The sequence below is a fragment of the Rhodococcus ruber genome (assembly GCF_027270735.1).
In the GTDB taxonomy this organism is placed as follows: domain Bacteria; phylum Actinomycetota; class Actinomycetes; order Mycobacteriales; family Mycobacteriaceae; genus Rhodococcoides; species Rhodococcoides rubrum_A.
Genome location: NZ_JAPWIJ010000010.1, coordinates 1 through 115,343 on the forward strand (window position 1 = coordinate 1; position 115,343 = coordinate 115,343).

110 protein-coding genes and 1 riboswitch (1 of these 111 running past the window's edge) are annotated in these 115,343 nt (G+C 64.6%); of the genes, 48 read left to right on the plus strand and 62 right to left on the minus strand.

Features of this window, described 5'->3' with window-relative positions; all coding sequences use genetic code 11:
* Positions 1–104: 104 nt before the first annotated feature.
* On the minus strand, positions 105–1,526 hold the full coding sequence (locus O4220_RS21485) for an NAD(P)/FAD-dependent oxidoreductase (RefSeq protein ID WP_269607523.1): 1,422 nt from the start codon (positions 1,524–1,526) through the stop codon (positions 105–107).
* Positions 1,523–3,028: a gamma-aminobutyraldehyde dehydrogenase gene (locus tag O4220_RS21490; RefSeq protein WP_269607524.1), complete on the minus strand. Its 1,506-nt coding sequence runs from the start codon at positions 3,026–3,028 to the stop codon at positions 1,523–1,525. The genes O4220_RS21485 and O4220_RS21490 overlap by 4 nt, the downstream gene beginning before the upstream one ends.
* 142 nt (positions 3,029–3,170) lie before the next feature.
* On the opposite strand from O4220_RS21490, the gene O4220_RS21495 reads away from it, so the two are divergent.
* Positions 3,171–3,635, plus strand: coding sequence for an Lrp/AsnC family transcriptional regulator (locus O4220_RS21495; protein WP_032376836.1), 465 nt, complete (start codon positions 3,171–3,173; stop codon positions 3,633–3,635).
* Positions 3,632–4,999 carry an aspartate aminotransferase family protein gene (locus O4220_RS21500; protein WP_269607526.1) on the plus strand — a complete coding sequence of 456 codons (1,368 nt, stop codon included), beginning with the start codon at positions 3,632–3,634 and terminating at the stop codon, positions 4,997–4,999. The genes O4220_RS21495 and O4220_RS21500 overlap by 4 nt, the downstream gene beginning before the upstream one ends.
* A gap of 25 nt (positions 5,000–5,024) precedes the next feature.
* Here the strand turns inward: O4220_RS21500 and O4220_RS21505 are convergent, their stop codons facing one another.
* Together O4220_RS21505 and O4220_RS21510 are read right to left on the minus strand one after the other, a co-directional pair.
* Positions 5,025–6,308: a thymidine phosphorylase gene (locus O4220_RS21505; protein WP_269607527.1), complete on the minus strand. Its 1,284-nt coding sequence runs from the start codon at positions 6,306–6,308 to the stop codon at positions 5,025–5,027.
* Complete coding sequence (locus tag O4220_RS21510) at positions 6,301–6,714, minus strand: cytidine deaminase (RefSeq protein WP_037177115.1); 414 nt, start codon at positions 6,712–6,714, stop codon at positions 6,301–6,303. The genes O4220_RS21505 and O4220_RS21510 overlap by 8 nt, the downstream gene beginning before the upstream one ends.
* A 334-nt stretch (positions 6,715–7,048) precedes the next feature.
* Here O4220_RS21510 and sdhC point away from each other — a divergent pair, with 334 nt between their 5' ends.
* From sdhC to O4220_RS21535, 5 genes are all read left to right on the plus strand, one after another.
* A complete protein-coding gene (gene sdhC, locus O4220_RS21515) occupies positions 7,049–7,390 on the plus strand; it encodes a succinate dehydrogenase, cytochrome b556 subunit (RefSeq protein ID WP_032378103.1) in 342 nt (113 codons plus the stop codon).
* Positions 7,390–7,842, plus strand: coding sequence for a succinate dehydrogenase hydrophobic membrane anchor subunit (locus O4220_RS21520; RefSeq protein WP_094675682.1), 453 nt, complete (start codon positions 7,390–7,392; stop codon positions 7,840–7,842). The genes sdhC and O4220_RS21520 overlap by 1 nt, the downstream gene beginning before the upstream one ends.
* A gap of 16 nt (positions 7,843–7,858) precedes the next feature.
* A complete protein-coding gene (gene sdhA, locus O4220_RS21525; protein WP_269607528.1) occupies positions 7,859–9,610 on the plus strand; it encodes a succinate dehydrogenase flavoprotein subunit in 1,752 nt (583 codons plus the stop codon).
* A 1-nt stretch (position 9,611) separates the two neighbouring features.
* On the plus strand, positions 9,612–10,391 hold the full coding sequence (locus tag O4220_RS21530) for a succinate dehydrogenase iron-sulfur subunit (RefSeq protein ID WP_269607529.1): 780 nt from the start codon (positions 9,612–9,614) through the stop codon (positions 10,389–10,391).
* A gap of 214 nt (positions 10,392–10,605) precedes the next feature.
* Entirely contained in the window at positions 10,606–11,778 is a 1,173-nt protein-coding gene (locus tag O4220_RS21535) for a phytanoyl-CoA dioxygenase family protein (protein ID WP_269607530.1), read from the plus strand.
* A gap of 46 nt (positions 11,779–11,824) precedes the next feature.
* On the opposite strand, the gene O4220_RS21540 is transcribed toward O4220_RS21535, so the two are convergent.
* Positions 11,825–12,856, minus strand: a complete 1,032-nt coding sequence (locus O4220_RS21540; protein WP_269607531.1) for a LacI family DNA-binding transcriptional regulator — start codon at positions 12,854–12,856, stop codon at positions 11,825–11,827.
* A gap of 77 nt (positions 12,857–12,933) precedes the next feature.
* Here O4220_RS21540 and O4220_RS21545 point away from each other — a divergent pair, with 77 nt between their 5' ends.
* From O4220_RS21545 to O4220_RS21560, 4 genes are read left to right on the plus strand one after another with little or no spacing between them, the layout of a single operon-like run.
* Entirely contained in the window at positions 12,934–13,731 is a 798-nt protein-coding gene (locus tag O4220_RS21545; RefSeq protein WP_269607532.1) for an SDR family oxidoreductase, read from the plus strand.
* Entirely contained in the window at positions 13,731–14,738 is a 1,008-nt protein-coding gene (locus tag O4220_RS21550; RefSeq protein ID WP_269607534.1) for a Gfo/Idh/MocA family oxidoreductase, read from the plus strand. Before O4220_RS21545 ends, O4220_RS21550 begins: the two co-directional genes overlap by 1 nt.
* On the plus strand, positions 14,735–15,625 hold the full coding sequence (locus O4220_RS21555; protein WP_269607535.1) for a sugar phosphate isomerase/epimerase family protein: 891 nt from the start codon (positions 14,735–14,737) through the stop codon (positions 15,623–15,625). The genes O4220_RS21550 and O4220_RS21555 overlap by 4 nt, the downstream gene beginning before the upstream one ends.
* Positions 15,622–16,614: a Gfo/Idh/MocA family protein gene (locus O4220_RS21560; protein WP_269607536.1), complete on the plus strand. Its 993-nt coding sequence runs from the start codon at positions 15,622–15,624 to the stop codon at positions 16,612–16,614. Before O4220_RS21555 ends, O4220_RS21560 begins: the two co-directional genes overlap by 4 nt.
* On the opposite strand, the gene O4220_RS21565 is transcribed toward O4220_RS21560, so the two are convergent.
* From O4220_RS21565 to O4220_RS21580, 4 genes are all read right to left on the minus strand, one after another.
* The gene (locus tag O4220_RS21565) at positions 16,598–17,803 is read right to left on the minus strand and encodes an acyl-CoA dehydrogenase family protein (RefSeq protein WP_269607538.1); all 1,206 of its coding nucleotides are present in this window, start codon (positions 17,801–17,803) and stop codon (positions 16,598–16,600) included. The genes O4220_RS21560 and O4220_RS21565 overlap by 17 nt on opposite strands.
* 97 nt (positions 17,804–17,900) lie before the next feature.
* Positions 17,901–18,683, minus strand: coding sequence for an ATP-binding cassette domain-containing protein (locus O4220_RS21570; RefSeq protein WP_269607539.1), 783 nt, complete (start codon positions 18,681–18,683; stop codon positions 17,901–17,903).
* Between the two features lie 3 nt (positions 18,684–18,686).
* Positions 18,687–19,745 carry an ABC transporter permease gene (locus O4220_RS21575; RefSeq protein WP_269607540.1) on the minus strand — a complete coding sequence of 353 codons (1,059 nt, stop codon included), beginning with the start codon at positions 19,743–19,745 and terminating at the stop codon, positions 18,687–18,689.
* Positions 19,746–19,774: 29 nt separating this feature from the next.
* Positions 19,775–20,779, minus strand: coding sequence for a substrate-binding domain-containing protein (locus O4220_RS21580; RefSeq protein WP_269607541.1), 1,005 nt, complete (start codon positions 20,777–20,779; stop codon positions 19,775–19,777).
* 216 nt (positions 20,780–20,995) lie between these two features.
* On the opposite strand from O4220_RS21580, the gene O4220_RS21585 reads away from it, so the two are divergent.
* From O4220_RS21585 to O4220_RS21595, 3 genes are read left to right on the plus strand one after another with little or no spacing between them, the layout of a single operon-like run.
* Entirely contained in the window at positions 20,996–21,307 is a 312-nt protein-coding gene (locus tag O4220_RS21585) for a hypothetical protein (RefSeq protein ID WP_269607542.1), read from the plus strand.
* 24 nt (positions 21,308–21,331) lie between these two features.
* Positions 21,332–22,801 carry a sensor histidine kinase gene (locus O4220_RS21590; protein ID WP_269607543.1) on the plus strand — a complete coding sequence of 490 codons (1,470 nt, stop codon included), beginning with the start codon at positions 21,332–21,334 and terminating at the stop codon, positions 22,799–22,801.
* Entirely contained in the window at positions 22,786–23,448 is a 663-nt protein-coding gene (locus O4220_RS21595; protein ID WP_269607544.1) for a response regulator transcription factor, read from the plus strand. Before O4220_RS21590 ends, O4220_RS21595 begins: the two co-directional genes overlap by 16 nt.
* Before the next feature lie 35 nt (positions 23,449–23,483).
* On the opposite strand, the gene O4220_RS21600 is transcribed toward O4220_RS21595, so the two are convergent.
* Positions 23,484–23,888 carry a hypothetical protein gene (locus O4220_RS21600; RefSeq protein ID WP_269607545.1) on the minus strand — a complete coding sequence of 135 codons (405 nt, stop codon included), beginning with the start codon at positions 23,886–23,888 and terminating at the stop codon, positions 23,484–23,486.
* 246 nt (positions 23,889–24,134) lie between these two features.
* On the opposite strand from O4220_RS21600, the gene O4220_RS21605 reads away from it, so the two are divergent.
* Positions 24,135–25,448 carry a D-alanyl-D-alanine carboxypeptidase family protein gene (locus O4220_RS21605; RefSeq protein ID WP_420030444.1) on the plus strand — a complete coding sequence of 438 codons (1,314 nt, stop codon included), beginning with the start codon at positions 24,135–24,137 and terminating at the stop codon, positions 25,446–25,448.
* A gap of 34 nt (positions 25,449–25,482) precedes the next feature.
* Here the strand turns inward: O4220_RS21605 and yhjD are convergent, their stop codons facing one another.
* From yhjD to O4220_RS21660, 11 genes are all read right to left on the minus strand, one after another.
* Complete coding sequence (yhjD, locus tag O4220_RS21610) at positions 25,483–26,502, minus strand: inner membrane protein YhjD (RefSeq protein ID WP_269607546.1); 1,020 nt, start codon at positions 26,500–26,502, stop codon at positions 25,483–25,485.
* An 84-nt stretch (positions 26,503–26,586) separates the two neighbouring features.
* On the minus strand, positions 26,587–27,627 hold the full coding sequence (gene trpS, locus O4220_RS21615) for a tryptophan--tRNA ligase (protein ID WP_269607547.1): 1,041 nt from the start codon (positions 27,625–27,627) through the stop codon (positions 26,587–26,589).
* A 41-nt stretch (positions 27,628–27,668) separates the two neighbouring features.
* Positions 27,669–28,475, minus strand: coding sequence for an exodeoxyribonuclease III (locus tag O4220_RS21620; protein ID WP_269607548.1), 807 nt, complete (start codon positions 28,473–28,475; stop codon positions 27,669–27,671).
* 71 nt (positions 28,476–28,546) lie between these two features.
* Complete coding sequence (gene yidC, locus O4220_RS21625) at positions 28,547–29,449, minus strand: membrane protein insertase YidC (protein WP_269607549.1); 903 nt, start codon at positions 29,447–29,449, stop codon at positions 28,547–28,549.
* Positions 29,450–29,513: 64 nt separating this feature from the next.
* Positions 29,514–29,837, minus strand: a complete 324-nt coding sequence (locus O4220_RS21630) for a DUF6412 domain-containing protein (RefSeq protein ID WP_269607550.1) — start codon at positions 29,835–29,837, stop codon at positions 29,514–29,516.
* A complete protein-coding gene (locus O4220_RS21635; protein WP_269607551.1) occupies positions 29,834–31,147 on the minus strand; it encodes a DUF6297 family protein in 1,314 nt (437 codons plus the stop codon). Before O4220_RS21635 ends, O4220_RS21630 begins: the two co-directional genes overlap by 4 nt.
* Positions 31,148–31,209: 62 nt before the next feature.
* The gene (locus tag O4220_RS21640; RefSeq protein ID WP_269607552.1) at positions 31,210–31,836 is read right to left on the minus strand and encodes an ABC transporter ATP-binding protein; all 627 of its coding nucleotides are present in this window, start codon (positions 31,834–31,836) and stop codon (positions 31,210–31,212) included.
* Between the two features lie 58 nt (positions 31,837–31,894).
* Entirely contained in the window at positions 31,895–32,179 is a 285-nt protein-coding gene (locus O4220_RS21645) for a DUF6412 domain-containing protein (protein ID WP_269607553.1), read from the minus strand.
* A 39-nt stretch (positions 32,180–32,218) separates the two neighbouring features.
* Complete coding sequence (locus O4220_RS21650; RefSeq protein WP_269607554.1) at positions 32,219–33,649, minus strand: DUF4153 domain-containing protein; 1,431 nt, start codon at positions 33,647–33,649, stop codon at positions 32,219–32,221.
* Positions 33,650–33,736: 87 nt separating this feature from the next.
* Positions 33,737–34,708, minus strand: coding sequence for a HAMP domain-containing sensor histidine kinase (locus O4220_RS21655; protein ID WP_269607717.1), 972 nt, complete (start codon positions 34,706–34,708; stop codon positions 33,737–33,739).
* Positions 34,708–35,382, minus strand: a complete 675-nt coding sequence (locus O4220_RS21660) for a response regulator transcription factor (RefSeq protein ID WP_269607555.1) — start codon at positions 35,380–35,382, stop codon at positions 34,708–34,710. Before O4220_RS21660 ends, O4220_RS21655 begins: the two co-directional genes overlap by 1 nt.
* A gap of 164 nt (positions 35,383–35,546) precedes the next feature.
* On the opposite strand from O4220_RS21660, the gene O4220_RS21665 reads away from it, so the two are divergent.
* Positions 35,547–36,602: an ABC transporter substrate-binding protein gene (locus O4220_RS21665; protein ID WP_269607556.1), complete on the plus strand. Its 1,056-nt coding sequence runs from the start codon at positions 35,547–35,549 to the stop codon at positions 36,600–36,602.
* A gap of 14 nt (positions 36,603–36,616) precedes the next feature.
* Here O4220_RS21665 and O4220_RS21670 read toward each other — a convergent pair whose 3' ends face one another.
* Positions 36,617–37,759, minus strand: coding sequence for an MFS transporter (locus O4220_RS21670; RefSeq protein WP_269607719.1), 1,143 nt, complete (start codon positions 37,757–37,759; stop codon positions 36,617–36,619).
* A 352-nt stretch (positions 37,760–38,111) separates the two neighbouring features.
* Positions 38,112–38,235, plus strand: a riboswitch (SAM riboswitch).
* 171 nt (positions 38,236–38,406) lie between these two features.
* Between O4220_RS21670 and O4220_RS21675 the strand changes: the two genes are divergently transcribed.
* Together O4220_RS21675 and metX are read left to right on the plus strand one after the other, a co-directional pair.
* Positions 38,407–39,756: a bifunctional o-acetylhomoserine/o-acetylserine sulfhydrylase gene (locus tag O4220_RS21675; RefSeq protein ID WP_269607557.1), complete on the plus strand. Its 1,350-nt coding sequence runs from the start codon at positions 38,407–38,409 to the stop codon at positions 39,754–39,756.
* On the plus strand, positions 39,753–40,898 hold the full coding sequence (metX, locus tag O4220_RS21680; RefSeq protein ID WP_269607558.1) for a homoserine O-acetyltransferase MetX: 1,146 nt from the start codon (positions 39,753–39,755) through the stop codon (positions 40,896–40,898). The genes O4220_RS21675 and metX overlap by 4 nt, the downstream gene beginning before the upstream one ends.
* 15 nt (positions 40,899–40,913) lie before the next feature.
* Here metX and O4220_RS21685 read toward each other — a convergent pair whose 3' ends face one another.
* From O4220_RS21685 to O4220_RS21695, 3 genes are read right to left on the minus strand one after another with little or no spacing between them, the layout of a single operon-like run.
* Complete coding sequence (locus tag O4220_RS21685; protein ID WP_269607559.1) at positions 40,914–41,231, minus strand: DUF3017 domain-containing protein; 318 nt, start codon at positions 41,229–41,231, stop codon at positions 40,914–40,916.
* Positions 41,232–41,242: 11 nt separating this feature from the next.
* Positions 41,243–42,100, minus strand: coding sequence for a bifunctional methylenetetrahydrofolate dehydrogenase/methenyltetrahydrofolate cyclohydrolase (locus O4220_RS21690; RefSeq protein WP_269607560.1), 858 nt, complete (start codon positions 42,098–42,100; stop codon positions 41,243–41,245).
* 55 nt (positions 42,101–42,155) lie between these two features.
* Entirely contained in the window at positions 42,156–42,764 is a 609-nt protein-coding gene (locus tag O4220_RS21695) for a pentapeptide repeat-containing protein (protein ID WP_269607561.1), read from the minus strand.
* A 33-nt stretch (positions 42,765–42,797) separates the two neighbouring features.
* Here O4220_RS21695 and O4220_RS21700 point away from each other — a divergent pair, with 33 nt between their 5' ends.
* From O4220_RS21700 to O4220_RS21710, 3 genes are all read left to right on the plus strand, one after another.
* Positions 42,798–43,262: a tRNA (cytidine(34)-2'-O)-methyltransferase gene (locus O4220_RS21700; RefSeq protein ID WP_269607562.1), complete on the plus strand. Its 465-nt coding sequence runs from the start codon at positions 42,798–42,800 to the stop codon at positions 43,260–43,262.
* 70 nt (positions 43,263–43,332) lie between these two features.
* The gene (locus O4220_RS21705; RefSeq protein ID WP_269607563.1) at positions 43,333–43,800 is read left to right on the plus strand and encodes a MerR family transcriptional regulator; all 468 of its coding nucleotides are present in this window, start codon (positions 43,333–43,335) and stop codon (positions 43,798–43,800) included.
* A gap of 561 nt (positions 43,801–44,361) precedes the next feature.
* A complete protein-coding gene (locus tag O4220_RS21710; protein WP_269607564.1) occupies positions 44,362–44,916 on the plus strand; it encodes a DUF6764 family protein in 555 nt (184 codons plus the stop codon).
* Between the two features lie 49 nt (positions 44,917–44,965).
* On the opposite strand, the gene O4220_RS21715 is transcribed toward O4220_RS21710, so the two are convergent.
* Positions 44,966–45,712, minus strand: a complete 747-nt coding sequence (locus O4220_RS21715; RefSeq protein ID WP_269607565.1) for an SDR family oxidoreductase — start codon at positions 45,710–45,712, stop codon at positions 44,966–44,968.
* A gap of 65 nt (positions 45,713–45,777) precedes the next feature.
* Between O4220_RS21715 and O4220_RS21720 the strand changes: the two genes are divergently transcribed.
* The 3 genes from O4220_RS21720 (at position 45,778) to O4220_RS21730 (ending at position 49,533) form a co-directional block, all read left to right on the plus strand.
* On the plus strand, positions 45,778–46,101 hold the full coding sequence (locus O4220_RS21720) for a winged helix-turn-helix transcriptional regulator (RefSeq protein ID WP_269607566.1): 324 nt from the start codon (positions 45,778–45,780) through the stop codon (positions 46,099–46,101).
* 112 nt (positions 46,102–46,213) lie between these two features.
* A complete protein-coding gene (locus O4220_RS21725; RefSeq protein ID WP_269607567.1) occupies positions 46,214–48,397 on the plus strand; it encodes an HNH endonuclease signature motif containing protein in 2,184 nt (727 codons plus the stop codon).
* 182 nt (positions 48,398–48,579) lie between these two features.
* Positions 48,580–49,533: a HAMP domain-containing protein gene (locus tag O4220_RS21730; protein WP_269607568.1), complete on the plus strand. Its 954-nt coding sequence runs from the start codon at positions 48,580–48,582 to the stop codon at positions 49,531–49,533.
* Between the two features lie 32 nt (positions 49,534–49,565).
* On the opposite strand, the gene O4220_RS21735 is transcribed toward O4220_RS21730, so the two are convergent.
* Together O4220_RS21735 and O4220_RS21740 are read right to left on the minus strand one after the other, a co-directional pair.
* Positions 49,566–50,495 (minus strand): SDR family oxidoreductase, encoded by a 930-nt coding sequence (locus O4220_RS21735; RefSeq protein WP_269607569.1) that lies wholly within the window; start codon positions 50,493–50,495, stop codon positions 49,566–49,568.
* Between the two features lie 120 nt (positions 50,496–50,615).
* A complete protein-coding gene (locus O4220_RS21740; RefSeq protein ID WP_269607570.1) occupies positions 50,616–51,455 on the minus strand; it encodes a helix-turn-helix transcriptional regulator in 840 nt (279 codons plus the stop codon).
* Between the two features lie 74 nt (positions 51,456–51,529).
* On the opposite strand from O4220_RS21740, the gene O4220_RS21745 reads away from it, so the two are divergent.
* Positions 51,530–52,255, plus strand: coding sequence for an SDR family NAD(P)-dependent oxidoreductase (locus O4220_RS21745; protein ID WP_269607571.1), 726 nt, complete (start codon positions 51,530–51,532; stop codon positions 52,253–52,255).
* A 15-nt stretch (positions 52,256–52,270) separates the two neighbouring features.
* On the opposite strand, the gene O4220_RS21750 is transcribed toward O4220_RS21745, so the two are convergent.
* Positions 52,271–52,771, minus strand: a complete 501-nt coding sequence (locus tag O4220_RS21750; protein ID WP_269607572.1) for a metallophosphoesterase family protein — start codon at positions 52,769–52,771, stop codon at positions 52,271–52,273.
* 33 nt (positions 52,772–52,804) lie between these two features.
* Positions 52,805–56,080, minus strand: coding sequence for an error-prone DNA polymerase (locus O4220_RS21755; RefSeq protein WP_269607573.1), 3,276 nt, complete (start codon positions 56,078–56,080; stop codon positions 52,805–52,807).
* 123 nt (positions 56,081–56,203) lie between these two features.
* Between O4220_RS21755 and O4220_RS21760 the strand changes: the two genes are divergently transcribed.
* Positions 56,204–58,333, plus strand: coding sequence for an MMPL family transporter (locus tag O4220_RS21760; RefSeq protein ID WP_269607574.1), 2,130 nt, complete (start codon positions 56,204–56,206; stop codon positions 58,331–58,333).
* Between the two features lie 34 nt (positions 58,334–58,367).
* Positions 58,368–60,368, plus strand: coding sequence for an SDR family oxidoreductase (locus O4220_RS21765; RefSeq protein WP_269607575.1), 2,001 nt, complete (start codon positions 58,368–58,370; stop codon positions 60,366–60,368).
* Between the two features lie 7 nt (positions 60,369–60,375).
* On the opposite strand, the gene O4220_RS21770 is transcribed toward O4220_RS21765, so the two are convergent.
* Complete coding sequence (locus O4220_RS21770; RefSeq protein ID WP_269607576.1) at positions 60,376–61,140, minus strand: class I SAM-dependent methyltransferase; 765 nt, start codon at positions 61,138–61,140, stop codon at positions 60,376–60,378.
* A 55-nt stretch (positions 61,141–61,195) separates the two neighbouring features.
* Here O4220_RS21770 and O4220_RS21775 point away from each other — a divergent pair, with 55 nt between their 5' ends.
* From O4220_RS21775 to O4220_RS21785, 3 genes are all read left to right on the plus strand, one after another.
* Positions 61,196–62,155, plus strand: coding sequence for an ArsR/SmtB family transcription factor (locus tag O4220_RS21775; protein WP_269607577.1), 960 nt, complete (start codon positions 61,196–61,198; stop codon positions 62,153–62,155).
* A gap of 118 nt (positions 62,156–62,273) precedes the next feature.
* The gene (locus O4220_RS21780; protein WP_269607578.1) at positions 62,274–63,458 is read left to right on the plus strand and encodes a sensor histidine kinase; all 1,185 of its coding nucleotides are present in this window, start codon (positions 62,274–62,276) and stop codon (positions 63,456–63,458) included.
* A 29-nt stretch (positions 63,459–63,487) separates the two neighbouring features.
* On the plus strand, positions 63,488–64,171 hold the full coding sequence (locus tag O4220_RS21785; protein WP_332112870.1) for a response regulator transcription factor: 684 nt from the start codon (positions 63,488–63,490) through the stop codon (positions 64,169–64,171).
* Here the strand turns inward: O4220_RS21785 and O4220_RS21790 are convergent.
* Positions 64,143–64,523: a hypothetical protein gene (locus O4220_RS21790; protein ID WP_269607580.1), complete on the minus strand. Its 381-nt coding sequence runs from the start codon at positions 64,521–64,523 to the stop codon at positions 64,143–64,145. The two genes, O4220_RS21785 and O4220_RS21790, sit on opposite strands and share 29 nt — an antisense overlap.
* Positions 64,524–64,785: 262 nt before the next feature.
* Here O4220_RS21790 and O4220_RS21795 point away from each other — a divergent pair, with 262 nt between their 5' ends.
* Entirely contained in the window at positions 64,786–65,385 is a 600-nt protein-coding gene (locus tag O4220_RS21795) for a methyltransferase family protein (RefSeq protein ID WP_269607581.1), read from the plus strand.
* A gap of 12 nt (positions 65,386–65,397) precedes the next feature.
* Here O4220_RS21795 and O4220_RS21800 read toward each other — a convergent pair whose 3' ends face one another.
* Genes O4220_RS21800 through O4220_RS21815 form a run of 4 tightly spaced genes read right to left on the minus strand, consistent with a single transcriptional unit; the run spans position 65,398 to position 69,124 of the window.
* Positions 65,398–65,907 (minus strand): hypothetical protein, encoded by a 510-nt coding sequence (locus tag O4220_RS21800; RefSeq protein WP_269607582.1) that lies wholly within the window; start codon positions 65,905–65,907, stop codon positions 65,398–65,400.
* 10 nt (positions 65,908–65,917) lie between these two features.
* Positions 65,918–66,682: an alpha/beta fold hydrolase gene (locus O4220_RS21805; protein WP_420030445.1), complete on the minus strand. Its 765-nt coding sequence runs from the start codon at positions 66,680–66,682 to the stop codon at positions 65,918–65,920.
* A gap of 22 nt (positions 66,683–66,704) precedes the next feature.
* Complete coding sequence (locus tag O4220_RS21810) at positions 66,705–68,309, minus strand: DNA polymerase Y family protein (RefSeq protein WP_269607583.1); 1,605 nt, start codon at positions 68,307–68,309, stop codon at positions 66,705–66,707.
* Positions 68,306–69,124, minus strand: a complete 819-nt coding sequence (locus O4220_RS21815) for a hypothetical protein (protein WP_269607585.1) — start codon at positions 69,122–69,124, stop codon at positions 68,306–68,308. The genes O4220_RS21810 and O4220_RS21815 overlap by 4 nt, the downstream gene beginning before the upstream one ends.
* Positions 69,125–69,329: 205 nt before the next feature.
* Between O4220_RS21815 and O4220_RS21820 the strand changes: the two genes are divergently transcribed.
* Positions 69,330–70,553 carry a serine/threonine-protein kinase gene (locus tag O4220_RS21820; protein WP_269607586.1) on the plus strand — a complete coding sequence of 408 codons (1,224 nt, stop codon included), beginning with the start codon at positions 69,330–69,332 and terminating at the stop codon, positions 70,551–70,553.
* Positions 70,554–70,561: 8 nt separating this feature from the next.
* Here O4220_RS21820 and O4220_RS21825 read toward each other — a convergent pair whose 3' ends face one another.
* From O4220_RS21825 to O4220_RS21855, 7 genes are read right to left on the minus strand one after another with little or no spacing between them, the layout of a single operon-like run.
* Complete coding sequence (locus O4220_RS21825; protein WP_269607587.1) at positions 70,562–71,260, minus strand: response regulator; 699 nt, start codon at positions 71,258–71,260, stop codon at positions 70,562–70,564.
* A complete protein-coding gene (locus O4220_RS21830) occupies positions 71,239–72,372 on the minus strand; it encodes a sensor histidine kinase (protein WP_269607588.1) in 1,134 nt (377 codons plus the stop codon). The genes O4220_RS21825 and O4220_RS21830 overlap by 22 nt, the downstream gene beginning before the upstream one ends.
* Entirely contained in the window at positions 72,369–73,124 is a 756-nt protein-coding gene (locus O4220_RS21835; protein WP_269607589.1) for a hypothetical protein, read from the minus strand. The genes O4220_RS21830 and O4220_RS21835 overlap by 4 nt, the downstream gene beginning before the upstream one ends.
* A gap of 32 nt (positions 73,125–73,156) precedes the next feature.
* Entirely contained in the window at positions 73,157–73,963 is an 807-nt protein-coding gene (locus tag O4220_RS21840; protein ID WP_269607590.1) for a hypothetical protein, read from the minus strand.
* Positions 73,948–74,199, minus strand: a complete 252-nt coding sequence (locus O4220_RS21845) for a MerR family transcriptional regulator (RefSeq protein WP_269607591.1) — start codon at positions 74,197–74,199, stop codon at positions 73,948–73,950. The genes O4220_RS21840 and O4220_RS21845 overlap by 16 nt, the downstream gene beginning before the upstream one ends.
* A gap of 52 nt (positions 74,200–74,251) precedes the next feature.
* The gene (locus O4220_RS21850) at positions 74,252–74,899 is read right to left on the minus strand and encodes a response regulator (RefSeq protein ID WP_269607593.1); all 648 of its coding nucleotides are present in this window, start codon (positions 74,897–74,899) and stop codon (positions 74,252–74,254) included.
* Entirely contained in the window at positions 74,896–76,242 is a 1,347-nt protein-coding gene (locus O4220_RS21855) for a sensor histidine kinase (protein ID WP_420030446.1), read from the minus strand. Before O4220_RS21855 ends, O4220_RS21850 begins: the two co-directional genes overlap by 4 nt.
* Before the next feature lie 146 nt (positions 76,243–76,388).
* On the opposite strand from O4220_RS21855, the gene O4220_RS21860 reads away from it, so the two are divergent.
* Together O4220_RS21860 and O4220_RS21865 are read left to right on the plus strand one after the other, a co-directional pair.
* Entirely contained in the window at positions 76,389–77,744 is a 1,356-nt protein-coding gene (locus tag O4220_RS21860) for a PspC domain-containing protein (RefSeq protein ID WP_269607594.1), read from the plus strand.
* Positions 77,741–78,001, plus strand: coding sequence for a hypothetical protein (locus O4220_RS21865; protein WP_269607595.1), 261 nt, complete (start codon positions 77,741–77,743; stop codon positions 77,999–78,001). Before O4220_RS21860 ends, O4220_RS21865 begins: the two co-directional genes overlap by 4 nt.
* 5 nt (positions 78,002–78,006) lie before the next feature.
* On the opposite strand, the gene guaA is transcribed toward O4220_RS21865, so the two are convergent.
* From guaA to guaB, 4 genes are all read right to left on the minus strand, one after another.
* The gene (guaA, locus tag O4220_RS21870; protein ID WP_269607596.1) at positions 78,007–79,596 is read right to left on the minus strand and encodes a glutamine-hydrolyzing GMP synthase; all 1,590 of its coding nucleotides are present in this window, start codon (positions 79,594–79,596) and stop codon (positions 78,007–78,009) included.
* 30 nt (positions 79,597–79,626) lie between these two features.
* Positions 79,627–81,381 (minus strand): FAD-dependent oxidoreductase, encoded by a 1,755-nt coding sequence (locus tag O4220_RS21875; protein WP_269607597.1) that lies wholly within the window; start codon positions 81,379–81,381, stop codon positions 79,627–79,629.
* 185 nt (positions 81,382–81,566) lie between these two features.
* Entirely contained in the window at positions 81,567–82,706 is a 1,140-nt protein-coding gene (locus tag O4220_RS21880; RefSeq protein ID WP_032376742.1) for a GuaB3 family IMP dehydrogenase-related protein, read from the minus strand.
* A gap of 56 nt (positions 82,707–82,762) precedes the next feature.
* A complete protein-coding gene (gene guaB / locus O4220_RS21885; RefSeq protein WP_032376741.1) occupies positions 82,763–84,286 on the minus strand; it encodes an IMP dehydrogenase in 1,524 nt (507 codons plus the stop codon).
* Between the two features lie 320 nt (positions 84,287–84,606).
* Here guaB and O4220_RS21890 point away from each other — a divergent pair, with 320 nt between their 5' ends.
* Positions 84,607–85,011, plus strand: coding sequence for a DUF5319 domain-containing protein (locus tag O4220_RS21890; RefSeq protein WP_032378069.1), 405 nt, complete (start codon positions 84,607–84,609; stop codon positions 85,009–85,011).
* A 100-nt stretch (positions 85,012–85,111) separates the two neighbouring features.
* Here O4220_RS21890 and O4220_RS21895 read toward each other — a convergent pair whose 3' ends face one another.
* From O4220_RS21895 to O4220_RS21905, 3 genes are all read right to left on the minus strand, one after another.
* Positions 85,112–86,128, minus strand: coding sequence for an anti-sigma-D factor RsdA (locus O4220_RS21895; protein WP_269607600.1), 1,017 nt, complete (start codon positions 86,126–86,128; stop codon positions 85,112–85,114).
* Positions 86,121–86,699, minus strand: coding sequence for a sigma-70 family RNA polymerase sigma factor (locus tag O4220_RS21900; protein ID WP_269607601.1), 579 nt, complete (start codon positions 86,697–86,699; stop codon positions 86,121–86,123). Before O4220_RS21900 ends, O4220_RS21895 begins: the two co-directional genes overlap by 8 nt.
* A 136-nt stretch (positions 86,700–86,835) precedes the next feature.
* The gene (locus O4220_RS21905; protein WP_269607602.1) at positions 86,836–87,663 is read right to left on the minus strand and encodes a hypothetical protein; all 828 of its coding nucleotides are present in this window, start codon (positions 87,661–87,663) and stop codon (positions 86,836–86,838) included.
* A gap of 667 nt (positions 87,664–88,330) precedes the next feature.
* On the opposite strand from O4220_RS21905, the gene O4220_RS21910 reads away from it, so the two are divergent.
* A complete protein-coding gene (locus tag O4220_RS21910) occupies positions 88,331–88,624 on the plus strand; it encodes a WhiB family transcriptional regulator (protein ID WP_027496361.1) in 294 nt (97 codons plus the stop codon).
* Positions 88,625–88,706: 82 nt separating this feature from the next.
* Here the strand turns inward: O4220_RS21910 and groL are convergent, their stop codons facing one another.
* Together groL and groES are read right to left on the minus strand one after the other, a co-directional pair.
* Positions 88,707–90,320, minus strand: coding sequence for a chaperonin GroEL (groL, locus tag O4220_RS21915; RefSeq protein ID WP_269607603.1), 1,614 nt, complete (start codon positions 90,318–90,320; stop codon positions 88,707–88,709).
* Positions 90,321–90,417: 97 nt separating this feature from the next.
* Positions 90,418–90,717 (minus strand): co-chaperone GroES, encoded by a 300-nt coding sequence (groES, locus tag O4220_RS21920; protein WP_008718149.1) that lies wholly within the window; start codon positions 90,715–90,717, stop codon positions 90,418–90,420.
* Between the two features lie 530 nt (positions 90,718–91,247).
* Between groES and O4220_RS21925 the strand changes: the two genes are divergently transcribed.
* A complete protein-coding gene (locus O4220_RS21925; RefSeq protein ID WP_269607604.1) occupies positions 91,248–92,981 on the plus strand; it encodes an Hsp70 family protein in 1,734 nt (577 codons plus the stop codon).
* Here O4220_RS21925 and tsaD read toward each other — a convergent pair.
* The 4 genes from tsaD to O4220_RS21945 form a co-directional block, all read right to left on the minus strand.
* Positions 92,966–94,000 carry a tRNA (adenosine(37)-N6)-threonylcarbamoyltransferase complex transferase subunit TsaD gene (tsaD, locus tag O4220_RS21930; protein ID WP_269607605.1) on the minus strand — a complete coding sequence of 345 codons (1,035 nt, stop codon included), beginning with the start codon at positions 93,998–94,000 and terminating at the stop codon, positions 92,966–92,968. The two genes, O4220_RS21925 and tsaD, sit on opposite strands and share 16 nt — an antisense overlap.
* Positions 93,997–94,488 carry a ribosomal protein S18-alanine N-acetyltransferase gene (gene rimI, locus O4220_RS21935; protein WP_269607606.1) on the minus strand — a complete coding sequence of 164 codons (492 nt, stop codon included), beginning with the start codon at positions 94,486–94,488 and terminating at the stop codon, positions 93,997–93,999. Before rimI ends, tsaD begins: the two co-directional genes overlap by 4 nt.
* On the minus strand, positions 94,485–95,153 hold the full coding sequence (tsaB, locus tag O4220_RS21940) for a tRNA (adenosine(37)-N6)-threonylcarbamoyltransferase complex dimerization subunit type 1 TsaB (protein WP_269607607.1): 669 nt from the start codon (positions 95,151–95,153) through the stop codon (positions 94,485–94,487). Before tsaB ends, rimI begins: the two co-directional genes overlap by 4 nt.
* Positions 95,154–95,246: 93 nt before the next feature.
* Entirely contained in the window at positions 95,247–96,482 is a 1,236-nt protein-coding gene (locus tag O4220_RS21945) for a DUF7373 family lipoprotein (RefSeq protein ID WP_269607608.1), read from the minus strand.
* 150 nt (positions 96,483–96,632) lie between these two features.
* On the opposite strand from O4220_RS21945, the gene O4220_RS21950 reads away from it, so the two are divergent.
* Positions 96,633–97,178 carry a hypothetical protein gene (locus O4220_RS21950; RefSeq protein ID WP_269607609.1) on the plus strand — a complete coding sequence of 182 codons (546 nt, stop codon included), beginning with the start codon at positions 96,633–96,635 and terminating at the stop codon, positions 97,176–97,178.
* A 71-nt stretch (positions 97,179–97,249) separates the two neighbouring features.
* On the opposite strand, the gene O4220_RS21955 is transcribed toward O4220_RS21950, so the two are convergent.
* Positions 97,250–98,446 (minus strand): DUF7373 family lipoprotein, encoded by a 1,197-nt coding sequence (locus O4220_RS21955; protein ID WP_269607610.1) that lies wholly within the window; start codon positions 98,444–98,446, stop codon positions 97,250–97,252.
* Between the two features lie 224 nt (positions 98,447–98,670).
* Between O4220_RS21955 and O4220_RS21960 the strand changes: the two genes are divergently transcribed.
* The 9 genes from O4220_RS21960 (at position 98,671) to O4220_RS22000 (ending at position 108,824) form a co-directional block, all read left to right on the plus strand.
* The gene (locus O4220_RS21960; protein WP_269607612.1) at positions 98,671–100,539 is read left to right on the plus strand and encodes a dynamin family protein; all 1,869 of its coding nucleotides are present in this window, start codon (positions 98,671–98,673) and stop codon (positions 100,537–100,539) included.
* A complete protein-coding gene (grpE, locus tag O4220_RS21965; RefSeq protein ID WP_269607614.1) occupies positions 100,536–100,967 on the plus strand; it encodes a nucleotide exchange factor GrpE in 432 nt (143 codons plus the stop codon). The genes O4220_RS21960 and grpE overlap by 4 nt, the downstream gene beginning before the upstream one ends.
* Positions 100,968–102,416: a dynamin family protein gene (locus tag O4220_RS21970; protein ID WP_269607616.1), complete on the plus strand. Its 1,449-nt coding sequence runs from the start codon at positions 100,968–100,970 to the stop codon at positions 102,414–102,416.
* The gene (locus tag O4220_RS21975; protein WP_269607619.1) at positions 102,413–104,071 is read left to right on the plus strand and encodes an Hsp70 family protein; all 1,659 of its coding nucleotides are present in this window, start codon (positions 102,413–102,415) and stop codon (positions 104,069–104,071) included. The genes O4220_RS21970 and O4220_RS21975 overlap by 4 nt, the downstream gene beginning before the upstream one ends.
* A gap of 52 nt (positions 104,072–104,123) precedes the next feature.
* Positions 104,124–105,878 (plus strand): Hsp70 family protein, encoded by a 1,755-nt coding sequence (locus O4220_RS21980; protein ID WP_269607621.1) that lies wholly within the window; start codon positions 104,124–104,126, stop codon positions 105,876–105,878.
* A 101-nt stretch (positions 105,879–105,979) separates the two neighbouring features.
* Positions 105,980–106,663, plus strand: a complete 684-nt coding sequence (locus O4220_RS21985; protein WP_269607624.1) for a hypothetical protein — start codon at positions 105,980–105,982, stop codon at positions 106,661–106,663.
* Positions 106,664–106,702: 39 nt separating this feature from the next.
* Positions 106,703–107,737 carry a C39 family peptidase gene (locus O4220_RS21990; protein ID WP_269607626.1) on the plus strand — a complete coding sequence of 345 codons (1,035 nt, stop codon included), beginning with the start codon at positions 106,703–106,705 and terminating at the stop codon, positions 107,735–107,737.
* A gap of 47 nt (positions 107,738–107,784) precedes the next feature.
* Positions 107,785–108,186 carry a hypothetical protein gene (locus O4220_RS21995; RefSeq protein WP_269607628.1) on the plus strand — a complete coding sequence of 134 codons (402 nt, stop codon included), beginning with the start codon at positions 107,785–107,787 and terminating at the stop codon, positions 108,184–108,186.
* 110 nt (positions 108,187–108,296) lie between these two features.
* Positions 108,297–108,824, plus strand: a complete 528-nt coding sequence (locus O4220_RS22000) for an RNA polymerase sigma factor (protein ID WP_269607631.1) — start codon at positions 108,297–108,299, stop codon at positions 108,822–108,824.
* Here O4220_RS22000 and tsaE read toward each other — a convergent pair.
* From tsaE to glmS, 5 genes are all read right to left on the minus strand, one after another.
* On the minus strand, positions 108,805–109,314 hold the full coding sequence (tsaE, locus tag O4220_RS22005; protein WP_420030447.1) for a tRNA (adenosine(37)-N6)-threonylcarbamoyltransferase complex ATPase subunit type 1 TsaE: 510 nt from the start codon (positions 109,312–109,314) through the stop codon (positions 108,805–108,807). The genes O4220_RS22000 and tsaE overlap by 20 nt on opposite strands.
* On the minus strand, positions 109,307–110,326 hold the full coding sequence (locus tag O4220_RS22010; RefSeq protein ID WP_269607633.1) for an alpha/beta fold hydrolase: 1,020 nt from the start codon (positions 110,324–110,326) through the stop codon (positions 109,307–109,309). Before O4220_RS22010 ends, tsaE begins: the two co-directional genes overlap by 8 nt.
* 3 nt (positions 110,327–110,329) lie before the next feature.
* Complete coding sequence (gene alr, locus O4220_RS22015) at positions 110,330–111,520, minus strand: alanine racemase (protein WP_269607635.1); 1,191 nt, start codon at positions 111,518–111,520, stop codon at positions 110,330–110,332.
* 72 nt (positions 111,521–111,592) lie between these two features.
* Positions 111,593–113,035 (minus strand): NAD(P)H-hydrate dehydratase, encoded by a 1,443-nt coding sequence (locus O4220_RS22020; RefSeq protein WP_269607637.1) that lies wholly within the window; start codon positions 113,033–113,035, stop codon positions 111,593–111,595.
* Between the two features lie 8 nt (positions 113,036–113,043).
* Positions 113,044–114,906: a glutamine--fructose-6-phosphate transaminase (isomerizing) gene (glmS, locus tag O4220_RS22025; protein WP_269607638.1), complete on the minus strand. Its 1,863-nt coding sequence runs from the start codon at positions 114,904–114,906 to the stop codon at positions 113,044–113,046.
* Positions 114,907–115,005: 99 nt separating this feature from the next.
* On the opposite strand from glmS, the gene O4220_RS22030 reads away from it, so the two are divergent.
* On the plus strand, positions 115,006–115,343 hold the start of the coding sequence (locus O4220_RS22030) for a dienelactone hydrolase family protein (RefSeq protein WP_269607640.1). It continues 523 nt past the right edge of the window; the window shows 338 of its 861 coding nt (coding positions 1–338); the start codon lies at positions 115,006–115,008; its stop codon lies beyond the right edge, outside the window.

The following is a 115,343-nucleotide window of genomic DNA, read 5'->3' on the forward strand; positions in this document are numbered from 1 at the left end:
GGAAACGAGTCACACCTTCCACCTCGACGAACAACTCCAGTATCACTGAGCGGAACTTCGTAGCAGAGTACGAGTTTCCGTGCACCTGCGGCGCAGCCGCTCCCTCAGCTGTCGAAGCCCAGACCCAGCGCGTCCATGCCCTTGAGCCACAGGCCGCGTTTTCCGCCGTTGCGGTCCGCTCGGGCGAATGCCGCGCGGGTGATGTTGATCCCGATCGATTTGAGGGGCTCGGGTGGAAACGGCAGCGGCATGCTGCGCACCATCTTCAGTCGCGTTCGTTCGGTGTCCTTGCCGTCGAGTAGGTCGAGGGCGGTGCGGGCTCCGAAGTGGGACGCGCCGACTCCGAGTCCGGTGAACCCGGCCACCGTCGCCACCCGTCCGTTCATGCCGAGATCCCAGAACGCACTGAACCGCGAGCACGTATCGATCGATCCGCCCCAGGCATGGGTGGCGCGAATTCCTTCGAGGCTCGGGAACATCTGCAGCAGGTGTTCGGCGAGCAATGCGAACTCTTCGGGATATTGGGTTCGTCGCGGGTCGGTGTCGCTACCGTAGAAGTAGTGCGCATCCCACCCGCCGAACAGGATGCGATCGTCCGCTGTCAACCGGAAGTAGTGGAATCGGTTGCCGGAGTCGGCCAATCCTTCACGGCCGGACCACCCGATGTCGGTGAGCTGCGACGGACTCAGCGGCTCGGTCATGATGACGTAATCCCACACGGGCACGATCCAGTGGCGGAGCTTGCGCCGCAACGACTTCGATGCCGAGGTGGCCAGCAGAACCTTGCCCGCCTCGATGGTTCCGTAGCCTGTTGTCACCCGGATACCGTTGCCGGACTTGTCGATCGACAGCGCCTTGGTGTTCTCGTGAATGTGTACGCCGAGCGACTCGGCCGCGTCGGCCAGGCCCCAGGCCAGTTTGGCAGGGTCGATCATCGCCACGTCGGGATCGAACAGTGCGCCGCGCGCCATCGGTGAGGTGATCCTGGATTTCACGGCAGCGGCGTCGAGGTATTCCATCGGTTGCGACAGGCGGGCACCCTCGTCGCCGAGCTCGCGCAGGTCGTCCACCTGCCAGTCGAAATTGGCGATGTCGAGCTCGCCGGTGCGTTCGATGTCGGCGTCGATTCCGTACTTCTCCGCAGTCGCGCAGATCGCGTCCAGCGTCTCCGTGCCCATCCGCAGCAACTCGGGTAGTTCGTCGGCATACCGGTCGAGCCCGTTGCCCAGGCCATGCGTCAGGCTGGCCGCGCAGAAGCCGCCGTTGCGACCGGTTGCCCCTTCCGCGATGCGATCGCCTTCGAGCAACACGATCGATCTGTCGGGATTCTCTTCGGCGGCGTGCACCGCCGCCCACAGGCCGGTGAATCCGCCGCCGACGATCACCAGATCAGCTGCCGCCGAGCCGGTGTGCCGACTACGCGGAGCTGGCCGTTCGGGACGGTCGAGCCAATAGGACTCCGGCGTGGCACCCGCCACCATGGCTACACCGCGTTCGGTGGGTTCGGTTGCCCATGATGCGCTCATCGGGCGTCCTCCTGCGCTTCGGGATCGGCCGACGCGAACACCGTTCGATGCCAAGCCTTTCGAGCCACACCGGTGATGTCGGTCATGACGTGTTTGACGGTGAGGTACTCGTCGAGCGAGTAGCTCGACATGTCCTTGCCGAAGCCCGAAGCCCCGAATCCTCCGTGTGGCATCTCGCTGATGATCGGAATGTGATCGTTGATCCATACACAGCCGGCGGCGATCTCGCGCGTCGCTCGTCCTGCGCGGTACACGTCTCGGGTCCACGCGGAGGCGGCGAGTCCGAACGCAGTGTCGTTCGCGCGCCGGATCGCATCGTCGTCGCCGTGATGCTTCGACACCGTGAGCACCGGGCCGAACACCTCGTCGCGATAGATTTCGTCCTGCTCGCCCACATCGGCGATCAATGTCGGCGGGTAGAACGCACCTCTGCCCTCAGGAACGCGGCCACCGGTGACGATCCTGGCTCCGGTGTCGCGAGCCCGATTCACCATGGCCGCAACACGATCGCGATGAGCGATCGAGATCAACGAACCCATGTCGGTCGCCGGATCGGTCGGGTCTCCCATCACGACGCGACCCATCAACTCGGCCACTCCGGCAACGAAGTCGTCGTAGAGGGATTCTGCGACGATGGCGCGGGTGGCCGCCGTGCAGTCCTGGCCACCGTTGATCAGGGATCCGGCAACGGCACCGTGAATGGCGGCATCGAGATCCGCGTCGTCGAAGACCACCAGCGGGGCCTTGCCGCCGAGCTCTAGCTGCACCCGGGTGCCGTGGACGGCGGCCTGCGCCATGACTCTCCTGCCGACGGGGGTCGAGCCGGTGAAGGTCATCAGATCCAGGCCATCGTGCGAGGACAGCGCGACCCCGGCGTCTTCTCCGGTCCCGGTCACGACGTTGAACACGCCGTCGGGAACTCCTGCCTCTGTGGCCAAGCGCGCCAGCCGCAGCGTGGTCAGCGGAGTCAGTTCGCTTGGCTTGAGCACGATGGCGCACCCTGCGGCCAGTGCCGGAATTGCCTTCCACACCGCCATCTGCAACGGATAGTTCCACGGGGTGATCGACCCGACGACTCCGACGGCATCGCGCCGAATCGACGAGGTGTGCTCACCCGAGTACTCGGCGGTGGCCTTGCCGTCGAGGTGCCGCGCGGCTCCGGCGAAGAACTCGATGTTGTCGACGCTGCCCGGCACGTCGAATTCCTGTGCCAGTCGCACGGCTTTGCCGGTCTGCGCCACTTCCTCGGCTGCGAAGTTCTCGGCATCGGCGGCAACCAGCCGAGCCAACTCCGTCAGGACCGCGCTGCGCTGCGCGGGCGTTGCGCCGGACCATTCCGGAAATGCCGACCGGGCATGTGCGAGTGCCGAATCGACGTCCTCTGTCGTCGCCAGCCCGACCTCGGCCACGACCGCCCCCGTCGCGGGATCGTCGACGGCATATCGCTGACCACTACCGTCCACCGCGCGTCCGTCGATCCAACAACCAGGAATGTTCGCCATCCCTGCACAGTACCGTCGAAGCTACTGATTCTCTCCGTTTCGCGCCTTGCGACAACTGATTCTGTCGTTCGGATGCACAATTGATACGCATTTCATCGTCGAAGGGTTGTGTTCACCACCGCGACAATGACAAGATCGACGCATGCCCGAGCAGCCACCCATCGCACTCGACGACGTCTCCAAGGCGATCATCGAACAACTCCAGGAGGACGGGCGACGCTCGTACGCAGCGATCGGCAAAGCCGTCGGCCTCTCGGAAGCCGCTGTCCGCCAACGCGTTCAACGTCTGACGGACTCCGGCGTCATGCAGATCGTCGCGGTGACCGATCCGGTACAGGTCGGTTTCAAGCGGCAGGCCATGATCGGCATCAAGTGCACCGGAGACAGTTATGCGCTGTCCGAGGAGCTGTCGGCGATCGACGCGATCGACTACGTCGTCCTGACCGCAGGGTCGTTCGACGTCGTCGTCGAAGTGGTGTGCGAGGACGACGAACAGCTTCTGCAGATTCTCAACAAGCAGATCCGCAGCCTGGACGGCGTCACCAGTACCGAAACCCTGGTCTATCTCAAACTCGTCAAGCAGCAATACAATTGGGGAACACGATGACACGAACGACAGCCGAGCTCGACGCCTCCGCCGCCAAGCACCTGTGGGGCCACTTCACCCGCCACGGTGCCGGGGTCACACCCCCGATCATCACCCGCGGTGAAGGTTCGACCATCTGGGACTCGAACGGCAAGAGTTACATCGACGGACTGTCGGGCCTGTTCGTGGTGCAGGTGGGGCACGGCCGCGAGGAACTGGCCGAGGCGGCAGCCAAGCAGGCCAAGGAATTGGCCTTCTTCCCGTTGTGGTCGTACGTCACCGAACCGGCCATCGAACTTGCCGAGCGTCTCGCCGGGTACGCCCCCGGCGACCTGAACCGGGTCTTCTTCACCACCGGCGGAGGCGAGGCCGTCGAAAGCGCATGGAAGCTGGCCAAGCAATACTTCAAGAAGGTCGGCAAGCCCGGTAAGCACAAGGTGATCTCGCGGGCCATCGCCTATCATGGCACCCCACAGGGCGCGCTCGCGATCACCGGAATCCCCGCGCTCAAAGAGCCTTTCGAGCCGTTGACGCCGGGCGCGTTCCGAGTCCCCAACACCAACATCTATCGCGCTCCCGCTCCCCTGGACACCGATCCGAAGGCGTTCGGAATCTGGGCTGCCGATCGCATCGCCGAGGCCATCGAGTTCGAGGGCCCCGACTCGGTGGCCGCGGTGTTCCTCGAGCCGGTCCAGAACGCCGGCGGTTGCTTCCCGCCCCCGCCCGGATACTTCGAGCGGGTCCGCGAGATCTGCGACCGCTACGACGTCCTCTTGGTCTCGGACGAGGTGATCTGTGCGTTCGGCCGGATCGGATCCATGTTCGCGTGCAACGACTTCGGCTACGTCCCGGACATCATCACCTGCGCCAAGGGACTGACCTCGGGCTACTCCCCGATCGGCGCAATGATCGCCTCCGACAGACTGTTCGAGCCGTTCGACGACGGCACGTCCAGCTTCGCGCACGGGTACACCTTCGGCGGCCACCCCGTCTCCGCCGCAGTGGCCATGGCCAATCTCGACATCTTCGAGCGCGAGGGAATCAACGCCCACGTCGCAGACAACGCACCTGCGTTTCGCTCGACGCTCGAGAAACTGCACGATCTGCCGATCGTCGGAGACGTGCGCGGCGAAGGGTTCTTCTACGGCATCGAACTGGTCAAGGACAAAGACACGAAGGAAACGTTCAGCGATGCCGAAGCAGAACGAATCCTCCGCGGGTTCCTGTCCACGGCTCTGTTCGACGCAGGGCTGTACTGCCGCGCCGACGATCGCGGCGATCCGGTGGTACAGCTGGCTCCGCCACTCATCTGTGGTCAGAAGGAGTTCGACGAGATGGAACAGATTCTGCGCAGTGTATTGACCGAGGCGGGGAACCTGATCTGACCGAGACTGCTACTGGCCGAGCTCGTTACCGACCGATGCGGTCGATGACGAGGGGGCTCGGCTCGACAGCCGTGGCACCGATTTCCCAGCTGCCGTCGAGTGCCTGCTGCGCGTACTCGAAACGCTCGGGAGTGTCGGTGTACAGGGTTGCGAGCCGATCCCCGGCTCGCACCCGATCCCCCGGCTTGGCGTGCAGCCGCACCCCTGCTGCGCTCTGCACCGGCTCACCCTGACGTTCTCGGCCTGCCCCCAGCCGCCACGCTGCGAGTCCGACGCCCATCGCGTCCAGTCCGGTCACGACGCCGTCCTGCGTCGCGGTGAATTCCTGGCTCTCCCGGGCGACGGGCAGCGCGGCGTCGGGATCCCCGCCCTGCGCAGCGATCATCGCCTTCCACCGGTCCATGGCGGACCCGTCGGCGAGCTTGTCGGCCGGATCGATGCCCTCGATCCCGGCCGCACCGAGCATGGTGCGTGCCAGCGTGATCGTCAGCTCCACGATGTCGGAGGGGCCGCCTCCGGCAAGTACCTCGACCGACTCCTGCACTTCGAGTGCATTGCCTGCGGTGAGCCCGAGCGGGGTGTCCATCGCCGTCAGGACCGCCAGAGTGCGCACACCCGCATCGGTTCCGAGCTCGACCATTGCGGTCGCGAGTTCGCGCGCATCGTCGACGTTCTTCATGAACGCGCCGGCGCCGACCTTCACGTCCAATACGAGTGCGCCGGTGCCCTCGGCGATCTTCTTGCTCATGATCGAGCTGGCGATCAGCGGAATCGACTCGACGGTTCCGGTCACGTCGCGCAAGGCGTAGAGCTTCTTGTCGGCAGGAGCCAGATCGGCACCGGCGGCGCAGACGACCGCACCCACCAACGGATCGGCCAGGACGCGATGCATCTCCTCACCGCTGAGGTCGGCTCGCCAACCGGGGATGGACTCGAGCTTGTCGAGCGTTCCGCCGGTGTGTCCAAGGCCGCGCCCCGACAGTTGCGGCACCGCTGCCCCGCACGCAGCGACGAGGGGAGCCAACGGCAGCGTGATCTTGTCTCCGACACCGCCGGTCGAGTGCTTGTCGACGGTGGGCAGCGGCAGTGCCGAGAAATCCATGCGAGTGCCCGAGGCGATCATCGCGCCGGTCCACGTACTCAGCTCCCGACGGGACAATCCGCGCAACAGAATTGCCATCGCCAGTGCCGACATCTGTTCCGGCGCGACGGTTCCGCGAGTGAACTCGGCAATCACCCACTCGATCTGCTCGTCGTCGAGAACGCGACCGTCGCGCTTGGCGCTGATGATCGATACGGCGTCAGGCATGGTTGTTCACGCGTCCTTCGTCGAGGTTGTCGGGTCCGAATGCATCCGGAAGCAACTCTGCCAGTCGACGCGGTCCCGAGGTGGTGTCGACGAGCAGATCCGGGCCGCCGAACTCGAACAGCAACTGTCGGCATCGCCCGCACGGCATCAGGATCTCACGCCGAGAATCGCAGCAGGAGAACGCCACGAGTCTGCCGCCGCCGCTCGAGTGCAGGTTCGAGACCAACCCGCATTCGGCGCAGAGCCCCAAACCGTATGAGACATTTTCCACATTGCACCCGGTGACTATTCGATTGTCGTCCACCAGAGCGGCCGCACCGACCGGAAAGTTCGAGTACGGGGCGTAGGCATGTCGCATTGCCTCATGAGCATTGTCGCGCAACGTATTCCAGTCGATTTCGTCCATGGCTACCCATCCAATCACGCCGTCTGAATTGATGCAGAGATCTGCCCGGATCTTCGATTGTGAATTGGGAAGGCAAACCTAACACCGAATTTCGGCACCGTACGAACCTCGAGTCGAATTAGTTCCGTGTTTCGAATGGGTTTACAGTTTCGAGTAAGCGGCTAGTACAACCAGCACTAGGGCCGAATCGCGACAAATCGAGCCAGGACAAGACCGGCCACCGGGCTCGAAGCGTCCACCAACGACGTTGGAGGCATTGCACTCGATGAGTAGCACGACGGAAGTCGCTCCGGTCAAGGAGCGCAAGCGGTCTCTGTACCGCGGGGACCCGGGCATGTGGTCCTGGGTTCTGCACCGCATCACTGGCGTGTTGACGTTCTTCTTCTTGTTCGTCCACGTCCTCGACACGGCGATGGTTCGGGTCAACCCCGAAACGTACGACGCCATCATCGAGACCTACAAGACCCCGCTCGTCGGCCTGATGGAACTCGGCCTCGTTGCCGCAGTGCTGTATCACGCACTGAACGGCATTCGGGTGATGCTGGTCGACTTCTGGTCCAAGGGACCGCAGTACCAGAAGCCGATGCTGTGGGTCATCGCAGTCGTCTGGCTCGTCGTCATGATCCCCGGCGCGGGACGAATCTTCTACAACATGTTCACGGCGGGTGGTCACTGATGTCGACGCACGGTCCCGAGGCAAAGGTCCTCGGCACGAACTACGACCGTCCGGCCAGCTTGGCCAACCCGCGTTCACCGCGTAGGCAGAGCAAGGGCAACTTCGAGCTCTACGCGTGGCTGTTCATGCGCTTCTCGGGTCTGGCACTCGTCGTGCTCGTGCTGGGACACATGTTCATCATGCTGATGCTCGACGACGGCGTGCACCGCATCAACTTCGCCTTCGTCGCCGGTCGTTGGGCCAGCCCGTTCTGGCAGTTCTGGGATCTGACGATGCTGTGGCTCGCTCAGCTCCACGGCGGCAACGGCCTGCGCACGATCATCGCGGACTACTCCCGCAAGGATTCGACGCGATTCTGGCTGACCACGCTGCTGGTGCTGTCGATGATCCTGATCATGGGCGTCGGCACCTACGTCATCTTCACGTTCGATCCCAACATCTCGGCGAGCTAAGGACACTGACGCTTACATGCAGGAACATCGTTACGACGTACTGATCGTCGGCGCAGGCGGTGCCGGTATGCGTGCTGCGATCGAAGCCGGACCCCGCGCTCGCACCGCCGTACTGACCAAGCTCTACCCCACTCGTTCGCACACCGGTGCAGCCCAGGGCGGCATGTGCGCCGCTCTGGCGAACGTGGAGGAAGACAACTGGGAGTGGCACACGTTCGACACCGTCAAGGGCGGCGACTACCTCGCCGACCAGGACGCCGTGGAGATCATGGCCAAGGAAGCAATCGACGCCGTTCTCGACCTCGAGAAGATGGGTCTTCCGTTCAACCGGACGCCCGAGGGCAAGATCGATCAGCGACGGTTCGGAGGCCACACCCGCGACCACGGCAAGGCACCGGTTCGCCGTGCCTGCTACGCAGCCGACCGCACCGGCCACATGATTCTGCAGACGCTCTACCAGAACTGCGTCAAGCACGACGTCGAGTTCTACAACGAGTTCTACGCACTCGATCTGTGTCTGACCGAAACCGACGACGGTCCCGTCGCGACCGGAATCATCGCCTACGAGCTGTCCACCGGTGAGCTGCACATCTTCCACGCGAAGTCGATCATCTTCGCCACGGGCGGTTCGGGCCGGATCTACAAGACCACGTCCAACGCCCACACCCTCACCGGTGACGGGATGAGCATCGTGTTCCGCAAGGGTCTTCCCTTGGAGGACATGGAGTTCCACCAGTTCCACCCGACAGGTCTGGCGGGCCTGGGCATTCTCATCTCCGAGGCTGTCCGAGGCGAAGGCGGCATCCTGCGCAACGAGTCGGGTGAGCGCTTCATGGAGCGCTATGCACCGACCATCAAGGACCTCGCGCCCCGCGACATCGTCGCACGCTCGATGGTGCTCGAGGTGCTCGAAGGTCGCGGCGGTGGCCCCAACAAGGACTACGTCTACATCGACGTCACGCACATCCCCGAGGAAGTGCTCGACGAAAAACTCCCCGACATCATGGAGTTCTCGCGCACCTACCTCGGCGTCGACCCCGTCAAGGAGCCGGTGCCCGTCTATCCGACGTGCCACTACGTCATGGGTGGCATCCCCACCAAGATTCACGGTGAAGTTCTCCGCAACAACACCGATATCGTTCCCGGCCTGTACGCCGCCGGTGAATGTGCCTGCGTGTCCGTGCACGGAGCCAACCGCCTCGGCACCAACTCGCTGCTCGACATCAACGTGTTCGGGCGTCGGGCAGGAATCGCCGCGGCGGAGTACGCCAACTCGGTCGACTTCACCCCGCTCCCGGAGGAGCCGGCCAAGATGGTGCAGGACTGGCTCGAGCTCATCCTGTCGGACCACGGTCACGAGCGCGCGGCCGACATCCGTACCGAGATGCAGCAGTCCATGGACAACAATGCATCGGTGTTCCGCACCGAGGAGCGCCTGGAGACGGCGCTCAAGGATGTCCGTGCCCTCAAGGAGCGGTACAACAAGATCACCGTCGAGGACAAGGGCAAGCGCTACAACAGCGACCTGCTCGAGGCCATCGAACTCGGCTTCCTGCTCGAAATGGCGGAGGTCACGGTCGTCGGCGCACTCAACCGGAAGGAATCGCGCGGCGGTCACGCTCGCGAGGACTACCCCGAGCGCAACGACGCCGAGTACATGAAGCACACCATGGCCTACAAAGAAGGCGAAGGTCTGCTCACCGATATCCGCTTGGATTACAAGCCGGTAATCCAAACCCGCTACGAGCCGATGGAGCGGAAGTACTGACATGAGCGCACCCACCCTGGACAAGAAGTCCGAGTCCGAGCTGCCACCCGTGCCCGAAGGCGCGGTGATGGTGAACCTCAAGATCGCGCGCTTCAATCCCGAAAGCGGAGACGGACAGCGATGGGACACCTTCCAGGTGCCCACCCTGGAGACCGACCGCTTGCTCAACCTGTTGCTGTACGTCAAGGGCTACCTGGACGGCACGCTGACGTTCCGGCGTTCGTGCGCACACGGAGTGTGCGGCAGCGATGCGATGCGCATCAACGGCGTCAACCGTCTCGCCTGCAAGGTGCTGATGCGCGACATGCTCCCCAAGGACTCGTCGAAGACGCTCAACATCACCATCGAGCCCATCAAGGGCTTGCCGGTGGAGAAGGACCTCATCGTCGACATGGAGCCCTTCTTCGACGCGTTCCGCGCCGTGAAGCCGTTCCTGATGACGACGGGCAACGAGCCGACTCGTGAGCGGATCCAGTCCGCCGCGGACCGCGCCCGGTTCGACGACACCACCAAGTGCATTCTGTGCGCGTGCTGCACCACCTCGTGCCCGGTGTTCTGGAGCGACGGCAGCTACTTCGGCCCCGCTGCGATCGTCAATGCACACCGGTTCATCTTCGACAGCCGTGACGAGGGTGCAACCGAACGTCTGGACATCCTCAACGACGTCGAAGGTGTGTGGCGGTGCCGCACCACCTTCAACTGCACCGACGCATGCCCCCGCGGTATCCAGGTGACCAAGGCAATCCAGGAAGTCAAGCGCGCGTTGCTCTTCGCCCGCTGATCGTCGGTTCCCGGTCGGGAACCACAGTGGCCCCCATGCAGACAGTCTGCATGGGGGCTTTCTCGTTCCATCGGAGTGCCTGCCCCGCGGGATTCGATCTCGCCGCGCACCCCGGATGAGGTGTTTCTGATGGAATTCGAGGGTTGATTCCCAGGTCGAAAGGGATCAGGCTCGAGGTCGGACTTTGCATCCAGCCATCGAGAGGACTTCGTCAATGACCACCTACACGAGCACAACCTGGACCGGACGGCTCGGAAAAGACGACTGCGACATCGATCTGTTCCGCGAATCGGTATCGGAGCAAGTCGACCTCGCGAACTATCCTCATGCAACGAGCGTGCGTGAGAACGTCCTGATCTACGACGCCCGCTCGGTCGAGGGCCTCGACGCCCCCACTCGCGAGGCGATACAGAACGAGCTCGCTCAGGCTCTGCTCACCGGGCCCGGCATCGTCGTGTTCGAGGGCGCGTTCACCGAAGCCCACGGTATGGGCGAGGCCACCGACTACTTCATGGACACCATCGCCGGCCAGCACGCCGCAGGAATGAACTCGGGCGACCACTTCGCGAAACCAGGTACCAACGATCGCGTCTGGTCTGCATTGCAGAAGCTGGCTGTCGATCGACCAGAGGTGTTCTCGACGTACTACTCCAACGACGTACTTGCGTTGGTGTCGCAGGCCTGGTTGGGACCGATGTACCAGGTGACATCCTCGATCAATGTCGTCAACCCGGGCGGTCGAGCCCAGAATCCTCACCGTGACTACCACCTGGGATTCATGTCTGTCGACACCGCCGCTGAATTCCCGGCACACGTGCACCGACTGTCGCCCGCCCTGACTCTGCAGGGAGCCGTCGCGCATTGCGACATGCCGATCGAGAGCGGGCCGACCATGTACTTACCGTTCTCACAGCGGTACGAACCGGGCTACATCGCTTTCAATCTGCCCGAGTTTCGAGAGTACTTCGCGCAGAACTACATTCAACTGCCACTTCGCGTCGGCGACGCCGTCTTCTTCAATCCGGCACTGTTCCATGCTGCCGGACACAACACCTCGACAGGCATTCGCCGCATAGCGAATTTGTTGCAGGTGTCGTCTGCATTCGGTCGCGCGATCGACACCGTCGACCGCAAGGCCATCGTCGAGGCCATCTATCCGTCTCTGCTTCGGATGGCGTCGAGCAGCAGCGCAGCGTTCGTCGGGAACGTCATCGCGGCGTCGGCCGAGGGATACGCATTCCCCACCAACCTCGATCGCGACCGACCGACGACCGGCCTCGCGGGCGAGACGCAGGCCGAACTTCTCGCGCGCGCCGTCGACGCCGCGATGCCCGCGCCCGAGTTGACGACTCTGCTCGAGGCTCAGGAACGGCGCAGGCGCATCTGACCCTCCTGTCGGGACCGAAGCCGCGCCCCACTCCGGTCTCGACAGGTCATCCGTTGTTGTAGCGGGTCAGGACATGGATCCGCGAGGCCTCGTTGACCACGCCGTCCAGTGCGCCCCTCGCCTGCATGATCATCCGGCAGGCCAGCCGTGCGTCGGCGCGCAGTTCGTGATGCAGAACTGCGGACACCGCCCCGGACCGCAGCAGCACCCGGTTGTCCTCGTCGAGGTCGTGGCCGATGAACACCCGGCACCGGCGGCCTGCTGCCTCGAACGCCCTGACGATCGCTGTGTTCCCGCCCCCGATCGAATAGACGGCCTCGATCGCCGGATGCCGGCCGAGGGCGTCCACGACGAGGGACTCGACCGTCGCGTCCAGACCGTCGGTACCGGCGAGTTCGACGACGGTGCGGCCGAATCCCGCACCCCGCTCTGCCGCGAGAGTGCGCAGCGTTGTCCGAAATCCCATTTCGCGTTCTTCTTCGCCGCGAAAGGTGTTGCTGCTCAGCGTGATCAGCACCTCTCGGTCCACGTCCCCGAGCCATTGATCGACCAGAAACGCTGCAGTGGCACCCGCCGCGCGATTGTCGATGCCTACGTACCCGAGGCGGTCCGAGGCCGGTACGTCGGTCACGTAGGTCACGACCGGCGCGCCGGTGCCGACCACGGCGTCGATTGCCTGAGCGACGTCGGGATCGTCCGGGGCTTTGAGGATGACTCCGTGGGTGCCGCGGGCGGCGAGCTTTCCGAGGGTCTCGACCATTGCAGGTACCGATTCGGTATCTCGGAAGTGGAACCTGCATCGGACGAGCGCAGGCGAAAGCATCGGCAGTTCGGCCTCGATCGCGGTCCGAAACTCGGCCGAGAATCGTGGCGGCGTCTGCATCACGACGTCGAACAGAAACTTGCGACCGTTGAGTCGAAGTTGCGATCGCTGCTTGTCCAGGTCTGTGATCGCCTGCTGCACTTCGGCTCTGGTGTCCTGCCGCACCCCCGGCCTGTCGTGCAGAACACGATCGACCGTGGCTTCACTGAGACCGGCCTGCTGCGCAATCTCGCGGACCTTGAATCGATGCCTCACGCCGACCTCGTTTCGTGATGCTTTTTTGAGGGGTTTTTCCTGTTGATCGTAACCTCATCGGCCGCAACACTGAACGCATGAATTCCTATCTGTCCGACACACCCCTCCTCGGGAACTCCGTCGTTCTCGTCAGCGGCGGAACCCAGGGCGTCGGTGCGGGCGTTGTTCGAGCTGCTGCTCGCGAGGGTGCTGCAGTCGCCTTCACCGGCCGACGCGTCGACGTCGGCTCGGCCTTGCAGGACGAGTTGAACGCCGCCGGCCACTCCACACACTTCATCGAGGCCGACGTATCGGACCCCGACTCCGCTCGCGGGTCGGTCGACCGCACGGTGGACAGGTTCGGACGAATAGACGCTCTGTGCAATGCCGCCGGCCTCACCACGCGGGGCACACTGGTGGACACCACTCCGGAGTTGTTCGATCACCACATCGGCGTCAATCTGCGCGGCCCGTTCTTCACGATGCAAGCTGCAGTGCAGAACATGGTCTCGCGTGGTGCAGCCGGGACCATCGTCAACGTCATCTCGATTGCCGAGCACGGCGGCCAGTCCTTTCTCGCCCCCTATGTCGCGGCCAAAGCCGGTCTGGCCGGTCTGACGAAGAACGCGGCGTACGCGCACCGGTGGGATCGCATCCGCATCAACGGGCTGAACATCGGCTGGACCGAGACCGAGGGCGAGACCGAGATACAGAAGCGCTTTCACGGTGGTGATGACGACTGGGCCGCCAAGGCGAACGACAGTGTCCCCATGGGCAAACTCGGCCAAGTCGACGAAATTGCCGACTTCGTCGTTCTGCTGCTCTCCTCGCGCAGTGGAGTAGTCACCGGTTCCGTCATCGACTGGGATCAAACGATCATCGGAGGGCAGGACTGATGGGATCGCGGATCGGTGTCATCGGACTCGGACGAATCGGCGCGTTCCACGTCGACACGCTCAGCACACTCGACGGCGTAGACGGCCTCGTGGTCACGGACGAGCGTCAGGAAGTGACCGACTCGGTGGCGCGAAAATCCGGTGCCGAAGCGGTCTCGTCCGCCGCGGAGTTGATCGCGTCGGGGGTCGACGGAGTTGTCGTCGCCGCCGCGACGTCCGCGCACGCGGGGCTGGTTCTGGCGTGTGTCGATGCCGGGGTACCGGTGTTCTGCGAAAAGCCCATTGCCTTCACCGCGGCCGAGAGTCTCGCTGTGGTGCAAAGAATCTCGGGCGGTTCCGTGCCGGTTCAAATCGGGTACAACCGGCGATTCGATCCCGCCTTCGTCGCCGCCAAGGCCGCCGTCGTGTCGGGCGAGCTCGGCCGACTACATACCGTCCGCTCGACCACCCTCGATCCGGCTCCCCCGCCGATGTCGTACATCGCCACCTCCGGTGGCATCTTCCGCGACTGCAGTGTGCACGATTTCGATATCGTTCGATGGGTCGTCGGACACGAGGTCGTCGAAGTGTACGCGGCAGGTTCGAACCAGGGCGATCCCGAGTTCTCGGCCGTCGGCGACGTCGATACGGCAACTACGACAATCACTTTCGAGAACGGCACGCTGGGCGTCGTGTCCAACACCCGATACAACGGGCGCGGCTACGACTGTCGCCTCGAGGTACACGGCAGCGACGATACCGTCGCGGCCGGGTGGGATCAGCAGGTACCGGTGCGCAACCTCGACGCCGGGGCGACCTTCCCCGATTCCACACCGCACAGCTTCTTCATGGACCGCTTCGAGTCGGCCTACCAGGCCGAACTGTCCGCCTTTCTGCGGGTCGTCACCGGCGACATCCCCTCACCGTGCACGGCGCGCGACGCCCTGGAGGTCGCGTGGATTGCCGAGGCCGCAACACTGTCCTTACAACAGCACCGACCGGTGCGGATCGACGAGGTACGTCCATGAGCGCCATTCGCATTGCTGGAGCACCTATCTCGTGGGGAGTGTGCGAGGTTCCCGGATGGGGCTACCAAATTCCGGCAGACCGCGTGCTGACCGAGATGCGCGGCGCGGGACTGACGGCCACGGAGGTGGGTCCGGAAGGATTCCTCCCCGCCGAGCCTGCCGAACTCGCGCACACTCTGCAGCGCTACGGCCTCACCTCCGTGGGCGGGTTCGCTCCGGTGCTACTGCACAACCGAGACCACGACCCGGTTCCAGGCATCGGGCCGCTGCTCGACGCGTTCGTTGCGAGCCGCGCCGAGGTTCTCGTGCTCGCCGCCGCCACCGGCAGCGAAGGCTACGACTCACGACCCATCCTGAACGATGATCAATGGACAACGTTGCTGCTCAACCTCGATCGGCTGCACGTTGCCGCCGACAGCCGAGGCATCCGTGCCGTTCTGCATCCACATGTGGGCACCATGGTCGAGAAGCGCGACGAAGTGTTCCGAGTGCTCGATGGATCGAGCATCCCGCTGTGTCTCGATACCGGCCACCTTCTCATCGGTGGGACCGATCCGGTGGAACTGGTGACCGTCGCGTCCGACCGCATCACCCACGCTCACCTCAAGGACGTATCTCTGCCACTGGCCGCTCAGGTGCAATCAGGTGAGCTCACCTACACCGAGGCGGTGGCTCTCGGCATGTACACACCGCTCGGCACCGGTGATGTCGACATCTCATCGGTCGTGAACAAGCTGCTCGACGCAGATTTCGAGGGTTGGTTCGTATTGGAACAGGACACAATCCTGTCCGAGGAGCCGTCGGGCGCAGGACCGGTTCGCGATGTCGTTGCCAGTGTCGAATTCTTGCGTGACATCGTGCAGTTGCGCGCGGGGGCACGCTCGTGAGCGCACTGCGGATCGGCATACTGGGCGCGTCCCGGATCGCCGAGCAGGCGTTGGTCGAACCAGCACGCATTCTCGGGCACCGTCTGGTCGCGTGCGCGGCGCGTGACCGCACCCGAGCGGAGAGCTTCGCCGAAAAACACGGAGTGGAGCGAGTTCTCGACTCCTACCAGGACGTCCTCGACGATCCGGAGGTCGACGTCGTCTACAACCCCCTCGCGAATGCGCTGCACGCACCGTGGAATCTCGCGTCGATCCGAGCCGGGAAACCGGTGCTCACCGAGAAGCCCTCTGCGAGCACTGCATCCGAGGCCGATCGAGTTCGACTGGCGGCATCTCGAGCCGGAGTGCCGGTGATGGAGGGGTTCCACTATCTGTTTCACCCGGTTACCGAGCGCCTGCAGCAGTTGGCGAGCGACGGCACCCTGGGCGACCTGCTTTCCATCGAGACGATCACGCATATGCCGGCCCCCGCGGAGGACGACCCCCGATGGCATCTCGAGCTGGCCGGCGGTGCCCTTATGGACCTCGGGTGCTACGGCCTGCATGCGCAACGGCTGTTCGGATCGATGGCCGGTGGCCGGCCCGTCGTCACGGCAGCCCGACTCACCCCACATCCGTCCGGAGTGGACAGCGCCTTCGACGTCGATCTGGCGTTCCCCGGCGGTGTCACGGGCCGTGTCACGGGCTCCATGACCGCGCCGGAGTACGACTTTCGAATCAAGATCACCGGCACACGCGGAGAAGCGTTGGCGCACAACTTCATCAAACCGAACGAGGACGATCGCGTCACGACGATCGTGAACGGCGACCGTAGAACCGAGAACCTGGGTAGACGCTCGTCCTACACTTACCAGCTCGAGGCATTCGCCGATCACATCCTGCACGGCGCTTCGATACCGTCGGACGCCGAAGACGCTGTGCGAAACATGGAGATGATCGACCGAGTCGTCGACGTGGCGTCGCGTAGCGACGTCACACGAACGCGCTGAAGCCCGTCACACCACGGCCGACGATCAGGTTGTTGATCTGCGCGGTGCCCTCGTACGAGTACAACGCCTCGGCGTCGGCGAAGAACCTGATGACGTCATGCTCGATCAGAATTCCGTTGCCGCCCATGATTTCTCGGGCCCAACTCACCACTTCGCGCAGCCGCGTCGTACAGAAGGTCTTCGCGAGCGCTGCATGCTCGTCGTAGTGGACGCCGTTGTCCTGCAGCTGCGAAACACGAATCGCCATACCCAGCGAGGCGGTGATGTTGGCGGTCATCCGGGCGATGAGATCGGCGATCAGCTGAAACGAGGCAATCGGAGAACCGAACTGCTCGCGTTCACGCGCATACGCAACTGCTCGCTCGTACGCACCCATCATGACGCCCACCGCCTGGAACGCCACTCCTCCACGGGTCAGGCGGAGCACTTTGGCGGTATCGGCGAAGGAGTTCGCGTCGGCGAGCTTGTTGCCGAGCGGTACTCGGCAGTTCTCCAGATGTACGTCCGCGTTCTCCACCGCCCGGAGCGAGTACTTGCCCTCGATCTTCTCGGCGCGGAATCCCTCGAAGTGCTTTTCGACCACGAAGCCCTTCACCTCGCCGTCGGCCTCGTCCTTGGCGAAGACGATGGTCAGGTCTGCGAAGGTGGCGTTGCCGATCCAGCGCTTACTGCCGTTGAGGATCCAGTGATCGCCGTCGAGTCGAGCCGTGGTTTCCAGTCCGCCCGCGACGTCGGATCCACCGTGCGGTTCGGACAGGCCGAAGGCACCGATAGTCTCCATCCGCCGCATGGCCGGCAACCACCGCGCACGTTGTTCCTCGGAGCCCAGAATCGAGATGCTGCTCATCGCCAGTGAACTGTGCACGCTGAACATCGTTCCCGAAGACGGATCGATCCGCGCGAACTCCATCTCCAGCCAGCCGGTGAGCAGCTTACGCGAGGCCTTTCGATCGTCGAAAGCGTATCCGAGACCGGCAATCTCGAGCTCGGCGATCAACGGCAACAGATGCACCGGCGAGCTCGCCTTCTCCCAGAATTCGTTGGCTCGGGGCGCGACCTCATCCCGGAGAAACTGCCGCGTACGCAGAACCACCTCGATCTCGGCGTCGTCGAGCATGCTCTGATATCCGTAGAAATCCGACTCGAGAAAATCGGGCGACAGTGGTCCGAGGGGCTCGTGCTCACTCATGGTCGGCTCCTTCGTCTGGCACCTCCCTTGGGCACCGTTGGTGCTCGTCTACCCGTCGCACGGAGTTCTCACGCATAGCGCTCGGCCAGTACAGCAGTCAGCGGCGCAGCTCGTGGGTGAGGGTCGCCAGTTCGTCGCCGCCCGCCATTTCCTTCGTGAGGTCGTCGAGCGATATGTCGTCGTAAGCACAATCGAGCGTCTGCCGACCACGGTTGAGCAGAACGAAATGATTTCCGACCAGGTACGCGTGGTGTGGATTGTGGGTGATGAACACGACGCCGAAGCCTTGCTCTCGGGCGGCGGAGACGTAACGCAGAACCATGCCCGACTGCTTGACGCCCAGCGCGGCCGTCGGCTCGTCGAGGATGAGCACACGCGCGCCGAAGAAGATGGCGCGGGCGATGGCCACGCACTGTCGCTGCCCACCGGAGAGGGAGCCGATGGGGGCATCGACGTCGGGCAGATCGATGCCGATCTTGCGAAGTTCCTCGATGGTCGTCGCGCGCATGGCGTGGATGTCGAGGGATTTCAGGACCTTGCCCCGGCGCAACTCCTGGCCGAGAAAGAAGTTGCGCCACACCGGCATCAGGGACACGACTGCCAGGTCCTGATAGACAGTGGCGATTCCCTTGTCCAGGGCGTCTTTCGGCGACCCGAAGGTCGCTGGTTCGCCGTCGACGAGCAACTGGCCCTCGGACTGCTGATGCAGGCCGGCCATGATCTTGATCAAGGTGGACTTGCCTGCACCGTTGTCACCCAGAACGCACGTGACCTCACCGGCGCCGACGCGCAGATCGATTCCCTGCAGCGCAGTGACGTTGCCGTAACTCTTGCCCACGTTCCTGAGTTCGATGACGGGGGTGTTCGCGGAAGAAGTCATCGATTACCTTTTCGCCGCGAAGTTGCGGAAGGAGTTGTTGGCAATCACTGCGAACAGCAGCATTGCGCCGAGAAAGAACTTGAACCAGTCGGGGTTCCACCCGGCATAGACGATGCCCTGATTGGTCATGCCGAAAATGAACGCGCCGATGAACGCGCCGATCGCCGTGCCGTATCCGCCGGTGAGCAAGCACCCGCCGATCACTGCGGCGATGATGTAGAGGAACTCGTTGCCGACGCCTTGGCCGGATTGCACGGTATCGAAGGCGAACAGCAGATGCATGCCGACGAACCAGGCGCAGAAGCCGACGAACATGAACAAGCCGACCTTGACCCTCGTGACCGGCACCCCGACGGCTCGCGCCGATTCCTGATTGCCGCCGACGGCGAAGATCCAGTTGCCGGTGCGCGTTCTCATCAAGACCCAGGTCGCCGCCAGCGTCAGTACGATCCACCACACGACAGTGACGCGGATGGACACTCCGAACAGCGAGAACGAGGACGAGAACACAGCTTTGGCCGAATCGAATCCCTCCATGTCCGAGATGGACGGGGTGGCCACTTGACCGGTGACGAGCTTGGTGACGGCGAGATTGATGCCGGTGAGCATCAGGAACGACGCCAGCGTGATCAGGAACGACGGGATTCTGGTTCGCATCACCAGGTAGCCGTTGAACACGCCCACCGACAGGGCAAGCAGCAATGCCAATGCGGAGCCTGCCCACACGTTCAGATGCAGGTTGTAGGCCAACATCGACGCCATGATCGAGGAGAAGGTCACTGCTACACCGGTGGACAGGTCGAACTCGCCGCCGATCATCAACAAGGACACCCCGACCGCCATGATGCCGATGGTCGAGGACGCATACAGCACGGTCGCGAGTGCCTCGGGCGACCGAAACGGTGGCGCAACTATGCAGAAGAAGACGAAGATGGCGACCGCGCCGAACAGCGCGCCGATCTCCGAGCGAATCAACAACCGCTGCAACGGCTTCTGTTTCTTCACCCGCTCATCGACGACGGCAGTGTGTGTCGACAGAGCCGGATCGGCCTGTGTGGGCATGACGTTCCTTCCGCGCCGAGGCGAGGCATTCACCGAGTGCCGTTGCGGGCGTACTCGGCGACTGTGTCGATGTTGGTCGAGTCGATGAACGCGGGCCCGGTCAGGACGGGGGTGCCTCCGCCGATGGTGTTGCCGTTGTTGAGGTAGAGCCACAGCGAGTCGATGGCCAGGTAGCCCTGCAGGTACGGCTGCTGATCGATCGCCCAGGCAACATCACCGGCCTCGATCGCATCGACCAGTGCAGCATTGGTGTCGAACGTGACGACGGTGGCGTCGCTGCCCGAGTTGCTCTTGGACTGCACGGCAGTCAGGGCGATGGGGGCCGCGAGGGCCATGATGTGGTCGATTGTCGGATCCTGCTGAAGCTTCGCAGTGATGGTCGCCTCCACGGACGGCAGGTCCTTGCTGTTGACGTTCAGGATCTCCGTGGTACCCCCGGTGAAGCCTTGTTCGACGCCTGCGCAGCGTGCCTCGAGTGAGACGGCCCCTTGCTCCTGAATGATGCACAGCGTCTTCCGAGCACCGTCGGCGGTGAGGCGCGCTCCTGCCGCCTGCCCGGCGATGGTCTCGTCCTGACCGAAGTACTGCTGCACTCCCATGTTCTTCCAGGAGTCGTAGCCGGAATTGAACGCGACCACGGGAATGCCCGCGGCAGTGGCCGTCTCGACTGCGGGGGCCATTGCATCGGGCTTGGCCAGCGTGACCGCGATGCCGTCGACCTTGGAATCGATCGCACTCTGGACGAGGTTGGCCTGGTTCGGTGCCTCGGGATCTGCGGAGTAGCGCAGTTCGATGTTGTCCTTCGCTGCCGCGGCTTCGGCACCCTTGCGCACGAGATCCCAGAACGTGTCACCGGGGACTTCGTGCGTGATCATCGCTATCGTCGCCGCCGGCGTGTCGGCCACGCCCGCGTTGCTTCCCTCGTCGGACGATCGAGGCGCACCACCGGTGCTCGAACAGGCAGCGACCGTCAGTGCCGCGACCGCACAGACCGCGCCGACCGCGATCGGCCCGCGCCTTTGCCGAAACCTCATTGCACTTCCCTTTCCAACAACCGGCTCTCGAACAACCGACGAATCCGAACTGACGACCTGATCACTGTAAGAAACGATCGGTACCCGTCACGCATCGTGGACGATTATTCGTCAGGCAACAGAACCGGTGTGCGCACCACCGGACCTAGGCCGACATGAGAGAACTCTCATCTCCGATTCACGTAGCCACAATCCGCCGTAGTCAAACTCGGCTGTGTGCGAACCATCATCGTCTCGGCCCTGGGACTGCTCACGCTCGCCGTGCTCGTCACGGCGTTGCTGACAACGCGATCGACGGGCGAGCAGACCCCGCTACCCGCACCCATTGTCGCACCCGCCGCACCCGGGCAATCCGCCACGGGTACCCCGCAGCCGGTTGTCCCTGCACCGGGGACGGCCGATCCCGCGCCCACCGCCGTCGCTCCGCAGCCGGTGGCACCGGACGGATTTGTGCCCCCGCCGCCGCTTCCGCCCGCCGACTGGGACGATGACTTCGACGACGACTGGGATGACGATGACGACGACTGACGCCGCTGCAAGACCGACCACGTGATGCGGACCCGACTGCTCGCACTACGCCCGACGAGCGCCCGCAGCCGCATCTTTTCGTGGGTACTGCTGCTCGTGCTGGTGTCACTGGCGGCCGTCACCGTCACCACGTGGCTGCTGATGATCCGCGCAACCGACAACCGCATGCGCGAATCGCTGCGCACCGAGATCGCCGAGTTCACCACCCTCACCGATGCGGGCGTCGATCCCGGAACCGGCGAACCGTTCGACGGCATCAACGACGTGCTCCGCGTGGTGATCACCTACAACCTCGCCCGTCCCAACGAGAAGTTCCTCGGCTACGTGGACGGCGCTTTCGCTGTGCAGAGCAGGCAGCAGGCACCGGTACGACTGTCCGACGACGACGGGTTCACTGCTGAGGTCGGATCCGTCACCGCGCCGGTCGAGGGATCGTACTCGAGCGCGGCAGGCGAAGTGCTGTACCTCGCAGTGCCGGTCTCACTGGCGGGTGACCCGGTACCGGGCGTCGTGGTTGCCGCCTACTTCGCCGATCAAGAACGCGCCTCTGCCGACGAGACCGCAACGTTGATGCTCGTCGTCGGCGGCGTCACCTCGGTTCTGGCGGCGATCGGCGCGTGGTTCGTCGCGGGTCGCATCCTGTCCCCGATCAGACACATCACCGCCACCGCCAGATCGATCAACGAAACCGACCTGTCCGGTCGGATCACCGACGCGAGAACAACAGGTCGAGGCGACGACATCGGAGCCCTGATCGACACACTCAACTCGATGCTCGACCGAATCGAGTCCGGTGCAGCGAGTCAACGCCGATTCCTCGACGACGCCGGCCACGAACTCCGCACTCCCATCACAATCGTGCGAGGTCATCTCGATGTACTCGACCACGGCGACCCCGCCGATGTTCGCGACACCGTCGCGCTCGTCGACGACGAACTGGACCGGATGAACCGACTGGTCGCCGACCTGTTGCTGCTCACCCGAGCCGACCAGACAAGCTTCGTCACGCCTGTGGTCACCGATGTCGACGCGCTCACTCGAAGCGTGTTCGACAAGGTGACCACTCTCGCCGACCGGGAATGGGTGCTGGAGGCGAGCGCAACCGTCCACGCGCCGCTGGACGCACAACGACTGACTCAGGCGCTGCTGGCGTTGGCGGACAACGCAACTCACCACACGATGCCCGGCAGCCGCATCGGTATCGGATCACAACTGTCCGACGGTGACATCCGGTTCTGGGTCACCGACTCGGGCCCTGGGATCGAGCGCGACGAGCAGGAACGGATCTTCGAGCGCTTCGCCCGCGGTCGCAACGGAACCAGACGCACCGAAGGCGCCGGGCTCGGATTGTCCATCGTCACCGCAATCGCCCGAGCACATCGTGGACGGGTGAGTGTCGGCAGCGCACCGGGGCACGGTGCCACGTTCACCATCAGCATTCCACTGACCGATTCCGTTGCCTCTCAGAAAGATCGACCATGGCCCGCATCCTGATCGCCGAAGACGAACCCCGCATCGCCTCGTTCGTTCACAAGGGGCTGAGAGCGAGTGGATTCAGCACGACGACGGTGTCCGACGGCAGGTCCGCCTACGAACATGCCCGCAGCGGCGATTTCGATCTGGTGGTACTCGATATCGGTTTGCCGATCATGGACGGCTTCGAGGTCCTGCACCGACTCCGCAGAGAGCAGTGCGAGATACCGGTGATCGTGTTGACCGCCCGCGACAGCGTCCAGGACGTGGTGTCCGGTCTCGAAACCGGTGCCGACGACTACATGGCCAAGCCGTTTCGCTTCGAGGAACTGCTCGCACGTATCCGAGTTCGCCTGGGCACCAAGCGAACCGTCGACACCACGCAACTCGCGGTCGCCGACCTCACCCTCGACCTGCGTACCCGCCGAGCTGTGGTGGGAGACCGTACCGTCGACCTGTCGGCCCGTGAATTCGCTCTCGCCGAGACCTTCATGCGCCACCCCGGCCAAGTCCTCTCGCGAGAGCAACTCCTGTCGCAGGTGTGGGGCTACGACTTCGACCCGGGCTCCAATGTCGTCGACGTCTACGTCCGCTACCTTCGAGCGAAATTCGGTGCCCCCCGAATCGAGACCGTCCGCGGAATGGGATACCGACTGTCCGAGACATGAGTGGCGTCGGACACTGCCGACGCCGCTCCCGAGTCTCAGTCGTCGTTGTCGTCGTCCAGATCGTCCCAGTCGTCACGATCGTCACGATCGTCCAGGTCGTCGTTCAGATTGTCCCGGTCGTCGCGGTCGTCCAGATCATCGTTGCGGTCGTCGCGATCGTCGTCGTAGCGGTCGTCGTTGCGGTCGTCCATGTCGTCGTTGCGGTCGTCCCAGTCATCGTCGAAGCGGTCGTCCGGGATCTGCGCGGGTGTCGGCTGCTGTGCTGGGGCCGCCAACTGGACCGGAGCCGGATCGGCCGCCGGCAGTCGTTGTTCCACCGAGATCGAGGACGGTCGCTGCTGGGTGGGGTCGTCGTCGGCGATCGCGAGTGCGCCGACGCTACCGAGGGTGAGCACAACGGCTGCTGCGCCGACGATCGCGAACTTTCCTGGCACCTTCATAACTGCTCCTTCGATCCGGGTTCTGTGGGCCACCGTTTCGGTGCTGACTCAACGATCGCGGTCGAACGTGAGAAGCGAAGGAGCACAACATGAGCGAGTTCTCATACTGGCGGCAGAGCCCGCACCGTCGGCTGGACCGGCCGATTCAGCGGTGCACAGTGGTGTCGACCGCTACCGGACGCGCAGTAGCGGTTCGCCGGTGAGTCGTGGCGTCGACCGACTACGGAGCGCCTAGGGTGATTCGCGATGAAAAGGATCAGAAGTTCCATGGCTGCGTCGGCGATGGCGTTCACCCTCGTCGGTCTCGGGGCCGGACCGGCCCTGGCACAGCCTGCAACCGAGCCTCCGGTTCCGACGACGACGACACCGCCGTTCACGACGCCGGACACAGACGGCTGCCCGTACGCCGCGTCACCTCCCCCTGCGATCGACCTATCCGAGGTACCGGCCCCTGGAAGTACTGCACCGCAACCACTTCCGATCCCTGCCGACGCCGTCGGCGGCGAGCGCCTCGCCGAGTGCGGAGTGGTGTTGCCGGATGGCGCTCCCCCGCTACCCGCAGACATTTCGGCCACCGGGTTCGTGGTGGCGGACATGGACTCGGGTGCTGTTCTCGCGGCCAAAGATCCACACGGACGGTACCGCCCTGCCAGCACGATCAAGATCCTGCTGGCCCTCGTCGCACTGGACGAGTTGAACCTGAGCACGCAGATCACCGCAACCGCCGAGGATGCCGAAGCGGAGGGCAGCGCCGTCGGCATCGGCAAGAACGGCGTCTACACCAATTTGCAGCTGATGCAAGGGTTGGTCATGGCATCGGGAAACGATGCGGCGCACGCACTGTCGGCACAACTCGGCGGGGACGCGGCCACTGTCGACAAGATGAATGCCAAGGCCGCAGAGCTGGGCGCACTCGACACGCGTACCGCGACGCCGTCCGGTCTCGACGGGCCTGGGATGGCCAGCTCCGCGTACGATCTGGCCCTGATCTTCCGCGCGGCAATGCAGAATCCCACGTTTGCGCAACTGATTTCGACGCCGACCGTGCAGTTTCCGGGCTACCCGAAAGATCCTGCGATCCCGGAGGATCAGGACCGACCCGGCTTCGCACTCTCCAACGACAACCAGCTGCTCTACAACTACGAGGGTGCCCTTGGAGGAAAAACCGGATACACCGACGACGCCCGCCAGACCTTCGTCGCCGGGGCCGAGCGCAACGGGCGACGCCTCGTGGTGACGATCATGAAGGGCGATGTGCTGCCGATACGTCCGTGGGAGCAGGCGGCGCGATTGCTGGACTACGGGTTCGCCATGGATCCGAACAGCTCTGTCGGCGATCTCGTCGAACCGCAGTCGACATCGGCGGTGACGAGTACGCGCGCGAGCGAGGCGACGCCGACTCTTGCCGAGCCACCGGCGACGGCATCGGGGTCGGGCTCCCGCCAATCCGAGATGCAGGCCCAGGGCGACACCGTGGTCCGCCTCTCGATCGGTGTCATCGGCGCGATCGTGGTGATCGGGCTGTTGTGGGGCGCTCGACGGCTTTCACGCAACCGCTGATCAGGCCTTCGGTCCGTCCACCGTCGCGTGGCGTTCAGCGGCGCCGGTTACGCAGTCCCGCGAGTCCGACCGCGGCGAGTACACCCGCACCCACCAGTGCCAACCCGCCTGTGACGCCGGGACCTTCACTGACCTCGACCCTCGTGTTGATCACTGCCGGTTCCGGTGCCGGAACGTGGGCTTCTGCAAGGCTTTCGCGAGTGGTCGCGGCGAACGACGTGGAGAACAGCACCAGCCGTGAGGTCGTGAACACGAATACCAACAGACCGATGATGGGTCCGAACACGACGCCTGCAGGACCGCTGGTCACCGACGCCAGATAGAGGGCACCGAGTTGCTTGAAGATCTCGAACCCGATTGCGGCCAGCAGAGCACCCTTGGCTGCACTGCGCCACGACACCGGTTCGCGCGGCAGGCGTGAGATCACCCAGGTGAACAGGGCCCAGGTGCCCGCCAGCGCGAGGAGCACCGAAAATATACGCAGTGCAATTCCCACTCCCGGTACGGAGTCGAGATTCGCCCACTCGAGGATGCTGCGCATGACGCCGCCGCCGGCCAGAGCGGAGAGGCCGAGCGAGAGAACCAATGCGGTCCCGAGACCCAGCAACGCAGCGAAGTCCTTGGCCTTGGTCGCCAGGAAGCCACCCTGCTCGTGCTGGCTCTCCCACATGGCGGTCAGCGCTTCACGCAGGTTGGCGATCCACCCGAGACCGGCGTACAGAGCACCGAGCAAACCGATGATGCCGACACTCGCACGCGATTCGATGGCCGTCTCGATCAGAGAGCTGATCGTCTCCCCGAAGCTCCCCGGCACATTCTCCGCGATCTGAGACTGGATCTCGGCAAGCCAGTCGGGTTGGTTCACGAGCACGAAGCCGGCGATCGCAAAGGCGACCATCAGCAGCGGAAACAACGCCAGCACACTGAAATACGTCATACCGGCCGCGTAGTAGTCGCCCTTCTGACCCTGATAACGCTGCGCTGCAACGACGGTGTGATCGAGCCAGGGCCACCGGGCACGCCGGTCGTCGAGCATGGCCTTGAAATCGGGCATCGCGCTCACCTTCTCGCTGTCGTCGGCCGCTGTCGGATGGTGTCGCCGCATCGCTGCGCAACGAAACCCGGTGTGTCGTGGATGTTATGCGCCTGGAGGCAGGAAACCCACCCGGTCGTACACCTGAGCGAGCGTTCGACTCGCCACTTCTCTGGCTCGATCCGCCCCCGCCGAGAGGATGCGATCGAGTTCGGCCACGTCGGCCATGAACCCGTCCATCCGTTCACGCAGCGGAACGACGAACTCGGTGAGGACCTCGGCGGTGTCGGACTTGAGGTCTCCGTATCCCTTGCCCGCGTATCCGGCCACGAGATCCTCGATGCTCGTACCCGACAGAGCAGACTGGATGACCAGCAGATTACTGACCCCGGCTTTGTTCTCGGTATCGAACACGATGTCGCGCTCGTTGTCGGTCACCGCCGAGCGAATCTTCTTCGCCGACACCTTCGGATCGTCGAGAATATTGACGATGCCCGCCGGATTCGACGAGGACTTGCTCATCTTCGCGGTGGGATCCTGCAGATCGAATATCTTCGCAGTGCCCTTGATGATGTGTGCGTCGGGAACGACGAATGTCTTCTTGAACCTCGTGTTGAAGCGCTGCGCAAGATCACGAGTCAACTCCAGATGTTGACGCTGATCCTCGCCTACCGGAACCAGATTCGGACGGTAGAGCAGGATGTCGGCGGCTTGCAGAATCGGATAGGTGAACAGACCGACGCTGGTGTGATCGCGACCCTGCTTGGCAGACTTGTCCTTGAACTGCGTCATCCGCGCCGCTTCACCGAACCCGGTGATGCAATTGAGGACCCAAGCCAACTGCGCGTGCTCGGGCACCTGACTCTGCACGAACAGTGTCGACTTCTCCGGATCGATGCCCACCGCGAGCAGCTGAGCCGCGGCCACTCTGGTGCGCCGACGCAATTCCTTCGGATCCTGCGGAACGGTGATCGCATGCAGGTCCGGGATGAAGTAGAACGCGTCGAACTCGTCCTGCAACTCCACCCAGTTCCGCACCGCACCCAGGTAATTGCCGAGATGGAACGAATCGGCAGTCGGTTGGATGCCGGAGAGCACCCGCCGACGCGGACCCTGCGGAGTGTCGATGGAGTCGGGAGAAGACATGGTGCAATCTTTTCACGAACCGATCGACACCTGGCTTTTGCCTAGCGGTAGCGCACAGTCACCGGCGCGTGATCCGACCATCGCTGGTCGTAGGCCTCGGCACGCTCGGTGGTCGCTTCCTTGGCGCGCTCGGCCAGATCACTGGTAGCCAGTTGGTAGTCGATACGCCAACCCGCGTCGTTGTCGAACGCCTTCCCACGATACGACCACCAGCTGTACGGACCCTCGACCTCCGGGTGCAATGCCCGGACGACATCGGTCCACGGTGCCTTCTCGGCGAGCAACCGCGACACCCACTCACGTTCCTCCGGCAGAAACCCCGAGTTCTTGCGGTTCGTCTTCCACGCCTTCAAGTCGGCCTCGCTATGGGCGATATTCCAGTCGCCGCACACCACCACGTCCCGGTCGGCGGTCTTCGCTGCCTTGGCCGACTTGCTCAGGTACTTCGCGAACGCGGCCATGAAGCGCTCCTTCTCGTCCTGGCGGTCGGTACCCACCTCGCCCGACGGCAGGTACAGGCTCGCCACGGTGACATCTCCGAAATCGCCTTCGATGTAACGACCGGCATCGGCGAACTCGGCAGCGCCGATGCCGGTGCGAATCGCGTCGGGCGCTGCCTTGGACAGCAACGCCACGCCGTTGCGTCCCTTCGCCGACGGTTCGGCCGACGCAAGGTGCCATCCAGCATCGAGAGCCGAAGCCAGCGCCTTGGTCAGTTCCCCGTCGTTGGCACGGGTCTCCTGCAGGCAGATGACGTCGGCATCGGTGGCCTCCAGCCACGGCAGCATGCCCTTGCGAACAGCGGCGCGTATTCCGTTGACGTTGACTGTGGAAATTGTGATCGGCACGCCGACGACGGTAGCGGAGACCGCCGACAGACGGCGGGTCGCCTTCTGTCGGCGGTACCTCCCCGGGGTTGCTACCGACGCCTGGGCTTGGCACCGGGCTTCGGAGCGGTGACCACCGATGTCACCTCCGGCACTACCACCGGTTCACGATCGATCCGCCGGTAGACGATGTGCTGTTGGACGTATGTCCAGATGTTGTTGCTCACCCAGTAGAGCAGCACCGCGACCGGCAGCACCGGGCCGCCGACGAGCACCCCGGCCGGGAACACCCAGAGCGTGAGCTTGTTCATGATCGCCGTCTGCTGATCGGCACCTACCGTTGAATCCTGGCGGGCGATCGATGCGCGGGAGTTCAGATGGGTGGCAATTGCAGCGACGATCATCAACGGGACCGCAACGAACGCGATGCTCCATACCGACGGCACTCCCCCGAACGGACCGAACGCTTCGAGCACCTCCCGAGAGCTGTTGACAGCAGCAGAGATCGGCGCACCGAACAGCCGTGCGTCGAGAAAGGACTGCACATCGGCGGCGCTGAAGACGTAGTTCGCGGTGTTCGCATTCTCCTGCGCCGTCATACCGAGATGACCGAATCCGGTACCGGTTCGGTTGAACGAGCGCAGCACGTGAAGCAAGCCGATGAAGACGGGGCCCTGTGCAAGCAGCGGCAGACATCCCATCAAGGGATTGAATCCGTTTTCCTGCTGCAGCTTTCGCGTTTCGGTTGCCTGCCGGGCCCGGTCCCCGGAGTGCTTCTTCCGGACGGCCTCGAGTTGAGGCTTCAGCTTCTTCATGACGAGCTGTGAACGAATTTGGCCGACGAACGGCTTGATCAGAAGTGCCCGCAGTGTGAAGACCAGGAAGATCACTGCCAACGCCCAGGCGAAGCCGTTGTCGGGGCCGAGCACGGTCCCGAATACTCTGTGCCAGAACCACAGCACCGCGGAGACGGGATAGTAGACGAAATCGAGCATGGTGGAACACCTCACTGTGAGAGAAAGTCGGTCGGAAGGCGTCTCGACCGGATCTCGCAGTGACTCAGCAGAATACGAGCCACCGGTCCGGCCTCGAGACCGAACCGGGCGCTCTCGGCATGGGGCGGCCGGGAGTATCGGGATGCTCCTGCCTACGGAAGGATCCTCGAAGACGTCGGCCGTCCGCAGCTTCGGCCCACGTCGACCGAGGTGCGACCGCCCCAGGATCGACGGGTGCGCCGAAGTGCAGCAGTGATGCGGCTACCAACGCGCCGAACATCGCGATCTGGGCGGCGGGTTGCGCGTCGACAACGGTGAAGACGACGAGCAAGACGGCAATGATGCCGAGAACGGTCACCACGGCGCGACCCGTGCGGGAGCCGTTCATCCGACGGCCACCGCGATCTGCACCGCCGCATACGCGAACACGACGAGTGGGCCGCGAAGCATTTGCCGCAGCATGTCCACCGGAACCTGCCCCATCGGCGTCTCGAGAATGAGACCCCCGTACTCGAGTGGTGGTCGCGACGCGGATCGGTACAGAGCAGCGAGCGCCACGAACGGGATGGGTAGCACTGCCCAGAGCGATGCGCCGAACACCACCGGTGCGCACGCGGCGAAGACTGCGAGGACTCCGGCTGCAGGCACGACCAGATGCGCTGAGCGCAGACTGCGATCAGACCCTCCGAATGCAGCACGAAAAGCACTGGACGAGTTGATATCTCGTAGGCCACGACCGAACGCAATTCCGACTGCGCAGCACGCCAGCAGCACTGCGAGTGGACGCAGGGGCAGAGCGAACACCGCTGTACAGAGATAGACCACGATGATCACCGCAACCAGAGTGGATACCGTGCTCCGATCCCGCAGGACGCGCCGAGCATCCGCGTCGACGAACATTCGCCAGCGTGAACCCGAAAACGACCGAGACCGCACCAGACCCACCCGACGCCAGGTACGCACCTCCATCTCGGCAGAGACGAACGACGAATCCATCGTCGTCGTCGCGACCGACAGTGAGGTAGCGAGCCCCGAACCACGTTCCAGCGCAGCCCGATTCAACCGTCGAACACGACGACGCCCAACCGACACGATCGCGATACCGGATACGACCGCGATCGCCGCCGCCCACACGACCGATGATGCAGGAAGAACCGGTGCGTAGATGAGGGACACCGAAGAGCCGAGGACCCCCACGCAAACCAGAACGACAGAGAACGTCCGGTACCACCGGTCTCCGAGCCGCGACGCCTGCGCGCATACTCCCCAGCCGACGACGCTCGCACCTGCTGCTGCCCCCATTCCGCCGAACCACCACCAACTGTGGGCTGCAGGCCCGACCAGTGTCGATCCTCGTGCGATCAGAACACCAAGACCGCCTCCGCAGGCTGTCGACACCCAGTAGCGCGGAGCAAGTACGGCCGATTGATCGAGTGGGGTCGAGTGAATCCAGAACCGTTCCGCGGAGTTCACCACGACGGGCCCCAGCGCCCGCACCGCGACCATGAGCAGGCCGAAAGCTGCGATCGCGAGCCCCACCACGAACGGAGTATCGACCGTACGTACGAGTCCGGCGACCGACTCGCCGGACCGGAGGGCGCCGGGGTCGATGCGTCCGAGGACGTGCCACAGCAGTCCCGTTGCCACGAACACCGGTAGTCCCCAGACTGCGAGGACGGTGCCGATGTCGGTTGGCATCCGCGCGCGTTTCCACTCACGAATCCGGCCACGGACGACGCGCGCAGAAGGTAGGGCCGTCGTCACTGTCGCCACCGGTCACCGTCCATGCACGTGTCGGCCACCTGCTCGACGAGATCCGGGTCGTGAGATGCCATCAGGACGATGCGCCCGGCCTGCTTCTCGTGCTCGATGGCCTGAGCCAACCAACGCTTGCCCGCGGCGTCCAACCGTTGCTCGGGTTCGTCGAGCACCAACACGTCTCGGGGTCGCACGAAAGCCGAACCCAATGCGAGCCTTCGCTTCTGACCGCTGGACAAGGTGACGGGTAGCTGATCGACGACGTGCCCGAGCCCCAGTCCCTCGATCACCCGTTCGGCTGCACTCGGAGGGTCGGCCACTCCGTGGGCCGCAGCGACGAGTTGAAGGTGTTCGGTCACCGACAGGTGCGGAAAGGTCCCCGGATCGTCCAGTATCGACGCCATGCGCGCGCGGAAATCGGGCGCTGTCTCGTCGACAGGCTCTCCGAACAGTGTGATGGTTCCGGAATCGAGTTCGTCGGCTCCGACGACGCATCTCAGCAGAGTTGTCTTTCCGGCTCCGTTGGCACCGACGAGGGCACAGACCGACCCCTCCGACACGGCGAAGTTGACATCGCTGAAAACGGTCAGCGAACCGAAACGCTTGGTGGCGTCGGCGATCACGAGCATGGTGGTTCTCCCTGGCAACCTTGCGACTACGGACGCGAAGGCGTGGGGGAACTCGAAACTAGAGTGCCCCCACCAGGGCACCGGGTGCTCGTGGCTGCGGACGGCCCGGGGCATCCGGGCGGTGTTGACGCCGGAACGCGCCTCGTAGGTGACGTTCCTCGGCGGTGGGGCCTACATTCGGCAGCCGGCGCAGGAGTGTCAGAACATCGACGCGGTGCGCGAGCACCATCAGGACCGTCAGTGCCGCAACGAGAACGAGAGCAACGTCCGTGGTTCCGGCGGGCGTCGTCAGCAGCAGCGACAGAAGAAGCAGCGAGGTGACGACGAAGTTCTGGTATCCCATCTCGCACCTCCCTGGTGTGCCGCTGATCCGAGTCGTTGCTCAGGGTACAGATACCGACGGGTCTGTGCACCACTGCCACGTGTTGCCCGCTCGCACCACGCCGCGGCCGTGCACACACGCTCGCATGAAATCGGGCAATCGATCGAGTTCCGCGTCGGCGTCGGACGACAACCCACCCAGGTAGAAAACATCGACACGTCCGGTCTGCTCGAATCGCTCCACGTTGTGACGCGCGATGTACGCATCGGGATTCAGCGCAGCCAAGGCGAGCACGGTGAGTACCGCCCCGACACCGACTGCTCGTGGAATCCAGCGACCCGACATCCGCACACCAGCGGCGAGCAGGAGCACGAACACCGATCCCAGCCACCACTCGACAGCCGTGACGAACAACCTCGGAGTGGTGTACCCGTACTGCTCCTCGTACAACGACATTCGATGCAGCGCCGACGCCACGATCACCATGGACAAGACACACAGCGCGCCCAACAGGGCACGCAACGCAATCCGGTCGCGTCGGGCGGTGCGCTCGGCCTTGGTCACGGTGGCCGCGATGACGAGCAATGTCAGCACCGTCACCGCGAGCAATTGCCAGAACCCCTGCCGCGCGTACTCGGCGTTGGTCAGACCTTCTGTCGTCAGAACGTGCCCCTGGCCGCCGAACAGCGTCGGCACCTGGAACCCGACGAACACGACGAACAGCGCCACCACCGCCCCCAGGGGAACCATCCACTCCCACAACCGCAGTGTGCGACGCGGCGACGGTGCGAGGCGATCGAACCGAGGCGGATGCAGTGCAACGTACGCCACGGCCAGCGCACCTGCTGCGGTGAACACGAAGACGAGGGTGCGTCCGACGATCGATGCGGCATCGAACTCGGGCGTCACCGCGCCCAGTGCATCCGCGAAACGCTTGTCGGCCGCACCGAACAACGCCGCGAACACGACGCAGAGCGCCACAGTCACAACGGCCACCATGCCGATGCGCACCGGCCGCGGCCCCTCCAGATCGATCGAACCGGCTCCGCGCCGGGTCCACCGAGCCACGCGCACCGGCAGAAACAACGGCAGGAGAGCGCCGAGTGCAATTCCCGTCCACGTCCAGGCACGGGAGAGCACCACCACTCCGACCACGATGGCAAGCGTCGTCGACATCGTCACGATCCACTCGGCCGCTCGCAGTACAGACACGCTCGCCAGTGCCAGCACTCCTGCCACACCGGCCCATTCCCACCGCGATAGCCTGCCGCTGCGCGCTGCGAGCACAACCACCACGAAGGTCACGGCAGTGATCAGCACACCGAACGTGTTGTCCACCAACGTCACTGCACCGATCAGTCCGGCCAGAGCCGACCCGACGAGCGCCGCACGAGGTGGCTGCGAATACCGCAACACCGGCCAGGTGCGCGGTCCCCAGGGAAAGCGCCCGTGCTTCGTTCTCGGATGAATCGGAATGTCGATCGTGCTCATGGCTCTTCCTTTTCTGTGTTTCGGGCATGGAAGGTCGGCGGCTGCACTCCGGAGACGAGCAGTCGCGGTTCGGATGGATCGAGAAAATCAGTGCTCGGGGATGGACACTCTGATGTGGCAGCCGAATTCGCTGTCGAGGACTTCGATGGTTCCGCCGTGCAGTTCGGTGGCCCAGCGGGCGATGCCGAGGCCGAGACCTGTTCCGCCGTCGGTGGATCCGCCGCGAGTGAATCGGTCGAACACCGCATGGCGATCGGCGAGCGCAATGCCTGGGCCCTGGTCGACGACGTCGAATGCATACGCTCCACCGATTCGATGGGCTCGCAGCGTCACTGTGCTCGAATGGGGGGAATGCCGCACGGCGTTGTCGACGAGGTTGGTGATCACCTGCGTCATGCGAGATCGGTCGGCCACGACGGTCGAATCGCCGGGCGAGACAACGATCGACACTCGTTCGCGGTGAACGGAGGTCGCATCCTCGAGGAATTGCCGCACCGCGAACTCCTCCGGGGCAATGGTGAGGACACCGCCCTCCACGCGCGACAGGTCGAGCAGTTCGCTGACCAGATCACCGAGTCTCTCGGTCTGGCTCAGCGCCACCGACAGCGTTTCGGGATTCGCGTCGGTCACCCCGTCGACCATGTTCTCGAGCACGGCCCGCAGGGCGGCGATGGGCGTCTTCAACTCGTGCGAGACGTTGCCGATCAATTCACGGCGATACTTTTCTGCGGCTTCCAGATCGTCTGCCATGGTGTTGAACGCGGTGGCGAGCTCTCCCACCTCGTCCCGCGAGGTGGCCCGCACGCGTGTCGAGTAGTCGCCACGCGCCATCGCCTTGGCCGCCCAGGTCATCTCGCGCAGCGGTGACGTCATTCCGTGAGCGACGAATTGTGTTGCAGCCAAGGAGACCACGAGCGCCGCGAGCAATGTGTAGCGAAATTGCCAGCCCGCTCCGATCCAGAAGACGACACTGGCCAACACCAACACAGTTCCTACGACGAACGAGACCTTCAGCTTGAACGAGCGCAAGGGATCCAACGGGCGCGGCAGCATCCGCATCATCGCGGCGACTCCACGGCATACCCGACACCGTGCACGGTTCGGATGAGATCGCCACCGAGCTTGCGGCGCAATGCTTTCACATGAGAGTCGACGGTTCGGCTGCTCGCGGAATCGTCCCAGCCCCACAACTGCGACAGCAGAGTCTCTCGAGAGACAGCGGTACGGGGACGAGCAGCGAGATACGCCAGGATGTCGAATTCCGTTCTGGTCAAATGGATGTCGCCGGAGTCGTTGGACACCCGTCGTTCACGGTGATCGATCTGCAAGTCGCCGATTCGGACGGAGTGGGATTCGACGGTGGCCGATCGCTCGGCGCGGCGAATCAGCGCGTGCACGCGAGCGACCAATTCCCGCATACTGAACGGCTTACCCAGGTAGTCGTCCGCGCCGACACCGAGGCCGACGAGCATGTCGGTCTCGTCGGACTTGGCCGTCAGCATCAACACCGGCACCGGCCGGGACGCTTGAATTCGGCGGCACACCTCGAGCCCGTCGAAACCGGGCAGCATCAGGTCGAGAACCACGAGGTCGGGATCGAATCGTGCACAGGCCTCGACAGCGGCGGGGCCATCGGCTGCGGTGACGACCTGGTACCCCTCGCCGCGGAGCCGCGCTGCTACGGCGTCGGAGATCGTGGGCTCGTCGTCCACGACGAGAACTGTGCGGCTCATGAGAACTGACCCTAGAGGGCACACAAGGAGGAGCCCGTCGGGAAATGTGGAGGTTCGGTGAAGGTTGGAGCCGGACCGTCGGGTCGCCGCGAACTCGACTTTACGTTCAATTTAGGGTCGGCTACCCTTCCGTTTGTTAGCCAACCCTTCCGAAAGGCGTCTCGATGCACACCCGACCACTACGCACGACTCTGGCGGTGTGCGCGATAGCGCTGACCACCGCGGGGCTACTCAGCGCATGCTCGAACTCGAATGACGAGGCGTCGCCTGCCTCGGGAACGGGCACGGGCGCCACGGCAGGCTCGTCTGCATTTCCGGTCACGATCGAGCACGCGTTCGGTGAGACCGTCGTTCCGACGGAACCGACTCGCATCGTGGTGGCGGGGTACACCGAGCAGGACACCGTTCTGGCACTCGGCGTCATACCCGTCGGCGTCACCGAGTGGTACGGCGAACAGCCCTACGCAACCTGGCCCTGGGCCCAGGCAGCGCTCGGTGACGCGCAGCCCGAGGTTCTCTCGAACGACGATGGATTCGAGACAGAGAAGATCGCCGCACTCGAGCCCGATCTCATCATCGCCACCAATGCAGGCCTGACGGCGGACACGTACAACACGCTCAGCGATATCGCACCCACGCTCGCGCAGTCCGACGCGTCGACCGCCTACTTCGAGCCGTGGGACGTGCAGGCAGAGAAGATCGGACGCGCACTGGGGCAGAAGACCGAGGTCGATGCGTTGATCGACGGCGTGAACCAGAAGTTCGCCGACGCCGCTGCCGCACACCCGGAGTTCGCCGGCAAGAAGGCGATCTTCTTGCAGAACGCGTTCTACGAGGGCAAGGCGATTGCGTACCAGGACGGACTGAGCACCGACTTTCTCACCAAGCTCGGCTTCGCGATCCCCGACGATATCGACGCGTACGTTCCGGCCGACGGTAGCGCTCAGGCCAGTATTCCGCTGGAGAACCTGTCTGTACTCAACACCGCCGACGTGTTGATCTGGGGAACCGAAGGGCCCGGTGACCGCACCCAATTGGAGAAAGAAGCGGTGTACAACGCGCTGGAGCCGGTGCAGAACGGCAATCTGGTCTTCACCGATGGGGTGACGGCCGGGGCGATCTACTTCACCAGTGTGCTGAGCCTGCCGTACGTGATCGACAAGCTGACCCCGGCGCTGACCGAAGCACTCGACGGAACTGCAGCGACGATCACCGGCTGACAGGACCGGGCCGCCTACTTCGCGGCCGCGCGCTTGTCCATCCACATGGCGGTGGCCAACACACCGAGACCGGCCACCGCCAGGCCCGAGCCGACGGCGGCGGGTGCCGTGTAGCCGAATCCGGCGGCGATCACGGCACCGCCGACTGCGGCTCCGATTGCATTGGCCAGGTTGAATGCGGCGTGATTCAGCGATGCGGCCAGCGTCTGGGCGTCTTCGGCCACGTCCATCAATCTCGTTTGCAGCCCGGGAACCACCGAGGAGCCGGACGCGCCGATCAGGAACACCAGAAGCAGAGCGGTGACCGGATTGTGGGCCGCTGCCACGAACATCGCCAAGAACACTGCAGTTGCAGCCAGACCGACGAAGGTGCCCTTGAGCTGGTATCGGTCGGCCAGCCAGCCGCCCGCGTAGTTGCCCGCAACCATCCCGAGGCCATAGATCATCAGGGCGACCGGTACGAGCGCGCGAGCAAGGCCGGCGACATCGGTCAGCGTGGACGCGATGTAGGTATACACCGCGAACATGCCACCGAATCCGACGATGCCCACGAACAGGGTCATCCACACCTGACTGCGGCGCAGTGCACCGAGCTCGGTGATGGGGCTGGTGGTCGGCATGGCGTCGAGGCGCGGCATCCACACAGCGAGCGCTGCGACGGTGAGGGCACCGATGACCGCCACGAGAGCGAACGCACTGCGCCAACCGAGCGCCTGCCCGATCCAGGTTGCCACCGGTACGCCGACGACGTTGGCGACCGAGAGACCCATCATCACCATCGCCACGGCTTTGGCCCGTTTACCCGGTTCGGCGAGGTGGGCAGCCACCAGCGCGGCCACTCCGAAGTACGCACCGTGCGGCAGGCCCGCGACGAATCGCGAGGCAACGAGCTCGTTGAAACTGGGTGCGAACACCGTTCCGAGGTTGCCCAGCGTGAAAGCGACCATCAACACCAGCAGCAGCATCCGCCGGGGAACGCGTGCAGCCAGAGCAGCGATGGTCGGCGCGCCGACCACGACACCGAGCGCGTAGGCAGAGATCATGTGGCCCGCGGAGGGCTCGGAGATCCCCATCGTGGTGGCGATGTCCGGCAGCAAGCCCATCGACGCGAATTCCGTGGTACCGATACCGAAGCCGCCGATGGACAGGGCCAACATGGCGAGCTTGCGACGGGTCGAGTGCGGTCGATGACTGACACTCAGACCACTCGACACCTTGCCGCGCACAGCGCTGACTCGGGCAAGAGCGGAATCGGTGACAGTCACAGCGGTACTACCTTCGTTTCGATCGGGTGAGTGAGCAACAAGAACGGCGACTGTGCCGAATCGATTCAGAACAGCGCAACCGAGTAAGAGAACAGCCAGCCCGTTCATTGTCTTCCCTCGGGCAAGTAGTTTTCGAGTCGCAGCGCGGTGATTGTCCTCACCCGAGCATCTGCTCGAGCCCCACCGGCCGGCGCACCGAGCCCTTGTTCCTGTGACACGTCCGCACCCGCTAAGATCTTCGCCAGGTCATGAGTGCCAGCATCGAGCCCCGGCTTGCTGGCCGGCAACCCTCCAACCGCGGTGGGGTGCCCCGGGTGAACGACCGGGCCGATCCGGCACGCCGAGTGCCGAATCGACAAGCGCGGGTCCGCAGGAAGCGGACCCACTGAATCTTCGGCCTCTTGGGGCCGAGGCCTGTCAGGAGGTTCTCTCATGTGTTGCTGTACCGATACGCCCCGTAACGCTCGACTTCTCGAGCATCATTCGACATTCGATTCGTCTTAGACAGACTCGTCTCAGAAAACGGAGTATCACCAGCCATGACCGATTCGACCCCCGACATCGTCGACGCCACCGGAGCACCCACCGAGGATCCGTTCACCGACCCGTCGGCGAACTGGAGTTTCGAGACCAAGCAGATCCACTCCGGTCAGACCCCGGACGGTGCTACCAACGCTCGCGCATTGCCGATCTACCAGACCACCTCGTACACGTTCGACAACACCGATCACGCGGCGGCATTGTTCGGACTCGCAGAGCCGGGCAACATCTACACCCGCATCATCAACCCCACCCAGGACGTCGTGGAGCAGCGCATCGCCGCTCTCGAGGGTGGCGTCGCGGCGCTGCTGCTCGCATCGGGTCAGGCGGCCGAGACGTTTGCGATTCTCAACCTCGCCGAGGCAGGCGACCACATCGTCTCGAGCCCGCGGCTGTACGGCGGCACGTACAACCTCTTCCACTACACGCTCCCCAAGCTGGGCATCACCGTCTCGTTCGTCGACGATCCCGATGATCTCGAGCAGTGGCGAGCCGCGATCACGCCGTCGACCAAGGCGTTCTACGGCGAATCGATCTCCAACCCGAAGAACGACATCCTCGACATCCCCGGCATCTCGGCGGTAGCCCACGAGAACGGCATCCCGTTGATCGTGGACAACACGGTGGCGACGCCGTACCTGCTGCAGCCGTTGAAGCACGGTGCCGACATCGTCGTGCACTCGGCGACCAAGTACCTGGGCGGACACGGCACGGCGATCGCGGGCGTCATCGTCGACGGTGGCACCTTCGATTGGACGCAGGGCCGTCACCCGAACTTCACCACCGCGGACCCGAGCTACCACGGTGTGGTCTTCGCCGATCTCGGCGCGCCCGCATTCGCATTGAAAGCACGCGTGCAGCTGCTGCGTGACATCGGTGCGGCGGTCTCCCCGTTCAACGCCTTCCTGATCAGCCAAGGCATCGAGACGTTGAGCCTCCGAATCGAGCGACACGTGGCGAACGCACAGAAGGTGGCCGAGTTCCTCGCCGGCCGCGACGACGTCGTCTCGATCAACTACGCCGGACTCGAGTCGTCACCGTGGTACCGACGCGGCCAGGAGCTGTTGCCCAAGGGGCAGGGTGCGATCGTCGCGTTCGAGCTGAAGGGCGGAGTGGACGCGGGCAAGAAGTTCGTCAACGCGCTCACACTGCACAGCCACGTCGCTAACATCGGAGACGTGCGCTCACTCGTCATCCATCCCGCCTCCACCACCCATTCCCAGCTGACTCCCGACGAGCAGTTGGCATCGGGAGTGACACCGGGCCTGGTTCGTCTGGCCGTGGGAATCGAAGGAATCGACGACATCATCGCCGATCTCGAGGTCGGCTTCAGCGCGGCGGCATCTTGAGTCACAGCTGCGACACAGGCGTTCGTCCGGAGGCGGTTCTTCCGTCTCCGGACGGGCGGCTGGGCACCATCGACATCGGCGGTCTCGATCTCGAGAACGGCGCGCGCATCCCCCAGGTCACTGTCGCGGTGCAGCGGTGGGGCGAACTCGCCACCGACCGCAGCAACGTCGTTCTCGTCGAACATGCACTGACGGGCGATTCGCATGTGTCCGGCCCGCCGGACGCAGATCACGCTCTGCCCGGTTGGTGGAACGGAATGGTCGGACCCGGGCGCCCTATCGACACCGACGAGTGGTGCGTTGTGGCGACCAACGTGCTCGGCGGGTGCGGCGGTACCACCGGACCGAGCAGCATCTCGCCCGACGGCACACCGTACGGGTCGACGTTCCCCGAAATCTCCATCCGCGACCAGGTGGCAGCCGAGGCAGCCGTCGCCGACGCCCTGGGCATCGAGCGCTTCGCCGCTGTCGTCGGCGGCTCGATGGGCGGCATGCGGACCCTCGAGTGGATCGTCAGCCGCCCCGATCGAGTGGCAGCGGCACTGGTGCTGGCAGTCGGAGCCCGGGCAACCGCCGACCAGATCGGCACGCAGACAACGCAGATCGCCGCGATCAAGGCGGATCCGGGTTGGCTCGGTGGCAACTACCACGCCACCGGAACGTCTCCGACAGCCGGGCTGGGTATCGCACGACGCATCGCGCATCTGACGTATCGCACCGAGAGCGAACTCGACATTCGGTTCGGCAACTCTCCGCAGAACGACGAAGATCCGTGGGCCGGCGGCCGGTACTCGGTACAGAGCTACCTCGAGCACCAGGCAGCAAAGTTGGTCAACCGATTCGACGCGGCCACGTATGTCCTACTCACCGAGGCCATGAACCGTCACGATGTGGGTCGTGGCCGCGGCGGTGTAGCCGAAGCTCTTGCGGCGGTACCGGTTCCGACCATCGTCGGCGGCGTCGATTCGGATCGTCTCTATCCACTTCGCTTGCAGAAGGAGATCGCCCGCGAACTCCCCCAGTGCCGCGGACTCGAAGTGATCCAATCCCGCGACGGTCACGACGGCTTCCTCACCGAAGCCGATTCGGTGGCGAAACTGCTTGCCGAGACAATGGAGCTGGCCCGCCTCGGACGGCGCTGACACCTACGGGCAAGATCAGTCGGTTCCCAGGGGATCGATCGACAGCGACAAGAACACGATCGCTCCGCCGACACAGCCCAACGCGAGCACGTCGAATCCGCGACTGCGCACGCTCAGGGTTCCGACCCGAGATTCGGGCAGGCACAATCGCAGCACCGCGGCCAGTAGCGCCGCACATCCGAAGATGAACGCGCCGCGCCGCCAGCGATCCGCCAGTACCAGAACGAGCGCGGCCAGCACGACGACCGACACCGCAACGATCGGTAGGTTACGCGCTACCGCTGCACGAAATCCCTGGTCGGAATCAGCTCGCGAATCCTCGGCGGCGTTCATCCTCGGATCGCTCAGCTCTCGGCTGCGGTGCGCTCGGCACGCTCGACGACGTTGGTGAGCAAGAAGGCTCGCGTCAGAGGTCCGACACCACCGGGGTTGGGCGAGAGGAAACCTGCTACCTCGGCAACATCGCCGGCGACGTCCCCGCGCAATCCGTCCTCGGTGCGGGTCACCCCGACATCGAGGACGGCAGCACCGGGCTTGACCATGTCCGCGGTGATCAATCCCGGAACTCCGGCAGCGGCAACGATGATGTCGGCGCGGGAGACCTCGGCGGCAAGATCGCGAGTTCCGGTGTGGCACAACGTCACCGTGGCGTTCTCCGGCCGTCTCGTGAGCAACAGCCCGATAGGCCGACCGACCGTGACGCCGCGGCCGATGACCACCGCGTGCGCGCCGTCGAGGGCCACGTCGTAGCGGCGCAGCAGGTGCACGATGCCACGCGGCGTGCACGGCAGCGCAGCGTCCTTACCGAGCACCAGGCGGCCGAGGTTGATCGGGTGCAGACCGTCGGCGTCCTTGTCCGGATCGATCCGCTCCAGAGCAGCATTCTCGTCGAGATGCTTCGGCAGCGGCAGCTGCACGATGTATCCGGTGCACTCGGGGTTGGCGTTGAGTTCGTCGATCACTGCTTCGAGATCCGACTGGGTGATGTCCGCGGGCAGATCGCGACGAATCGAGGTGATCCCGACCTTGGCGCAGTCGTTGTGCTTGCCCCGGACGTACGCCGCAGAACCCGGGTCGTCGCCCACCAGGACCGTGGCCAGTCCCGGGGTGATGCCCTTCTCTCGCAACGCCGCCACGCGGGCGGTGAGATCGACGAATATCTCGTCACGGGTCGCTTTGCCATCGAGAATCGTTGCAGTCACCCGGCCATTGTTCCAGGCTCGAGGTCGACCGCGCCGCGCCGGTCCGAAGACCGCGTCAACCCTCCACGACGAGACCGTGCGCTCCCGCGTATGCCACGGCCTGCATCAGCTCGATCTTGGCACCCCGCACACTCGCACTCACCCACAAAGACGGATCGGCCACGGCTCCGCGTAGGTCGGCCTCGTCGAACTTGGCGTCGACGGTGCGGGCTCCCGCGAAATCGACCGAGCGCACTGTTGCTTTCCGAAAATCTGCAGACACCAGGTTCGCCTCCCGCATCCGGCACCCCGTCAGGTCGAGACCGCGCAGGTCGACGTTCCCCAACGCGGCGAGAGTGAAATCGACCTCGTCATAGGTCGCAGGCCGCATCCGGCTGTCCACGAATACCGAACCCATCATGGTCGAGTGGCGAAATGTACTGTGCTGCAGATTCGTCCGAGTGAAGGTGCACGAGCGAAATGCGGAATTCGTGTGGATCGATTCGGTCAGGTCGGTGCCGGTGAAATCGCATTCGGTGAACACGACCGAGTCGGTTCGCACTCCACTCATGTCGGCATCACGAAAGGTACACCGGACGAATTGCCTGCCGGTCCACTCCTGCCCGTCCAGTCGAGTGTCGGAAAAATCCTCACCGATGATCTGCTCGTCGTCCACCTGCCCCATACTTCCCCGGTTCGTGGTGGCAGAGTGAACCGGGTGTTTCGACTGATGTTCTTCGAGCCCCGAATCCCCCAGAACACCGGCAACGCCATTCGTCTGGTCGCCGGCACCGGATGCGAACTGCATCTGGTGGGTCCGCTCGGCTTCGACATGTCCGAACCGAAGCTCAAACGGGCCGGCTTGGACTACCACGATCTGGCGTCCGTCACCGTGCACCGAGACCTGCCGTCGGCCTGGTCGGCTCTGGCACCGACGCGAGTGTTCGCCTACACCGCCCACGCCACACGCTCGTACGCCGACGTTGAGTACGAGCCCGGCGATGTCCTCCTCTTCGGACCGGAACCCACAGGACTCCCCGACGACGTTCTGGACGACCCACACGTGACCGATCGGCTGCGAATCCCCATGATTCCCGGCCGTCGATCACTCAACCTCGCCAACGCAGCGGCGGTGACGATGTACGAGGCATGGCGGCAACACGGGTACGAGGGCAGCGTCTGACGGGTTCAGGGCCGCTGCGCGAATCTGTTCGGCCGGTCTGACACCGCTCGCCGGACTATCTTCTGTACTCATGGCGACGACAGACTTGATGAGCAGGGCGCTGGCAGCCGTTGCGGATTCGGACGCACCGTTGACCGTCGAACTGATACACGAACTGATCGAGCCCGGAGAGCTCTCCGAACCACTCGGCATCTCCGAGGTTGCCGAGTTGCTCGATATCTCCGCACACACCCTTCGGTACTACGAACGGTGCGGACTGATCGAGGTGGCCCGCGACGGGGTCGACCATCGCAGCTACGACAACGTAGCCATTCGTAGACTCGTGTTTCTCACCCGCATGCGGCTGTCAGGAATGCCGATGCGCGACTTACAGCACTACGTCGAGCTCGTCGACGGCGGAGAGCACACCGTTCCGGAACGACTCGACATGCTCGTCGAGCATCGAGACACCGTACGACGCCGCATTCGCGAACTGCAGCTCTCGCTGGTGGCAACCGAATACAAGATTGCTACGTATGGCGGTACAACCGGTCCGTGACGCAGCGAAGCCTGGTCTTCGACGGTCACCGAGATGGCGCGGTTCGGCCGGGCCGTCCCCTTTCTCGGACGCGAAATCAATTGTGAGCGTCGATAAATGGCCAGGCCGTTCTTCTGTGACAACGAACCGTCACACGTGCCCTGACGGCTCGACCCTGTCGATCCTGCACCGATGAGATCGGCCGTGTTCGACGCGTCTGCCCAGCGGCGGCCGACACCTGTCGGTAACGATTTCCGCCGCGATCAGCGGGTATCGACGCGTGCGTCAGCCCCCCGCCGCCTGCCGAGTCCGGCGTGACAGGCAGTGCTGACCCGAACGCCGAAATACTAAGCGATGGAAACGAATTCGATTGGTCTACCGTGTCGCAGGGCAGTGCCGTGGACGTATGACATGCCGCCCCGACAGCTCCGCCGAGGGTACGGAAAACCGGACTTCCGCGACGATTCATTCCAGGATGTCATCGGCACCGTTATACAAACCTCAGCAGCTTGCTGCCGTGAACGACTCGAGCGGGGTACCGTGTGCCGCACCGACCCGTTTCGCTCGTGAAGGAGCTTTCTGTTGTTCTCTGTTTCCCAGCCCCGCCATTCTTCGCCCCACTCCTCCACCACCCGCACGTCGAGTCGGTTCGGTAGCCGAATTGCCCGCACCGCAGCAATATTCGCCCTCGGCTCAGGAATGACCGCCGCAGCACTGGTGGGTTCCGGCACCGCGTCGGCCGCCCCCGTCAACTGCGTGTCTCCGCCCTCGGCCAACGACATCCAGGTCGACGGCACCGCGAGCTGCGGTGCCACCTCGAACGGCACCGGTCGGGCCACGGCCGGGGCTGCCGACAGCGGCACGGCGGTCAGCGTCAACGACGGTCCAGGCGCGACGACCACATTTGCCAACGGATTCGGCGTTGCACTCGGAGCGAGCAAGAATGCGGGCACGGCCTACGCCCTCGCGCTCGGCGGGGGCATCGCACACTCCTGGGCCGACGCCGGCCAGACAACTCTCGCCGTCGCCGGGTGGGGATCCGGTGCGACATCCGAGGGTCAGGGTGTCGATTGTGTCGGCCCGCTGTCTCTCGCCCTGAATCTGTCCAGCGGCCAGTTCTGCGTCCTCGGTAGCTGATCTTCGGAAACACGATCTTCATTAGTCGTACGGAGCCGATTACCCGCAGCTACTGCTCGAGGTAATCGGCTCCGCCGACGTAGACGACATGCCCTGATTTTTCGATCGGGTCGACGCATGCTGCCACCACTGCCGTAGCGAATTCAGCGACTGTAGGAAGCGCACCGTGTGCGGTACGAGCGGCCACTGCGTCGGGGTTTCGGCGTTCCAACAGAGTGACGACGATCGTGCCCTCGATCATGTCGCCGGACACCACAACCAATTCGATTCCACGAGAATTGAATTCGGGAATCATCTCACACAGGGCATCCTCTCCCGCTCGCTTGCTTTCGGCAATAGGCTCGTATTCCGCTGGGACCGGCTTCCTGCCGTGGAAATGTGCTTGGTGACTGGTAAGGAACACGATGCGCGAGCCGGGCTTCATCCGATCGGTGGCCGCCCGAGCCAATGCAACCTGGGCATCGCGGTTGATGCTCATCGCGTAGCCGGGGTCCGCACCGAGCTCGAGGCCACCGGACGCGTTGAGCACCAGCACATCGAGAGCGCCGAACTCGGCAACAACCGAGTCGAGCATCGCATCGATTGCGTCCGGATCGGTGACGTCGGCTCCGACAGCCAGAGCTCGGCCCCCGCTCTCCTCGATCGTTCGCACCACGGCGTCGGCCCTACGCTTCTTCTCTCGGTAGTTGACCGCAACGATCGCACCTTCCGCACCCAGCTGCACCGCGGTCTCGGCTCCGATGCCGCGGGAAGCGCCGGTGATCAAGACCGACTTTTCTGCCATACGTTGGGTCATCGACCTACTCCTCCAGCTTCGATTTTCGAACTGCTTCGATTTTCGAACCACTATGATGAAGCGCGATGGAAATGGCAAACGCACCCCGCCGATCGATGATGGCCGTGCTAGATCTCCTGGGGCAGCGATGGAACATGCGCATTCTGTGGGAGCTGCGCGACGGGCCGCTCGGTTTCCTCGAACTCAGGAGACGCACCGACGACATCTCGTCCAGCGTTCTCGCCACCAGGCTGCGCACCCTCGTCGACGCTCGAGTGCTGATCAAAGACCCCGAGGGCTCTTATCGCCTCACCGAACTCGGCGACGAGCTCGGGCCGGCACTCGAACCGCTCTGGCAGTGGGCGCAACGCTGGAACGAAGGCAGCAACACCGACGATCACCGCCCCTGAACAGCAGAGCCAGCAACCGACGTACATCCTCCGCTTCCTGTCGGTGGCTCGGGTTATTGTTCATCTAGTTCGAACGTACGTTCTTGTTTCGGGTCACCGGGGGGTGAACAAGATGGCAGTACCGACTGTGTCGCTGGAGGCGTTGACTGCTGCCGCGTGTGCAGAGAATCGTCTTGCTTCTCGCAAGATTTCCGCCTGCTACGACGTCCATCGGAGCTGGATCACCCACGACACCAAGTACAAGCACTACAGCCGGTACGGGCGCACCGAGATGGCAGTGGCGTTGGGATGTTCGGCGACGGTCGCTGAATCGTACGTCTCCGTCGGCGTCGCCTTGCATACCCGGCTTCCACTGCTGCGGTCCGCATTCGAGACCGGGGAGATCGATCTGCCGCGGGTGCGGACGGTGTGCCGGATCCTCGACAACCTCTCTGACCAGATCGTGAACCTGGTCGAGGACGAGATCGTCGAGGCGGCCCGTCGGTCGTCACCAGGTCCGCTGGAGAAGGAGATCTGGGACATCCTGCTGCGGGTCGCCCCCGAAGAGGCAGCAGCGCTACGCGAGTTCGCCAAGAGGTTCCGCCACGTTTCCTACAGCCCCGCCGGGGAACTGGCCCGCATCCGAGCCGAGCTGACCGCCCCCGAGGCCGCCGCCGCGTGGCAGCTCCTCGAGGAGATGGCCGACACCCTCTGCCCGAAAGATCCTCGCGGCAAACAGGACCGGTTGTGCGATGCGTTCATGGCCCGCATGCACGGCGAACCCCGACTGGCATGCCTGTGCCACCGTGATGACTGCCCGAAAAAGGATGCGGTGCTGCCGGATCGTCGGGTGCCGTTGACGATGGTCACTGTCGATATCGCCACCCTCATCGGGTTACTCGCGAACCCGGCGTATCTGGCCGGGCACGGTTCGATCGACCCGGACCTCGCGCGGGAGTTGGCGCGCAACAGTCAGTGGCAGATCCTGCTCACCGAGGCCGTGACTCTCGCCGAGAAACTGGGCCTGGCTGTGCAGAACCCGGAAACCGGGGAATGGGAACGACGCTCGGACAGCGAGAAGGCAGGGGCTGCAACGAGACCCGAAGCGAGGGCTGGGACGGACACCGACGCGGCCACTGATTCCGATACTGATACTGAGGCCGGGTCGGCCACGAATTCGGGTAGGGCTGATTCCTCGACCGAACCGACTTCGGCAAGTGCACCGGTACCGGGGAACACCTCGGCACCGGCACCAGAGCCACTGGTAGATGAGGTCGGCGAGACCGGCGACGCCGAGGCGAACGACGAGTCCGGCGAGTCCACACCGATACCTGCAGCCGACCCGTCGGCAACTCCCGACCCAGGTGCCGCCGATCCCGTCCGTAAGCACGCAGCAACAGGCGCTCCGGCAGCTGCGCCTTCTGAACCTGCGCCAGCTTCACCATCACCTGCGGGGCAGACACCGCCGGCACCTGACATCGCACCGAGTTGCTCGCAATCACGCTCGTCCACAACACCATCCGGCTCGGAAACATCCGGTCCGACGTCAGCCGAAAGCCCAGCACCGGGAACAGGCCCCACTGCCGCTACCGCAAGCAACGACCAACCTCAGCGTCGCCTGGGATCACTGACCTCCGCCGCGGCCTTGTTCTGCACCCACACACCCGTCGGCAGGGGCACACGGCACAGCTCTGCCCTCGACCTACCCTCCGCGATCCAGCGCACCAACCACGCCATCCACGCAGCACACCACACACCCTCGGGCCTCTACCTCGGCAACGCATCCCTCGCCGCAGCCCTCGAAGCCGCCATCGCCGCCGACCCCACCCTCGGAAAATCCGTCGCACGCGACCCACTGACCGACCGCGCCCTGATCTACCGACCCGACACCCTCACCACCGCCGCCGTACGGCTCCGCGACCGCCACTGCCGCTTCCCCGACTGCCACCGCCCCGCCGCACACTGCCAACTCGACCACGTGATCCCCTTCGATCACGCCAACCCCCTCGGCGGCGGCTGGACCACGGTCAACAACCTCCAATGCCTCTGCGAGTTCCACCACACCGTCAAAACCGCCGGCTACTGGACAGCCGTCATGCTCCCCGGCGGCGCGATCCTGTGGACCTCCACCTCCAAGACCACCCGCATCACCCTGCCCACCAACGGCACAGCCATCCCCATCCTCGGCAACGACCTGAGACCACACATCCCCACCCAACCCAAACGATCCGGCATCATCGCCTACCCCGACCCGCCCGACAACCCCGAGCCGGAATCGGAACCGGTCGAACAAGACACCGACGAACCGCCCTTCTGATCGAAGATGCTGCGGGAAGTGGCACCGATTCCCTTCGACCGCGTCGACAGGCGGATCCCGCGCCCAGATTCGAGGTTCTGCGGGGCGTGCAAACACGATCCGCTGTCGACTTCGCAGCACGCCGAAGTAGATCTGCACGGCCTGCAAAGCAGTGCACTCGCGTCGACCGGCATACTCGAAAAATGAGGAATTCGCGTGCGGCCGCTCGCCCGAGGGCGTTGTCGTTGCACGGCCGGATACGAGTGTTGACGATGAGTGTGGCGGCCCTCGCCGTAGCGGTGAGTGCACTGGCGATCTATCTCGTCGCCGAGCAGGCCTTACGTTCGCAGATCATCGACCGCGTCGGCCGCAACAGCGACGCACTCATCGCCAGCGCAGCGTCCGGCTTGCCTGCCAGCCTGCTCGGCTTCGGCATCGAAGACACCGAGGGCACCGCAGCGAAAGTCGCGCTGGTGACAACGGATGGCGCATTGGTGACGTCGACGAACGGCACCGATCCCTTCACCAACTCCAACGGCGCTCTGGACGACCCGGAAGAAGCAGTCGTCGAGGGCCGCGTCGACCGATCTCTGCGCGAGGTACGCGGGTATTACATCTCCGCCGAACGCACCGACGCCGGCGAAACCATCATGGTGGCCGAGTCACTCGGTGAAGCGTCGCCGCTACTCGCCAAACTCACGCTGGCTCTCGTTCTCGTCGGGGCATTTCTTGTCGCGCTGGCCGGTGTCGCCGGTGCGGCTGTTGCTCGAACCGGACTCCGACCGGTCCGGCGCCTCCGCGCGGGCACCGAGAGAGTCGCCAGAACCGGTAGTTTCGAGCCCATCGACGTCAACGGAGACGACGAACTGGCGTCACTCGCCAACAGCTTCAACGAGATGTTGGCAGCGCTGTCGCGATCGCGAGAACGGCAAGGGCAGTTGATCGTCGATGCAGGTGCCGAACTGATGCAGCCGTTGACGGCACTGCGGACGAACATCGACCTACTGATGTCTCTCGACCGGCCCGACGCACCGGACATGCCCGAAGAGGAGCAGGACCGTCTGCGCGTCGAGGTGATCGCTCAGATGGATGTCATCATCGGGTTGGTGCACGATTTGGTCGACCATGCCCGGGAGCCTGCGCCGACACCGCGCTGACAGTCGATGCGCCGCAGCCGAAGTCGATCGCTTCAGGACGAGAGTCGTGAGCCGGTCAGCTCTTCGGACGCCTCCCACAGCCGGCGTGCGTCGTCCATGTTGCGCAGTGGCTTCCACAGCCCGACCTCGGCCGGCGGTCCGCCGATCAACCGAGTGGGGCCGACGAACTGATCACCGCGCGAGGCTGTACCCGCCGCGGCGATAACGCCCGGTTGCGCGGCGCTGTCCACGGTTCCCGCGATGCCGACGCGGGCAAGCACACCGATGAGCCGCCTTCCTGCGGAGTCTTTCGGTCGCCCCAGACCCGGTTGGGCCGCAAGCAGATTGGTCGGTGAAATTCCGGGATGGGCCATATTGCTGGTGATTCCCCACCCGCCGGCTCTGCTGCGTGCGTCGAGTTCGCGGGCGAACAAGGCCACCGCGAGCTTCGATTGACTGTATGCCTTCATGACGTCGTAGGAACGCTCCCAGTTCAGGTCGTCCCAGTTGATGGTCCCCGATCGCGCCGCGATGCTCGTCTGATGGGTAACTCGAGCACCGCCGGCCCGAAGAAGCGGCATGAGACCGAGGGTGAGTGCGAAATGACCGAGGTGGTTGGTTCCGAACTGCAGCTCGAATCCGTCCCGAGTGACTTGGCGCTCCGGTGGCTGCATGACTCCTGCGTTGTTGACGAGCACATCGATCGGCCGTCCTTCGGAGACGAGCTCGCTCGCCAACGCTGCAACCGAATTCAATGACGACAGGTCCAACTCGCGGGTGCTGACCTGCGCGCCGGGTGCAGCGGCCCGAATCGACTCGGCTGCGCGCTCCCCCTTGGCGGCAGAGCGTACCGGCATGACGACCTCTGCTCCGGCGCGCGCGAGCCGCGTCGCGATGACCGTGCCGATCCCGTCGCTGGCTCCTGTGACGACGGCGCGCTTTCCGTTCAGGTCGGGGATGGATAGATCTGCGATGCGGCCCATATCAAGCTCCTCGGGTGTTGTGATCGTCCGGCTCGGACGTGCAGAACCCATGTTCGACTACCGCTTCGGGCTTATCCAGGACTTCCCGATCCACTGATACTCCCGACACCTCGCACCGAGTCAGGACAGGACCTGTGTTCCCACCACCGCGAGCAGTTCCAATTTGGCGTAGCTCTCGCTGCCGGGTACTGCCGTGTACACCAACAGCCGATGCGCTTGCTCCGGGTCGAGAAGGGTCTGGCAGTTCAGTTGCACCATGCCGACCGTCGGGTGCAGGAACCGCTTGGACTCGGGTGGATGCACCCCCACTTCACGCTTCTCCCACAGGGTTCGGAATTCCTCGCTGACCTCGTGCAGCTCGGCGGCCAGATGCGCTGCTGTGGAGTCCGGCCCACGAAGGGTGACGATCTCACGCAGCCCCGACACATACACCCGAGACAGCACGGCACGCTCGTCGGGCGGGTACGAGCGCCGGGTAGCGGGGTCGGTGAACCAGCGATATCCCAGGCTTCGGTTGGGCCCTGTGCGCAACGACGCATCCCCGGTCAATGCCGCGCCCAGCGGCGTCTGGCGCAGAGTTTCGCCGAGCTCGGACACGATCTCGGCAGGCGTGTCGTTGAGGCGGTCCAAAATCCGCAGCAATCCCGGGCTGATGTGGTCGCTCGAGACCCCGCGCACGGGAGGAGCGTGCCCGGCGAGGCGGAACACGTGATCACGCTCGCCCAGCGACAGATGCAACCCCTGCGCGATGGAGGCAATCATCTGCTCCGATGGAGCAGGACCGGACCCACGTTCGAGCCGGGCGTAATAGTCGGTCGACATATGGCACAGGTCGGCGACCTCCTCGCGTCGAAGGCCCTGCGTTCGCCTGCGCTGCCCACGCGGAAGGCCGATGTCCTCGGGCTGTAACGACTCACGCCGCTGCCGAAGAAAAGCGGCCAACTCCGGCCGATCGATCACCGCAGACCTCCTTCCGTCGAACGCGGTTGGTGCTTCCGCAATTGTGCCCTCTCCGCGGTGGCTATTGTCGAACGATGAGCGCTCCCTTGACCATCGTCACCGGTGGCAGCCGCGGGATCGGTGCCTCCGTATCCCGACGCCTGATTGCCGACGGCCACGATGTGGTGATCGGTTACCGCTCCGATGCCACCGCTGCCGAGACACTCGCCACCGAATTGTCGAGTACCGGGCGAACTGCGGTCGCGGTACGCGCCGACACCACCGACGAGCAGGCGGTCTCCACCCTGTTCGCAGCGGCCGCGGAGATAGGCACCCTTACCGGATTGGTGAACAACGCAGGCTCGGCACGCGCCGTCGGGATGCTGGCGGACAACGACATCGAGACCATCAGAGCAGACCTCGATGTCAACTTGATCGGGGTGATCACCTGCTGCAAATATGCGATCGCGGCGATGGCCGAATCGGGTGGAGCAATCGTCAACATCTCCTCAGCTGCCGCCACCCTCGGTAGCCCCGGAATGTACGTTCACTACGCGGCAGCCAAGGCTGCGGTGGATGCACTGACCGTCGGTTTGTCCAAAGAGGTTGCCGCGCAGAACATTCGTGTCAATGCAGTGGCACCCGGAGTCATCGAAACCGACTTCCACCGAGATCGACAACGGCCGCAGAAGATGGCGTCGAACATCCCCCTCGGCCGCCCCGGTGTGCCGGACGAGATCTCCGGTGCGGTGTCGTGGTTGCTCTCCGCCGATGCGCGGTACGCCACCGGAACCGTCGTTCGGGTGGCCGGCGGTATGTGAACGCCTCGGCCGCCACTAACGAGGTGCGATGCGGTGCAGTTCGACTTCTCCGAACTCCCCGTTCTCGGCGACGGCCGTCATGAACGTGCAGAACGGTTGCCGACGCCGATCCGTAGGAGATCCAGGGTTGAGCAGCCGTAGACCGTTGTCCGCGAAGGTGTCCCACGGTATGTGACTGTGCCCGAACACGAGGACGTCCGTCTCCTGGTATGCCGCCGCCATGCGTCGTTCACGGCCCGTCGCGGCACCGGTCTCGTGCACCACGGTGAACCGAACTCCGCCGAGCGAGACGTCGGCGCGCTCGGGCATCAGAGCCCGCAACTCGTCACCGTCGTTGTTCCCCCAGCACGCGACCAGACGACGCGACCGCTGCGACAGTGCCTCGAACGATGCGAGGTCCACCCAATCACCGGCATGGATCACGACATCTGAGTCGTCGACGGCCGCCCACACTTCGTCGGGCAGGTCGCGAGCACGCTTCGGGAGATGAGTGTCGGCAATCAGCAGCAGCTTCACCACTCGATTGTGCACGCGAGCGGTGCGGCCCGGTCAACGAAAGTCCCTCGACCTGGATGCGACTCGCAGATCCATCAGTTGCAGATGGTCTGCAACCACGGTCACCGCACCCTCTGCGTTCTGCACCTTGCCGCGAATCAGCAACGCCGGAGCCGTGATCGCCAACTTGCGGTACTTGGCCCACAATCCGACCGAGCACACGACGTTGACCATGCCGGTTTCGTCCTCGAGGTTGATGAATGTGACACCTCCGGCAGTGGCGGGCCGCTGGCGATGGGTCACCGCACCGCCGACGAGGACGCGGTCTCCATCGGGGATCTGCAGCAACCGATTCGCGGGAACCACCCCGAGAGATTCGAGCCGATCTCGAAAGAACTGGGTGGGATAGGAATTCGGCGAGACCCCGGTTGCCCAGACATCGGCCGACGCCAGATCGAGGTCCGTCATACCCGGCAGCGCAGGCGCTTTCGTCGATGCGCCGATGCCGGGGAGCAGACCGGGCCGCTCCCCCGCGGCCGCGCCGGCAGCCCATAACGCCTCTCGACGCGTGATGCCGAAACACCCCAGTGCGCCGGCAGTGGCCAGTGCTTCCGCCTGTGCAACCGACAGTTCGACGCGACCCGTCAGATCCAGGAACGAGGTGTACGGCCCGTGCGAGTTCCGGGCATCGACGATCTTCTGAGCCAATGCGGTACCGACGAATTTGACATCGGCCAACCCCATGCGAATCTCGAGGCCGTCTCCCTCGAGATTCGCATGACCGAGACTGACGTTCACGTCGGCACCGTGCACCAGCACGCCGTGCCGCCTGGCATCGGCGACCAAAGATTGAGGTGAGTAGAAACCCATCGGCTGGGCGCGCAACAAGCCTGCGCAGAAGGCAGCCGGATGATGCAACTTGAACCACGACGAATAGAAGACCAACGAGGCGAAGCTCTGCGAATGACTCTCGGGGAAGCCGAAATTGGCGAATGCAGACAGCTTTTCGTAGATGCGGTCGGCAGCCTCACCGGTGATGCCGTGCAGATCGCGCATCCCGTCGTAGAATCGCCCGCGCAGCAGCTCCATCTTCTCCGGTGATCGCTTCGATCCCATGGCACGACGCAATTGGTCGGCGTCGGCGGCACTGAAACCGGCGACATCGATGGCCATCTGCATCAGCTGTTCCTGGAACAGCGGAACTCCGAGAGTTCGATCGAGTGCCTTCTTGAGCGACGGGTGCTCGAAGATCACCGGCTCCAGCCCGTTGCGACGCTTGATGTACGGGTGCACCGAACCACCCTGGATCGGACCGGGACGGATCAGGGCGACCTCGACCACCAGATCGTAGAAGTTACGCGGCTTGAGCCTCGGCAGAGTAGCCATCTGCGCGCGGGATTCGACCTGGAACACCCCCACCGAATCGGCTCGTTGAAGCATCTCGTACACCGCGGGCTCGGACAGGTCGATCGAGGCGAGGTCGATGTCGATGCCCTTGTGCTCGGCGATCAGGTCCATCATGTAGTGCAGCGCCGAGAGCATACCAAGCCCGAGCATGTCGAACTTCACCAAACCCACTGCGGCACAATCGTCTTTGTCCCACTGCAGCACACTGCGATTCTCCATCGTCGCCCACTCCACCGGGCAGACGTCGGCGATCGGTCGATCGCAGATCACCATGCCGCCGGAGTGAATGCCGAGGTGCCGCGGGAATCCCTCGATCTGCCGCGCGAGTTGGAGAACCGACTCGGGAATACCGTCACCTTCCTGATCACCGATTCCGGACCAGCGGGTGATCTGCTTGCTCCACGCGTCCTGTTGCCCCTGCGAGAAGCCGAGTGCGCGGGCCATGTCTCGTACCGAGGACTTGCCGCGGTAGGTGATGACGTTGGCCACCTGAGCGGCATGGGTGCGGCCGTACTTGGCGTAGACGTGCTGGATGGCTTCCTCGCGACGATCCGATTCGATGTCGATGTCGATATCGGGTGGGCCGTCGCGTTCGGGTGCCAGGAACCGCTCGAACAGCAGCTTGTTGGCCACCGGGTCGACGTTGGTGATGCCGATGGCGTAGCAGACAGCAGAGTTCGCTGCCGAACCTCTTCCCTGGCAGAGGATATCGTGTGTCTTGCAGAAATGGACGATGTCGTGGACCACCAGAAAATAGCCGGGGAACTCGAGCCGCTCGATGATGTCGAGTTCGTATTCGAGCTGCGAATACGCCGCCGGATTCGCCGATTGCGGGCCGTAGCGTCGGGCCGCGCCCTCGAACGTGAGCCGCCGCAGATAACTGATCTCGGTATAACCGTCGGGAACCTCGAACGGCGGCAGGCGTGGGGCGATCAGCTTCAGATCGAACGAGCACTCACGACCGAGCTCGACGGCACCGCGTACCGCGCCCGGATAGTGCTCGAACAATTCGGCCATCTCCGCCCCGGACCGAAGATGTGCGCCGCCCGTCGGTGCCATCCAACCGGCGGCCTCGTCCAAGCTGCTGCGCGCACGTACCGCAGCCATTGCCATGGCCAACCTCCTGCTGCGCGGACTCGCGTAGTGCGCGGCCGTGGTCGCGATCATCGGAAGGCTGTACTTGCGAGCCAGTGCCGCGAGCGCATCGTTGCGCTCGTCGTCGTCGGCAACTCCGTGCCGGGTGAGTTCGACGGTCACGCGATCGGGACCGAATCGGTCGACGAGAGTGCGCAGTGCGTCCTCGGCCGCTTCCGGACCGCCGTGCGAGAGTGCCTGCCGAACATGACCCTTCCGGCAACCGGTGAGAATCTGCCAGTGCCCGCCCGCCGCGTCGGTGAGCTCGTCGATGTCGTACTGCGGCTTGCCTTTGACCCCACCGGCCAGATGCGCGGCCGCGATCCGACGCGAGAGCCGTCGATACCCCTCTTGACCGCGGGCGAGCACCAACAGATGAGTGCCGTCGGGGTCGGTCGCTCCGGCTCTCGATCGATCGCTATCGAGCGATAGTTCGGCACCGAACACGGTTCCGATGCCGAGAGCTCTGGCCGCCTCGGCGAAGCGAACGACTCCGTAGAAACCGTCGTGATCGGTGATGGCGATGGATTCGAGGCCGAGGCGTACCGCTTCTTCGACCATCTCCTCGGGTTGCGAGGCACCGTCGAGAAAGCTGAACGCCGAGTGCGCATGCAATTCTGCATACGGCGTCGTAGACAACACGGGTTTGTCGATGGTGCGGTCGTAGACGTCCCTCTTTCGCGACCACGCCGGGCTGTCGCCGCCGTCGCCCTCGGCCGCAGGCTTGGGACGCCCGGACAGGACGCGCTCCATCTCCGACCACGTGGGTGGTCCGTCGTTCCATCCCATCTAGCCCTCCCACACCGCATCACCGCTACATCGAACACTTGTTCTAATAAGAACACGAGGGTCCGACACGATCAACTACAGTCGAGTCGCCACTGACCCCTTCCATAGAGCCGGAGCACCGTCGTGACCCGTTGGGCCTCGTTCGTCGTATCGCACAAACGATGGGTGCTGGCAGTCGTCGTTGCCGTCGTCGCCGTCGGCGGGGTGTTGGGACTGAGCGTTTTCTCGAAACTGAGCGAGGGCGGCTACGCCGACGCCGGCAGTGAGTCGTCGGAGGTGGCTCGGTTGGTGCAGGGCATCGGTCAGCCGACACCGGACATCGTGGCGATCTACACCGCACCCGACGGCGAGACGATCGACGACATCGGGCCCCGAGTACAGGCGACGCTCGACGAGTTCACCGGTCGATACACCCTCGGCAACGTGAATTCGTACTGGACCGCAGACCCGGTCAGCAAAGAATTCCTGGTCTCGAAGGACCGAACGAAGGCGCTGGTGACGGTATCCCTCGGCGCCAACTCGGGCGTCACGTTCAATACCTTCGGCGAACTTCCGCCCCAGCTCGAAGTGCCCGGCGTCGAATCGCAGTTCGCCGGAGCGTCGGTGGTCGGAGTTTCGCTCAGTGAGACCCTCGAAAGCGACCTCGTCCGCTCGGAACTCATCGCTGTTCCCATCACACTGCTGCTGCTGATCTTCATCTTCGGCGGCGTGATCGCCGCGGCGGTTCCGGTGTTCGTCGGCATCCTGAGCGTGCTCAGCTCCCTGGCGATCCTGCGTGTCCTCACCGAGTTCACCGAAGTCAGTTCGTTCTCGATCAACGTGGCTTCTCTGTTGGGACTGGGCCTGGCCATCGACTACGGATTGTTCATCGTCAGCAGGTTCCGCGAGGAATTGCGAAGCGGGTCGACGTCGGTCGACGCGACCGTCCGCACCGTCGCCACTGCAGGCAAGACCGTCGTCTTCTCGGGACTGCTGTTGGTCTGTGCGTTCGCCGGCATGCTCGTCTTCCCCCAGGCGGTGATCAGGTCCCTCGGATTCGGTGCCATGGCCGCGGTGGCGAGCGCCGCGGCCCTGTCACTGACCGTCGTTCCGGCATTGCTCGCAATTCTCGGCACCCGAATCAATTCCTGGACCTGGTCGCGTACTGCGTCCGATCGCAGCGATGCACGCGCACACAAGTTCTGGGGTGGTGTGGTCACCCGTGTGATGAAGCATCCAGGGATCGTCGCAGCCGTCATCGTCGCTGGGTTGCTGATCATCGCCACCCCGATCCTCAAGGTCTCGCTCGGCGAGGTCGACTACACGGCGTTGCCGAAAGACAACCCTGCGCGCATGGCGTTCGAGACACTCGGCACCGACTTCGAGTCGACCGGTGACGGTGCCACCGTCGTTCTTCGTGGCCTGGACGGCGTCAAGCCTCAGGGCGCACCCATTGCAGCGCTGACCTCGGCTGTCGAATCCACGCCCGGTATCGCCCGCGCCGAATTCATCGGTTCCAAAGACGATTTCGTGACCCTCGAGGCGGCCTACAGCGAACCGACCGGTGGACTGACCGAGGCCGAATCCCAATCCGACGCAGTGTCTGCATTGCGCTCGATCACACCTCCGGACGGTACCGAGATCCTCGTCGGAGGCGGTCGCGCGAACATCGACGACGGCAATGCAGCCATCGCGAAGTGGCTACCGGTGATGATCTCGATCATGGTCGTCTCGACGCTGGTACTGCTGTTCCTGGCGTTCGGCTCGATCGTATTGCCGATCAAGGCCGTTCTGATGGCGGGGCTGAGCTTGGGCGCGACATTCGGTGCCCTGACGTGGGTGTTTCAGGAAGGCCACGGGGCAGGACTGATCGGCGTCACTCCAGGACCACTCGAATCGACGTTCGTGGTCCTCATCCTCGCGGTCATCTTCGGCTTGTCGACCGACTACGAAGTGTTCCTGATGTCTCGCATGGTCGAAGCTCGCGCGGCGGGAGCGAGCACCGAAGAAGCCGTGGTCTTCGGCGCTCAGCGCACCGGACGTATCGTCACCGCGGCAGCGCTGATTCTGATCGTCGTCACCGGGGCGTTCACCATCTCCGGTCTGTCGATCATGAAGTTTCTCGGCTTCGGCGTCATTCTCGCCCTGATCATCGACGCCACCATCATCCGCATGCTGCTGGTTCCGTCCTTGGTCAAGCTCATGGGTGAGGCCAATTGGTGGGCACCGGCATGGATGAAGAAAGTGCACGACAAAGCCGGTATAGGCCACTAGCCCAGGAACTTACTTCAGAGTAAGGTCGGCTCGCATGGCGAACTACATCGTGACCGGCGGTACCGGGTTTCTCGGTAAGAACGTCCTACCCCGACTGCTGGAGCGTGATGCGAACGCTGTGATCCACGCGCTGGTGCGTCCGAACTCGGTGGCTCGCCTCGAGCGACATGCACAGCAGCTCGACGGCGGCGATCGAATTCGTCCGTTGATCGGTGATCTCACCGAGCCCGAGCTCGGACTCTCCGACGTACCGTCCGACATCGACCACATCCTCCATCTCGGTGCCGTCTACGATCTGACCGCAGGCGACGAGCAGGCACCGACCAATGTCGCCGGAACCGCCTCGGTGATTGCGCTTGCCCAAAGGACCGGTGCCCGCCTGCACCACATCTCGTCGATCGCCGTTGCCGGTGACTATCGAGGAACGTTCTCCGAGAACGATTTCGACCTCGGCCAGAGATTCCCGACGGCCTATCACCGCACCAAGTTCGAGTCCGAGAAATTGGTCCGCGACAGCACCGTGGACTGGCGGGTCTACCGGCCTGCCGCGATCATCGGACACTCGGAGACCGGAGCCATCGACAAGATCGACGGCCCGTACTACTTCTTTCCGTTCTTTGCACAACTGGCCAAACTACCTTCCGTGCTACCGATCACGGTGCCGAAGATGGGCAATACCAACCTGGTACCGGTCGACTACGTGGCCGACGCCATCGTCGAGCTCGTGCACCGAGACACCGCACCTCACAGCGTTTTTCATTTGGTGAACCCGAGTCCGCAGTCCATGGCGGAGGTGTACGCCGCATTCTCGACGGCGGCCGGATCCCGAGCGAAAGTTCTCGACGTTCCCGGAGCATTGGTTGCCCCGGTTGTCTCCCCCAAGTCCGGAGCGGTACGAAAGCAGCGCAACGCCGCCCTCCGCGATCTCGGTGTCCCACCGGTCATGCTCGATCACCTGACCCTGCCCACGGTGTTCGAGTCGGCAGCGACGCAGAAAGCGTTGCAGGGCAGCTCGATCACGCCGCCGCCACTGCGGACCTACGCAGATCGAGTGTGGACGTACTGGCAGAAGAACTTCGATCCCAAGCGCAACCGCCGGGACGACCCGCGGGGAGCACTGTTCGGTCGTCACATCATCATCACCGGCGGGTCCTCCGGCATCGGCCGAGCCAGTGCCGAGGCGGCGGCACGCAAGGGCGCAGTGGTCATTCTTCTGGCTCGCGGACAAGATCAACTCGACGAGGTGGTCGAGCACATCCGCGAATCGGGCGGCACCGCATACGGCTACCCGTGCGATGTCACCGACAGTGAATCGGTGGATCAGACCGTCAAAACCGTTCTGAGCGAACACGGTCATGTCGACATGCTGGTGAACAGCGCCGGTCGATCCATCCGCCGGTCGCTCTATCGATCCACCGATCGGTTGCACGACTACGAACGCACCATGGCCGTCAACTACTTCGGGGCGATTCGATTGGTATTGGCGTTGCTGCCACACATGCGCGAACGCCAGTTCGGACATGTCGTCAACATCTCCAGTGCCGCGGTACTGGGACACCCTCCGCGCTTCTCGGCGTACGTAGCCAGCAAGGCCGCACTCGACGGCTTCACCGATGTTGCTGCTGCAGAAACACTCTCGGACGGAATCACCTACACCACCATCCACATGCCCCTGGTCGACACCCCGATGATCACCCCCACAGGCGACAAGAACGTCGGCACCGTGTTCTCACCCGAAAAGGCCGCCGCGATGGTGATCCGCGCACTGAGCGACAAGCCCAAACGCATCGACACACCGTTGGGAACACTCGGACAGTTCGGTGCCATATTCGCCCCCAAGGGCAAAGACCGCACGATGCACCAGCACTACCGGACGTTCGCCGAATCCGCTGCCGCCAAAGGCGAGATGCCGATACCCCTCGAGGACGGGAAGGTGCCCTACCGAGTCCGTCCGTACGATCCGAAAACTCCGAAAGCACGCATCGGCAAAGTGATCCGGCGTGTCGGGAGATTGGTTCCCGGCACCAGTTGGTGAAGTCCAGTCATGGGGCCACGGCGGTCCACAGGGTCCAGCGATCGCGTTCGATCAACTCACCGGGGGCCAGGCGACCACGCAGATACTCGACCAACTGCGCGAGTTCGACGTCGGAGAGTTCGTGCAGGATGGAGCGCCCGGTTCTGCCGGCGATCTCTGTCAGGTACTGCTCGCGATTTCCGTAGCGTCGACGAGTTTCCCAGAGTGGTTGCCTGGCAACATCGGTGAATCCTGCCCCAGCGAATGCGGCCACTACGTCGTCGACGTCGTGTCGTCGCCGAGACTCGATGTCCGCCAATCGGGGAAACGCGTCGAAGATATATCCGCGCGGATTGGTCGGCGATCCTGCCAGTGTCGCGTCCTCACTCGTCCGATCCTGAACGATCGCGAGACCACCCGGCCGCAACAGCCGGAACATCTCTGTAGCCAGGGCGGAGGCATCGGGCAGATGATGGACCAGAGCGCGAGCGAACACGATGTCTGCCAGGCCGTCGGGTAGGCCGGTGCTCTCGGCGGGCGCACACTCGAACACGATGTCCGCGGGCGACGATCGGCGGGCGGACTCCAGGATCGGTGCACTCGAATCGACGGCTGTGACATGCGCTCCCAGCGTGCGCCACGCACGCGCATAGGTACCCCCGCCACACCCGAGATCGACGACGTGCGCGCCGACCGGATCGACGATACCGGTGATCGCGGCAACCCAGGAAGAGTCTGCCTCGCGGCCGGAATAGGTGTCGCCGTTGGCTGGATCTTCGAAGTCGATGGGCATGTGGATCAGTACACCGAGCACGGTTGCCGGTCGCCACCATTTAGTGTGGGACTACATGCTCGCACTTCATCTCCGAGCCGCCGACCTAGCGGATACCTCGTTGACCGTCTCGCCGCTGTTCGAGACGGTCCTGAGCCTGCGTGCCTGGACCTCGCCGAATCGGCACCGTCTGCACCAGCCGTGGCGTCGACGCGTCCGGACGGCATGGCAGCAGTGTGACACCGAGATGCTGACGGCGTTGGTCTCTCCCGACGGCAGAATCCCGGACTTTCTCGCTCCCCGTCCGCCCACCGAATCCCCGGCCTTCGACGACGAGATCGCCGTTGTCGGGGCGACACCGGCAGTGGAGATGCGACGCGATATCGCTGCCGCCTTCTCCGCTGACATTCCTGCGGTCCTCGTCGGTCCGGCCCGAGCGGTGCGCACCCGTACAGTCCAGGCGCTCTCGCAGTATTGGGCCACGTGCCTCCAACCCGACTGGGCCCGGATCCGCGCGGTCCTGGACGGTGATGTGGACTACCGAGCACAACAGCTCTCGCACTTCGGGGCACGAAAGATGTTCGAGCACCTCGATTCCCGAGTTCGATGGGACGACGGTGTGCTGTGGGTCGATCGGCTCGAGGACCAGGTGTGGGTCGACGTCGACGGACGTGGACTTCCATTGATTCCGTCGGTGTTCGTGCACGGCGCGATCACTCAGACGAGCCCTACGCGGGCCCCGTCTCTGGTGTATCCGGCCCGCGGGCGCGGCGCAGTGTGGAACATGGCACGGACAGCTCCGAACCGAGCGCTGACCAATCTTCTGGGCACCCAGCGAGCCACGATTCTCACGCTGCTCGACGCGCCCACGACAACCGGAGAGGTTGCTGCCGTATTGGGCGTTTCACCCAGCGCGGCGAGCCAGCATCTTCGTGTTCTCCGCGAAGCGGCGGTGGTGCGACGCGTCAGACAAGGACGATCGGTGCTGTACGTACGCACTCCCCTCGGGGAGGAGTTGGTCGAACAACAGGGGTAGGGCTGGCCATACCGTGCAATGGAGCCACAGAACCTAAAATGTGTGAGTGAGCCGACCGCAGACACTGTCCACGCCGAGGTTCCTCGAGTCGTGGCGGGCGGTCCGATACACGGCTGCTGTGAGTACACGGACTCTACTTGCGATGGCCGTGACCGGTCTGCTTGCGACACCGATATCGATCGCCGCCACCGACATCGATCTCGGGACCGGATACACCGGCGCACTCGCTGCAGTCGGATTGATCGCCTTGGGCGTCGGTCTGCCGATTGTGTCCTCCGCGCTGGCCCGCGCGGACTGGGCCAGCGCCGCCGCTGTCAGCACGAGACCACCGACGAGCCGGCCGGAAGTCGTTCTGCGCGAGCCCAAGACAATCATTCGCCCGCTTGCTTACAGCGTGGTCATGGTCACGATCGGCGGGGCCGTTGCGGTCACCCTGCTGCTTTCGGTGATTGGGTCGGTGGTTGCTGTGTTCAGTCCGTATCTCGCGGTCAACGGTGACAGTGCGGTAATCGGTCCCGTCACCATCACAACTCTGCCGCAAGGTCTCGTTGCGGCCACCGCCGGCAGCTTTGTCCTCGGACTTCTGGTGTGGGCATCGCCTCTCCTCGTCCGACGCCATGTGCGATTCGTGGAGCAAGTACTGACTCTGCCCGAGCAACGGCTGCGGCACGATCTCACCGCAACAGCGCAATCCCGTGCCCGCATAGTGCGATCGTTCGATGTCGAGCGCCGCCGCATAGAGCGGGACGTACACGACGCGGTCCAACCGCAGCTTCTGTCGGTGAGCATGTCCTTGGGACTCGCGCTCGCCGAGCTGCCTGCAGACACCCCAGGCCGCGACGACATCGTGCGCGCCCAGCACCAAGCCCACAGGAGTCTTGCCGACCTGCGACGAGTGGTGCGAAATATTTACCCTCAGGTGCTGATCGACCACGGCCTCGGTGCCGCGGTGCGCGAGATAGCGGACAACTTCGCGATCTCTGTCTCGGTGAACGACCGGCTTGGGCGGCGCCTGCCTCCCGATATCGAAGCCAACCTCTATTTCTGTGTTTCCGAACTACTCTCGAACATCGTCAAACACAGCACCGCGCGTCGCGCCGAAGTGGTGCTGCGGACCATGCAAGGGAACGAGATTCTTGTATCCGTGCACGACGAGGGATGCGGTGGAGCGTCTGCCCGAAGTAACGGCGACGGTGGTCTGAGCGGAATCAGTGACCGTCTCGCCGCCGTCGACGGCACAATCTCCATCGATTCACCGGTCGGAGGACCCACCGACATCACCATCGTGGTGTGCGCGGCGTGATCGACGTGCACACCGGTACACAGAAGCTGATCCGTGTCGTTCTCGCCGAGGACAACATCCTACTGCGCGAGGGTGTGCAGATGATCCTGCAGCGCAATGGATTCGATACCGTGGCGGCTGTTGGCTCCGCAGACGAACTCTTGGCCGCATGTCGTCGACACGACCCGCATCTCGTCATCACTGATATTCGAATGCCACCTGATCTCGGATCCGACGGGCTCGCAGCGGCCTTCGAGCTTCGGAAGCAGAACCCGACCCTCCCGGTGGTGGTACTCAGCCAGTACGTAGAGCAGAGCTACATGAAGGAGTTGCTCGACGGAGCAGGCACGGCCGGGATCGGATATTTGCTCAAGGACAGGGTGAGTGACGTTCGGGAGTTCGCGGATACTCTCCGGCGGGTCGAGTCCGGAGGCACCGCGATCGATCCAGCTGTCATCACCTCGATGATCGAGCGGCGGCGGGATCCGTTGCACGAACTCACCCCACGCGAACGCGACGTCCTCGCCGTCGTTGCGGAGGGCCGGTCCAACCTTGCGATAGCGCGAATGCTGTTCGTCAGTGAAGCGGCCGTCGTCAAACACATCGGAAACATCATGATGAAGCTCGACATTCCGCCGAGTGAGGATCGAAACCGAAGAGTCGCAACCGTTCTCGCGTACCTCCGAGCGCAGAGCCACGATGGCGCTAGCGAAGGGTCGCGGGACTGCCGTTGAGGTACACCTCGGTGCCGGCCGGGACCACGACCGAGAAGCGCCCCTCACAGTATCCGACGAAGCCCGCATCGCAGGGTGTCCCCACGTTCAGGCTGGTGCCGTCGAGCGACCAGTCCGGCATCCTCGCGCTTTTCCCTATGGTCTCGGTCTTCAGGGTGACGACCACCCCTGCGAGATCCGGTCGTTCCGAGACATCGACCGGCATGTTCACGTTGCTGTTCACGATGTCCACACGCTGCCCGGTCAATTCGAACGTCTCGGTTCGTTCACCCACTGTGGGTGCACAACCGGACAACGCACATGCTGTCGCCATCAGAGTCGCCGCCATGCCGGCTCGAGAGAAATTTTTCATGACCACAGTCCACTCGGCAAACGCCATCTCCGACATAGAGCGAGGCATGCAGTCGAGGTAGACCCAGCCCTACCTGGGATGCAGAGCTGCCGCGGTCCAGTCGTGAGGTTCAGCGCAGCATCAGGCCGACGATGTTCTCCCTGTGGTCACCGCCAGCGGAGACGACGGGTGCGACGGCCGATGCAGTCGTCGCCGCAGGGCTCAGCGACGCCGGTCTGGGCGATGGTGCGTGACAGGTCCCGCGTCTGAGAAGCTGTCTCGCGTGATCGCCGAGAAGCTGCCGTTGTTCGTGACCGACCGTTCGACCGCTGCTGTTCTGGCGACAGCATTCACCGGCTTCGTGTGGTCGGAATACAAGATGGGGATGCGGAAGCCGCGGACCGGCTCATCGAACCGAGACAACGGCTCCGGCCGCGCCGTCGGCCGCGGCCTTGTGCTCTCGTATGGCGGAGGCCTTCTCCTGAGCGTGATCTCGCCGGCCACCGTGTGCACCCGCCACCGACGAGCTGTCTTTCTGACGGGATTGGCCACCGCAACCCTCGGGCAGACGCTTCGGATCTCGGCAGCTCGCACACTCGGAGAGTCCTTCACATTCGTGGTCCACACGCACCCTGAGCAACCAGTGGTTCGGACGGGCCCGTATCGGTTCGTTCGCCACCCGTCCTATGCCGGCGCACTGATCTGTGCGCTCGGCTTCTGTATTGCGTACGGAAACTGGCTTTCTCCCGTCATGGTGGCATTTCTGGCCGGGGGATATGTACGCAGAATTCCATCGGAGGAGACGGCCATGCTCGAGGGGTTGGGAGACGCCTACGCCGAATACATGGCACGCTCGAAACGATTGGTGCCCTTCATCTTTTAGCCTGGGTATGCCTCAGCGCAACAAAGCCTTTGCCCACACGCGCAGAAATCCCTGACTCAGGTACGCCAGTGAGCCGATCGCCAGTATCCACTTGACGGTGCTGACCACGGTGGTGGCGCGAACGACGGTGTCGGTGATCTGTTCTCGGTTGTCCACCAGTATCAGTCCGACAATGTTCTCGATGTAGTCACCGGCGGCCGAGGCCACGGGCGCGACGGCCAATGCGGTCGTCGCCGCGGGGCTCAGCGGCGTCTTCGCTGCCAGGCTGCGTGCGCCGGCCCTGAGTGCGATGGCATAGATCGCCGGATGCACGAAGTCGGGAAAATAGTGGCTGCGGAATCTGGCGATCTCGGTCTCGTCCATGCTCGCGAGGATCTGTCGGTAGCGCCGCGCGGACCAGGCCGTCTGCACCTCGAGTACTTTCGGGGCCGCGGGTCCGAGCAGCCGAGCGATGTTGGCCTGGGATACGACGAACAGTGCCGACCAGCCCAGCATTCTGCGATCGAGCGCACTCGGAGTCATGTCCGAGACCCTAGTCCGTGAGGAACGGGAGAACGGTGGCCTCGAACGCCGAGTAACCGTCGCGATGGATGCTGTGTCCGGTGCGAAACGCTTCGACGCGGCAGGTCGAGATCTCGGCGACCATCGCGTCGAGCCGAACCGGATCGACCATGCCGCCGGGACCTCCACGAAGCACCAACGTCGGAGCAGTGATGTCGGCCAACGACTCCCACCACCGCGGATTCGGCCGACGGAACTGCTCGAGTGCAGTGGCAGTCATCGACCGATCGAACGCGAGTACCGCACGGGGATGCAGGACAACGCTGGTCGCGGCATGCCAGAGCTCGGTGACCGACGGCATCTTGCCGGTCAGGGTCGGCGGGGCGTCCCCTGGCCGAATCGGTATCGGAAGTTCCTCGAGTACCAGACGGCGAACGAGCGACGGGCGACGCTGCGCGACGAGCGAGACCGCATATCCGCCGAGGGAATGCCCGACGAGATCGACTTCGGTCAGCCCGAGGTGATCGATCAGAGCAAGGACATCGCCACCGAACGAGTCGAATTCGTACGTGGGCGTGTGGGCGCTCTTACCGTGCCCGCGCAGATCGACGGTGATCACCCGGCGACCTCGAGCTGTCAGTGCTCGGGCGAAGCGATCCCAGGTCCCACTGTCCCCGCCCATCCCGTGTACCAGCAGCACCGGCACCGGTGCTGCGCTGAGGTGTTCCGGCGGGACGAACGAGCGATACGCGATATCGACGCCACCGAGGTCGACCGTCTCCGACATCATCTGCATTCACTCGAATGTAGCGGTGTCACTATTCGTAGATTCCTTCCACCCGCCACCGACCTTCGTCGAACACGAGCAGCAGGGCCCTTTCGTCGTCGAGCACCACCTGGGCCCGCGCTGTCGGACCCGTCGATGCGGTGCCGCTGTCCCACCACCGTTCGTCCACCGGCCACGGCCCGGCCAATCCCGTCAGTTCCCATTCCTTGGTTCCCCAGCGCAATCGTGCAGGTGGCGCGTCGAACACACCGCGGTCGGTGACGCCTATTCCCGTACCCGTCCGATTCATCAGCGTCACCGTCGGACGTGTCTCGATCACCGCCGCCGGAGCAGGTTCGGGTAACCGTCCTGGCCATGGATGGGATGGATCGGACATCGGCACCAGCTCGTCGCCGAGTGGGCGCAGCGTTATCCGTTCGGCCGGCCCGCGTCCACCGCTGAGAACACCACCCAGCACCGACTCGCCACCGAGCAGACCCTGAACGCGCACCAATGCCCGACGCGCTCTCTCGTCCTCGTCGCCGACACTGCCCCACAATCCCAGTTGCAGCTCACCTGCTGCCACCACCTCGATCGGCTCGAGCCTCAGAACAGTGATCGCGGACGTCGGCTTGTTCTCGCTGCGCCCGGTGAGCCAGCCGTCCAGTTGCCACCGCACGCGATCGGCTGTTCCCTCCGGCGTCAACGGCTCCGCGCAACGCCAGATCCGCGACAGGTTCTCACCGTTACCGGTACTGGCATGCACCAGCAGACGAGTACACGCAACGGCCGCGGCAGCAAGCTTGGTGTGCAACTGTTCGGCAAGACCGCGCCCGGCGAATGCAGCGGCGTCGACCCGATCGATCGGTGGGTCGCACCGATACTCCACATCGAGATCCGGCGGCAGCGCCCGGGCCGAGGGCGGACGCTCGGGCTCACCCCGAGCACTGCGATGCGCCAACACCGCATCGGTACCGAACCGCGACGCGACGTCACCCGGAGACAGCGCAGCGAAGTCGCCGATGGTTCGTAGACCCAAGCGTCGCAACAGGTCCACCAGCTCACCACGATCTGCAGCGGACATACTCGGTTCTGCCGAGAGTTCTGCCACCGGTAACGGAGCGAGAAAGCCGGCACCACCTCCGCGCGGCACCACCTGTGCATATCGCGCGGCGACGACCGCGGTGGACAGCTCGTCGGCGATACCGATCTGACATTCCACACCGGCAGCCGACGCTTGGTCGATCAGCCGTTCCGCGGCCCGATGCTCGGTACCGAAATACCGTCCGACACCGCGAGCGGCGAGAACCAACAGACCCGGCCTCAGCACTTCGACTCCCGGTGCGATGGCGGCGACGGCCGAGACCACGGGCTCGAACAGTCGCGCATCACGATCGGTATCGGCGAGAGCGACATGCACATCCGGGCACCGCGCCTGGGCTTCCCGACGCCGTAGTCCGCGTTCGATACCCGACGCACGTGCCGTCGCCGAGCACGCGACGACCCGATTGGCCGAGGTGACGACCACCGGATGCGTCGCAGGCAGATCGGCCTGAGCAGCTGCTGCGACAGCGGGCCAATCGGGACACCACAGTGCAAGAACACGGCTGGCAAGAACACGGCTGGCAAGAACACGGCTGGAACGATCGACGCTCATGTCGAGACCGCGATCGACAATGGATTCTGTTCGCGCTCCTCGGCATGCCACTCGATGCGGCCGTTCTCCGAACGCAGGTCGAGTCGAACGGTGCGGGGCCGCATCGCCTTGCCGCGCGCGCACACCGACAATCGGACGCCGCGGAGCCGGCCACGTCCCAGCTCCCGACCCGTACCGAGACCGTCGTAACCGTGCACCGACGCGTCCAGTCGTAGTTCTGCCCCGTCCCAGTGTCCATCGGTCACCAGCAGCGTCGAACCCTTGCTCCGTGCCCTGGCTACCACGGCTCTGGCCCGAGTGGGTGATACGGACATGCCACCGAGACCGAGCACCACGAGGTCCACACCGTCGAGCAGGATTGCCGCCACTTCCACCGGATCGGGGCCCGGATCGGGAATCAGGGCCAGTTTGCTCAGCTGTGCGCCCATCTCCACCGCGGCGAGAACTCCGAAACGAGGCTGCCCGATGACGGCGACATGCCCACCGGCACCGGTCACTGCGGCCACCAGACCGATCAGCAGCGAGCCGGCACCGGACACCGAGGCCACCGTTCCTCGCACCAGTCCACCGTGCGGCAGCACGTCGATCAGCGCAGAGGGCACCGGAAGAACGGCCCGCTGACGGACCGCACGTATCGGCTCGGCCTCGCCGAAATCGGAGCTGACGGGGTCCGGGTCCGAACTCTCGATGCGCACCGACGCCGTTTCGCCACGGGACGGCACGGCAGCCATCCGGCTACGCAGCAACGCGACACGCTCCGGCAGCGACAACCCGTCGAGCACATCCGGCGTGACAGAAGCTCCCGATACAGTCATGTCACTCCCCTTCACGATGTAGAAAATCGAGCCGAAACATCGGTGTTCGTCGAACGCGGGAAGTGGCGTATTCGAACACAATTTCGATCTGCACTCAGTAAAGCCGCTCGGACGGCAACTCGTCAAGGTGGTGTCGAAGCCGCTGGTGGGAGCTTCCGTTCCGCTGCTGCGGGCACGCCCCGCCATCGTCAACTAACCTGTGGGCGTGACCGATCAGCAGCGTGTTCGACGAGGAGTCGGACCCGACTACCTCCTGGCCGGAAGATACCGCCTTGCCGGCAAACTCGGGGGCGGCGGAATGGGCGCAGTATGGCTCGCCACCGACACACTTCTGCATCGCCAGGTTGCCGTCAAACAGGTCACGTCCACCACCGCGCTGAGCCCTGAGCAAGCCATCGAGGTGCGCAATCGGGCCATGCGTGAGGGTCGCATCGCTGCCCGCCTGTCCAGCCCCCACGCCATCGCGATGCACGACGTCGCTCTCGTCGACGGCGAGCCGTGGCTGGTCATGGAATACCTGTCCTCACGCAGTCTCGCGCAGGCGCTCGGCACCACCGATTCGCTACCGCCGTTCGAGGTTGCTCAGATCGGGGCACAGATAGCCGACGCACTGACCGAGGCGCACGAGGCAGGAATCGTGCACCGCGACATCAAGCCGGGCAACATTCTGATCGCCGATCGCGGCAAGGATCTGGGCATCGTCAAGATCAGTGATTTCGGCATCTCCCGCGCGAAAGGGGACGTCGAGGAATCCGACGACAGCGTGATCACCGGTACCCCTGCGTATTTCGCCCCGGAGGTTGCCCGCGGACAGGATCCCACCGCAGCCAGCGACGTGTTCTCCCTCGGCGCAACGCTGTACACCGCCATCGAAGGCAAACCTCCGTTCGACATCGATCACGATTCGATCGCCCTGTTGCACCGAGTTGCCAAAGGGCAGATCATTTCTCCCACCCGCAGCGGAGATCTCACCGGTCCCTTGCTGCACATGCTCGAGCCCGATCCCGCTCGGCGTCCCACCATGGCGCAGGCCCGCGACGAGATCATCCTCGCTGCGATCAGCAAGCGCGGCACCATAGCTCAGCTACGGGGTGTCCCCCTGACTTCCGCGGACGGCGTAGTTCCTGCATGGGCGAGACGCTCGACACCGGTGTCCGAATCTCGCCGTCCGTCCCGAGAATTCGGCAGCACCGTCGCAGGCCTACCCGCCGTGCAACCCGGTGCAAGCCCAGCGAATCCGGTTCCTTCGACCTACTCTCCCCCACCGTTCGACCTGCCCCGAAAGAAGAAGAACCCGATCGAGAACGTGCTGATGCGAATCGAAGATGCCGTGGGTGATCGGACGACGATTCCGTCTCCGGTCATCCTCGCTGCACTGATCCTCGCCGTCGTGATCGTTCTGATTCTGGTGATCGGCCTTCTGTTGTAGTCGAGCCCTCAGCGCGCCTCGTGCACGATGATCGCGATCTGAACCCTGTTGCTGCACTCGAGCTTCGTCAAGATCCGTGACACGTAGGTCTTCACCGTCGCCACACTCATGTAAAGCTCCGCGCTGATCTCCGCGTTGGACTTTCCCGATCCGACGGCAACTGCCACCTCTCGTTCTCGATCGGTGAGAGAATCGAGTACCGCTCGCGCTCGCGCCGTGGCGGAGTCGTGCGATCGAGCGTCCTGCTCGCGCCAGTGGGCAACCAAGCGTCCTACGGCCGTCGGCGACAGCATCGACTCCCCGGTTCCGACGCGATGCACCGCGTCGATGATGTCGCGCGGTGGCGTGTCCTTGAGCAAGAACCCGTTGGCCCCCGCCCGCAGAGCCCGCAGCAGATATTCGTCGGTGTCGAACGTGGTCAACACCACGATTGCCGCTGAAAAACTCTCTGCGCGAAGCATTTCGGTGGCAGCCAGACCGTCCATGACGGGCATCCGCACATCCATCAGAACCACGTCGGGAGACAGCGCGTGCACTGCCTCGATACCGCCGCGACCGTCGGACGCCTCACCGACCACAGCGATACCCGGATCCGAACTCAGTATGAGAGACAACCCGGCCCGGACCAACGCGTCGTCGTCGACCAGCAACACCTCGAGCGTCTTGCCCGTTTCGGTACCATCGGTCAGTTCGGGCACGGTAGCCATGCTTCCAGACGGTAGACCACTCCGACGCTGCTTCGGGCGATACCGTACTCGATTCGCCCTCCCGCCAACTCGACTCGCTCGGTGAGACCGATCATTCCCGATCGCGAACCCGGTACAGTCGCGAATCTTCCTGCGCTGATTCCGTTTTCGAGCCACACTCGAATCTCGTTGCCGACCTGCGTAATTCCACATCGCACCGGCAACCCCGGCGCATGCTTTCTGGCATTGGTCAGGCCTTCCTGAATCACACGGTGAACGGTGCGAGAGGCAGAGGCGGGTAGCGAGAGGTTCGCGGGCATCTCGTCGACGAACGTCACCTGGGTACCGGCTTTTTCCGAATCCTCGATCAGCGCAGCTATATCGCCCACACCCGGTTGTGGACGCGGCGCGTTCACGTCGCCCGATCGAAGTACTCCCAATATCTCCCGCAAGTCCTCCAGAGCACCGTGCGCATTGGATCTGATGGTCGACGCGAGCGCTTCGACCTCCCGCGCACCGACATCCGGCCGGACCTCGAGCGCACCCGCATGGAGACTGACCAACGAGATTCGATGCGCAAGAGCGTCGTGCATCTCCCTGGCGATCCGCTCACGTTCGAGCCCGCGAACGGTCTCGGCGCGCAAATTCGATTCCGACTCGGCGCGCTCCGCCCGCTCACGGAGCGAATCGATCACTTCCCGCCGCGCTTTGACGACGATTCCCCACGCTGCCGGAATGCTCACGAAGGCGAGACTGAGTATCGCGGTGTACAGAATCGACTCTTCGCCCCACAGTGTCGTCCAGATCATCGGTGCCAGCACGTGCAGAGTCACCACCGCAGTGGTGACTCGCCACGACTTCAGAGACGCCACGGTGAAGACGGCTACCAGTTCGGCTCCGCCCACAGCATCGGTAAGGACAGTGCACACCGCCAGCGCTACCGCGATTTCGATCGGCCACCGTCGACGCCACCACAACAACACAGCGCCGAGGATGCCGACGACAACCGCCACGACGGTGCTCGTGTGAGTCCTGCCCTCGGTGTCCACGGCCACCGCCAGCATCAACACCAGAGCGAACGCGATGGCGGCGACGTCCCATGCGCGCTCCCGGTGCTGCCTCAACCAGGTCACGATCGAACCAGGGGGCGCCAGTACTGTCTGGCCTTCTTGTCGCGCACCACTACGCCGAGTCTGTCCAGCTCCGAACGCAATTCGCGCGCATCGGCACCCGCCTTCTTCTTCAGTGCCATGTCCCGAGCTGTGAGCACCGCATTCACCTCCGGTGCCAGACCCGGCGTCCCAGGCACCCACAGGCGATAGAGATCGTCGTAGGGATCACCGGGCGCAACCGAGTAACCCCGCTGCTCGAATGCCGCCTCGATCGCCTCACGCTTCTCCTCGCTCGGTACGCGCACCAACTGACGCGAGGCTGCGTCGAGCAACACCAGTTCCTTGCCGTCGACGAACACGGTACCGACCTGCGATCTGGACACAGTGGCGGTCTCGCCCTTCTCGGTGATGCGAACGTGCGCCTCCGACACCGCAACCCGCGCAGTGTCGTAGAACGCGGCGGCCACCAGCGCCAACCCGAGCAGGACCCCCACCGCGATACAGACGTACCGAACCCACCACTGCGACCACGAGGCGATCATCTCCAACGGACCTTGGAACGGTATCCAGGCGAGCGACGCTCCCCACTCCGCCACGTACGGCACCGCGAATCCCAGCAGTCCGCCCACCAGCATTGCCCCGGCGATCAGCAGAATTCGATCACCACGAGAGAACCACAGCACCGCCGGTGGCGTCTCCCCGAGCATCTTGTCGTCCATACCGTCGACGGTATCGAGTGCGGGCGCGCCTACCCAGTCATCGAAAGTCGACACTTTGCCGACTTTCGACGACAGGAGGCACTCGATCAGCCGTGAACCGGCATCACCAGTGTCGTCAGAGCGCCGTCGAGCGCGGAGCGCACCAGCATCGGCTGATCCGGCGCAGCGATGTCGAGCATCAGGTCGGGTCCGACAGCCGAAGCGACGGCCGCCTGTAGGACGGCCGCGTCGAAGAACACCACACTCTCCGAACCGGTCACCTGCGCGGGAACCGGAACACCATCGACCGAGACGCCGTTCGGCCCGGCTGTCATGCGAATGGTGCCGCCGTCGAGCGGAACGAAATCGCGTCGAAGCACGACCCTCGTCACGGTCGGAGCCAAACCGTCCATGATCGCCCGCCAGTCGGGGAATTCGCCGTCGACCGGATCGACCTCGGTCCGAGCACCGTCGGAGTCGATCACCATCGCGTCGTCGGTTGCAGTCAGCACGAGGGTGCCGGTTGCGGTCACCGTCCCGAGGGAGCCGACCGCTGCGATTCGAGACCAGGGGGTGCCGGCCGAGCTCTGCGCGACGAGACTGCGGGTGGAGAGTCGATACCGATCCGTCGCAGTGAAAGTGACGGTGCCGCCGTCCACCTCGATCAGGACGCCTCGCAACACCGGGAAATCGTCACTCGTCCCGGCTGCCGACGAGACCTGTTCTACTGCGGAGGCAAATTCCATGGCAGATACCGTTGCCGTGCAGTACTTTTCGTCGAACATCCGGCGGATCGAGACCGCAGCCTCGGCTGCTGCGCGCGCATTCTCGGCCAGCTCCTCGACGTGTCGATCCACGATCTCGACCGCCGCGGCTCCGTCGCCGTCGAGGGCGGCGCTCACCTCGTCGAGCAAGGAGTGGAGCCTGCAGGAACGACCATGAAGGTAGGCATCCCGATCTCGCGCAGTTGTCGAATGATGTTGGCCCGCTTGGACTGAGCACGAGTGTAGTAGCGATAGCCGGACTTCGCGTCGATGGACGCAGGGACGAGCAACCCACAGTCGTCGTAGAAGCGCAGGGCACTCGGGGTCAGCCCGCTCGAGCGAGCGAACACACCGATGGTCAGGAATTCTTCGTCCGAATCAGTCATGGTGAAATCCTGAGGCTTCGGGTTGGTCGAAGGTCAAGCGTGACGCGGACGGCTAGTCGATGCGGCGCTTGTGCGCCCATCGCGTGAGTGCGTTCCTGTTGGACTGCTGGGTCTTTCGGAGAACATTCGACGCATGAGTTTCGACGGTCTTGACGGAGATGAACAGATCCTCGGCAATCTCGCGATAGGTGTATCCGCGCGCCAGCAACCGCAGAACCTCCAGTTCACGGGGCGTCAGCGAATCCAGTTCCGGATCCAGCGGGGGCTCCGGGGCGGCACTACGACCGGTGAACGAATCGAGAACGAATCCGGCCAGACGTGGGCTGAAGACCGCGTCTCCCCCGGCGACGCGTCGAACACCGTCGGCGAGCTCCGCTCCGGATATGGTCTTGGTGACGTATCCCCTGGCCCCCGCACGGATGACGGCAATGACGTCCTCGGCCGCATCGGACACGCTCAGAGCCAGGCACACCGGCCCCTCGGCGATGCGATTCAGCACGGCCACCCCACCACCGTCGGGCATGTGCACGTCGAGCAACACCACATCGGGTTTCGTCGAGTCGATACCCGATACCGCCTCGGCGACGCCTCCCGCTTCGCCGACCACCTCGATATCCACCTCCCGGCCCAGTTCGGCCCGCACGCCAGAGCGAAAGACCGCGTGATCGTCGACCAGGAAAACTCGGAACGGGTCGGTCACGTCGGCTGCTCCTGCTGGTTGGATTCGGACGATTCAGTGGTCACAGTACTGCCGTTGCGGGGCATGAAGATGCGTACCTCGGTGCCCTTGCCGACGGTCGACCGCACCTGCACGGTGCCGCCGCGACGTTCGACACGGCCCTTGATGGACTTCGCCAGGCCCTGCCGGTCCTCGGGCACCTCGGTTTCGTCGAACCCGGTTCCGCGGTCGCGGACGAAGATGCTGACCTGCTCGGCTTCGGTTTCGGCGAACAGGTCGATGTTGGTCTCACCGGAATGCTTGGCCGCGTTGACCAGCGCCTCTCGCGTGGCACCGAGAAGCGCGGTGAAACTTTCCCTGGACAGGCCGGATTCGACGTCGTCGGGCAGAAGATGCACGTCTCCGACAGTGATGGGCCTGACGGTCACACCGTGCTGATCCTCGACCTCACCGGAGATGGTCTTCAGGGCGTCGGCCAAGCTGGAGTTGTCGGTGTCACCGCCGTCGAAAAGCCATTTGCGTAGCTCCCGCTCCTGCCCTCGTGCCAACCGCATCACTTCCTGCGGCCGATCGGACTGCTTCTGGATCAAGGCGAGTGTCTGCAGCACCGAGTCGTGCAAGTGCGAGGCAATCTCCTCCCGTTCGTCGTTGCGTATACGCGCAGATCGCTCGGCACCGAGCGCACGCCAGGTGCGCAACCAGATGGGAACCGTCAACAAGCCGACGCCGACGAGGGTGACCACCACCGCCAGCAGCGACGAACGCAGTGCGGCCAGATCGACGCGAGCAAGAACCACCACCCCCAGCCCGAGGACGATCAGCGTTGCTCCGCCGACCACCCGCGCCCAGCTCAGCACGGTCGGATGCTTGGGCAGTCCCAACGCTGTCCGTGGACCCTCCACGTCGAACTCGCGCCACACCAGCGCCGCACCGACCACCACGACGATGACCGGAACGATGACCGATGCGGCAGTACCACTGAGAAGCCAGGCGAGCCCCACCGCGAGGCCGAGACCGATGGCGGCCAACCCCAGCGCACGCTGACGTTCGGCGGCACTCGGGTGTGCCGTGTCGTCACCGGCAGGCGTGAACATCCAGATCAGGCCGTAGGCGGCGATTCCGGCACCGGCCGAGGCCGCGAGCAGCGCGAAGGCCACCCGAATCTTGAAGACGTCGACGCCGAGATGGTCGGCCAGACCCCCGGCGACGCCGCCGACGATGCGTCCGCCGCCGCGTCGTAGATAGGGGGCAGGAGCAGATCGTGCAGGAGCGACAGGAAAGGTGACAGGCGCGACCGGCGCGTCGCCGGCCACGGGTGGTGTGTTGCGGGCGGCGTCAACGGAGGGATTGTCGACAGGGTGCACGCATCGATCCTGACACGGACAGGGCGAGTGTCGCATCAGGGTTCGCCCTGATGTTTCGCGCATTCGCCGACGTCCGATCACGCTCGGGGTCGATATCAGGGGTATCCCTGATGTGCTTCTCGATCGGGAACGCCACGATGGTTGTCATGAGCAACGTGACCGTCTCGGATCAAATTCAGCAGATGTGGCGAACCCGTCCGCACCGATTGCCGCAACGCGGACATGTGGCGGGTGTCGCAGCCGGTATCGGCTATCGCTACGACGTCGATCCTGTTCTGATTCGGGTCGCGTTCGTCGTGTCCACCCTGTTCGGCGGCACCGGCATCGTGCTGTATCTGGCGGCGTGGTTGGTGCTCAGCCGAGCCGGTGACACTGCGTCCGGCGCAGAGTCACTCGTCGGCCGCGGCACCAGCTCCGATTCGACCACCAAGATGGTGGTCGTCGCGGTGGCGTTGGTGATCGCGGTATCGACGATAGGCCCGGTGGGTGTCGGGCTCGGAGGTTCGGGGCTCATCTCGCTGTTGGCCATGCTCGGTGGCCTGTGGTTGCTGCATCAGCGTTGCCCGGAGCCGCCACCGTACATGCAGACTGCAGAGTTCTCCCGAAACTACTACGCGCCCAAGCCTTTCGGCTCGTACAGTACGTCAGCGGAGCAGTGGACGGCCGCGCAGTATCGGCCGCCGCAGTTTCAGCAGGAGCACTACAGCCCGTACACGACGTTGCCGAGCAGTTACGTTCCGACGCCGCGAGCAGCCGATAGCTCCGATGCTGCAGACTCCGGTGCCGACCACACCGTGAATCTGAACAAGCAGAAGCCGGCCGAAGCGCCGACGGTGACTCCCCCGTCGTGGGACCCGCTCGGTGTGGCTCCGTTCGCCTGGGATCTCCCCGAACCGGCACCGGCATTCCCACCCGCAGCGATCGAGCGTAAGCACCGATCACGATGGACAGCAAGCTTTCTCGGCCTTGCACTGCTCGGCGCTGCCGTCACCGCCGCGGTCGGAGCCGCATCCGGCGGGGACTGGGCCACAGCGGGACGCGTCGGAGCCGTCGCGTTGGCGATCATCGCGGTCGGGCTGATCCTCGGTGCATTCCTCCGCAAGGGCTACGGACTGTTGGTGGTCGCGGCACCCCTGGCCGGATTCGTCGTCCTGGCATCGGCGGTCGGGCCGGTGAACCTGGACAACAGTGTGGCGGGTAATCAACGAGTCGCCCCGATGACCGCTGCCGAACTCGATCCGATGTACAAGGTCGGGGCCGGCGAGCTGGACCTGGACCTCACAGGCCTGACGCTGACCGAGAACGACCGCGTGAAAATCGAAGTGGCGTTCGGCAGTGCGTCCGTCACCGTGCCCGATTCGATGAACGTGACCGTGGAATGCGAGGCGGCGATGGGTACGTGCCCCACCGAGACACGGTTCGGCCCGGCAACGAGCACCGATGCTCCGGTCCTGACGATCGTGGGAGATGTAGCGCTAGGCGAGCTGAAGGTGCAGAAGTGAAGAAGAACAACTCCGACCGTATCGGACACGACTACGGCGACAGCGATTCCGACACCGAGGCGCAGAACTCGAACCGCCGCGGACCGTCGGCGCTGCTGTTGCTGGCCGGACTGGCCGCCATGGTGGTCTCGGTCGCAGCCATCATCGGACAGGATGCGATCGTCGCCCTGGGCGACGTGCAATTTCGCTGGGTCTTCGTGATCGCCGCGGTCGCCGTCGGAGTCGCTCTTCTATTGGGCCCCAGCAGAAAAAGCTGACGCGCTCACTCCCACTCGATGGTGCCCGGCGGCTTGCTCGTCACGTCGAGAACGACTCGGTTGACCTCCGGAACCTCGTTGGTCACCCGAGTCGAAATCGTTTCCAACACGTCGTACGGCAGTCGAGTCCAGTCCGCGGTCATCGCGTCCTCGCTCGACACCGGACGCAGGACGATCGGATGACCGTAGGTACGACCGTCGCCCTGCACTCCGACACTGCGGACGTCCGCCAACAGCACCACCGGGCACTGCCAGATCTGCTGATCCAAGCCGGCGACCGTAAGTTCTTCTCGAACAATGGAATCCGCATGACGCAACGTGGCCAGCCGGTCCGCAGTGATCTCTCCGACGATGCGAATGGCCAGTCCGGGCCCCGGGAAAGGTTGTCTTCCGACGATGTCCTCGGGCAGTCCCAATTCACGCCCGACGGCGCGAACCTCGTCCTTGAACAACGCGCGCAACGGCTCGACCAGAGCAAACTGCAGATCGTCCGGCAAACCGCCCACATTGTGATGGCTCTTGATGTTGGCGGTTCCCGAACCACCACCGGACTCCACGACATCCGGGTAGAGCGTGCCCTGCACCAGGAACTCGACGGAGTCGCCGTGCTCGGCGTTCTCACCCAGCACCTCGGTGACGGCACCCTCGAAGCTACGGATGAACTCGCGGCCGATGATCTTGCGCTTCTCCTCCGGATCGGAGACGCCCTCGAGCGCACCGAGGAAGGTGTCGACTGCATCGACGGTGACGAGCTTGGCTCCGGTGGCAGCCACGAAATCCTGCTGAACCTGCTCGCGCTCGCCGGCGCGTAGCAATCCATGGTCGACGAAGACACAGGTCAACCGGTCGCCGATTGCGCGCTGCACGAGAGCCGCCGCCACCGCGGAGTCGACTCCACCGGACAGACCACAGATGGCCTTACCCGTCGGACCGACCTGCTCCTGGACTGCCTCGATCAGAGCGTCGGCGATGTTGGCCGCTGTCCAGTCCGGAGCGATGCCTGCCGTCTCGTGCAGGAACCGACTGAGTACCTGCTGCCCGTGCGGGGAGTGCAGAACCTCGGGGTGATACTGCACTCCGGCCATCCGCGTGGCTTCGTTCTCGAAGGCGGCAACCGGTGCGCCGGCGCTGGTGGCAGTAACGGTGAAGCCCTCCGGAGCCGCAGTGACCGCGTCGCCGTGGCTCATCCACACCGGTTGGGTCGCAGGCAAGCCGTCGTGCAGACGGCCGCCGTCGACGCTGAGTTGAGTGCGCCCGTACTCCCGCGTTCCGGTGTGCTCGACGGTTCCGCCGAGGGCCTGAGCCATGGCCTGGAATCCGTAGCAGATTCCGAACACGGGGATGCCGAGGTCGAGAAGTGCCGAGTCCAGTTCGGGTGCCCCGTCGGCGTAGACGCTCGACGGTCCACCGGAGAGCACCAGCGCGACCGGATCCTTTGCCGCGATCTCCTCGGCGGTTGCAGTATGCGAGATCACCTCGGAGTACACGTTGGCCTCACGCACACGGCGGGCGATCAACTGCGCGTACTGGGCACCGAAGTCGACGACGAGAACCGGGCGTGCGTGTGCGGGATCGTGTGCAGTGGAGTCGGTCACCGGGTCAGTCTAGTGGGACCGCTGCAGTGCCTACGCAACACCCGAATGCTCGACGTGCATCGCCGCAGAGCCGGACCTGATCTCGACGATCGGCAGCCTCAGTCCACCCGGAGCGTCCACCGGGACGACGGGCGAGTTGGGAGCGATGGGATCGAGCCGCTGATACGGAAGCCCCTGTGCCGGGCGAAGATCCAGCTCGCCCTTGTTCGGCCACAGTGCCGCGGACCGCTCGGCCTGCGCGCTGATGGTCAGCGACGGGTTGACCCCGAGGTTCGCCGACACGGCCGCCCCGTCCACCACGCTCAGCGTCGGGTATCCGTGGACGCGGTGGTACGGATCGATGACGCCGTGCGCCGAATCCGAGGCGATGGCGCAGCCGCCGAGGAAGTGTGCGGTGAGCGGGATGTTGAACAGCTCTCCCCAGGTACCGCCTGCGACACCGCCGATCTTCTTGGCGATGCGCCGGGTGGCGTCGTTGCCCTCGGGGATCCACGTCGGGTTCGGCTCACCGTGGCCCTGCCTGCTGGAGATCTTGCGGCCGAACGGCCCACGCTTGGTGAACGTGGTGATCGAGTTGTCCAGGTTCTGCATCACCAGCGCGATGATGGTGCGCTCGCTCCAGTGCCGGACGTTGACGACCCGTACGAACTGAATCGGGTGTGCAATCAGCGCGAACACGAACTTGAGCCACCGCGGAATCTTTCCTCCGCCGTCGGTCATCAGGGTCTGCAGCATGCCCATCGCGTTGGAGCCCTTGCCGTAGCGGCACGGCTCGATGTGCGTGTTGGGGCTGGGGTGGAACGAGGACGTGATGGCGACGCCGCGCGTGAGGTCCATGTTCGGATCGACCGCCAGCTTGGCCGCTCCGACGATCGACTCGGAGTTGGTTCGAGTCAGTTCACCGAGCGTGTCCGACAATTCGGGCAGCGCGCCCGTGTCCTTCATCTTGTGCAGCAGGTTCTGGGTGCCCCAGGTGCCTGCTGCCAGAACGACATTGGCGGCGCTGTACGTCTTCTTGCCCTTGCGGAGCCGAGCACCGGTGCGCTCGGTGTCGACGTCCCAGGTGCCGTCGGATCGGGGGCGAAGGCCGGATACCGTCGTCATCGGCACGATCTCGGCTCCCGCGCGCTCGGCCAGGCCGAGATAGTTCTTCAGCAGGGTGTTCTTGGCACCGTGACGACACCCCGTCATGCATTCACCACATTCGATGCATCCGGTGCGCTCGGGGCCGGCACCACCGAAGTACGGGTCCGGGACGGTCTTTCCCGGCTCGTCACCGAAGAACACGCCCACCGGTGTCTGGATGAAAGTATCGGCGACACCCATGTCCTCGGCGACCGACTTCATCACCTCGTCGGCAGGGGTCATGTGGGGATTGCGCACCACGCCGAGCATGCGGGTGGCCTGGTCGTAGAACGGAGAGAGCTCACTGCTCCAGTCCGTGATGTGTGCCCACTGCTTGTCCTCGAAGAACGGCGCCTGAGGCTTGTAGAGGGTGTTCGCATAGTTCAGCGATCCACCGCCCACTCCGGCACCGGCGAGGATGAGGCAGTCGCGCAACAGATGCACGCGCTGGATTCCGTAGAGGCCCAGCTTCGGTGCCCACAGGAAGCGCTTGAGATCCCAACTGTTCTTCGCGAAGTCCTTGTCCTCGAAGCGCTGCCCGGCTTCCAGGATCCCGACGCGGTATCCCTTCTCCACCAGCCTCAGCGCAGTGACACTTCCGCCGAAGCCCGAACCGACGATCAGAACGTCGTAATCCGTGGCGCGAACAGCTGAACCCATGGTGACCTCCGCTACATCCGTTGCTGTCGAACAGTATGCACACCCCCATGTGACTACCGCCACAAACAATTCTAGCTGTTACGGGAGGTATCACCAACTCAGGGTCGGCTTAGGTGGACGACATGCAACAGAAAGGGCGCGCACCCCGGTGGAAAGGAGTGCGCGCCCTGCTGGAAAAGACTTGATCAGGCCCTGACGTTCAGGCCCACCTTCTGGAATTCCTTGAGATCGGAGTACCCCGACTTCGCCATCGACCGACGCAATCCGCCGACGAGGTTGATCGAGCCGTACGACTCACGCGACGGTCCGTGCAGCACCTGATCGAGGCTCGGACGCTCCCCCGCCGACATCGGCAGCAACGCGCCACGCGGCATCGACGGATGCGCCGCCGCGGACGGCCAGTACCAGCCGCCGCCGGGAGCCTCCGCTGCGACGGCCAGCGGAGCTCCGAGAACCGCAGCGTCGGCTCCGCAGGCGATGGCCTTGGCCAACGCACCGGACGTGGTGATGTCGCCGTCGGCGATGACGTGCACGTAGCGCCCGCCGGTCTCGTCCAGGTAGTCCCGACGCGCGGCTGCCGCGTCGGCGATCGCGGTGGCCATGGGGACACCGATGCCGAGCACCTCACCGGTGGTCGTGCCACCTTCGACGGAGCCGTAGCCGACGATGACGCCCGCCGCACCCGTGCGCATCAGGTGCAGCGCAGTGCGGTGATCGCTGACGCCACCGGCGATGACGGGGACGTCCAGTTCGGCAATGAACGTCTTGAGGTTGAGCGGCTCCTCGTCACCGTGCGCCACGTGCTCGGCGGAGATGATGGTGCCCTGGATGACCAGCAGATCCAGGCCTGCGGCGACGAGGGCGGGTGTCAGCGCACGTGCGTTCTGCGGACTCACCCGAACGGCGACGGTGACCCCGGAATCGCGTACCTGACCGACTGCGGCCGAGAGCAGATCGGGCTGCAGCGGCGCGGCATGCAACTCCTGCAGAAATGCGATGGGCGCATCGGGATCCAGGTCTGTCTCGGCGATATGGATCAGCTGATCCAACTTGGCCTGTACGTCCGCGTGACGGGCCCAGAGGCCCTCACCGTTGACGACCCCGAGTCCGCCTTGACGACCCAGCTCGATCGCGAACGCGGGCGAGACCAGGGCATCGGTCGGATGGGCGAGCACCGGGATGTCGAAGCGGTACGCGTCGAGTTGCCACGCCGTCGACACCTCCTTCGACGACCGAGTGCGACGGGACGGCACGATGTCCACGTCGTCCAGCTGGTAGGTGCGGCGGGCTTCTCTGCCCATGCCGATTTCAACGAGGTCGCGCACGCGCGCACCTTTCTACTTCGAGAGCGAATCGAGTCGGCCGAGGGAGACCGAATCGACTATCGGGTGGTGTAGTTCGGAGCCTCTGCGGTCATCGTGATGTCGTGCGGATGGCTCTCCTTGAGCCCGGCCGCGGTGATCTGCACGAACTGAGCCTTCTGCAGGTCTTCGATCGAGTTGGACCCGGTGTAGCCCATTGCAGCTCGCAGACCACCGGTGAGCTGGTGAATGACCTGATTCAGCGGTCCGCGATACGGCACGCGGCCTTCGATGCCCTCGGGCACCAATTTGTCCTCGGCCAGCACGTCGTCCTGGAAGTAGCGGTCCTTGGAGAACGACTTCGCTCCCCCACGTCCCTGCATGGCACCGAGAGAACCCATGCCGCGGTAGCTCTTGAACTGCTTGCCGCCCACCAGTATCAGCTCACCGGGGGACTCGGCCGTTCCGGCCAGCAACGATCCGAGCATGGCGGTCGAGGCACCTGCGGCGAGTGCTTTGGCAATATCACCGGAGAACTGCATACCGCCGTCGGCGATGACCGGCACACCGTGCGGTTTGCACGCGGCAACGGCTTCGAGGATGGCCGTGATCTGCGGAGCGCCGACGCCTGCGACCACTCGGGTGGTGCAGATGGATCCCGGTCCGACGCCGACCTTGACCGCGTCTGCACCGGCCTCGACGAGAGCGAGTGCGCCTGCGCGGGTGGCGACGTTTCCGCCCACGACCTGAACCCGGTCGCCCACCTCGGCCTTGAGCTTGCTGACCATCTCGAGCACCTGCGAATTGTGGCCGTGCGCGGTGTCGACGATGACGACGTCCACCCCGGCATCGGTCAGCGCCATCGAACGAGCCCATGCGTCCTGTCCGACGCCTACCGCGGCACCGACGAGCAATCGGCCGTCACGGTCCTTGGTGGCGTTGGGATGCTGCTCGGTCTTGACGAAGTCCTTGACCGTGATGAGACCGGTGAGCGCGCCCTTGCCGTCGACGATCGGAAGCTTCTCGATCTTGTGGCGGCGCAGCAGCCCGAGGGCGGCCTCGGCGGTGACGCCCTCCTGCGCGGTGATGAGCGGAGCCTTGGTCATGACATCGGCGACGCGGCGGTTCTGATCCACCTCGAAGCGCATGTCGCGGTTGGTGATGATGCCGACCAGCGCGCCGGTCTCGTCGGTGACGGGCAAACCCGAGATGCGGAAGCGCGCACACATGGCGTCGACCTCGGCCAACGAATCGGTGGGCTTGCACGTGACCGGATCGGTGACCATGCCGGCTTCGGAGCGCTTGACGGTTTCCACCTGCGACGCCTGATCCTGCAGCGACAGGTTGCGGTGCAGCACGCCCATGCCACCCGCGCGGGCCATCGCGATCGCCATCCGCGCTTCGGTGACGGTGTCCATGGCCGAGCTGACCAATGGCACCCGCAACCGGATCTCGCGGGTGATCTGGCTGGACGTGTCGACCGAGCTGGGAATCAGATCCGAAGCGGCCGGCAGCAGCAGGACGTCGTCGAACGTGAGGCCGAGCATCGCGACCTTGGTGGGATCGTCGCCGCCTGTGCGGACGTGGGCTCCGGGACTACTCATGCGAATCTGGCCCTCCCTAGAGCCTGGTTGCACTCCGGCGCGGCGTGCGGCCGGTGAGAGCTCGCAGGCGCACCGCAGTGCGGGATTGGACAACGGATGGGCGGGATTGGAGAACGGATGGAGTTTCGGCACTTGCACTCATCTGTTCAGCGCCGTGAACCATGGTATCGGCTAGGGCACAACCAGTGCGAATGCCTCCCACTACGGCCTGCCCGAGGCGCCGAAATCTGGGCCATCGGCGCGTGTGCGCAGCATCCACGTCCGGCATGTCGCGTTCGAACAGCTGGCGCAGACCCACCAGTCCTGCGTACCGTGGAGGCGTGCGCGATCAACTGCCTCCCGGTTTACCCCCGGACCCCTTCGCCGGAGACCCAGCCGACCCGTCGGCCGCCCTCGACGCCATCGAGCCTGGCCAGCCCCTGGATCCTCAGGAACGACTGGCCGTCGAGGAAGACCTGGCGGACCTCGCTGTGTACGAAGCACTGCTCGGCCACCGCGGCATCCGCGGCCTGGTCGTGTGCTGCGAGGACTGCCAGCAGGACCACTACCACGACTGGGACATGCTGCGCGCGAACTTGCTGCAGCTCTTGGTCGACGGCACCGTGCGACCGCACGAGCCGGCTTACGACCCCGTGCCCGACGCGTACGTCACCTGGGACTACTGCCGTGGTTTTGCGGATGCATCGATGAACGACGCCCTACACGGCGACGGTTTCGACAGCTGAGTATCCGCACAACCTCTTCGAGCAACGAAGAAGCCCGACACGATGATCGTGTCGGGCTTCTTCGTTGCTCGAACGGATACGTGGCCGTCCGGTTCTTCGCTCAGCTTCCGCCGGACGGAACCGACATACGATCGCGGTTCTCGGACGAACTGCCACCGGCGGTAGCCGTCGGTTGATTCGGGTCGAGAAGGACCGTCGGTGTGACGTCGGTCGTCGTCGGACTCGGACTCGTCGTGGCAGGCGGACTGTTCGGTGTGGTCGTTTCCGGGCTCGGTGTGATCGGAACCGCACTGGTGTCGGGCACCACCGTGTCCACCGGAGCCTGAGGCGAAACGACGTCGGGGCTGGGCACAGGAGCAGGCGCACTCGGAACCGGTACCGCCGGCGGTGCCGGGGCGGGAACCGTCAGAGCCTGCAGCTCTTGCAGCAGACGCGCCAGCCACTGGTCGAGCTCGGCGCGCTGAGAATCGTCGAGCACAGCGGAGGTGCGGTTCGATGCACCGTCGAGCAGAGCCCGAGCAGCATCGGCGTCACCGGACGACAGGAGGTTTTCGGCCTCCTGCAACTTGGACGTCGTATCGATCTGCGCCACAGTCGAATCGGCTTGCTCGGAGAACACGACGGACTTGACGCTCCACAGCGGATCGTCGGGTGTCGAGTTGTAGGAGATGACCACCAAGCCACCCATCACCACGGCGATCGCCGCAGCAGCGCCGGCGATGGGGCGTAGCAAACGCATCCGTCCCCCACGATTCGCGGAGCTCCGTCGCGCCATGTCGGCGGCGAGCTTCTCGCGTTCCACCGAGGCCACGACCACGTCGAGGGAGGGACCGGCGGGCATCGCCGGCGTCACCACGTCTGCTCGCCAGCCGGCGAGTAGAAGGGCAAGTTGATACTCGTCTGCGTCATCGGTAGCTATCGGTCCGTCACCACTGATCGCGTCGATGAACGCATCGTCACGACGTACGGCGACGAGGTCTACTGGACCACCGTCTGCACCGATGTCGGCATAGGGATCGTTCTGCTTCGGTCCAGTGGGGTTCACGTGCTCACCGATTCGCGAGATTCCGCGACGCGGGGTCTCACCGGAGCCACCGTGACCAATGTCCCTAGCCATACATTTCACCTGCTCTCACAACTTCGTTCTTCAGTTTTGCGATAGCTCGGTGCTGAGCCACGCGGATAGCGCCTGCAGTGCTGCCGACTGCCGCCGCTGTTTCCTCGGCCGACAATCCGACGATGAGTCGGAGCACCAGAATTTCTCGGTGCTTGGCGGGCAAGGTGTCCAGCAGTGCAGTCATCTGACGACTCGACTCGGATTCGAGAGCGCGTTGCTCCGGTCCGTGTTCCATCGACACGACATCTGGTACTTCGGCGGCCGGGTCCGATTTGTTACGCGAGGCGCTGCGATGGGCATCGGCGACCTTGTGAGCCGCGATGCCGTACACGAATGCCATGAACGGACGACCTTGGTCCTGGTAACGCGGCAAGGCGGTCATGACTGCCAAACAGACCTCCTGCGCCACATCGTCGGCCGATAGCTGACCGCGCTCAGCCGATCCGACTCGTGCCCGGCAGTACCGGACGACAAGTGGTCGGATGAACTCCAAGACCCGGGACAGAGCCGTTCGATCGCCTTGCGCTGCGGCAACGACGAAAGAGTCCAACTCCTCACCCGCTGTGTTCATCGTCGACAATTTTCCCCGCGTTACAGGTACGCACCCGCCTGGGAGCGCTTCCACGTGGTGGTGGAACGTGACCAAGGATAGCGACACCACCCCGAACCAACCGAACCACTCGGTCCGTCTTCGACCGCGGTCCTGGTCAGTCGATCGACGAACCACCCCGACGATCGATCGCTGAGGCGAGATCGATTGAGGACACCATCTCTGCGTCGGCAATTCCGGTTCCCTCGCAGAGCATCGTCGCGGCCCAGCGCAATGGCAGCAGGCCGTGCATCGCCGCTGCGCTGGCCACCTGGACCGCCGAATCGTGTGCGCGGGTGATCTGCCCGACGCAACTCAGCGCGGCCGCCAAGACCAGGTCCGTCTTGATGCTGTGGCGTAACGAATCGGCATCGTTGGCGAGAGCCCGCGCGGATTCGGCGTGTCGGACGGCCGTGGGGCCGTCGCCGCGCACCATCGCCAGTTCGGCCGACACCCACGCAGCTCGCAGAACCGGACGCCAGAGCCCCTTTCCGTTCGGGCCCTGCCGATGCTCCTCGCTGCGGTCGAGCAGGGTCTGCGCCAACTCGAACCGGCCCGTGCCGAGCGCATCGGCGGCGAGGCCGATCAACGCATCGCTGCGGGCTTCCACCGAGTCCCTCGATCGCGGAGGTCCCACGAGACCGACGAGAAACACCGCTCTGCCGTCGAATTGGCGCGCCCGATCGTGCCTACCCAGTTGACGCAGCCATGAGGCTCTGGTCGACGCGTGCAGCGACTCGACTTCCGGGCTGCCAGGCCTGTACCGACGCAGCTCGACGTCCGCCGCGCCGTATCGACCTTGCCCGGCCAACGCCACACTGCGGTACCAGCTCTCGCGTGGCCCGGTCGCCGCGGGTAGCGGAAATCGGCCGGGGTCGGGACCGAAAGCGACGTCGAGGAGGACGGAGGGCGTCGCAGCGAACCGCGAGATCTGCTCTGGTGGCACGACGCAAGGGTAGGGCCTGTCCGCTGCGCAAGAACAACTCGGTGTGGCGAGAATTCGTACTCGATCACGGCACCGGATGCGGGCTCTGCATTCCGTGCACGAAATGCAGTTTTCAAGGAATTAACAATGTAAAAAAGGCCGTCCAGGAAACGGCAATCTGAACGCTGTGTGGCGAATAGGTTAAACGCTGTACCGAAACGGTGAACCGTACCGAGACACCTCGGCGGTCGTTGCCTGACGCCTCGGCACGGGACACGCCGTTCCGACGGCCGGCACCGAACGCCGAGTGCAGTGCAGTTCCGACCGAGCCGATCGGCCGGCACCGAACGAACCCCTGGAGCCTTCACAGGACCCTGAACAGCGAGAACAATGACGAACGCAAGGAGAATCGGCCGCGCGAAGCCGCAGTTTCGGCCATTGATTCCCAGCGTCGACGGGACGGATGCCGAGCCGCGCTTTCCCTATCGTCTCCCGTGTCCGCAGATTCTTCAACAGGAGCGGCACGCACGCCGTGCGGTCCAAGTAAATATCGCCCGTGTTAATTCTTGGGCCGATAACTATGCATTAGCCCACGACGAAGAACTATTGACGCGATTTCGTCGACCCACATAACGTTGTCGGCATTCGGATCACGAATCCGAGAAGCCACACCACCCTAGGAGTTTCCATGCCGCAGCCGAATCATCTCCCTGGGCCGAACGCCGATATTTGGGATTGGCAGATGCACGGCCTCTGCCGTGGGGTCGACTCGTCCATGTTCTTCCACCCGGACGGCGAGCGAGGCCGCGCACGGGCGCAGCGCGAGATGCGCGCCAAGGAAATGTGCCGCAGCTGCCCCGTCCTCGCGCAGTGCCGCACACACGCTCTCAACGTCAGTGAGCCGTACGGCATCTGGGGCGGAATGTCCGAGACCGAACGCGAACTGCACGCCCGGCACAACCGTCGTCGTATCGCGGTGTAGTCGACGCGATCTCACGAGTGCACACACGAAGAAGCCCCCAACCCGACACGGGTTGGGGGCTTCTTCGTAGTTCTACCGAACGTCAGTGAGCGTGGCCGTGCCCGGCAGCAGGCTCGGCGGCCTCTTCCGGCTTCTCCACGATCGAGCTCTCGGTCGTCAGAATCATCCGAGCAACCGATGCAGCGTTGACCACAGCGGAACGAGTCACCTTCACCGGATCGACGACGCCGTCCGCCAGCAGGTCACCGTACGTCAGGGTCGCGGCGTTGAATCCGTGTCCCTTCGGCAGCTCGGCGACCTTGCTGACCACGACGGAACCGTCGATGCCTGCGTTGGTGGCGATCCAGAACAGCGGCGCGTTGAGTGCAGTACGCACCACGGCGACTCCGGTCGCTTCGTCGCCGGTCAGGCCCAGATCATCGGCCAGCGACAACGCTGCCTGCGTCAGAGCGGAGCCACCGCCGGGAACGATGCCCTCTTCGACGGCCGCCTTGGCTGCTGCCACTGCGTCGTCGACGCGGAACTTGCGTTCCTTGAGCTCGGTCTCGGTGGCTGCGCCGACCTTGATGACGGCGATGCCGCCCGAGAGCTTCGCGAGACGCTCTTCGAGCTTCTCGCGATCCCACTCGGACTCGGTGTTCTCGATTTCGCGGCGCAACTGGCCGACGCGAGCATCGATGTCGTCCTGGGAGCCCGCACCGTCGACGATGGTCGTGTCGTCCTTGGTGACCACGACGCGACGAGCGCGCCCGAGGAGCTCGAGGCCGGCCTCCTTCAGGCTCAGACCGACATCGGCAGTGATGACCTGTCCCGCAGTCACGACGGCGAGGTCGTCCAGGAATGCCTTGCGGCGATCACCGAAGAACGGTGCCTTCACGGCGACGGCCTTGATGGTCTTGCGGATCGAGTTCACGACGAGCGTCGAGAGAACTTCACCCTCGGTGTCCTCGGCGAGAATGAGCAACGGCTTGCCGCTCTCGGCCACCTTCTCCAGCAGGGGAAGGAAGTCCGGAAGCGAGGTGATCTTCTCGCGGTAGAGCAATACGTACGCGTCTTCGAGGACGGCTTCCTGCGTGTCGACGTCGGTGACGAAGTACGGCGAGAGGTAGCCCTTGTCGAACTGAACGCCCTCGGTGACCGAGAGCTCCGTGAGCAATGTCGAAGACTCTTCGACAGTGACCACGCCGTCGGCACCGACGCGGGTGAGCGCCTCACCGACCAGTTCGCCGATCTCGGGGTCACGCGAGGAGACGGTGGCGACCTGAGCAATGGCCTGCTTGCCCTCGACCGGAGTAGCGGCGGCGAGCAGCGCCTCGGCGACCTTGTCGGCAGCCTTGGAGATCCCGACGCCGAGGGCGATCGGGTTCGCACCGGCGGCGATGTTCTTCAGTCCGCCGCGCACGAGAGCCTGCGCGAGAACCGTCGCGGTGGTGGTTCCGTCGCCTGCGACATCGTTGGTCTTGGTGGCGACACTCTTGACCAGCTGTGCGCCCAAGTTCTCGAACGGATCTTCCAGGTCGATCTCACGAGCGATCGACACACCGTCGTTGGTGACGGTCGGTCCGCCGAAGGCCTTGGACAGGACGACGTGGCGTCCACGGGGTCCGAGAGTGACCTTGACTGCGTCGGCAAGCTTGTCGACGCCGCGCTCGAGTGACCGGCGCGCTTCCTCGTTGAATTGGATTTGCTTTGCCATGTTTCGGTGTTACTCCTTCGAGTAAAGAAACTCGATCGAACGCACACCGCCCCGGCACCGACACGAGATCGGCTTCCGGGGCGGGATGCGTTGTGGCCTACTTGGCGATGACTGCCAGCACGTCGCGTGCCGACAGAATCAGGTACTCCTCGCCGGCGTACTTGATCTCGGTGCCGCCGTACTTGCTGTAGATGACGGTGTCACCTTCTTTGACGTCGACCGGGATGCGGTTGCCCTTTTCGGTGACACGGCCTTCGCCAACGGCGACGACGGTGCCTTCCTGAGGCTTCTCCTTGGCTGTGTCGGGGATGACCAGACCGGAGGCGGTCGTCGTCTCGGCCTCGTTGGCCTGGACGAGGATCTTGTCCTCGAGCGGCTTGATTTTCACGCTCGCCACGTTGAGCCCTCCAAAGTTATGGGGTACGCGTCCGGGGTCGGATCCCCGGACAGCTGTGTGTAAGTACTTCTCGTGCGGTCCTGACAAACGGCTCGAACTCGTTCCCGTCGTCGCGGGTGCCGGGACTTCGCTCGTTGCCAACTAGCACTCTATACACGAGAGTGCCAGCACTCAAGGGCTGGGTTCGCCAGATTCGAGTCGGCGCGGACACGGACGGTCCGGCGCTCCGGACGACGCGCGGTTTTTCGGACCCGAGCAAGTGGAAAACGCGGAAAATCGGGCCCCGAAACGCCGATGTCGCTACCGATTTCCGCGTTTTTTCCGACTGCGTGCTCGTCCGCCGAAAGACCAGGTGAACCGCCCCGAACATCGTCCCGATAACCGACCGCGTGGAATATAACGTTCGCATAAATACCGGAAGTAACGTTACGATAACGGGGCTGTCCGAACGATAACGATCGACAGCTGTGTCGCGACATGAGACACAAGGCAGTCGAACCGGACGGGCAAACAGGGGCGGGAGGTGCACCATGCGGGTAGGAGTGGGAGTGTCCACCGGATCCGAGGTTGTGTGCGCAGCCCTCGTCACCGTCGACTTCGACGGTAGTCGCACGGTCGAGTACCGGACGGTATCGGCCGATCGCCAGGCGAACACCGATATGGGTGAGCTCGTCACTTCCGCCATCGAGCTCATGGCATCACTGATTCCCGGACAACGATCACCCGACGCAATCGCCGTCACCTACCGCACCGAAGAGCACGCCGCGGGAATTCGTGGCGCGTTGACGCACACTACTCGCGACGTTCGGCTGGTTCCCGAATCCGCGGCGGCAGTTGCGCACCTGGCCACCACCGGCCTGATCGACGGCTACGACACGATCGCCCTGGTCGACCTAGGAGCGTCGGGCCTGTCGGTCACCGTCACCGACCGAGCGGCTGGAACGGTGTCGGCGCACGACCGGTCGGCCGCCGTCAGCGGCAACGCTCTCGACGCACTCGTCAAGAATCTCGTCCAGGACATGACCCGTGACAACCTCCGAGACGACATTCGCGACGACCGCGGAATCGGATCGGCACGATACCGATCGATCAAGGAACAGCTCTCCCGCGAGGACGAAGTCCGGATCGAGCGTTACAGCGGTGTGCCGCTGACCGTCGACCGCAGTGCATTCGAGACCGCTGCATCGCCGCTCCTGCGCGAGGCAGCCCTGTTCGTCCGCAGAGTGTTCGACGAGAGCACCCACGAACCCGAGGTGATCGTGCTCATCGGCGGCGGTGCCCACATCCCGCTGCTGGCCTCTTCCATGACCGACATGTTCCATGCGCGCGTCATTCGCCTCCCCGAACCCGACGCCGTGCTCGCCGTGGGAGCGGCCGTGGTCGCCGCGTCGGCGACCGACACCGACTACCCATTGGTCTCGGCTGCACGCCGAACCGCAGGCCGGATGAGTCGCTACTCGGGTGCGATAGCTGCCGCCGTCGTCGCGGGCGGATTGGTGCTCGCCTACGGCCTTCAGACGATGACGCCGGCAGACGACCCGAGCGTGTCCCCTGCCGGTAGCGCGACAAACCCCGTCGCGGGCTCCGGCGACTCGGGGCGACCCGTAGCCGAGGGCTACTCGCCCGGTGACACGTCGACCTCTGCCCGTAGCTCAGCAGATCCCGTCGGCCCCGCGGCAACGACGGTGGAGTCGACGGATTCATCGTCCGGACTCACCACGTCCACGGCACCCACCACCACGCCGACGCTGCGACCTGCTCCCGATCTCCCGCGCATCGAATGGCCGGTCGGTCCGCCGCCGGAGTCGTCGTCACCCGAAGCGGGCACCGGGGGCACCGTCGTGCCGCCGACACCGGTCACTCCCGAGCCCACGACGCCCGCACCGACCACCACTGCGCCCGTCGAGCCCACCGACCCCGGTGCGGGCGAGACCCCCGGTACGACGACGCCGTCCGGCCCCACCGAGCTCAGTCCCGGACCGACACCGCAACCCTCCGCCGAGGCGGAGCCACAGAGCAGTGTGGAACCCAGCGGTGTGGAACCCAGCGGTGTGGAACCCGGCACCGTGCAACCGACCGAATCGATCACGGTTCCGACGACGGTCGTCCGCGGCTCCGATCCCACTCCGGAGCTGACCCCTCCGCCGACCGTCTGGTCGCCACCGCCTCCGGTGTCCGGTCAGAGCGTCGAGCCCCGCACATCACAGGACACGGCTGCGCCGCGAACCTCCGAGCCTGTTCCGGACGTTCAGCCGGGAACCTGACTGGTCGCAACCGACAGACCGGGATCGGTCACTGCGGTGAGCGCAGACGGCGCAGCGCCGCCGGCGACGAGATGTGCACCCAGGGCTGCGATCATGACACCGTTGTCCGTGCACAGCCGCGGCTTCGGTATTCGCAGCGTCAACCCCTGCTCGGCACAACGGCTTTCGATCAACGACCGGATGCGCGAGTTGGCCGTGGCACCCCCGCCGAGAACGATCGTGTCGACGTCGACGTCCGTTGCCGCACGAACCGCCTTCATCGTCAACACATCGGCGACGGACTCCTGAAACGATGCGGCGATGTCAGCTACCGGAACAGGATCGCCGGCGCGTTGCCTGGCCTCGACGAATCGCGCGACCGCGGTCTTGACCCCGGAGAAAGAGAAATCGTACCGGGCATCGCGAGGGCCGGTCATTCCCCGGGGAAATGCGATCGCGGACGGATCACCCTCGCGCGCAGCAGCATCGAGAGCAGGCCCGCCCGGGTAGCCCAATCCGAGTAGTCGTGCGACCTTGTCGAACGCCTCGCCGGCGGCGTCGTCGACCGTCGTCCCGAGCTCGACGATCGGCCGAGACAGATTGTCGACGTGCAGCAGATGCGTGTGCCCACCGGAGACCAACAGGGCAACACACGACGGCATCGGACCGTGTTCGAGCGTATCGACCGCAACGTGCCCCCCGAGATGGTTCACCGCATAGAAGGGCACGCCCCAGGCTGCGGCGTAGGCCTTGGCCGCAGCGACCCCGACCAGCAGCGCCCCGGCCAGTCCCGGCCCGATCGTCACCGCGACGGCGTCGGGACGATCGATGTCGGCCGTCGCCAGAGCTCGCCGCATGGTCGGCACGATGGCTTCGAGGTGCGCCCGTGACGCCACCTCGGGCACCACTCCGCCGTAACGGGCGTGCTCGTCGACGCTCGATGCCACCTCGTCCGCCAGCAGCTCGCACTGTCCACCGTTCCACCGGACGATCCCGACTCCTGTTTCGTCGCAAGAACTTTCGATACCCATGACGATCATCGGGCTGATCCTTCGGTTCGTTCCGGCCGACGCATGGTGAAGGCGTCGGCTCCGCTCGGCTGGTAGTACTTCGCTCTGGTACCCACGATCTCGAACCCCTCGCGTCGGTACAACTCGATGGCAGGCTCGTTGTCGGTGCGGACCTCGAGAAAGACCGGGCCGCCGTGCTCGTCGGCTACCCGGAGCAGCTCGTCGAGGAGCCGGCCGCCGATCCCTCTGCGATGATGACCAGGATCGACGCCGATGGTGTGCACCTCGGACTCACCGACCACGAACGCACCGCGGCTCGGTTGCCCCAGGAGGGCGATGCCTGCGTAGCCGACCACCTCGCTGCCCTCGCGCGCCGTGACGTAATGATTTTGGGGCGCAGCCAGTTCCGCGACGAATGCATCCTCGGACCACGGGTCGTCACCCTCGAAGAGGACGGTCTCGAGGTACGCGCACCGGGGAGCGTCCTGCACGGTCATGCGCTCGATCGACACCGTCATTGCCGAGCCTTCGCCGCGGCGCGTTCGTCGAGTGTCTTGGCATCCGGGCGGCGTAGATACAGCGGGACGAGCGGACCCGGGACGACGCCACTCGCGATATCGGCCGCCGCGACCTGGATCAGACCGGCTGGTGACGGTGCCTGCACGTCGCGAATCGGCAGGTCGAATTGTGCAACATGCGGAGCGGAGCCAGCGACCGCGTCGACTCCGAGATGGTCGAGCTCAGCGGGAGCCAGAACGTCGGGTCCCTCTGTGCGCACCCCTGCTTCGTACCGGGCCCAATAGATTTCGCGACGACGCGCATCGGTCACCACCAGCAGGGTCCCTGGCTCTGCGACATCGGCCGCAATCGCGTCGAGGCTGCAGACCCCGTACACCGGCACCCCCAGTGCGTCACCGAACGCCGCTGCCGTCGCCATTCCCACCCGTAACCCGGTGTAGGGGCCGGGCCCGACGCCGACGACGACGGCATCGAGGTCGGCCGCGGTGATGTGGGCCTCCGTGAGGCACTCGAGAATGTTGGGCGTCAGGATCTCCGCGTGCGACCGCGCGTCCACCCGGACCCGCGTGGCGAGGGTCTCGACCGGAGCACCGGCGGCCTCGGTCAGGCGCACCACACCTGCGGTGACGGCGGGGGTCGAGGTGTCGACGGCAAGTACAAGCACGAGGGTTCAGGTTACGCGTCCGCGCGTCCAGGTACGCATTCCCGCGGTGCGCGGACCCTCGGACTCTGCTACGAGGCTCCGCGCACATCGAGGTCAGGCGACAGCGGACAGAATCAGATACTGCGCCGCAGTCTTCTGGTGCACACCGAGTTCGTCGTCGGTGGTCTCCACCATCGCGGTGTACCTACCCACGTGTACACGGCATCGGAGAGAGGTTTTCGTGGCCGACTCCTTGGTCATGCACATCGATCCGGGTACGCCCGGTGCCGGTGCGGACTCTTCGTACACCCCGTCGGCGAGATCGCTGTCGTTCATCGCCTGATACAGCTTCTCGGCACCCGATTCGTCCGCACTGCGAAACACCATCGAGTCGTCGATGGCGATTCGATCGGTGCCGGTCTCGTCGATGACGTCGTCGATGTCGCCGCCCTCGGTGAAGTGTTTGAGTCCACGAGTTCCGTAGACGCTGAGTTGGTTCACCGAACGCTGCTCGGCCGGGAGCGTCAGGATCAGCACGTTGTCGACGTCGATGGGCAGAGTAGTGAATTGCCCCATCGGGGTCTCCGGGAATTCGTCGAGTAGACGTCCCTGCTCGTCCACGGTGCGTGCGACGGTCGGCGCGATCCACTGTTCGTCGCCGGTACCCGAGTAGCCACTGACGTAGATCAGGAAGTCTCCCCGTGCCGTGAACGTGTCCACCCGCACACCCGGCCCTTCTGCGTCAGGGCTGATCGACGCTGCGGTCTCGGGCAGAACGTCGATAGCGGTCTCGGTTGCAGCGGCCCGAGCGGCTCCCCCGGACTCGGCCGGCGGGGCTTCGGTCAGCATGACCTGGTGCACCCCGTCCGCCGCCGCGATGGCCGCGCCAGAATCGGGGAACCTGAGCACCGAGATTCTCAGTGCGTTGGCTTCGCCTTCTGCACCGACGGGAGTATCGGACGTGCGACCCGTTGCGAATCCGGACAGCATTCCCGCGTTGCTCAGCACCGGTACCGCCTCCGGCGGCAGGATCAGATCGGTCGCATCCGGGCTCTGCAACACTCCGAGTGCGGCACCGTTCACCAGCGACGGGTCGATGTTCGACGGCAGCACGACGTATTCCGCGAGACGCTGCGCCTCGATCACGTAGCCCTGCTGCTCGTCGCGCACCGTGGCGTACTCGGCCTGCGGCCAGGTCCGATAGTCGGCGGTGTCGAGGTCGGTCGGCGCAGACTCGGTGGATGTCACGGGAGCGGTGTTCGCAGATTCCACAGTGTCGGTGCCACAGCCCGCAACCAGAATCGATGTCACCGCGGCAACTACTGCCCCGGCTCGGAATCGTCTGTTCATTTCTGTCCTTTCGCTGACGTCTCCGATGTCAGACGCAGCGCTGACCGACAATGTTCCGCACTCGGTTGCGGGAACAAATGGCGGGATTCCAGCATCCGATCGGCGACCACACCAGCCCGACGCGGCTGCACATGACGATTCGGAGTTCAGATGAGCGCACCCGACAGTTACCAGAACCCACAACCGAGTCCCGGTGAACCTGTGCCCGGCCCACGACGTTCGCGCGCGCTGCTCGTCGGTGGCGGGATCGGCGTGGTTATCGTCGCGGTAGTTGCCGCTGCCGTGGTGATTCCTCGGCTCACCGACTCCGATTCCGAGTCGGTCGACGCACCGGCCACCGCGACGGTCGATCAGGACCGCGACGCACAGGACATCGAGGCGTTGACGACCCGCTACCTGAGCATCCTGGGCTCGAACGGTGGCCCGGAGGGCTTGGCTCCCGTGCGATGTCAGGCGGCAATCACCCGGGCCGAGAACGCGCCGACTCCTGCGCCGTTCCCCGACGGCGACGAGATGGTGGTGGCCGAGACGCTCACGCAGAATTTCTACGGACCCGATCAGGCGACGTCGAGGGTGGTGGTCGGCGCTACCGTCGACGGCGTTCCGAGCCTCGAGGGAGGCGACGGAACCATTCTTGCCATGGACTTTCTCCGCGAGAACGGCACGTGGACGGTGTGCCGAGTCGATCCCCAGTAGACAAATCGATCACCAGGCGGCAGGCGGCTCCGGGACTGTTCGACTCCCGGCCGCTGCCGTGTCGGGTCGCGTCAGGACTCCGTCGCTGTCTTCAGTACCGAGTACTGAGCCGCAGCCATCTGATGCGCCTTGGTTTCGTCCTCGAGAACCGAGAACTCGGCGGTGTAGCGGTCCTGGTGCAGCAGGCAGGCGGTCCGAACCCCGACGGTGGTGTCCTGCGTCAGGCAGGTGGAATCGGGCACTCCCGGGGCACCGGCCGACACCGCGAAGCCCATCTCCTCGTATTCCTTCACGAGCATCTCGTACATCGTGCCGGCTCCGGCCGCATCGGCGGATCGGTAGACGGTGGTGCCGTTGGACGCCTGCAGATCACTGTTGGACTGCTCGAATTCCTCGAGCATCCTGGTCGAGTCGGTCGAGAAGTGTGCGGCACCGCGCGGGCCGTAAACGGCGCGCCTGCTGTTGTCCCTGTTCTCGTCGTCCTCCTCGAGGGTCAGCACCAGGATCTTGTCCACATCGATCGGCAGCGATGCGAACCCGTCGAGGGGCGTGGCCGGAAACGTGTCGATCAACGTTCCTTGGCGATCGACCGTGGTGGCGATCGACCGGGCAACCCAGTCTTCCTGGCCCACGGGCGCATGGGCTTCGACGTCGATCACGTAGTCACCGCGAGCAGTGAAGGAGTCGCTCGAGGTGAGGCCGTCCACGTCGCTCTTGGAGGAGACGAGGGTGTTCGGTAGGACATCGATCGCGCTCGGCTGCGCGCCCTCGCTGTACTCGGTCGGCAGATAGGTCTGCTCGATCAGCCCGCGAGCAGCACGCTCGGCCGATCCCGCGTCCGGAAATCGCATCACCCTGATGGCCAGCCCGTTTCGAGTGGCCGGATCCACACCAGGTTCGTCCGGTCGGTACCCGGCCCCTGCACCGAATCCCATCACCAGATTCTGCGCCGCCAACACATCGGCCTGTCCGTCGGTGAAGACGGTCTTGCGCGTCGCCTCCGCGCTGGCGAACGGCCCAGTCGTCTGCGAGTAGCTCTGCACCAACTTCGGATCGATCTCGCTGGGAATCACGACGAACTCGGCCATCCGCTGGCCCTCGACCAACCGGCCCTGCTTCTCGTCGGTCACCGACCCGAACGGCGCCTGCGGAATCGTGCGAAAGGTACCGGTATCGAGGTCGCCGGGAACCGTCGGACCGACGGCCGTATCTCCCGGCGGCGCGGCCTCGTTCGAGTCTCCGGCCGAACAGCCGGTCAACAGTGCCATCGCGGCACCTATGGCAAGCACAGATCGAGTACGCGTCGAACGCATGTACAGCCCTTCCTGAAACTGTCGAAGTCGTCGATCCGACGCGCGGCAAGCCCTGATTGTTCCCGACTCGGATGTCTCCGAATCACGAGCCGGGAACAAAAGGGTGCCCGCTCGCATCGAACACGAGTCGGTCGCTTTTCGCGACGGCCGAAACTCGACAGCAGAACGGAGCCGGACACGTGCCCGATACCGACGCACCGCCCTCGCACGCCGGTAGCGCCGCCGACGCTGCGACGAAGAAGACCCTTGCCGGTGCCACGAAGATTCTGCGGATGTACGGGTACGACGCCACCGCGGCTCTGGCGGAGGAGAAGGCGAGCACCGTCGATCACAGACAGAGCGTCGTGGTGGTCGGTGAGGTCAAGCGAGGCAAGAGCTCACTGGTCAACGCGCTCGTGGGGGCATGGGTGTCACCGGTGGGGGTGGAACTGACCACCTCCGCCTCCTTGGTGTTCGTTCCTTCCACCTCCAGCCGCCCGGCCGGGACCGCAGAACTGGTGTTCCCCGGTGGCACCCAACACGTGGGATCGACGGAACTGCCCGACTGGGTGACGGTCACCGGTGCCCGAGTGCGCGACCCCGCCACCGTCTCGTTGCCCACTCGGGCAATCGTGCCGCTGGTCGATTCGTCGATGGGTGAGATCGTGGTGGTCGACACGCCGGGATCGGGCGGGCTGGATTCGGTCGCCGCGCAACTGTCGGCTCAGTCCGCGCAGCAAGCGAGCGTGCTCGTTGTGGTCAGCGATGCGAGCAGCACGCTGACCGCACCCGAAATGGACTTCGTTCGCGACGTCGCATCGACGGTCGACGCCGTGATCGTCGTGGTCTCCAAGACGGACAAGAATCTGCGGCGTTGGAAAGTGGTGGTGGACGAGAACAGGCGGCTTCTGCAGCAGCATCTGCGGCGCTCGGTTCCGGTGATCGGTGTATCGAGCGTCCGAGCACTCGTCGCCCGCGAACAACCCGACGACGCAGACCGCGTCCGAGCCGAGCGAGCCTCGGGCATCGTCGAGCTACGGGAGATGATCGCCGCTCGGTTGGGCGACGGAACCGAACGAGGAACGCGCGACGGTCTACGCACCGCCCTGGAAGGACTACGCCGAGTACACGCCAAGATCAAAACGGATATCTCGATCACCGAGGCGGGCTCGAACGCACTCCCCGAGCTCACCGCGCAACGAGACCGTCTGCAAGAACTCAAGGACACCAGCGTTCAGTGGGAACAGTGGCTCGGCCGCGACCTGACCCTCGCTCGACAGCGTGCACTTGCACATCTGGACACCGAACTCGATCGGGTCAGAACGAAGTGGACGACGCGAATCAACAAGTCCGGCATGGAGGTTCTACGAAAGAACCCTCAGGTGTTCACCGCCGAGATCGAGAGCGACCTGCTCGCGGCCATGACCGGGACGGTTCGACTGTTCCTGGACGAACTACGCCGCGTCGCAGAGCCGTTGTTCGAGTCGCCGCAGATCTGGCAGCAGATCGAGGCGAACATCGCGGCGTCGATGTCGGGTGAATCCCTCAGTACCGGTGAAGTGGCCAGCAAGCGTCAGGGTCTACTCGATCCGAGCATCCTGTCCATGGGGATGATAGGCACGTCGATGCTCGGCGCCCTGATCGGCGTCGGGGCCGTCGCCGGCGTGGTCTGGATCGGAGTCAATCTCGGGTACAAAGCCATGCGCACCGGAAAGCAGAACCTGCTCAACTGGTTGCGCGAGACAACCGGCACGGCAAAGGCGAGCACGGCTCGCATGCTCGAAGCCGCTCTCGCACTGGGGCGTCCGGAAATAGTGGTGCGCTACCGCGATCACATCCGAACCTCCATCGACACGGTGCAACAACAGATGGCCGACGCCAAGGACGCAGCCAGGCTCGATGCCGCCGGGCGTGACGCCACCCTCAAGCGCCTGTCCAACAACCTCCGCGTCGTCACGGCCACCATCGCCGAGATCGACAATGCGCTCACCCGTTCGGTCGCACGAACCCACGAAGCGGGAAACGCCACGGCCACAACCGAATCCGTCGAAAGCGAGACAGCCTCGTGAGCACGCCCGTCGTCCTCGTCCTCATTGCCGCAGCACTGACGGTCGGCGGTCTGGGCGGTTGGATCGCCCATGCGTCTAGTCGACCGCACGACAACCCGCCGACGCCCGGTCATGTTGTGCCCCTGACGAACGGACCGGACCGCCGTCTGATCGACGCGATGATCGGGGTTCACGATCTCGGCGACGGCGTGTCGGCCACCGATCGCATCACCGAGGAACTGAGTCAGGTCGGGATCGTTCGGCTCGACGCCGCGCCCGGCTCGACGTTCGATTCGAGTCGACACAAAGCGGTCCACAGTGTGGCCGCCGCCCTACCCGAGCAGATAGGCACAGTGGCCGGCGAGGTTCGCCCCGGCTGGGCCGGACCGGACGGCATCATCCGCTACACCGAAGTGTCCGTGTTCGCTCGACCCGCGGCGGGCCGGTAGATGGTGGCACGGCAGCAGCAGCCATCAACCCCGTTGGCGGCCCGCAACATCGATATGCGCGCGGTGCTCGACCGCGGGCTTCATGCCCTCGCAGCACTGGCACCCGATCTGGTTCACGAAGCCAACCGGATCGGCGCAATTCTGTGGTCCCCACCGCGAATCGTGGTGGTGGGCCGACTCAAGGCCGGAAAGTCGACTCTGGTGAACGCCTTGATCGGTGCACCGATCGCCGAGACTGCTGCGCTGGAAGCAACGAACGTGGTGACCGTCTACGAGAACGGCGCTCCCTCTCGTGCCGACGTCGTCGGGATCGACGGTAGTCGACGGTCGGTGGTGCTCGAACACGGCCGTAGAGCCGATCTGGGTGTCCCGGCGTCGGAGGTCGGTTACGTGCACCGTTTTCTCCCGTCCGACGCACTCGCCGATGTGACACTGATCGACACTCCCGGACTGGCGACACTCACCGTGGAGAACGAACAGGCCACCCATCGCGCCCTCATCGACGGATACGAGCAGACCCGTGCGGCCAGCGTCGACGCCGACGCCGCCATCTTCCTGTTCGACAGCACTCCCCGCGCCGACGAGATGAAGTTCTTGCGGCAGTTGGGATTCACCCCACTCAACACCCTGGGCGTGCTCTCTCGTGCCGACAGCTTCGGTGAGGGGGCGTTGGGCCGCGTAGATCCGATCGAACATGCTCGCTCGCATGCGGTTTCGCTGGCAACCACGCTCGCATCCTCGGTCGCGACAGTAATTCCGATCTCGGGTCTGCTGGCCGAGACCTCCCACACCGGACGCATCACCGAGAGCGACGCCCGCGCGCTGCACCGACTCGCACACCTGCAACCGCTCGAATTGTTCGACCTGATGGAATCCGACGATCCTGCGCCGCTCGACGCGGCCACCCGCGACCGCTTGCTCGATCTGATCGGCGAGTACGGGATGGTCGGCGGGCGCGGTCCCGCAGGTGCGGGCGCGTACTCGTTGAGCCAGTGGTTGGTCGCACGCTCGGGTGTGGACCCCTTGCGCGAGGTGCTGAATACCGCCCTGCGCGATTTCGCCACGCTGCATCGCGCCAATCGTGTTCTCAGCGAGCTGGATTCGTTGGCCTTCACCCATCCGTTCCGCGATCGAATCCGGGCCATCACCGATTCCGTTCGACGCGATCGTTCCCTGCAACCGGTGCTGCTGTTCCAGGCTTTGCGCGGCATGTTGCTCGCCGACGAATCGTCACCGGTGGTGGGCGAGCTGATGCGGGTGCTGACCGGCCGGAACGACGCGGAACGGCTCGGCTTGCATGTGCAGGCACACCGCGCCCAGGTGGTGTCCGTTGCGACCGAGCGTATCGAGTGGGCTGCCGGCCGATCGATTTCGACAGCAACTGCCGCCGAGGATGCCGCGCTCGGTGAGCTGATACGTCTCTACACCACGATTCGGAGCAACGCATGAATCACCCCATTCACACCGACCAGGCGCTCGGGTGGACCCTTGCCATCGACTTCGGAACCTCGAATACCGCTGCTGCGCAACCGTCGAGCAGGCGCTCGGGTGTCGAGGCACTGGCTTTGACGCATCAGGGCAACCTGATGTCCTCCGCCGTGTTCGTGGAATCTCCCGAGCGTATCGACGTCGCGGACGTGGCTCTCAACAGGGCGCAGACCGATCCGGCGTCGTTCGTCGCCTCCCCGAAGCGACTGGTTGCGCACGGCACCGTGCGGCTGCGCGGCATCGACCTGCCGGTGTCCGTACCCATTGCGGCAGTGCTGCATTCGGTAGTCGAGCGCGCCTCGGCCGTACATCGCGGCCAACGCCCCGACTCACTGATTCTCACTCACCCCGAAGCGTGGTCCCCGCGCGAGGTGGGCGTTCTCGCCGACGCTGCGAACCGGATCGGCTACGGCCCCGATCGAGTGAGAACCCTCTCCGAACCGCGCGCGGCAGCCCACTTCTACAGCCGCAGTGATCGACCCACGCCAGGGATGTCCATCGCAGTGTTCGACTTCGGCGGCGGAACGGTCGACACGGCAGTGCTGTCGGCCACGGCTCAGGGCACCTTCGACGTGGTGGCTGCGCGTGGCGACAACGGGCTCGGCGGAAAGGATCTCGACGCTGCAATCCGCCGCTGGGTCGATCGAAGACTCGACGAGGAGGATCCGGAACTTCTTCGGTTCCTCCAGACGGAGGCGCCGCTGCACACGGTGCGCAGCCTCGACGATTCCATCCGGCGGGCAAAGGAATTGCTATCGTCCACCGAGTCGGCCACCATCGCCGTCGGCGACAGTCGAACCGATCGCCGATGCATTCTCACCCTCACCCGCGCCGAGTTCGAGGACCTGATCGCCCCCGAGATGGAGCGCGCGGTCGCGCTCACCCGCGCGACCTTGGCCGACGCCGAACAGGTGCTCGGCACCCCCGTCGAAGCGCTGTATCTGACCGGCGGATCGTCCCGGATCCCGGCAATCCACCGCGCCCTCGGATCGCTCGGACGCCCGATCGCCACTCTCGACGACCCGAAGACCGTCGTCGCGCAAGGTGCGTTGATCGCCTTCGGCGACAGCCTCGGCACGGTCCGGCCCATGACCTCGCCCGAGCAGGCGGCCCGATCCGTATCACCCGCGCCCATCCGCAGGTCGCGTGCCCGCCGACTTGCGGCGGCAGGAGTCACAGCAGCTGTTGCCGCGGTGGTGGTCATCGCGGCCGTCGTCCTCGCTCCGTGGGGGCAGGACCGTCCTTCGGCTCCGTCGACCATCGCCGGCAGCCCGGACGACGTCACCGCCGTGCAGAACATCACGGACGAGTACCTGCACGTTCTCGCGACGAGCGACTTCGCAACGAAGAATTCGTACTGGTGCGCCGCGAACCGAGAGAAGAAGGCCAGCGAGACACCGACACCGACACCGTCCGCGCTGCCGACCGGTCTCGACTTCACCGCGGCAGAGGTCATCGGCACGGCCGTGTACGGAGACCAGGCCACGACCCGAATCAGGGTGCGCGCCACAGTGAACGGAGAGCCGAGTCCGCAGGATGGGGACGGGTCCATCATCGCGTTCGATTTCGGTCGGGAGGACGGTCAGTGGAAGATCTGCAGGCAGACATTCCAATGACTCGACCGACGAATCTTCCCCCAGGCCCGAACAGGACGAGGTAGCCAGAACAATGACCGGTTGGATGCTGAGCATCGACTTCGGTACGTCGAACACGGCGGCAGCACACACGAATTCCGGATCGGACTCCGTGGAGGTAGTGGCCCTGACACATCAGGGCAACCTGATGCCTTCGGCGGTGTTCGTGGAATCACCGCACTCCATCGAGGTGGGTGATGTCGCGATCAATCGCGCCGAGACCAACCCCGGCGCATTCGTCGCTTCTCCCAAGCGAGTGATCGGTCAGGAAGTGCTGACCGTCAACGGATACGACATTCCGTCGGCAGTGCCGGCCGCTGCGGTGCTGCACACCGTTATCGGCGCGGCGACCTCGATGCACCGAGGATCGCCGCCGGATCATCTGGTACTGACGCATCCTGAGGGTTGGTCGCCGCGCGAGATCGATATTCTGCTCGATGCCGCGGCCCGCGTCGGATTTCGTGGGACTCGCGTGAGCCTGGTGTCGGAGCCGAGGGCGGCGGCGCACTACTACTCACGCTCGGGTGCCATGGCACCCGGCACCCGAATTGCCGTGTTCGACTTCGGCGGTGGAACGTTGGACGTGGCCGTTCTCTCGGCAACCGACGGCTCCTTCCAGGTGATCGCGGCCCGCGGGGACAACACACTCGGCGGAAAGTCGTTGGACGCCAAGCTCCGTCGCTGGGTCGACGATCAGCTGCTCGACCGTAACCCCGAACTACTCGAGTTCATTCGACGATCCGCCCCGATGCACGTCACCCGCAGCCTCGAGGACTCCATCCGGCGCGCCAAGGAGCTGCTGTCGTCGACGCCGTCGGCTTCGGTCACGGTGACGGGCAATGGACAACAGGAGACGCTCTACATCACGCGCGACGAGTTCGACGAGCTCATCGCCGAGGACGTCGAGCGCGGCGTCCAGCTGACCAGGCAGGCGCTGGCCGACGCCGGAACCAGTACGCAGCTGTCGGCGCTGTATCTCACGGGCGGATCGTCACGAGTTCCGCAGATTCACGAGCGTCTCGCCGCCCTGGGGCCCATCGCTACCCTGGACGACCCGAAAACGGTTGTCGCACAGGGAGCATTGATCGCCGCTGCGCACCGGCCGCACGAGACACCGCCTGCGGCCGCCCGCCCGACTATCGCCCAGTCCCCCGCTACACAGCCACGGCCGGCGGTCAGCACGCCTCCGGTCGTCCGTTCTGCCAGGAAGCCGAACATCCGCACGATGGTGACCGCAACCGTGGGCGCGGTTGTGGTCGTCGGTGCCATCGTTGCCGGGTATCTGGTGTTGGGCCCGGACAGCGAGGACTCGTCCACGGCAGCCGGAAGCACCGGTGTCACAACGACCGCAGCCGCACCGTTCGCCTCGGATGTCGACAGCATTCGTGCAGCATTACCCAGCGCACTCGATGACGCAGTGAAAAATTGCGAGAACTCCGACTTCACCGACACCGGCGGATTGGTAGCACGGTGCACGCTGAATTCGCCGAACCCTCTGGACCGGTACTTCACCGATACCTACGGATCCACCCACGACTTCACCGCCTTCGTCGACGCCAAGCAGGTCAAGCGAAATCTCGCCGGGGTGAGGGACTACCCGCTCGCACCCGGCGACATCGTGATCGACGGTGCGGCTCCCAATTCCAAGATCGTCTACGGCACCGGCTACAGCTTGACCACCAGTACAGCCGAATACTTCGACCCCGGCACGGGGCTCTCCGCCGAGTTCACTCTGCTGGCCACGAACGACGAGGCGTTGGAATTTCTCCGCACCGTCGGTCTGCTCTGAATTCGGCGACTTCCCAATTCTTTTCACGCGCCGGGAACATCCGACAACGTCGGTGCATCTCATTACCGATTGCCCAACCGACCTCAGCAAAGGATGACGAGATGCCTCCTCAGGACCCCACTTCCACCGACACCACCGCCGACGAGGCCTCGGCACCGACGTCGGGCAACCCTCAGGTGACCGGTAACCCCGACGACGCGAAGTTCGTCGAACCCGGATCGTCCCCCGAAGACGCAGCGGCCCCCGAAGACATTGCGGCCCCGAAGGACACGGCGGCTCCTGCCGCACCGGAGACCCCCGCACCGAACGCGCCGACGGAGAGCGCCGATCCCTACGTCTCGCATCGCGATCTCGACGGCGACGGCGTCGTCGACACCACGCAGATCGACCTGGACGGCAACGGAACCGTCGATCAGATCTTGCACGACTACGACGGAGACGGAGTGGCGGACGTCGTCGAGACGTCGAGTGCAGGCGACGGTCGCTTCGACATCGTCGATACCGACCTCGACGGTGACGGTGTCACCGACGAGACCCGCATGGACACCGACGGCGACGGCAAAGCCGACACGGCCATCTTCGATCTGGACGGCGACGGCACGGCGGACGAGGTGGATCTCGACACCGACGGGGACGGCGTGATCGACACCGTCCTGCTCGACACCAACGGCGACGGCACACTCGACTACCTCGGAGTCGACACCGACGGCGACGGATACGCGGACGAGGTCTACATCGACACCGATCAGTCCGGCGATTTCAACCCCACGCCCGACCTGGCCTGATCCCGCGTTCATTCCTGATCCCAGACGAAAGAGACCGAGATGAACGAGCACTTCGATTTCACCGACACCTCCGCGGACCACGACGCGGCATCGGGCACGTACACGGACACGGACACCGACGACTACTCGGACGGCGTCGACCATTCCCTGGGCGACACCCTGGCAGCACCGTCGATGCCCACGATGCCCTCCATGGACTACGTCGATTCTCCGAGTGCGGTGTCGGCACCGGCCATGCCCGACATGCCGTCGATGACCCCGGATTCCGCGCCGGGAGTCCCCGACCCTTCGGTACCGGACCTGAGCGATCCACCGGCCGAATCACCCGCGCCTGCAGTGGTTCCCGAGCCCGAGACCGATCCTGAGCCGGCACTCGTGCCCGAGCCGGCCGACGTCCCGCCTCCTACCCCCGAGCCCGCGGACGTTCCGCTGCCGGCGGACGGCGCTCCGGTGCCCGAGGACGGCTCCTACGGCACCCCGACGGCATGGACGGCAGATTGGTTCTTCCAGGAGGTCGACGGCTATTGCGGGCCGTCGTCCATCGCTCAAGTGGTGTCCGAGTACACCGGACTGAACATCACCGACCCCCAACAGTTGGTCGATCGAGCCCTCGAGCTCGGCCTGTTTCCCAACAACGATCCGTCCATGGGTATGACGTCCGCCGACATGGAGATCCTGATGGAAGACCAAGGAGTTCCGTGTCATCTGGAGAGCAGTTCGATGCAGGATCTCGAGGCGAAGCTGTCCGAAGGGTACGGCGTCATCGCCATGGTCGACTCGGGTGAAATCTGGTACCCCGGTACCGAGACCTACGAGGACGACACTCCCGATCACGCACTGGTCGTCGCCGGCATCGACGAGGATCGCGGCGTGGTGATCTTGTCCGATCCTGGCAATCCGGACGGCAACCAGTTCGAGATATCCATCGACGAGTTCGACAATGCCTGGGCAGACTCCGATCACGAGATGCTGGTGGCAGACAACACCGATCCGGATCTCGCCGACACCACCTCCGTCGATCCCGGCCTCGCCGCGCTGGCCCCCAAGCTGTGGGCCCTCATCCCGCTGACCTGATTGTCTGAATATGAGTGCATACTCGTGAGGGACGAGAGGATTGTGAAGTGAGCAGCGACGGCGACAGCGTCTTCGACATTCTCGGCCTCGACCGATCGGTCGTCGTACCGGCACCACCTGCCGATGTCTGGTCGGCAGCGCTTGCCCACGCGCTCGATCCCGACTCTCCCCCCGTAGACGACGTGGTGGTCCCGATCATGGACGACACGGATGTCGTGTTCGATGCGCAGGACGTGCTGCTACCCGACCCGGACGACGACACCGATTCCGACACCGCCGGGGGCTACGATCCTTCCCACGACGGTCTGCCGGATCACGGATCGTCGCACCTGGACGGCAATGATCATCACCCCGACGAGCACGATCATCACAGCCACGAGCACGATGACGGCGGGCACTGGGGTACGGACGACATCGATTTGGGCGACGGATCCGCCTTCGGACCGTAGTCGAACGACTCCATCCGCCTCAGGGGGCGGCGAGACGATGCCTCCGCTGAGCGATATCATTACCTCGGGAACAGAAACAGACCGACTAGTCCTGTGTTGGGGGAGCATGTATGAACGACGGTGCTTTGTTGGCCTTGTGCCGGGAGGGCGACAGTGCTGCGTTCGGCGAGCTGGTCGGTCGACATCGCACTCACGCCTGGGCAGTCTGCCTGCAGATCACCGGAAATCGACACGACGCCGAGGACGCCCTACAGGACACTCTCACCTCGGCCTGGCAGAATCTGCACCGCTTCCGCGGTGACGCCAAGTTCAGCACGTGGCTGCACCGCATCGCTGCCAACGCATCGCTCTCGTTGATCCGTCGACGCAAGGAAGTCCTCGATTACTCGCCGGAGGGTATCGACCTGCCGGACTTGTCTTCGCCCACGGCCGATCGGGTGGCAGACGTCGACGCAGTTCGATCGGCCCTGGCTCAGCTCCCGGAGGATTTCCGCGAGGCAATTGTGCTTCGGGAATTCGCCGATCTGTCGTATTCGGAGATCGCCGCCCACCAGCGGGTCGGGATTCAGACGGTCAAAAGCCGGATCAGCAGGGGCCGAGCGCAGTTGGTTGCGCTGCTCACGCCGGCGGTGGGCTGAACGGCACGTCGCCGACACGGCGAGCGCTCACGCGTCGAACATCCGATTCCGGGTCACGCACCAACCGAACCGAGACGTGTCCGTCCGTCAGTTTCTCTACCAAACCCTCACCCCACTCGACCACGACCACCGCATCGGTGAGGTCGGTGTCCAGGTCCAGAGCATCGAGTTCGTCGAGTGCCGATTGGCCGGTCATCCCGAGCCGATAGGCATCGACGTGCACGAGCGCAACCGGCGGTAAACCATGCGGCCGCGGCCCGGGCCGATGCTCACGGGCAATGACGAAGGTGGGAGACGTCACTCGTCCCTGCACGCCGAGACCTGCGGCAATACCTTTGGTCATCGCTGTCTTCCCTGCGCCCAGCGGACCGTCGAGAATCACCAGATCACCGGCCACCAGAACGTTCGCCAACCGTGCGCCGAACTCGGCAGTGTCTGCGGCAGTGACCAATTCGGCTTCCACCGGCAGTGTCAACAGCACGTCAGACAACGCCCCACCGTCGCTTCTTGCCTGCCGCTTCCGACGCTCGGGCCACGAGCCGAAGAATCGCACCGTTGACCTGTTCCGGAAACTCGAGCTGAACCAGATGGCCGCCCTGTCGGACGCGCACCGTCTCCGAACGTGGCAGCGCCTGCGCCAGCGCCTCGGAACTGGCGAACGGGATGATCCAATCCTCGTCGCCGCACACCACCGACACCGGAATGTTCTCGAACTCCACAAGGGCTTCGGACTCGTCGTGCAACTCGAGTGTCTCGAGGAAATTGACGATCGTGACAACAGAGGTGTCGTCGATCATCGATTGCGAGAATGCCACCAAACGCGGAGAAACCCTGGTTCCGTAGGACGCTGCACGCAATATCGGTGAGATGAGTGCACGTACGGCACCACGGCCGAACTGCACGACACCGGGCGAGGTCCGTACCGCGAGGCGAAACGCGTCGACCGCCGGATTCTGCAGACTACGACCGACCCCGGATTGTGCGAGACCGGCAGCGGTCGTCGAGATCAGCACCGCGCCGATGACTCGCTGGCGCAGCACATCCGACCGTTGCCGTGCCATGGACAGGATCGACATTCCGCCCATCGAGTGACCTACCAGGACGATGTTCCCCTTGGGCACGACCGAGCGAATCACCGCATCCAGATCGAGGCCCAGCTGGCCGATCGTGCAGCTGTCCGGACTCGGCACCCCTGAGCGACCGTGGCCGCGCTGGTCGTAGAAGACCATACGAATCGTCGAACCCCACTGCTGTTCGAGTGCACGTCGTTGAAAATGCCAGGACGACGTACGCAGACAGTAGCCGTGCACGAAGACCACGGTCAGCTCGGCGTCGGTCGGGCCGACTTCGCGCACCGCCAGTGGCACACCGTCGTCCGCGGTGACGATACTGCCGCGGTCCGCGTCCATGAGATCGAGATTCTCGGTGGCCAACGGGTCCTTGTTGGATCGGAACGCCGTCTCGCGCACCACAATTGCAATACTCTCCAGCAATCCGAGCATGATCTATTCCGTCGCCTCCCCTGAGCGCGCGCCGACGAACTGTCGTCGAACACGTCCACGAATGCCGGTGACGACCTCGTAGTTGATTGTGTCGAGCGCATCTGCCCAATCCTGGGCGTGCACCTCTCCCCTGTCCCCTGGCCCGAAGAGTAGCGCCTCGTCTCCGACCGCAACACCCGAACCGTCGCCGCCGAGGTCGACGACGAATTGGTCCATGCAGACTCGGCCCACCGAAGGAAAACGCCGACCTGCGATCGTCACTTCGAACCGCCCGCTGAGCCTGCGAACGACGCCGTCGGCATATCCGAGAGCGATGAGTGCGACCACGGTGTCGGCCTGGGCGGTCCAGGTGTATCCGTACGACACCGATTCACCTTCGCTCACCTTCTTGATATTCGCCACCTGCGCCGACAGGGTCATCACCGGCCGCAAACCGAAATTTCCCAACTGCGGAACGGGCGACAAACCGTACAGAGCAATACCCGGACGGACCATGTCGAAACAGAGATCGGGTCTGGTCAACGTGGCCGCCGAGTTGGACAGGTGGACGACGGTGGGAGGCGTTCCGCGCCGGGTGGCGCGACTCACGGCGTCGCGAAGCCGCTGGGCTTGGGCGTCGTTGGCCGGGTGCTCCGGTTCGTCGGAGCAGGCCAAGTGCGAGAACATGCCGACCAAGTGCACGGCTCCCTCCGCGACGGCGGCCGCCGTTGCGTCCAGAACGACATCGAGATCTGCTTCCGCAACCCCGTTGCGATTGAGCCCGGTATCGATCTTGAGCGAGAGGTCTGCGGGTCGACCGACTCTGCGCGCTGCCGCCACCACGGAGTCGAGCTGGGCTGCCGTGGACACCCCGATACCCACCTGTGCAGTGATCGCGGCATCGTAATCGGAATCCGTTCGATGCAGCCATGCCAGCACGGGAACGCCGATTCCCGCTGCGCGGAGTTCGAGGGCCTCGCCGATAGTGGTGACGCCGATCTCCTGCACGCCTGCTGCGACAGCGGCGTGTGCGACTTCGTTGGCACCGTGGTTGTACCCATCGGCCTTGAGCACCGCCATCACGGCAGCGTCGCCGGCGAACTGTTGCAAGACGCGCACGTTGTGGCCCACTGCGTCGAGGTCGACGGACGCCACGGCGCCCGAACCGGTCCTTTCGTCACCGCAGCCGATACTCACAACATTCGATAGTGCCATCCGAGCCGGGCATACGACGGATCAGGGTGGCACAACTCGTGACACACCCGGTGGCCCGCGTGGGACCTGAAACTATCTCGACCCGTCTGTGAGCGAGCGCACGGTACGGATCGCGTCCGAGATGGACGCACACAGCGGGCTCGCCGACACCGGTGCCGCGAACTCCCCGCCTGATCCATGTGCCGCGCGGGCTGCGGCGAGCGCGTGGACTCTTGCCCCGCAGGCGGCTGCGGTGGAGGGCGTCATTCCCGACGCGAGCAAGGCCCCGAGGATGCCGGAGAGAACGTCACCGGATCCGGCGGTCGATGCGGCCGATCCCCCGGCGTCGCTGACGAAGGTGGTGCCGTCGGCATCGGCGATGATCGTTGCGCGTCCCTTGAGCAGCACGGTCACACCCCAGCGTGCGGCAAGATCACGTACCGCTCCCACTCGGTCGGAGCCTGGGTCCGACCCGGTCAAGCGTGCGAATTCTCCGGCGTGCGGGGTCAGCAGGGTGGGTGCGGTGCGACCGGTCACCCACTGTGCGTTGCCTGCCAGGATAGTCAGCGCATCCGCATCGACGACGACCGGCAGATCCAATTCCAGCACCCGGCGCACTGTCTCCGCCGCGGGCTCGTCGGTGCCGAAGCCTGGACCGACCACCCACGACTGGACTCTCCCGACCGCGTCGAGATCCGGAGCGGCGACGACCTCCGGATAATGTGAAACGACCTGTGCACCTGCGCTTCCCACGTAGCGGACCATCCCGGATGTGGCTGCCACCGCGGCTCCTGCACAGAGCAGTGCGGCACCCGGGAACGTCGCGCTGCCGGCGAGGATTCCCACCACGCCCTGCGAATACTTGTCGTCCGAGGCGGTAGGAATCGGCCAGATCTGCCCGACGTCGGCAGGCTCGAAGGACGCTATCGCCGGATCGGGAAGGGTCAGCCCGATGTCGATCAGTTCGACTCGCCCACAACGCGGTACGGCAAGAACGTGGACAGGCTTACGGCCACCGAAGGTGACGGTCACGTCCGCCGTCACGGCCGGACCCGACACGGCACCGGTCTCGGCGTCCACACCACTGGGTACGTCCACCGACACGATCGGTGCGGTGATCTGCCCGACGACCTCAGCCGCGTCGATGCGAAGAGGCCCCTTACCCGAAATCCCCACGATGGCGTCGATCACGACGTCGGCCGGCCCGCACTGCGTCACCACCCGTCCACCCGACGAGCGCAGGGCCTCGAGCCCTTCGGCATGCGCTCGCGCCGGGTCGAGGAGCAGCGCGGACACCGAGACGCCTCGCCGACGCAGATATGCCCCAGCCCACAGACCGTCGCCGCCGTTGTCGCCGGTCCCCACAACAATCGTCACGCGCCGTCCCACGACGCCGCCCGTGCGCGCCGTGAGCTCGGCTGCCACCACAGTGGCCAATCCGTAGGCTGCGCGACGCATGAGAACGCCGTTCGGCAAGGAATTCAGTAGCGGCGCTTCCGCATTCCGTATCTGCTCTGGTGTGTAGTAGGCGCGCATGCCGAGCGCTACTCGACGGTGACGGACTTGGCCAGGTTGCGCGGCTTGTCCACGTCGTAACCCCGCGCCTGGGCGACCTCGGCAGCGAACACCTGCAACGGGATCGTCGACAGCAACGGCTGCAACAGCGTCGAGGCGGCCGGTATCTCGATCAAGTTGTCGGCGAACGGCCGCACTGCCTCGTCGCCTTCCTCGGCGATGACGACGGTCCGCGCACCACGCGCCTGGATCTCACGAATGTTGCTCAACATCTTCGAGTGCAGCACCGCGCGGCCCTTGGGCGAGGGCATCACGATGATCACCGGGACGCCGTCCTCGATCAGCGCGATCGGACCGTGCTTGAGCTCGCCCGCCGCGAAGCCTTCCGCGTGCATGTACGCGAGCTCCTTGAGCTTGAGCGCGCCTTCGAGTGCGACCGGGTACCCGACGTGTCGACCGAGGAAGAGAATGGTCGTCGCGGTCGACAGCTCGCGGGCGAGCGCCCGGACCGGCTCGACCGTCTCGAGAACTCGCTGCACCAACTCGGGCATGGCTTCGAGTTCGGCGAATTCACGGGCAACCTCGTCGGGGTACTTGGTGCCGCGCGCCTGCGCCAGAGCGAGACCGACCAGGTAGTTCGCGGTCACCTGAGCGAGGAATGCCTTGGTCGACGCGACGCCGATCTCCGGGCCTGCCCGGGTGTAGAGGACGGCGTCGGCCTCGCGCGGAATCTGTGAACCATTGGTATTGCAGACGGCGAGTACACGCGCCTTCTGATCCTTGGCGTGCCGCACGGCTTCGAGGGTGTCTGCGGTCTCGCCCGACTGCGAGATGGCCACGACCAGGGTCGATCGATCCAAGACCGGGTCGCGGTAGCGGAATTCGCTGGCCAGTTCCACCTCGACCGGCAGCCTCGTCCAGTGCTCGATCGCGTACTTGGCGAGCAGACCCGAGTGGTATGCGCTGCCGCAAGCCACGACGAACACCTTGTCGACGTCGCGCAGTTCCTGATCGGACAACCGCTGCTCGTCGAGCACGATCCGACCGTTGTCGAAGTGGCCGAGCAACGTATCCGCCACGGCGGCCGGCTGCTCCTGGATCTCCTTGAGCATGAAGTAGTCGTGACCGCCCTTTTCGGCGGCCGCCAGGTCCCAGTCGATTCGGAACGGGCGCCCCTGCGCCTCGTTGCCTTCGAAGTCACTGATGTCGTATCCGTCTGCAGTGATGACGACTACCTGATCCTGGCCGAGTTCGACGGCGTCGCGCGTGTGCTCGATGAACGCTGCGACATCGGAACCGAGGAACATCTCACCGTCGCCGACGCCCAACACCAGCGGCGTGGACCGGCGTGCCGCAACGATGGTGTCGGCGTGATCGGAATGGGTGAACACCAGGGTGAACGCACCCTCGAGTCGACGCAGGACAGCTTTGGCGCTGGCCACGAAGTCACCCGCGGTCGGGCCTTCCGTGTAGGCCCGCGACACGAGGTGCACTGCAACCTCGGTGTCGGTATCGGACAGGAACTCGACTCCGACCGCTTCCAATTCGGCCCGAAGCGGACCGAAATTCTCGATGATGCCGTTGTGCACCACGGCGACGGTGCCCGACGCATCGCGGTGGGGGTGGGCGTTGCGGTCGGTGGGACGGCCGTGCGTCGCCCACCGGGTGTGTCCCATCCCGGTTGTTCCGACGAACGTATCGGTACCGATGTCGTCCAATTCGGCTTCGAGATTTGCCAACCGACCCGCTTTGCGTTCGACGGCCGTGGCTCCCGCTCCGTCGAGAATTGCGATACCCGCAGAGTCGTAGCCCCGATATTCCATACGCCGAAGCGCTTCGATAACCACACCCAGAGCTGGGCGGTGGCCGACATAACCCACGATTCCGCACATGGTGGTTCAGGGTACTCGGCTGGGCGCGCACGACCCATTCGCTCGGGTCGACGTGTCCCCGTCCCCCTCACCGGCCCGCGTTCGGTAGCGTCATCTCTCGTGGCGAAACCGAAGAAGCTGGCATCTGCTCTCTCCAAGCGTGGCCCGCACAAGGTGCTGCGAGGCAACCTTGCCCTCGCCGGCCAACCCGGTGTCGTCTACACCCCGGCCGAGGGCTTCGGCCTGCCCGGTGTGGCCTTCGCGCACGGCTGGATGCTCCGACCCGGCCAATACACCGACACACTGATGCATTTGGCGTCCTGGGGCATCGTCGCGGCGGCACCGGACACCGAGCGTGGTCTCGTGCCCTCGCACCGTGGACTCGCCACCGATCTCGGCACTGTGCTCGACATCATGACCGGCGTGCGTCTGGGCCCAGGCAACATCAGCGTGCATCC

What these genes read in the sequence shown, in the direction of transcription:
- O4220_RS22020 (WP_269607637.1), bottom strand. Translation starts at nt 113,035, where the DNA reads ATGCGCGCCTACTACACACCAGAGCAGATACGGAATGCGGAAGCGCCG.
- O4220_RS21580 (WP_269607541.1), bottom strand. Translation starts at nt 20,779, where the DNA reads ATGAGGTTTCGGCAAAGGCGCGGGCCGATCGCGGTCGGCGCGGTCTGT.
- guaB (WP_032376741.1), bottom strand. Translation starts at nt 84,286, where the DNA reads ATGAGTAGTCCCGGAGCCCACGTCCGCACAGGCGGCGACGATCCCACC.
- O4220_RS21990 (WP_269607626.1), top strand. Translation starts at nt 106,703, where the DNA reads ATGAACGAGCACTTCGATTTCACCGACACCTCCGCGGACCACGACGCG.
- O4220_RS21975 (WP_269607619.1), top strand. Translation starts at nt 102,413, where the DNA reads ATGAATCACCCCATTCACACCGACCAGGCGCTCGGGTGGACCCTTGCC.
- O4220_RS21945 (WP_269607608.1), bottom strand. Translation starts at nt 96,482, where the DNA reads ATGAACAGACGATTCCGAGCCGGGGCAGTAGTTGCCGCGGTGACATCG.
- glmS (WP_269607638.1), bottom strand. Translation starts at nt 114,906, where the DNA reads ATGTGCGGAATCGTGGGTTATGTCGGCCACCGCCCAGCTCTGGGTGTG.
- O4220_RS21755 (WP_269607573.1), bottom strand. Translation starts at nt 56,080, where the DNA reads ATGGGATGGAACGACGGACCACCCACGTGGTCGGAGATGGAGCGCGTC.
- O4220_RS21730 (WP_269607568.1), top strand. Translation starts at nt 48,580, where the DNA reads ATGAGGAATTCGCGTGCGGCCGCTCGCCCGAGGGCGTTGTCGTTGCAC.
- O4220_RS21970 (WP_269607616.1), top strand. Translation starts at nt 100,968, where the DNA reads ATGGTGGCACGGCAGCAGCAGCCATCAACCCCGTTGGCGGCCCGCAAC.
- O4220_RS21985 (WP_269607624.1), top strand. Translation starts at nt 105,980, where the DNA reads ATGCCTCCTCAGGACCCCACTTCCACCGACACCACCGCCGACGAGGCC.
- O4220_RS21545 (WP_269607532.1), top strand. Translation starts at nt 12,934, where the DNA reads ATGAATTCCTATCTGTCCGACACACCCCTCCTCGGGAACTCCGTCGTT.
- sdhC (WP_032378103.1), top strand. Translation starts at nt 7,049, where the DNA reads ATGTGGTCCTGGGTTCTGCACCGCATCACTGGCGTGTTGACGTTCTTC.
- alr (WP_269607635.1), bottom strand. Translation starts at nt 111,520, where the DNA reads ATGGCACTATCGAATGTTGTGAGTATCGGCTGCGGTGACGAAAGGACC.
- O4220_RS21645 (WP_269607553.1), bottom strand. Translation starts at nt 32,179, where the DNA reads ATGGGATACCAGAACTTCGTCGTCACCTCGCTGCTTCTTCTGTCGCTG.
- O4220_RS21630 (WP_269607550.1), bottom strand. Translation starts at nt 29,837, where the DNA reads ATGAACGGCTCCCGCACGGGTCGCGCCGTGGTGACCGTTCTCGGCATC.
- O4220_RS21590 (WP_269607543.1), top strand. Translation starts at nt 21,332, where the DNA reads ATGCGGACCCGACTGCTCGCACTACGCCCGACGAGCGCCCGCAGCCGC.
- O4220_RS21660 (WP_269607555.1), bottom strand. Translation starts at nt 35,382, where the DNA reads ATGAGCCGCACAGTTCTCGTCGTGGACGACGAGCCCACGATCTCCGAC.
- O4220_RS21790 (WP_269607580.1), bottom strand. Translation starts at nt 64,523, where the DNA reads ATGAAAAATTTCTCTCGAGCCGGCATGGCGGCGACTCTGATGGCGACA.
- O4220_RS21650 (WP_269607554.1), bottom strand. Translation starts at nt 33,649, where the DNA reads ATGAGCACGATCGACATTCCGATTCATCCGAGAACGAAGCACGGGCGC.
- O4220_RS21490 (WP_269607524.1), bottom strand. Translation starts at nt 3,028, where the DNA reads ATGGCGAACATTCCTGGTTGTTGGATCGACGGACGCGCGGTGGACGGT.
- O4220_RS21805 (WP_420030445.1), bottom strand. Translation starts at nt 66,682, where the DNA reads ATGCAGATGATGTCGGAGACGGTCGACCTCGGTGGCGTCGATATCGCG.
- O4220_RS21655 (WP_269607717.1), bottom strand. Translation starts at nt 34,708, where the DNA reads ATGCGGATGCTGCCGCGCCCGTTGGATCCCTTGCGCTCGTTCAAGCTG.
- O4220_RS21695 (WP_269607561.1), bottom strand. Translation starts at nt 42,764, where the DNA reads ATGGGGCAGGTGGACGACGAGCAGATCATCGGTGAGGATTTTTCCGAC.
- sdhA (WP_269607528.1), top strand. Translation starts at nt 7,859, where the DNA reads ATGCAGGAACATCGTTACGACGTACTGATCGTCGGCGCAGGCGGTGCC.
- O4220_RS21505 (WP_269607527.1), bottom strand. Translation starts at nt 6,308, where the DNA reads ATGCCTGACGCCGTATCGATCATCAGCGCCAAGCGCGACGGTCGCGTT.
- trpS (WP_269607547.1), bottom strand. Translation starts at nt 27,627, where the DNA reads ATGTCTTCTCCCGACTCCATCGACACTCCGCAGGGTCCGCGTCGGCGG.
- O4220_RS21565 (WP_269607538.1), bottom strand. Translation starts at nt 17,803, where the DNA reads ATGAGTGAGCACGAGCCCCTCGGACCACTGTCGCCCGATTTTCTCGAG.
- O4220_RS21800 (WP_269607582.1), bottom strand. Translation starts at nt 65,907, where the DNA reads ATGACTCCGAGTGCGCTCGATCGCAGAATGCTGGGCTGGTCGGCACTG.
- O4220_RS21950 (WP_269607609.1), top strand. Translation starts at nt 96,633, where the DNA reads ATGAGCGCACCCGACAGTTACCAGAACCCACAACCGAGTCCCGGTGAA.
- O4220_RS21810 (WP_269607583.1), bottom strand. Translation starts at nt 68,309, where the DNA reads ATGAGCGTCGATCGTTCCAGCCGTGTTCTTGCCAGCCGTGTTCTTGCC.
- O4220_RS21495 (WP_032376836.1), top strand. Translation starts at nt 3,171, where the DNA reads ATGCCCGAGCAGCCACCCATCGCACTCGACGACGTCTCCAAGGCGATC.
- O4220_RS21550 (WP_269607534.1), top strand. Translation starts at nt 13,731, where the DNA reads ATGGGATCGCGGATCGGTGTCATCGGACTCGGACGAATCGGCGCGTTC.
- O4220_RS21665 (WP_269607556.1), top strand. Translation starts at nt 35,547, where the DNA reads ATGCACACCCGACCACTACGCACGACTCTGGCGGTGTGCGCGATAGCG.
- O4220_RS21845 (WP_269607591.1), bottom strand. Translation starts at nt 74,199, where the DNA reads ATGACTGATTCGGACGAAGAATTCCTGACCATCGGTGTGTTCGCTCGC.
- O4220_RS21535 (WP_269607530.1), top strand. Translation starts at nt 10,606, where the DNA reads ATGACCACCTACACGAGCACAACCTGGACCGGACGGCTCGGAAAAGAC.
- O4220_RS21510 (WP_037177115.1), bottom strand. Translation starts at nt 6,714, where the DNA reads ATGGACGAAATCGACTGGAATACGTTGCGCGACAATGCTCATGAGGCA.
- O4220_RS21595 (WP_269607544.1), top strand. Translation starts at nt 22,786, where the DNA reads ATGGCCCGCATCCTGATCGCCGAAGACGAACCCCGCATCGCCTCGTTC.
- groL (WP_269607603.1), bottom strand. Translation starts at nt 90,320, where the DNA reads ATGGCAAAGCAAATCCAATTCAACGAGGAAGCGCGCCGGTCACTCGAG.
- O4220_RS21605 (WP_420030444.1), top strand. Translation starts at nt 24,135, where the DNA reads ATGAAAAGGATCAGAAGTTCCATGGCTGCGTCGGCGATGGCGTTCACC.
- O4220_RS21745 (WP_269607571.1), top strand. Translation starts at nt 51,530, where the DNA reads ATGAGCGCTCCCTTGACCATCGTCACCGGTGGCAGCCGCGGGATCGGT.
- O4220_RS21570 (WP_269607539.1), bottom strand. Translation starts at nt 18,683, where the DNA reads ATGACTTCTTCCGCGAACACCCCCGTCATCGAACTCAGGAACGTGGGC.
- yidC (WP_269607549.1), bottom strand. Translation starts at nt 29,449, where the DNA reads ATGCTCGATTTCGTCTACTATCCCGTCTCCGCGGTGCTGTGGTTCTGG.
- O4220_RS21895 (WP_269607600.1), bottom strand. Translation starts at nt 86,128, where the DNA reads ATGGCTAGGGACATTGGTCACGGTGGCTCCGGTGAGACCCCGCGTCGC.
- O4220_RS21860 (WP_269607594.1), top strand. Translation starts at nt 76,389, where the DNA reads ATGAGCAACGTGACCGTCTCGGATCAAATTCAGCAGATGTGGCGAACC.
- O4220_RS21925 (WP_269607604.1), top strand. Translation starts at nt 91,248, where the DNA reads ATGCGGGTAGGAGTGGGAGTGTCCACCGGATCCGAGGTTGTGTGCGCA.
- O4220_RS22010 (WP_269607633.1), bottom strand. Translation starts at nt 110,326, where the DNA reads ATGCTCGGATTGCTGGAGAGTATTGCAATTGTGGTGCGCGAGACGGCG.
- O4220_RS21980 (WP_269607621.1), top strand. Translation starts at nt 104,124, where the DNA reads ATGACCGGTTGGATGCTGAGCATCGACTTCGGTACGTCGAACACGGCG.
- O4220_RS21765 (WP_269607575.1), top strand. Translation starts at nt 58,368, where the DNA reads ATGGCGAACTACATCGTGACCGGCGGTACCGGGTTTCTCGGTAAGAAC.
- O4220_RS21725 (WP_269607567.1), top strand. Translation starts at nt 46,214, where the DNA reads ATGGCAGTACCGACTGTGTCGCTGGAGGCGTTGACTGCTGCCGCGTGT.
- O4220_RS21910 (WP_027496361.1), top strand. Translation starts at nt 88,331, where the DNA reads ATGCCGCAGCCGAATCATCTCCCTGGGCCGAACGCCGATATTTGGGAT.
- O4220_RS21485 (WP_269607523.1), bottom strand. Translation starts at nt 1,526, where the DNA reads ATGAGCGCATCATGGGCAACCGAACCCACCGAACGCGGTGTAGCCATG.
- O4220_RS21955 (WP_269607610.1), bottom strand. Translation starts at nt 98,446, where the DNA reads ATGGCACTGTTGACCGGCTGTTCGGCCGGAGACTCGAACGAGGCCGCG.
- O4220_RS21670 (WP_269607719.1), bottom strand. Translation starts at nt 37,759, where the DNA reads ATGTTGGCCCTGTCCATCGGCGGCTTCGGTATCGGTACCACGGAATTC.
- O4220_RS21770 (WP_269607576.1), bottom strand. Translation starts at nt 61,140, where the DNA reads ATGCCCATCGACTTCGAAGATCCAGCCAACGGCGACACCTATTCCGGC.
- rimI (WP_269607606.1), bottom strand. Translation starts at nt 94,488, where the DNA reads ATGACGGTGTCGATCGAGCGCATGACCGTGCAGGACGCTCCCCGGTGC.
- O4220_RS21600 (WP_269607545.1), bottom strand. Translation starts at nt 23,888, where the DNA reads ATGAAGGTGCCAGGAAAGTTCGCGATCGTCGGCGCAGCAGCCGTTGTG.
- O4220_RS21635 (WP_269607551.1), bottom strand. Translation starts at nt 31,147, where the DNA reads ATGCCAACCGACATCGGCACCGTCCTCGCAGTCTGGGGACTACCGGTG.
- O4220_RS22000 (WP_269607631.1), top strand. Translation starts at nt 108,297, where the DNA reads ATGAACGACGGTGCTTTGTTGGCCTTGTGCCGGGAGGGCGACAGTGCT.
- O4220_RS21875 (WP_269607597.1), bottom strand. Translation starts at nt 81,381, where the DNA reads ATGGGTTCAGCTGTTCGCGCCACGGATTACGACGTTCTGATCGTCGGT.
- O4220_RS21675 (WP_269607557.1), top strand. Translation starts at nt 38,407, where the DNA reads ATGACCGATTCGACCCCCGACATCGTCGACGCCACCGGAGCACCCACC.
- O4220_RS21520 (WP_094675682.1), top strand. Translation starts at nt 7,390, where the DNA reads ATGTCGACGCACGGTCCCGAGGCAAAGGTCCTCGGCACGAACTACGAC.
- tsaD (WP_269607605.1), bottom strand. Translation starts at nt 94,000, where the DNA reads ATGATCGTCATGGGTATCGAAAGTTCTTGCGACGAAACAGGAGTCGGG.
- O4220_RS21705 (WP_269607563.1), top strand. Translation starts at nt 43,333, where the DNA reads ATGGCGACGACAGACTTGATGAGCAGGGCGCTGGCAGCCGTTGCGGAT.
- O4220_RS21900 (WP_269607601.1), bottom strand. Translation starts at nt 86,699, where the DNA reads ATGAACACAGCGGGTGAGGAGTTGGACTCTTTCGTCGTTGCCGCAGCG.
- O4220_RS21735 (WP_269607569.1), bottom strand. Translation starts at nt 50,495, where the DNA reads ATGGGCCGCATCGCAGATCTATCCATCCCCGACCTGAACGGAAAGCGC.
- O4220_RS21555 (WP_269607535.1), top strand. Translation starts at nt 14,735, where the DNA reads ATGAGCGCCATTCGCATTGCTGGAGCACCTATCTCGTGGGGAGTGTGC.
- O4220_RS21530 (WP_269607529.1), top strand. Translation starts at nt 9,612, where the DNA reads ATGAGCGCACCCACCCTGGACAAGAAGTCCGAGTCCGAGCTGCCACCC.
- yhjD (WP_269607546.1), bottom strand. Translation starts at nt 26,502, where the DNA reads ATGCCCGATTTCAAGGCCATGCTCGACGACCGGCGTGCCCGGTGGCCC.
- O4220_RS21720 (WP_269607566.1), top strand. Translation starts at nt 45,778, where the DNA reads ATGGAAATGGCAAACGCACCCCGCCGATCGATGATGGCCGTGCTAGAT.
- O4220_RS21815 (WP_269607585.1), bottom strand. Translation starts at nt 69,124, where the DNA reads ATGACTGTATCGGGAGCTTCTGTCACGCCGGATGTGCTCGACGGGTTG.
- O4220_RS21575 (WP_269607540.1), bottom strand. Translation starts at nt 19,745, where the DNA reads ATGCCCACACAGGCCGATCCGGCTCTGTCGACACACACTGCCGTCGTC.
- O4220_RS21640 (WP_269607552.1), bottom strand. Translation starts at nt 31,836, where the DNA reads ATGCTCGTGATCGCCGACGCCACCAAGCGTTTCGGTTCGCTGACCGTT.
- O4220_RS21715 (WP_269607565.1), bottom strand. Translation starts at nt 45,712, where the DNA reads ATGACCCAACGTATGGCAGAAAAGTCGGTCTTGATCACCGGCGCTTCC.
- O4220_RS21685 (WP_269607559.1), bottom strand. Translation starts at nt 41,231, where the DNA reads ATGAACGCCGCCGAGGATTCGCGAGCTGATTCCGACCAGGGATTTCGT.
- O4220_RS21775 (WP_269607577.1), top strand. Translation starts at nt 61,196, where the DNA reads ATGCTCGCACTTCATCTCCGAGCCGCCGACCTAGCGGATACCTCGTTG.
- O4220_RS21500 (WP_269607526.1), top strand. Translation starts at nt 3,632, where the DNA reads ATGACACGAACGACAGCCGAGCTCGACGCCTCCGCCGCCAAGCACCTG.
- O4220_RS21825 (WP_269607587.1), bottom strand. Translation starts at nt 71,260, where the DNA reads ATGGCTACCGTGCCCGAACTGACCGATGGTACCGAAACGGGCAAGACG.